This window comes from Ezakiella massiliensis, from assembly GCF_059862345.1.
This window is the reverse complement of record NZ_JCBCEO010000001.1, coordinates 114,160-229,502: the sequence shown is the minus strand read 5'-3', so window position 1 is coordinate 229,502 and position 115,343 is coordinate 114,160. Positions and strand designations below refer to the sequence as shown.

98 protein-coding genes, 1 riboswitch and 1 other annotated feature (2 of these 100 only partly in view) are annotated in these 115,343 nt (G+C 36.6%); of the genes, 13 read left to right on the top strand and 85 right to left on the bottom strand.

Annotated elements, in window-relative coordinates:
• Positions 1-455: the 5' end (the start) of an alanine racemase gene (gene alr, locus AC6FXG_RS01050; RefSeq protein WP_075573762.1), read on the bottom strand. The gene continues 706 nt to the left of window position 1, outside the view; the window shows 455 of its 1,161 coding nt (coding positions 1-455); its start codon is at positions 453-455; its stop codon lies beyond the left edge, outside the window.
• Between the two features lie 139 nt (positions 456-594).
• On the opposite strand from alr, the gene AC6FXG_RS01045 reads away from it, so the two are divergent.
• Positions 595-1,146 carry an HD domain-containing protein gene (locus tag AC6FXG_RS01045; protein WP_500571217.1) on the top strand — a complete coding sequence of 184 codons (552 nt, stop codon included), beginning with the start codon at positions 595-597 and terminating at the stop codon, positions 1,144-1,146.
• 64 nt (positions 1,147-1,210) lie between these two features.
• Here the strand turns inward: AC6FXG_RS01045 and uvrA are convergent, their stop codons facing one another.
• Both uvrA and uvrB read right to left on the bottom strand, forming a co-directional pair.
• The gene (gene uvrA / locus AC6FXG_RS01040) at positions 1,211-4,030 is read right to left on the bottom strand and encodes an excinuclease ABC subunit UvrA (protein WP_500571216.1); all 2,820 of its coding nucleotides are present in this window, start codon (positions 4,028-4,030) and stop codon (positions 1,211-1,213) included.
• 1 nt (position 4,031) lies between these two features.
• Positions 4,032-6,014 (bottom strand): excinuclease ABC subunit UvrB, encoded by a 1,983-nt coding sequence (uvrB, locus tag AC6FXG_RS01035; protein ID WP_500571215.1) that lies wholly within the window; start codon positions 6,012-6,014, stop codon positions 4,032-4,034.
• Positions 6,015-6,067: 53 nt separating this feature from the next.
• On the opposite strand from uvrB, the gene AC6FXG_RS01030 reads away from it, so the two are divergent.
• On the top strand, positions 6,068-7,516 hold the full coding sequence (locus tag AC6FXG_RS01030) for a hypothetical protein (RefSeq protein ID WP_500571214.1): 1,449 nt from the start codon (positions 6,068-6,070) through the stop codon (positions 7,514-7,516).
• Here the strand turns inward: AC6FXG_RS01030 and AC6FXG_RS01025 are convergent.
• The 11 genes from AC6FXG_RS01025 to AC6FXG_RS00975 all read right to left on the bottom strand — a co-directional run bounded on the left by AC6FXG_RS01025 (position 7,505) and on the right by AC6FXG_RS00975 (position 17,420).
• Positions 7,505-8,974, bottom strand: coding sequence for a VanW family protein (locus tag AC6FXG_RS01025; RefSeq protein WP_500571213.1), 1,470 nt, complete (start codon positions 8,972-8,974; stop codon positions 7,505-7,507). The genes AC6FXG_RS01030 and AC6FXG_RS01025 overlap by 12 nt on opposite strands.
• A 64-nt stretch (positions 8,975-9,038) precedes the next feature.
• Positions 9,039-10,169 carry a type II secretion system F family protein gene (locus AC6FXG_RS01020; RefSeq protein WP_500571212.1) on the bottom strand — a complete coding sequence of 377 codons (1,131 nt, stop codon included), beginning with the start codon at positions 10,167-10,169 and terminating at the stop codon, positions 9,039-9,041.
• Positions 10,159-11,454, bottom strand: coding sequence for a GspE/PulE family protein (locus AC6FXG_RS01015; protein ID WP_500571211.1), 1,296 nt, complete (start codon positions 11,452-11,454; stop codon positions 10,159-10,161). Before AC6FXG_RS01015 ends, AC6FXG_RS01020 begins: the two co-directional genes overlap by 11 nt.
• A gap of 2 nt (positions 11,455-11,456) precedes the next feature.
• Positions 11,457-12,080, bottom strand: coding sequence for a uridine kinase (udk, locus tag AC6FXG_RS01010; RefSeq protein WP_075573770.1), 624 nt, complete (start codon positions 12,078-12,080; stop codon positions 11,457-11,459).
• Entirely contained in the window at positions 12,077-13,288 is a 1,212-nt protein-coding gene (locus AC6FXG_RS01005; RefSeq protein ID WP_500571210.1) for a peptidase U32 family protein, read from the bottom strand. Before AC6FXG_RS01005 ends, udk begins: the two co-directional genes overlap by 4 nt.
• Positions 13,285-14,322 (bottom strand): endolytic transglycosylase MltG, encoded by a 1,038-nt coding sequence (mltG, locus tag AC6FXG_RS01000; protein ID WP_500571209.1) that lies wholly within the window; start codon positions 14,320-14,322, stop codon positions 13,285-13,287. The genes AC6FXG_RS01005 and mltG overlap by 4 nt, the downstream gene beginning before the upstream one ends.
• Complete coding sequence (locus AC6FXG_RS00995) at positions 14,322-14,813, bottom strand: QueT transporter family protein (RefSeq protein WP_083427712.1); 492 nt, start codon at positions 14,811-14,813, stop codon at positions 14,322-14,324. Before AC6FXG_RS00995 ends, mltG begins: the two co-directional genes overlap by 1 nt.
• Before the next feature lie 24 nt (positions 14,814-14,837).
• Positions 14,838-16,490 (bottom strand): ribonuclease J, encoded by a 1,653-nt coding sequence (locus tag AC6FXG_RS00990; protein WP_075573774.1) that lies wholly within the window; start codon positions 16,488-16,490, stop codon positions 14,838-14,840.
• A gap of 15 nt (positions 16,491-16,505) precedes the next feature.
• A complete protein-coding gene (locus tag AC6FXG_RS00985; RefSeq protein WP_500571208.1) occupies positions 16,506-16,751 on the bottom strand; it encodes a hypothetical protein in 246 nt (81 codons plus the stop codon).
• Between the two features lie 8 nt (positions 16,752-16,759).
• Positions 16,760-17,176, bottom strand: coding sequence for a Holliday junction resolvase RuvX (gene ruvX, locus AC6FXG_RS00980; RefSeq protein WP_500571207.1), 417 nt, complete (start codon positions 17,174-17,176; stop codon positions 16,760-16,762).
• Positions 17,169-17,420, bottom strand: a complete 252-nt coding sequence (locus tag AC6FXG_RS00975) for an IreB family regulatory phosphoprotein (protein WP_103143222.1) — start codon at positions 17,418-17,420, stop codon at positions 17,169-17,171. The genes ruvX and AC6FXG_RS00975 overlap by 8 nt, the downstream gene beginning before the upstream one ends.
• A 200-nt stretch (positions 17,421-17,620) precedes the next feature.
• Here AC6FXG_RS00975 and AC6FXG_RS00970 point away from each other — a divergent pair, with 200 nt between their 5' ends.
• From AC6FXG_RS00970 to AC6FXG_RS00960, 3 genes are all read left to right on the top strand, one after another.
• On the top strand, positions 17,621-20,581 hold the full coding sequence (locus AC6FXG_RS00970) for a penicillin-binding protein 1A (protein WP_500571206.1): 2,961 nt from the start codon (positions 17,621-17,623) through the stop codon (positions 20,579-20,581).
• Positions 20,582-20,732: 151 nt separating this feature from the next.
• Entirely contained in the window at positions 20,733-21,323 is a 591-nt protein-coding gene (gene rpsD / locus AC6FXG_RS00965; protein WP_500571205.1) for a 30S ribosomal protein S4, read from the top strand.
• A gap of 249 nt (positions 21,324-21,572) precedes the next feature.
• Complete coding sequence (locus AC6FXG_RS00960) at positions 21,573-24,962, top strand: S-layer homology domain-containing protein (RefSeq protein ID WP_500571204.1); 3,390 nt, start codon at positions 21,573-21,575, stop codon at positions 24,960-24,962.
• A gap of 124 nt (positions 24,963-25,086) precedes the next feature.
• Here the strand turns inward: AC6FXG_RS00960 and fdxA are convergent, their stop codons facing one another.
• On the bottom strand, positions 25,087-25,257 hold the full coding sequence (gene fdxA / locus AC6FXG_RS00955; RefSeq protein ID WP_500571203.1) for a 4Fe-4S ferredoxin: 171 nt from the start codon (positions 25,255-25,257) through the stop codon (positions 25,087-25,089).
• 272 nt (positions 25,258-25,529) lie between these two features.
• Between fdxA and trmB the strand changes: the two genes are divergently transcribed.
• Positions 25,530-26,150 (top strand): tRNA (guanosine(46)-N7)-methyltransferase TrmB, encoded by a 621-nt coding sequence (gene trmB, locus AC6FXG_RS00950; RefSeq protein WP_500571202.1) that lies wholly within the window; start codon positions 25,530-25,532, stop codon positions 26,148-26,150.
• Here trmB and ymfI read toward each other — a convergent pair.
• The 5 genes from ymfI to AC6FXG_RS00925 are packed head-to-tail and all read right to left on the bottom strand — an operon-like array spanning position 26,147 to position 29,383.
• Entirely contained in the window at positions 26,147-26,863 is a 717-nt protein-coding gene (gene ymfI / locus AC6FXG_RS00945; protein ID WP_500571201.1) for an elongation factor P 5-aminopentanone reductase, read from the bottom strand. The genes trmB and ymfI overlap by 4 nt on opposite strands.
• On the bottom strand, positions 26,860-27,561 hold the full coding sequence (locus AC6FXG_RS00940; RefSeq protein ID WP_500571200.1) for a gamma-glutamyl-gamma-aminobutyrate hydrolase family protein: 702 nt from the start codon (positions 27,559-27,561) through the stop codon (positions 26,860-26,862). The genes ymfI and AC6FXG_RS00940 overlap by 4 nt, the downstream gene beginning before the upstream one ends.
• The gene (locus tag AC6FXG_RS00935; RefSeq protein WP_500571199.1) at positions 27,536-28,330 is read right to left on the bottom strand and encodes a prolipoprotein diacylglyceryl transferase; all 795 of its coding nucleotides are present in this window, start codon (positions 28,328-28,330) and stop codon (positions 27,536-27,538) included. Before AC6FXG_RS00935 ends, AC6FXG_RS00940 begins: the two co-directional genes overlap by 26 nt.
• An 8-nt stretch (positions 28,331-28,338) precedes the next feature.
• On the bottom strand, positions 28,339-28,662 hold the full coding sequence (locus tag AC6FXG_RS00930; RefSeq protein ID WP_500571198.1) for a hypothetical protein: 324 nt from the start codon (positions 28,660-28,662) through the stop codon (positions 28,339-28,341).
• Between the two features lies 1 nt (position 28,663).
• Positions 28,664-29,383 (bottom strand): copper homeostasis protein CutC, encoded by a 720-nt coding sequence (locus AC6FXG_RS00925; protein ID WP_500571197.1) that lies wholly within the window; start codon positions 29,381-29,383, stop codon positions 28,664-28,666.
• An 83-nt stretch (positions 29,384-29,466) separates the two neighbouring features.
• On the opposite strand from AC6FXG_RS00925, the gene AC6FXG_RS00920 reads away from it, so the two are divergent.
• From AC6FXG_RS00920 to AC6FXG_RS00905, 4 genes are read left to right on the top strand one after another with little or no spacing between them, the layout of a single operon-like run.
• On the top strand, positions 29,467-30,393 hold the full coding sequence (locus tag AC6FXG_RS00920) for a serine aminopeptidase domain-containing protein (RefSeq protein ID WP_500571196.1): 927 nt from the start codon (positions 29,467-29,469) through the stop codon (positions 30,391-30,393).
• Positions 30,371-31,006 carry a phosphatase PAP2 family protein gene (locus AC6FXG_RS00915; protein ID WP_500571195.1) on the top strand — a complete coding sequence of 212 codons (636 nt, stop codon included), beginning with the start codon at positions 30,371-30,373 and terminating at the stop codon, positions 31,004-31,006. The genes AC6FXG_RS00920 and AC6FXG_RS00915 overlap by 23 nt, the downstream gene beginning before the upstream one ends.
• Positions 30,984-32,342 (top strand): alanine/glycine:cation symporter family protein, encoded by a 1,359-nt coding sequence (locus AC6FXG_RS00910; protein WP_231929155.1) that lies wholly within the window; start codon positions 30,984-30,986, stop codon positions 32,340-32,342. The genes AC6FXG_RS00915 and AC6FXG_RS00910 overlap by 23 nt, the downstream gene beginning before the upstream one ends.
• 8 nt (positions 32,343-32,350) lie before the next feature.
• Positions 32,351-33,694 (top strand): alanine/glycine:cation symporter family protein, encoded by a 1,344-nt coding sequence (locus tag AC6FXG_RS00905; protein ID WP_500571194.1) that lies wholly within the window; start codon positions 32,351-32,353, stop codon positions 33,692-33,694.
• A 139-nt stretch (positions 33,695-33,833) separates the two neighbouring features.
• On the opposite strand, the gene AC6FXG_RS00900 is transcribed toward AC6FXG_RS00905, so the two are convergent.
• The 5 genes from AC6FXG_RS00900 to AC6FXG_RS00880 are packed head-to-tail and all read right to left on the bottom strand — an operon-like array spanning position 33,834 to position 37,723.
• Positions 33,834-34,166, bottom strand: coding sequence for a carboxymuconolactone decarboxylase family protein (locus AC6FXG_RS00900; protein WP_500571193.1), 333 nt, complete (start codon positions 34,164-34,166; stop codon positions 33,834-33,836).
• Between the two features lie 10 nt (positions 34,167-34,176).
• Positions 34,177-34,644: an OsmC family protein gene (locus tag AC6FXG_RS00895; RefSeq protein WP_500571192.1), complete on the bottom strand. Its 468-nt coding sequence runs from the start codon at positions 34,642-34,644 to the stop codon at positions 34,177-34,179.
• Positions 34,623-35,789, bottom strand: a complete 1,167-nt coding sequence (locus AC6FXG_RS00890; RefSeq protein WP_500571191.1) for a cobalamin-independent methionine synthase II family protein — start codon at positions 35,787-35,789, stop codon at positions 34,623-34,625. The genes AC6FXG_RS00895 and AC6FXG_RS00890 overlap by 22 nt, the downstream gene beginning before the upstream one ends.
• On the bottom strand, positions 35,789-36,589 hold the full coding sequence (locus tag AC6FXG_RS00885; RefSeq protein ID WP_500571190.1) for a phosphate/phosphite/phosphonate ABC transporter substrate-binding protein: 801 nt from the start codon (positions 36,587-36,589) through the stop codon (positions 35,789-35,791). Before AC6FXG_RS00885 ends, AC6FXG_RS00890 begins: the two co-directional genes overlap by 1 nt.
• Positions 36,590-36,598: 9 nt before the next feature.
• Positions 36,599-37,723 (bottom strand): acyl-CoA dehydrogenase family protein, encoded by a 1,125-nt coding sequence (locus tag AC6FXG_RS00880; protein ID WP_500571189.1) that lies wholly within the window; start codon positions 37,721-37,723, stop codon positions 36,599-36,601.
• Positions 37,724-37,980: 257 nt separating this feature from the next.
• Here AC6FXG_RS00880 and AC6FXG_RS00875 point away from each other — a divergent pair, with 257 nt between their 5' ends.
• Positions 37,981-39,618: an alkaline phosphatase gene (locus AC6FXG_RS00875; RefSeq protein ID WP_500571188.1), complete on the top strand. Its 1,638-nt coding sequence runs from the start codon at positions 37,981-37,983 to the stop codon at positions 39,616-39,618.
• A 91-nt stretch (positions 39,619-39,709) separates the two neighbouring features.
• Here AC6FXG_RS00875 and AC6FXG_RS00870 read toward each other — a convergent pair whose 3' ends face one another.
• The 3 genes from AC6FXG_RS00870 to AC6FXG_RS00860 are packed head-to-tail and all read right to left on the bottom strand — an operon-like array spanning position 39,710 to position 41,791.
• Positions 39,710-40,495, bottom strand: coding sequence for an ABC transporter permease (locus tag AC6FXG_RS00870; protein ID WP_500571187.1), 786 nt, complete (start codon positions 40,493-40,495; stop codon positions 39,710-39,712).
• A complete protein-coding gene (locus tag AC6FXG_RS00865; RefSeq protein WP_500571186.1) occupies positions 40,488-41,126 on the bottom strand; it encodes an ABC transporter ATP-binding protein in 639 nt (212 codons plus the stop codon). Before AC6FXG_RS00865 ends, AC6FXG_RS00870 begins: the two co-directional genes overlap by 8 nt.
• Positions 41,127-41,137: 11 nt before the next feature.
• Positions 41,138-41,791 carry a Crp/Fnr family transcriptional regulator gene (locus tag AC6FXG_RS00860; protein WP_231929157.1) on the bottom strand — a complete coding sequence of 218 codons (654 nt, stop codon included), beginning with the start codon at positions 41,789-41,791 and terminating at the stop codon, positions 41,138-41,140.
• A gap of 171 nt (positions 41,792-41,962) precedes the next feature.
• Positions 41,963-42,086: a sequence feature (ribosomal protein L10 leader region), on the top strand.
• 11 nt (positions 42,087-42,097) lie between these two features.
• Between AC6FXG_RS00860 and rplJ the strand changes: the two genes are divergently transcribed.
• Positions 42,098-42,628, top strand: coding sequence for a 50S ribosomal protein L10 (gene rplJ / locus AC6FXG_RS00855; RefSeq protein ID WP_075573797.1), 531 nt, complete (start codon positions 42,098-42,100; stop codon positions 42,626-42,628).
• A 16-nt stretch (positions 42,629-42,644) separates the two neighbouring features.
• Positions 42,645-43,025: a 50S ribosomal protein L7/L12 gene (gene rplL / locus AC6FXG_RS00850; RefSeq protein ID WP_075573798.1), complete on the top strand. Its 381-nt coding sequence runs from the start codon at positions 42,645-42,647 to the stop codon at positions 43,023-43,025.
• Positions 43,026-43,193: 168 nt separating this feature from the next.
• Here rplL and AC6FXG_RS00845 read toward each other — a convergent pair whose 3' ends face one another.
• The 57 genes from AC6FXG_RS00845 to nrdR form a co-directional block, all read right to left on the bottom strand.
• Positions 43,194-44,234 (bottom strand): M42 family metallopeptidase, encoded by a 1,041-nt coding sequence (locus tag AC6FXG_RS00845; RefSeq protein WP_500571185.1) that lies wholly within the window; start codon positions 44,232-44,234, stop codon positions 43,194-43,196.
• 28 nt (positions 44,235-44,262) lie between these two features.
• Entirely contained in the window at positions 44,263-44,691 is a 429-nt protein-coding gene (locus AC6FXG_RS00840; protein WP_500571184.1) for a type II 3-dehydroquinate dehydratase, read from the bottom strand.
• Entirely contained in the window at positions 44,688-45,182 is a 495-nt protein-coding gene (locus AC6FXG_RS00835) for a shikimate kinase (protein WP_500571183.1), read from the bottom strand. Before AC6FXG_RS00835 ends, AC6FXG_RS00840 begins: the two co-directional genes overlap by 4 nt.
• Positions 45,179-46,102: a chorismate synthase gene (locus AC6FXG_RS00830; protein WP_500571182.1), complete on the bottom strand. Its 924-nt coding sequence runs from the start codon at positions 46,100-46,102 to the stop codon at positions 45,179-45,181. The genes AC6FXG_RS00835 and AC6FXG_RS00830 overlap by 4 nt, the downstream gene beginning before the upstream one ends.
• Positions 46,086-47,189, bottom strand: coding sequence for a carboxyvinyltransferase (locus AC6FXG_RS00825; RefSeq protein WP_500571181.1), 1,104 nt, complete (start codon positions 47,187-47,189; stop codon positions 46,086-46,088). The genes AC6FXG_RS00830 and AC6FXG_RS00825 overlap by 17 nt, the downstream gene beginning before the upstream one ends.
• Positions 47,182-48,144 (bottom strand): 3-dehydroquinate synthase, encoded by a 963-nt coding sequence (locus AC6FXG_RS00820; RefSeq protein ID WP_500571180.1) that lies wholly within the window; start codon positions 48,142-48,144, stop codon positions 47,182-47,184. The genes AC6FXG_RS00825 and AC6FXG_RS00820 overlap by 8 nt, the downstream gene beginning before the upstream one ends.
• Positions 48,125-48,838: a 3-deoxy-7-phosphoheptulonate synthase gene (gene aroF, locus AC6FXG_RS00815; RefSeq protein WP_500571179.1), complete on the bottom strand. Its 714-nt coding sequence runs from the start codon at positions 48,836-48,838 to the stop codon at positions 48,125-48,127. The genes AC6FXG_RS00820 and aroF overlap by 20 nt, the downstream gene beginning before the upstream one ends.
• Entirely contained in the window at positions 48,835-49,566 is a 732-nt protein-coding gene (locus tag AC6FXG_RS00810; protein ID WP_500571178.1) for a shikimate dehydrogenase family protein, read from the bottom strand. The genes aroF and AC6FXG_RS00810 overlap by 4 nt, the downstream gene beginning before the upstream one ends.
• Complete coding sequence (locus AC6FXG_RS00805) at positions 49,560-50,498, bottom strand: gluconeogenesis factor YvcK family protein (protein ID WP_500571177.1); 939 nt, start codon at positions 50,496-50,498, stop codon at positions 49,560-49,562. The genes AC6FXG_RS00810 and AC6FXG_RS00805 overlap by 7 nt, the downstream gene beginning before the upstream one ends.
• The gene (gene rapZ, locus AC6FXG_RS00800) at positions 50,485-51,333 is read right to left on the bottom strand and encodes an RNase adapter RapZ (RefSeq protein WP_500571176.1); all 849 of its coding nucleotides are present in this window, start codon (positions 51,331-51,333) and stop codon (positions 50,485-50,487) included. Before rapZ ends, AC6FXG_RS00805 begins: the two co-directional genes overlap by 14 nt.
• A gap of 1 nt (position 51,334) precedes the next feature.
• Complete coding sequence (gene murB / locus AC6FXG_RS00795) at positions 51,335-52,183, bottom strand: UDP-N-acetylmuramate dehydrogenase (protein WP_500571175.1); 849 nt, start codon at positions 52,181-52,183, stop codon at positions 51,335-51,337.
• Between the two features lie 112 nt (positions 52,184-52,295).
• Positions 52,296-53,231 carry a CPBP family intramembrane glutamic endopeptidase gene (locus AC6FXG_RS00790; protein WP_500571174.1) on the bottom strand — a complete coding sequence of 312 codons (936 nt, stop codon included), beginning with the start codon at positions 53,229-53,231 and terminating at the stop codon, positions 52,296-52,298.
• Positions 53,224-53,754, bottom strand: coding sequence for a hypoxanthine phosphoribosyltransferase (hpt, locus tag AC6FXG_RS00785; RefSeq protein ID WP_099950427.1), 531 nt, complete (start codon positions 53,752-53,754; stop codon positions 53,224-53,226). Before hpt ends, AC6FXG_RS00790 begins: the two co-directional genes overlap by 8 nt.
• A complete protein-coding gene (locus AC6FXG_RS00780) occupies positions 53,751-56,390 on the bottom strand; it encodes a valine--tRNA ligase (RefSeq protein ID WP_500571173.1) in 2,640 nt (879 codons plus the stop codon). The genes hpt and AC6FXG_RS00780 overlap by 4 nt, the downstream gene beginning before the upstream one ends.
• 405 nt (positions 56,391-56,795) lie before the next feature.
• Positions 56,796-61,922, bottom strand: a complete 5,127-nt coding sequence (locus AC6FXG_RS00775; RefSeq protein WP_500571172.1) for a Cna B-type domain-containing protein — start codon at positions 61,920-61,922, stop codon at positions 56,796-56,798.
• Between the two features lie 350 nt (positions 61,923-62,272).
• Positions 62,273-66,952: a Cna B-type domain-containing protein gene (locus tag AC6FXG_RS00770; RefSeq protein ID WP_500571171.1), complete on the bottom strand. Its 4,680-nt coding sequence runs from the start codon at positions 66,950-66,952 to the stop codon at positions 62,273-62,275.
• Positions 66,953-67,225: 273 nt separating this feature from the next.
• Entirely contained in the window at positions 67,226-68,857 is a 1,632-nt protein-coding gene (locus AC6FXG_RS00765; RefSeq protein WP_500571170.1) for a hypothetical protein, read from the bottom strand.
• A 68-nt stretch (positions 68,858-68,925) separates the two neighbouring features.
• A complete protein-coding gene (locus AC6FXG_RS00760) occupies positions 68,926-71,400 on the bottom strand; it encodes a hypothetical protein (protein WP_500571169.1) in 2,475 nt (824 codons plus the stop codon).
• Positions 71,401-71,409: 9 nt separating this feature from the next.
• Positions 71,410-72,177: a hypothetical protein gene (locus tag AC6FXG_RS00755; protein ID WP_500571168.1), complete on the bottom strand. Its 768-nt coding sequence runs from the start codon at positions 72,175-72,177 to the stop codon at positions 71,410-71,412.
• Position 72,178: 1 nt separating this feature from the next.
• Complete coding sequence (locus tag AC6FXG_RS00750; RefSeq protein ID WP_500571167.1) at positions 72,179-72,742, bottom strand: hypothetical protein; 564 nt, start codon at positions 72,740-72,742, stop codon at positions 72,179-72,181.
• Between the two features lie 87 nt (positions 72,743-72,829).
• Complete coding sequence (locus AC6FXG_RS00745) at positions 72,830-74,830, bottom strand: ABC transporter ATP-binding protein (protein ID WP_500571166.1); 2,001 nt, start codon at positions 74,828-74,830, stop codon at positions 72,830-72,832.
• A gap of 9 nt (positions 74,831-74,839) precedes the next feature.
• A complete protein-coding gene (locus tag AC6FXG_RS00740; RefSeq protein WP_500571165.1) occupies positions 74,840-76,003 on the bottom strand; it encodes an ABC transporter permease in 1,164 nt (387 codons plus the stop codon).
• Positions 76,003-76,950 carry an ABC transporter permease gene (locus AC6FXG_RS00735; protein ID WP_500571164.1) on the bottom strand — a complete coding sequence of 316 codons (948 nt, stop codon included), beginning with the start codon at positions 76,948-76,950 and terminating at the stop codon, positions 76,003-76,005. Before AC6FXG_RS00735 ends, AC6FXG_RS00740 begins: the two co-directional genes overlap by 1 nt.
• 85 nt (positions 76,951-77,035) lie before the next feature.
• A complete protein-coding gene (locus AC6FXG_RS00730; protein ID WP_500571163.1) occupies positions 77,036-79,039 on the bottom strand; it encodes a peptide ABC transporter substrate-binding protein in 2,004 nt (667 codons plus the stop codon).
• Between the two features lie 264 nt (positions 79,040-79,303).
• Complete coding sequence (locus AC6FXG_RS00725) at positions 79,304-80,083, bottom strand: hypothetical protein (RefSeq protein ID WP_500571162.1); 780 nt, start codon at positions 80,081-80,083, stop codon at positions 79,304-79,306.
• Positions 80,083-80,787, bottom strand: coding sequence for an ABC transporter ATP-binding protein (locus tag AC6FXG_RS00720; RefSeq protein WP_500571161.1), 705 nt, complete (start codon positions 80,785-80,787; stop codon positions 80,083-80,085). The genes AC6FXG_RS00725 and AC6FXG_RS00720 overlap by 1 nt, the downstream gene beginning before the upstream one ends.
• Positions 80,762-81,136, bottom strand: a complete 375-nt coding sequence (locus tag AC6FXG_RS00715) for a GntR family transcriptional regulator (RefSeq protein WP_500571160.1) — start codon at positions 81,134-81,136, stop codon at positions 80,762-80,764. The genes AC6FXG_RS00720 and AC6FXG_RS00715 overlap by 26 nt, the downstream gene beginning before the upstream one ends.
• The gene (locus AC6FXG_RS00710) at positions 81,136-81,888 is read right to left on the bottom strand and encodes a hypothetical protein (RefSeq protein WP_500571159.1); all 753 of its coding nucleotides are present in this window, start codon (positions 81,886-81,888) and stop codon (positions 81,136-81,138) included. Before AC6FXG_RS00710 ends, AC6FXG_RS00715 begins: the two co-directional genes overlap by 1 nt.
• Complete coding sequence (locus AC6FXG_RS00705; protein ID WP_500571158.1) at positions 81,888-82,775, bottom strand: ABC transporter ATP-binding protein; 888 nt, start codon at positions 82,773-82,775, stop codon at positions 81,888-81,890. The genes AC6FXG_RS00710 and AC6FXG_RS00705 overlap by 1 nt, the downstream gene beginning before the upstream one ends.
• Before the next feature lie 270 nt (positions 82,776-83,045).
• On the bottom strand, positions 83,046-83,621 hold the full coding sequence (rdgB, locus tag AC6FXG_RS00700) for an RdgB/HAM1 family non-canonical purine NTP pyrophosphatase (RefSeq protein WP_500571157.1): 576 nt from the start codon (positions 83,619-83,621) through the stop codon (positions 83,046-83,048).
• On the bottom strand, positions 83,621-85,735 hold the full coding sequence (locus AC6FXG_RS00695; RefSeq protein WP_500571156.1) for an N-acetylmuramoyl-L-alanine amidase: 2,115 nt from the start codon (positions 85,733-85,735) through the stop codon (positions 83,621-83,623). The genes rdgB and AC6FXG_RS00695 overlap by 1 nt, the downstream gene beginning before the upstream one ends.
• A gap of 125 nt (positions 85,736-85,860) precedes the next feature.
• A complete protein-coding gene (gene gatB, locus AC6FXG_RS00690; protein WP_500571155.1) occupies positions 85,861-87,279 on the bottom strand; it encodes an Asp-tRNA(Asn)/Glu-tRNA(Gln) amidotransferase subunit GatB in 1,419 nt (472 codons plus the stop codon).
• Positions 87,279-88,679, bottom strand: coding sequence for an Asp-tRNA(Asn)/Glu-tRNA(Gln) amidotransferase subunit GatA (gene gatA / locus AC6FXG_RS00685; RefSeq protein WP_500571154.1), 1,401 nt, complete (start codon positions 88,677-88,679; stop codon positions 87,279-87,281). The genes gatB and gatA overlap by 1 nt, the downstream gene beginning before the upstream one ends.
• The gene (locus tag AC6FXG_RS00680) at positions 88,679-88,948 is read right to left on the bottom strand and encodes an Asp-tRNA(Asn)/Glu-tRNA(Gln) amidotransferase subunit GatC (RefSeq protein WP_500571153.1); all 270 of its coding nucleotides are present in this window, start codon (positions 88,946-88,948) and stop codon (positions 88,679-88,681) included. Before AC6FXG_RS00680 ends, gatA begins: the two co-directional genes overlap by 1 nt.
• Positions 88,945-90,933, bottom strand: a complete 1,989-nt coding sequence (gene ligA, locus AC6FXG_RS00675; protein ID WP_500571152.1) for an NAD-dependent DNA ligase LigA — start codon at positions 90,931-90,933, stop codon at positions 88,945-88,947. Before ligA ends, AC6FXG_RS00680 begins: the two co-directional genes overlap by 4 nt.
• 1 nt (position 90,934) lies before the next feature.
• Entirely contained in the window at positions 90,935-93,061 is a 2,127-nt protein-coding gene (locus AC6FXG_RS00670; protein WP_500571151.1) for an ATP-dependent helicase, read from the bottom strand.
• A 239-nt stretch (positions 93,062-93,300) separates the two neighbouring features.
• Positions 93,301-94,149 carry a bifunctional 5,10-methylenetetrahydrofolate dehydrogenase/5,10-methenyltetrahydrofolate cyclohydrolase gene (locus tag AC6FXG_RS00665; RefSeq protein WP_500571150.1) on the bottom strand — a complete coding sequence of 283 codons (849 nt, stop codon included), beginning with the start codon at positions 94,147-94,149 and terminating at the stop codon, positions 93,301-93,303.
• A 14-nt stretch (positions 94,150-94,163) separates the two neighbouring features.
• Positions 94,164-95,174, bottom strand: a complete 1,011-nt coding sequence (locus AC6FXG_RS00660) for a C40 family peptidase (protein ID WP_500571149.1) — start codon at positions 95,172-95,174, stop codon at positions 94,164-94,166.
• 70 nt (positions 95,175-95,244) lie between these two features.
• The gene (gene eno, locus AC6FXG_RS00655; RefSeq protein ID WP_075573834.1) at positions 95,245-96,537 is read right to left on the bottom strand and encodes a phosphopyruvate hydratase; all 1,293 of its coding nucleotides are present in this window, start codon (positions 96,535-96,537) and stop codon (positions 95,245-95,247) included.
• Between the two features lie 3 nt (positions 96,538-96,540).
• Positions 96,541-97,284 (bottom strand): triose-phosphate isomerase, encoded by a 744-nt coding sequence (gene tpiA, locus AC6FXG_RS00650; protein ID WP_500571148.1) that lies wholly within the window; start codon positions 97,282-97,284, stop codon positions 96,541-96,543.
• Positions 97,284-98,468 (bottom strand): phosphoglycerate kinase, encoded by a 1,185-nt coding sequence (locus AC6FXG_RS00645; protein WP_500571502.1) that lies wholly within the window; start codon positions 98,466-98,468, stop codon positions 97,284-97,286. Before AC6FXG_RS00645 ends, tpiA begins: the two co-directional genes overlap by 1 nt.
• Entirely contained in the window at positions 98,465-99,466 is a 1,002-nt protein-coding gene (gap, locus tag AC6FXG_RS00640; RefSeq protein ID WP_500571147.1) for a type I glyceraldehyde-3-phosphate dehydrogenase, read from the bottom strand. Before gap ends, AC6FXG_RS00645 begins: the two co-directional genes overlap by 4 nt.
• A gap of 12 nt (positions 99,467-99,478) precedes the next feature.
• Positions 99,479-100,411, bottom strand: a complete 933-nt coding sequence (locus tag AC6FXG_RS00635; protein WP_500571146.1) for an ABC transporter permease — start codon at positions 100,409-100,411, stop codon at positions 99,479-99,481.
• Positions 100,411-101,517: an ABC transporter permease gene (locus AC6FXG_RS00630; protein WP_075573839.1), complete on the bottom strand. Its 1,107-nt coding sequence runs from the start codon at positions 101,515-101,517 to the stop codon at positions 100,411-100,413. The genes AC6FXG_RS00635 and AC6FXG_RS00630 overlap by 1 nt, the downstream gene beginning before the upstream one ends.
• Positions 101,510-103,027, bottom strand: coding sequence for an ABC transporter ATP-binding protein (locus AC6FXG_RS00625; protein WP_500571145.1), 1,518 nt, complete (start codon positions 103,025-103,027; stop codon positions 101,510-101,512). The genes AC6FXG_RS00630 and AC6FXG_RS00625 overlap by 8 nt, the downstream gene beginning before the upstream one ends.
• Before the next feature lie 51 nt (positions 103,028-103,078).
• The gene (locus tag AC6FXG_RS00620) at positions 103,079-104,149 is read right to left on the bottom strand and encodes a BMP family lipoprotein (RefSeq protein ID WP_500571144.1); all 1,071 of its coding nucleotides are present in this window, start codon (positions 104,147-104,149) and stop codon (positions 103,079-103,081) included.
• Between the two features lie 91 nt (positions 104,150-104,240).
• Positions 104,241-105,428, bottom strand: a complete 1,188-nt coding sequence (gene grdD, locus AC6FXG_RS00615; RefSeq protein WP_075573842.1) for a glycine/sarcosine/betaine reductase complex component C subunit alpha — start codon at positions 105,426-105,428, stop codon at positions 104,241-104,243.
• 10 nt (positions 105,429-105,438) lie between these two features.
• Positions 105,439-107,010 (bottom strand): glycine/sarcosine/betaine reductase complex component C subunit beta, encoded by a 1,572-nt coding sequence (grdC, locus tag AC6FXG_RS00610; RefSeq protein WP_075573843.1) that lies wholly within the window; start codon positions 107,008-107,010, stop codon positions 105,439-105,441.
• A 297-nt stretch (positions 107,011-107,307) separates the two neighbouring features.
• Positions 107,308-108,618: a glycine reductase complex selenoprotein B gene (grdB, locus tag AC6FXG_RS00605; RefSeq protein ID WP_500571143.1), complete on the bottom strand. Its 1,311-nt coding sequence runs from the start codon at positions 108,616-108,618 to the stop codon at positions 107,308-107,310.
• Positions 108,619-108,651: 33 nt separating this feature from the next.
• On the bottom strand, positions 108,652-109,125 hold the full coding sequence (gene grdA / locus AC6FXG_RS00600) for a glycine/sarcosine/betaine reductase complex selenoprotein A (RefSeq protein ID WP_083427720.1): 474 nt from the start codon (positions 109,123-109,125) through the stop codon (positions 108,652-108,654).
• Positions 109,126-109,179: 54 nt separating this feature from the next.
• On the bottom strand, positions 109,180-110,466 hold the full coding sequence (locus tag AC6FXG_RS00595) for a glycine/sarcosine/betaine reductase component B subunit (RefSeq protein ID WP_500571142.1): 1,287 nt from the start codon (positions 110,464-110,466) through the stop codon (positions 109,180-109,182).
• Between the two features lie 97 nt (positions 110,467-110,563).
• Positions 110,564-110,878 carry a thioredoxin TrxA gene (gene trxA / locus AC6FXG_RS00590; RefSeq protein WP_296255252.1) on the bottom strand — a complete coding sequence of 105 codons (315 nt, stop codon included), beginning with the start codon at positions 110,876-110,878 and terminating at the stop codon, positions 110,564-110,566.
• Between the two features lie 28 nt (positions 110,879-110,906).
• On the bottom strand, positions 110,907-111,848 hold the full coding sequence (gene trxB / locus AC6FXG_RS00585) for a thioredoxin-disulfide reductase (RefSeq protein WP_500571141.1): 942 nt from the start codon (positions 111,846-111,848) through the stop codon (positions 110,907-110,909).
• A gap of 114 nt (positions 111,849-111,962) precedes the next feature.
• A riboswitch (glycine riboswitch) is annotated at positions 111,963-112,049 on the bottom strand.
• Between the two features lie 175 nt (positions 112,050-112,224).
• On the bottom strand, positions 112,225-113,835 hold the full coding sequence (locus AC6FXG_RS00580; protein WP_500571140.1) for a Na/Pi cotransporter family protein: 1,611 nt from the start codon (positions 113,833-113,835) through the stop codon (positions 112,225-112,227).
• 70 nt (positions 113,836-113,905) lie between these two features.
• Entirely contained in the window at positions 113,906-114,373 is a 468-nt protein-coding gene (gene trmL / locus AC6FXG_RS00575) for a tRNA (uridine(34)/cytosine(34)/5-carboxymethylaminomethyluridine(34)-2'-O)-methyltransferase TrmL (RefSeq protein ID WP_500571139.1), read from the bottom strand.
• Complete coding sequence (locus tag AC6FXG_RS00570; protein ID WP_500571138.1) at positions 114,367-115,179, bottom strand: Cof-type HAD-IIB family hydrolase; 813 nt, start codon at positions 115,177-115,179, stop codon at positions 114,367-114,369. The genes trmL and AC6FXG_RS00570 overlap by 7 nt, the downstream gene beginning before the upstream one ends.
• Positions 115,169-115,343, bottom strand: partial view of a transcriptional regulator NrdR gene (nrdR, locus tag AC6FXG_RS00565; RefSeq protein ID WP_075573852.1) — the 3' portion only. Its footprint extends 290 nt past the window's final position; only the last 175 of its 465 coding nucleotides appear in the window; its start codon lies off the right edge, out of view; it ends in the stop codon at positions 115,169-115,171. Before nrdR ends, AC6FXG_RS00570 begins: the two co-directional genes overlap by 11 nt.

Sequence of the window (115,343 nt, the reverse complement as noted above, 5' to 3'; positions counted from 1 at the left end):
ATTATCTTTCCAAAAGCAACTGTGCCCGGCAAAAATCCAATCCTACTCATACCAGTATCAATCTTGATATGAATTTTAGCTTTTTTACCTAGTTCGCCAGCAATTTTATTTATTAGCTTGGCCTGCTCCATATCGTAAACAGTCATTTCTAGGTCTTTCACTATAGCTTCTTTTATTTCAGTATCCCTGACATAATTTAAAAGTAAAATCGGATCTTCAATTCCAGCGTTTCTAAGTTCAAGCCCTTCGCTTAAAATAGACACACAAAAACGGTGCACTCCAATCTCTTGCAATTTTTTTGCAATAGTAATTGCATCATGATTGTATGCATTCGCTTTAATTACTGCCATTATTTCGCTATTTGGGTTTAAGTGTTCCTTGATAATATGTATATTGTGACATAAATTATCTAAATTTATTTCCAACCAACAAGGCCTTATATCTTCAAAATTCATACTCTCCACCTTCATATAAAATATACCACAAAGGGCCAGTTTTTTCAAGCATTGACATAGTCAAAAATAACTTTATATATTTGAGAAATACGAATCATATGCTATAATATATTTGAGGTGAATTATGGGAGAAAATTTAATGAAAAAAATAGAATTTGTAACGACTATAGAAAAAATGAAAACAATAGAGAGAAGAACAAAAATAATTGGAGTAGATAGAAGAGAAAACGATGCTGAGCACAGTTTTTCTATTGCAACTATGGGCATTATTTTCCAAGACTACGCAGGAGATGTAGATATAGATAAGTGCATTAAGATGCTCTTGGTCCATGACCTAGTTGAAATTGATGCCGGCGATACTTTTGCTTACGATACAGAAGGCTATAAAGATAAGGCCGAGCGTGAGCAAAAAGCTGCCGAAAGAATTTATGGAATTTTGCCTGGAGATTTGGGTGAAGATTTAAAAAAACTTTGGATAGAATTTGACGAATGTAAAACTCCTGAAGCAAAATACGCCAACGCCATGGATAGATTACAACCGGTTATCAATAACATATATAACGATGGTGGAACTTGGCTAGAATATAAAGTCAGCTGGGAAAGTTTTTTAAAACGCATGGAACCGATCAAAGACTTTAATGATGAAATTTATAATTATGTTTTAGAAAACGCAAAACCATATTTTAAATAAAAATTAAGAGCCAAGGTCATTTATAAAGACCCAGGCTCTTTTATTTTGTTTATAAATATATAATTTAATCCAGTAACTTTTTCAAAAATTGTCCTGTATATGACTCTTTAACCTTTGCAACTTCTTCAGGCGTTCCTTGGGCAACTATTGTACCTCCCTTGTCCCCACCTTCTGGCCCAAGGTCAATTACATAGTCAGAGGTTTTTATAACATCCAAATTGTGTTCAATAACTACAATTGTGTTGCCACCTTCGGCCAATTCGTCCAAGACTTGAATTAATTTTGATACGTCCTCAGAGTGCAAACCTGTAGTCGGTTCGTCAAGTATATATATGGTCCTCCCTGTTGCCCGCTTAGAAAGTTCTGTTGCAAGTTTAACCCTCTGAGCTTCACCGCCTGACAAACTAGTGGAGCTTTGTCCTAATTTTATATAGCCCAAACCCACATTGTACATAGTTTCCAACTTACGACTTATCTTTGGATGGTTTTCAAAGAAATACATAGCCTCTTCAACCGTCATATCGAGTACATCAGAAATAGTCTTATCTTTGAATTTAACTTCCAATGTTTCCCTATTATATCTCTTACCCTTGCATACTTCGCAAGGCACATATACGTCTGGCAAGAAATGCATTTCGACTTTGATAATGCCATCGCCTTTGCAGGCCTCACACCTGCCGCCTTTTACATTAAAAGAAAATCTACCTTTTTTGTAGCCTCTTGCCTTGGCTTCGTTGGTCATGGCAAAGACATCACGGATTCCATCAAAAACTCCAGTGTATGTCGCAGGATTTGATCTAGGCGTTCTACCTATTGGCGATTGGTCAATTACAACCACCTTATCAAAGACCTCATCATTTTCAACCCCATCTGATTTTCCTGGCTTGATTTTAGATTTATTTAAATCCCTGGCTAAATTTTTATATAAAATTTCATTTACCAGTGAACTCTTGCCTGATCCACTTACACCTGTAACTGCTGTTATAACTCCCGTTGGGATTTTTACATCAATATTTTTTAAATTGTTTTCATGGGCGTTTTTTACAGTAACAAAATCAACTGGCTTACGACGTTCTTTTGGAACTTCAATTTTCTTTTTACCAGATAAATATTGGCCAGTTATACTCTTTTTATTTCTCATAACCTGCTTTGGCGTGCCAAAAGCTACAATCTCTCCACCATGAACTCCGGCGCCAGGTCCAATATCCAAAATATAATCAGCCTCTCTCATGGTGTCCTCATCGTGTTCGACCACCAAAACAGTATTGCCAATATCAGTTAGTTCCCTTAAAGTTTTTAAGAGCTTGGCATTGTCTCTTTGGTGAAGGCCGATTGATGGCTCGTCAAGTACATAAGTTACACCGACAAGCTTTGACCCAATTTGGGTTGCCAATCTAATCCTTTGTGACTCACCGCCCGATAAACTTCCTGCCATCCTGGAGAGATTTAAATAGCCAAGGCCAACATCTTTTAAAAATCCAAGCCTTTCTTTAATTTCTTTTAGAATCTCTTCGGCAATTTTGTTTTCCATTTCAGTAAGTTTTAGATTTTCAAAAAACTCAATTTCTTTTTCTACATCCAGTTCAGTTAACTCAGCTATATTTAATCCGCCAACTCTTACGCTAAGGGCTTCCTTGTTTAGTCTTTTGCCTCCACAAGTCTTACATGGAACTTCCTCTATAAATTCTCCAATTACCTCTTGGACCCAATCGCTCGAAGAATTGTCATAGCGTTCTTGTAAATTATTTACAGCGCCTTCCCATCTCCTAGTTACAGTTTTTCTCCTACCTGTCCTATCAAATCCAGATTTATATGTGAATTTAACAGCATAATTAGTCCCATAAAGAATTTCATCTATCATCCCTTTTGGAGCTTCTTTAATCGGTGCGTCTAAACTAAAATTCCAATGTTTGGCAATTTCAGCAAACATCTTCATATAAAATGAATCCATATCTGTGTTACCATAACTTGCGATTGCCCCTTGCTTAATGGAAAGTTCACCATTTGTAATAAGCCTATCAGGGTTAATGGTTTGGAAAAATCCTAAGCCATTACATGTTTCACACATACCAAAGGGAGAGTTAAATGAAAAAAGTCTGGTAGAAACCTCTTCAAATGAAATTCCGCAATCTATACATGCAAAATTTTCACTAAAGGGAATATTTTCCTTAGACGTTTCCACAACTATATAGCCATTGCCTAATTCAAGAGCTGTTTCAAGCGAGTCAACCAAACGCTTTTCAATATTGTCTCTCCTAATCAGCCTGTCAACGACAACTGCTATATTATGATTTTTATTTTTTTCAAGTTCAGGCACACTTTCTATATCATAGAGTTCACCATCTACATACACGCGTACATAGCCATCTTGTTGGATTTGCTTAAAGACGTTTTTATGCTCGCCTTTTTTGCTTCTGACAATTGGTGCAACTATCATCATCTTTTCGCCTTCATCCAGGCTCATAATCTTGTCGACCATTTGATCGATAGATTGTTTTTCAATTAACTTGCCACATTTTGGGCAGTGAACCTTGCCAATTCTGGCGTAAAGCAGCCTGTAATAGTCGTAAATTTCTGTAACAGTCCCCACAGTTGAGCGTGGATTCCTATTTGTAGTTTTTTGATCAATTGAAATAGACGGACTGAGTCCACCAATATATTCAACAGCTGGCTTTGTCATATTGCCAAGGAACTGCCTGGCGTATGCGGACAAGCTTTCTACATACCTGCGTTGTCCTTCTGCATATATTGTATCGAAAGCCAGGGAGCTTTTTCCAGAACCCGATAGGCCTGTTATAACTGTCATTTTATTCCTAGGAATATTAACAGATATATTCTTTAAATTATTTTCATGTGCACCTTTTATTTCAATGTAGTCGTTCAAATTATTTCTTCCTCTCAATTTTTTCTAATTTCTTCTGCCAATTAGCCATTTCATCTCTAAGCCTTGCAGCCTCTTCAAACTCAAGACGCTCTGCAGCTTCTAACATGCTGGCCTTATATTCTTTAATAATTTCAAGTATTTGATCTTTGCTAAGGGCCTCAGTCTTTTTAGGAGCTTTATTTGTATCTCCCTTCATAATTCCAATAACTTCTCTAACGTCCTTTACTATGGACTTAGGAACTATGCCGTGCTCTTTGTTGTAAGCTTCTTGGATTTCCCTCCGCCTTTGAGTTTCTTCAATGGTCTTCTTCATGCTATCAGTAATCCTATCTGCATACATTACTACTTGACCATTTACATTTCTGGCGGCCCTACCAACAGTTTGAATTAAAGAAGTTTCTGATCTCAAGAAGCCTTCTTTGTCTGCGTCTAAGATTGCAACCAAACTTACCTCTGGCAAGTCTAAGCCCTCTCTTAAAAGGTTGATGCCAACCAGTACATCGCATTCGCCCAAGCGCAATTCTCTAATTATCTGCATTCGATCAATTGTCTCTGTGTCCGAGTGCATATATCTAACTTTTATACCAATATTATCCAGATAATCTGATAAGTCTTCTGCCATTTTCTTGGTAAGAGTTGTAACTAAGACCCTTTCGTTCTTTGCAACCCTATCTTTAATCCTTTCAATTAAATCATCGATTTGATTTTCAATTGGATGGACAATAATTTCTGGATCCAAAAGGCCTGTCGGTCTTAAAACTTGCTCTGCAAGTGTAGTTGATTTTTCCAACTCATAAGGGCCTGGAGTAGCTGAAACAAATAAAATATTGTGGATCAGTTTTTCAAACTCAGTGAAATTCAGCGGCCTATTATCAAGTGCCGACGGCAACCTAAATCCGTATTCAACAAGAGTCTCCTTCCTTGACCTATCGCCTGCGTACATGCCCCTGATTTGTGGAATAGTTACGTGACTTTCGTCCGTTATAATCAAAAAATCCTCTGGGAAATAATCTATCAGAGTATATGGCCTACTACCTGGAGCCCGACCAGAAATATGCCTGGAGTAGTTTTCAATTCCAGAGCAAAAACCAATCTCTCTTAGCATCTCAAGGTCATATCTGGTCCTCTGCTCAAGACGCTCTGCATATAAGAGATGGTCCATGTCCCTCAGCTCTTTTAACCTATCCTCTAGTTCTTCTTCTATAGTTGTGATCGCACGATCAATCTTAGCCTGTGAAGTCGCAAAGTGGGATGCTGGAAAAATACTGGCGTGTTTTAGTTCGCCCAAAACTTCTCCTGTTAAATGATTTATTTCTGAAATCCTGTCTATCTCGTCTCCAAAAAATTCAACACGAATGCAGTTTTCACTTTCACTGGCAGGAAAAATATCCAAAATATCACCACGGACCCTAAAAGTCCCGCGTTCAAAATTAATATCATTCCTCATATATTGGATGGCTATAAGCTCTTCTATAACCTTGTCCCTATCTTTAATCATGCCTGGTCTCAAGCTAACCATGAGGTCAATATAGTCTTCTGGATCACCCAAGCCATAAATGCAGGATACAGATGCAACTATAATTACATCCTTTCTTTCAAAAAGAGCCGCTGTAGCCGAGTGCCTAAGCTTATCTATTTCATCATTAATAGCCGAGTCCTTGGCTATATAAGTATCTGTCGATGGCACATAGGCTTCAGGTTGATAGTAGTCATAGTAAGATACAAAATATTCAACGGCGTTTTCAGGGAAAAATTCTCTAAGCTCCATACAAAGTTGATAAGCAAGTGTTTTGTTATGTGCAATTACAAGGGTTGGCTTTTGAACTTTGTTTATAATATTTGCCATAGTAAAAGTTTTACCAGATCCCGTAACCCCCTTTAGAGTTTGAAATCTTTCGCCCTTTAATATTGAATTTGAAATTTTTTCTATAGCTTCTGGCTGGTCACCAGTAGATTGAAATTTAGAATGTAACTTAAAGTTCATGGTCCCTCCTTGTATATTTTTAATATATTATGTAAAATTAATATGGTGATAAAATGAAAAGAAAATTAATCTTACTTATTCTTGTAATATTTTTGTCTGGATGCGATGTGCTTATAAAAGATGATCCTAAAACTGGAATTAATTATATCCCCATCGAATATGATTTGAAATCCATAGATTATATAAGTGACTACAATAACAATGAAATTTCCTGGGAAATGAAACCCGTGGGCTCAATAGATGTCGAGCTCACTATCGTCTGCCCCCTAACAGATAGGACCAATATAAAAGTCCTTGATTTAAAGCAAAGCGAAGACGAAATAATAGTCAAATTAAAAGGCTCTGTTGTAAGAAATGATAACTTGCAAAAACCTGTTATAAAAATTGTTCTAAGAGGTATCAACCCTTACAATAAACAAAACTATAAATTAAGACTGGATTCTGATTTTGATTTTTTAAGGCCAAACATGGATACCGACACCGCAAAAGCAATAATCAAAGAAACATATCCCAGTATAATATATGATCCTTTGGATATCAAGCTCATGCGTACTACTAGTGGCCTAATGTGGGCCCTGTATTATCCGCTAGTCAATCAAGACCAAGAAAATGCTTCCATGCGTTTTACCATCAGTGATTCCAGCAAAGAAATTGTAAATGAAAATAAATTTGAAATTTCAAAAAAAATACCTTTCGATAAATCGATTGGTTTTGCAAGTGGTGATTTCTTTTTGTATAAACAATCAGATGACATCTACTTCTATAATATACCCAAAAACGAAAGTTTGAAAATAAATAAACTTAAAAAAGAATTTACAAATATAAAACGAGACCCCAAGACTTCCCAAATATATTTTCAATCATGTGAGCCGACATCTAAATTTTATATTTTTAATCCTGAGACCAATAATATAAAGACCTTTGACTTAAGTGATTTTTATCCAGATGATTTTGCTGTATACGGTGACATAATTTTCTTTATAGCCAACAAAGGCACAAGCTCAAAATTATTTAAATTTCAAGACTCAGAATTAGAAGAGATTAAGCAAATGAATTTTTTAATTAAATCAATAGCTACAAACGGCAAGGACCTTGTAATAGAAACCATTGGCAAAGATGGAAATCTCATATACCGTATTGATTCAAACTACAGCCTAGCTTTCTTAGGCAAGGGAGTCAAGCCAGTTATCAATAGTGAATTCATTTCTTATCTTAGTCAAAGTCCTGGATCTAATAATTTTGATATCATTCTATATTCTCTCAAATCTGGACTGAATAAAGAAATCATGCACGGAAATATAAAAGATATTTCCTATGACCAAAATGATAATCTTATCATAAAAGAAAAAATCGAGAGCACGATAAAACTCTCGATTTATAAAAATCAATCTATTAAAACGATTGTCCAACTGCCATGTAAAAATATATTTTACTCAGCAAAGACAAATTCTTTAATGGTTGAAAGTCATAATAACTTATTAAATATAGATTTATTGAAGTAGGTCGATTGTGTCTACTGGATTTTCATCAACATCTGATACTTCAGTTTCTGGATTTTCGCTAGGTGGATTTTCTGTACCAGCATTTGGATCCGACTCTACAGCACCTGTCCCTACTTCCACAATAGCATTTTGCATTGGGTAAGAGCTTTTCAAGTAGCCTAGCTCCTTGAACTTTTGCCCATTTTTTTTGTAAATTTTTGTGGAAACAGCATTTATCCCATCCCTGCCTCCACTAATGACTCTTTCCTGTCCTGCTTGGAGTGCGTCTGTTTGTCTTTCAACCCGTCCTCTAGGTGTGGTTGAAACAATTGTAGTTTGTAAATCAATATCATAATTCTTTTCTTTGGTGTCGCCGTATATTTTAAAATATATATTTTTGTTGTCGACCCAAGATTTAATAATTATTGGGAAATCCCAATTATTTCTAAATTTTAAATCCTTAGCGCCCTTCCACACAGCAGCATCTGCTCCAACTGCAACATATGGAGCTGCAATCGAGTGCGGGTGTCTCTCAATAATTTCTACATCTGCCCTAACAAGAGCATTGTAAAGAGTAGTCGATGTTTGACAAAGGCCACCACCCAAAGAGTCTACATATTTTCCCCCTACAATAGTAGAGGCCATCTTGTAACCGTTTTGTGCGGTTATCTCTCCCATCTCATCGTTAAATGAAATACTCTCTCCAGGCATAATAACCCTGTCACTTATTCTCTTGCAAGATAATCTTATATTTTCATTCCTGCCTTGAGTGCCATTGCCAAGTGGAGTTTGAAATTCTCCAATAACCCCATTTATTCTTCCAAGCATTTCATTAGAATTCTTGGCTTCTTTTACTTTGACATCTGCTGTGACACTCTCATCTCCAGATTTTACTGCATCTTTAATCTTCTTTGCCAAGTCTTCAGCATCTATTTCTACTCCATTTTCGCCTTCGACAATATTAAAACCCTCTTCGGTAAACTCAACATGAGCTTCAACAGGCTCTTTCAAGAGCTGTTTGTTTACATTTTCTATATAAGCCTTTAGAGTATCAGAATTAATAGTGGTCTTAGTTTCAAAGTTTATAGGATTTTCCCTAGCCTCATTAATAATAGCAAGCCTAGATTCACTAGATCCTCTTCTGCCAAAATTATAAGCATCATCTATGGCCTTTGCATAATCTATTTCCAGGCCAAGATCTTTTAAAGTGCTTTCATAGGTGTTTTCATCAATTATAATTTTAAAATTTTTATTTAAAATACTCTCGACCTTTGACTTCACTTCTTCCAATGCTTGGTCTTTGGTCTTATTGGACAAGTCTATATTATCAACGCTAATTCCATCATAAATTAAGTCACTAGATAATATTTGCCTTTTCTTCTCCTCTTCCTTTTGACTATTGTAAAAATAATATATAGCACCTGCTAAAATTAATAGAGCAAGTATAATTGAAGTCGTAATTATTGTTTTTTTATTCATTAATTTATCTCCCAAAATAATCTTTATATATGAAATTTACCCCACAGGCTAATAATTATGCAACTTAAATTATATTTGCCAAATTAAACATTGGAGCAACAATTCCTATAGCCATTATACCAATAATTACTCCAACTATCAATGTTATAATTGGTGATATCCACTTGGCTAAATTTTCCAACCTACTATCCACAGACTCTTTATATAAGTCTGCCAGATTAGCCGAAACTTCTTTCATAGCTTGGCTTGTCATAACACCTGTAAAGAGTGCAGTCGAGAACTCAGTAAAAACATAAGAGTCCGCTCCTATGCTTACAAAGTCTTTGCCTGCTTGTACCTCATTTGTAAGTTTTATAAGATTTAATCTTAAAAATAAATTTTCTTCAGAGCTGCTAATATGATTTAAGCAAGCATAGGTGTTTTCCAGTCTAGAGTACAAAATGTTAAACTTTTTAAAAAATGCCTCTAAAAAATAATCTTGTCTGAGTTTTCTAAACAAAGAATACTTGTACTTGTAGGTTTCCACCAGCATATAAAAATCATATGAGACCATGTAAAGAAAACCAAGCCCTATATATATAATAAAAATTATTACTAGAACATAGATTAAATTATTTGACAAGGCATTGCCGATTCCTATGGCCACCTTTGTCACTTTCGGTAAGTCCGCGTCAAAGCCTTCATAGAGCGACGCAAACATGGGAAGGATAAAGTTGCTCATTACAATTAGCATAAGCAAGGATAAGAAAAACAAAAATGCAGGATAAGATACGGCGTTAAAAACCTTTCTTTTAACGGACTTGCCCCTCTCTAAAATTCTATTTGCCTCTCTCATCGGTTCCAGCAAATCATCGCTGAGCTCTGCAACTTTTATTAAATTTAAATAATAAGCAGGCAACCTGGTTGAAAGTTTCAAGGCCATATAAAAACTTTGACCCTCTGACATTTTTTTATAAATTTTATCCAGGGTCGCTCTTTCTTTTTTGTATTCATCTGAATTCCTCAAAACCCCAACTGCAGTGTAGATGTCTACACCTTGAGAAATTAAAATTTCAATCCCCTTTAAGAACCTATAGCTTTCTCTTTTACTTTCAATCAAGGGTTTTATGGAAATATATTTATCAAGTGGCTCTTCTATGGGACCTATGCCTAGCTTGTAGCCGTCTTGTGTCTCTTCAATGTAATTATATATCATTTTCTTCCTCAAAGGTTTTTAAATCAATCTTGCCTTCTTCATATAATCTTCTCAAAGACTCTTGCCTATCGATTATTTTTTTAAATCTAAACTCTCCTCTTCCCTCATCTGCAACAGACAATTCAAAGACACCTGTCCTGCCATAGTAGCCGTTGTTGCACTTATCACAGCCATTTACCATGTAGTGGCCATCCTCAGCTTTTATTTTACAATCGCAGAGGGTCCTAACCAGGCGCTGGCTAATAATTGTGGAGATTGCTGTTTTTAAAATATATTCTTCAACCCCCAGGTCCAAAAGCCTATCATAAGTATTTTTATCGTCCCTTGTATGCAAGGTTGAAAAAACTGTATGACCTGTTATAGCTGATCTCATTGCAACTTGTGCAGTCTCCTCGTCCCTAATTTCTCCAATGTAAATAATATCTGGGTCTTGCCTGAGCGATGCCCTAAGTAATTTATTAAAAGTCCTCCCCCTTGAATTGTCAACTTCTAATTGAGTAATGTCATCTGCCCGGTATTCAATTGGGTCTTCTATACTTATAATATTTTTTTCTTGATGAGGGAGAAGCTTTAATGCTGCATGCATGGTTGTATTCTTACCGCTGCCAGTCGGACCAACCACCAAATTCATTCCTTCTTTGTTAATGTACTTTTTATAAGTATCAAGGACATCTTCTGGCATGCCCAGTTTAATCAAATCTAATTCAATTTGATTGGAGTTAAGTAATCTTAAAACAAATTTTTCTCCAAATTGCGTAGGCACACTGCTCACCCTGATGCTAAGATCTTTTGAATTAAATTTGAAATCCATACTTCCGTCTTGCATTTCTTTGTTGACTGTATCCATGCCAGATCTAACTTTAATTATATTGGATAATCTATCAAAGTCCTGGTACATATAAGAAATATGCTTCAAGACCCCATCAATTCTAAATCTAATTCCCATTTTATCTTCTTTGGGTTCCAAGTGAATATCGGTCGCCCTCATTTCAATTGCATCTTTTAAAATCGCATCCAAATCATCTCCTGCATAGGATTTAGCTTTTACAATCCTATACAAAAACGGCCCGTGTTCATCTTCTATAAGCGCAATTTCTTTACTCTTTGGCATGTGATCAAAGTCTACCAAAATATAATCGTCAATTTTATATATTTTTGCATTGACGCCTCTGACATCTTGGATGGGTTCTTTAACTTTGCCTACAAAAATAGCCGGGTCAAGGAAGCCCCTATCTCCGACTATTTTATTGTAGTCTACTAATTTTTGTGTAAACTTAATATTCATAATTATATTTCCTCCAAAGAGGATTTTATTTTTGAAGACAAAAGATCAATCGCCACTTTATTTTCTCCACCTTCAGGAACAATTATATCTGCAAACCTTTTTGTAGGCTCAACAAAATTAATATAACTAGGTCTTACCGTAGTCATATATTGCAAAATAATAGAATCCAAACTCCTAGCTCTTTCCTTCATGTCCCTTAAAATTCTTCTTATAATGCGGACATCTGAATCAGTATCTACAAAGACCTTTATGTCGATCAAGTCTCTAATGCGTTCATCATAAAGAATAAAAAGCCCTTCCAGGATAATAATATCCCTTGGTTCAACAGTAAGAGTACCTTCTGATCTAGTGTGAATTGTAAAATCATAAATCGGCACTTCCACAGAATTTCCCCTTAAAAGCTCTTGTAAATGATGTTCGAGCAAATCATTGTCAAATGAAAGTGGGTGGTCATAATTTAACTTTGCCCTCTCCTCCATTGACAAATCATCATGAGGCTTGTAATAAGAATCTTGATTTATAATAGCGACATTAATCTTTGGGATCTCTTTAATAATGTTTTTTGCAACTGTGGACTTGCCACTGCCTGATCCGCCTGTGATACCGATTATAAGTGGTCTTTTCATTTTTCAATTACCTTTCTTACAAAATAATTATTTTTCGCTTGGCCTTCATAGACAAAAGAGTAAGTGTCCTTTGGAACATTTGCCCTATCTATTTGCCTGCCATCCTTATCCCTTAAATCTTTTACGACCACCTTGTCAGTGGTGTCTGGTCCAAAAATTTCAAGTTCATCGCCCTCATTTATACCATTCTTTAAATATACATAGAGCCTGCTGTTCTTTACTTCGACGACATCGCCCTTGTATTGAGCCTCTGATATATAACTAGAGCTATGGTTGTACTGGCCTTCTGCTCCAGGATTCCCAAAATAAAATCCAGATGTAAAGGGCCTGTGACTTGTCATTTCAATTTCTTGATTGTATTTTTCATCAAACTTATAATCGCTTGGTGATTTTAAATACTCATCAATGGCTTTTCTGTAAGCCCTGACAATTGTTGCAACATAATATGCAGATTTAATTCTACCTTCAATTTTTAAAGAATAAATACCAGCTTCAATTAATTTATCAATAAATTCTATAGTTTTTAGGTCGCGACTATTCATAATATAAGTCCCGCCATCCACTTCTTCTATTGGAAAATATTCGCCTGGTCTTTTTTCTTCGACCAAATGATATTTGTATCTGCAGGGGTGTGCGCAATCCCCCCTGTTGGGATCTCTGCCTGTCATATAGCTTGAAATCAAACACCGGCCTGAATAACTCATGCACATGGCTCCGTGACAAAAACCTTCTAGAACCATGTCCTCCGGAATATTATCTCTAATACTTTTTATTTCTTCAAGGCTTAACTCTCTTGCAAGAACAATCCGTCTAGCCCCCATCTGATACCAAAAGTTTGCAGTTGGAGCATTGGTTACCGAACCTTGGGTGGAAATGTGAATTTCCATATCAGAAAGTTCTTTTACCTTCATCATAATTCCTGGATCGCTAACTATAACCCCATCCACTTTTGCATCAGATAAAAATTTTATATAGGCATCCAGATTTTCCAAATCTTCATCGTGGGGAATAATATTTAAAGTTACATAAACTTTTTTCCCACGCTCATGAGCGTACTCCACGCCCTCGATCATCTCTTCTTTTGTAAAATTGGTGGCACCTTTTCTGAGTCCAAAGCTCATTCCACCCAGGTAAACAGCATCAGCTCCATAGTCTAATGCCGTCTTTAATCTAGGCAAATCTCCTGCTGGTGCAAGTAATTCTATCATCTTATCATATCCTTTTTATGTTCCAGGTGTTCTTCATAGGTTTTTGAAAAACTGTGAGATCCATCTTCACCTGTCTTTACGAAAAATAAATACTCTGTATCCGCTGGATTAATAGCAGCCATAATGGATTTCATTCCCGGACTAGCAATTGGTGCTGGTGGCAAACCTTCATTTATATAAGTGTTGTATGGAGAATCAATTTTTGTCTCCTCATTTGTCAAAACAGCCTTTCTCTCACCAATTATATATTGAACAGTTGCACATGATTGTAGCCTCATGCCTTGATTTATTCTATTATAAAAAACAGAAGAAGCTAGAGGTCTTTCATCATCAATTTTAATTTCTCTTTCGATTATCGACGCCAGAGTAATCATTTGATTTAAATCAAGACCATTATATGATCCTTGGTTGAAGTTTTGCTCCATCCTCACTTCAAAGGCAGTAAGCATTCTTTTAATTATGCTTTCTTCCCCCTCAGAAGCTGAAACCTCATAAGTTGCTGGGAATAAAAAACCTTCCAGGCTTTGTCCTTGGGGCAAGCTTTTTAAAAATGCAAATTCTTCTTCATATCTACCCTTGTCCTCGCTTAGCTCCATAAACTTTTGAGCACTTCCAAGTCCAAGTTCTTCTATTCTTGCTGCAATTAGCTTTCTTTCAAAGCCTTCGGGAATTACAAGTTTAACACTGCCAGCCATATCTACCTCTGGCTTTTTTGTCAATTCATTTATCACCTGATCAACATCCATAGACCTGGAGAGTTTAAACTTTCCTGATTGGATTTCTGACTCAAGTCCCAGCTCTTCAACTCTTGAAATAAAAGCACTGCCATTTTTTATAAGATTCATATCATATAAAGATGAGGCAACCGTACTCAAAGAGCTGCCCTTGGAAATTGAAAACTCGTAAAGGTTTGTATCATTTATATCTACAGGCTTATACATACTCTTATTATAAGCCTTAAAGCCAAATATTGCAGCAAATACAATCGCTAGTAAAAGTGCAAATGTTAAAATCCATTTAACTGCTGTATTCATTAAAACCTCCTAAATATTTTTGACCTTTCATACACATATAAAATTGCGTAGCCAAAAATGAATACACTCAGTGCTTCTCCTCCCATAATTCCTAAAACAGTAGTCCAGTAAGGAATACCTGTGTAGTAACTAACCCAAATACTTACTAAAAATCCATTTAGCACAACTGGGCTTAAAAACGCAATAAATTTGTTTTTAGCTTTTCTGGTAATAATAGCAGCAACCAGTGTAACTAGTGACCCACATATTAGGTCTACCAGTCCAAAACCTGAAACAGCCATTAAAATCAAATTGCTGATAAAGCAGCCAACAAAAACTCCTGGTACAGCAGCAGCTTCAACAAATGGAAGCACTGTGAGTCCCTCCGCCAAACGAAGCTGAACAGCTCCAAAAGTTAAACTGGCGGCAGGAATCATTTGGATTGCAATAAGAACCACATACATCGCTGCTATGAGTGCAGCCTTGGTTACATATTTTGTGTCGTATCTCATAATTCTCTCCTTAAATTAAATTTTTTACACCTCTGTAAAGATTGTTAGAATCATAGGATTTCTACCAGTCGTACTCATCAAGTATTTGCGCAACTCATCTCTTATAGTAGTCTTCATAGAATTCCAATCATCGATTCCTCTATCTTGCAAGCTTTGAACTATAGACCTTAGCTTTCTCAAAAGTGATTCCATTATGTCTTCACTTTCCTTTACATATACAAAGCCGCGGCTAATGATATCTGGGCCTGCAAGTACTCTACCATCGTCAGCTGACAATGTAAGTGTAACAACAATAAGTCCGTCCTCAGATAAGTGTTTCCTATCGCGTAGGACGATATTTCCAACATCACCAACACCTAGACCGTCAACTAAAACGTCTTCGTTAGCAATGTGGTCAACAACCTTCAAGCTTCTTTTTGTAAGTTCCAAAACATCGCCATTGGATTGAACAAATATATCTTTCTTATCCATGCCCATTTCTTGAGCGAGCAAGGCGTGTGTCTTAAGGTGCTTTATTTCACCATGGACTGGCATAAAGAACTTTGGTTTTACCAGTGCGTGCATAAGTTTAATTTCATCTGCACAAGCGTGACCAGAAACGTGGATGTTTGCAATCTTATCATAAATTACATTGGCATCCTTGGCCATCAAATTATTTATTACAGCGGTTACTGATTTTTCATTTCCTGGAATTGGATTAGCTGAAATAATAACCGTATCCTTGCTTGTTAATTTTATTTTCTTGTGCTCATCATTTGCAATCCTTGTCAGAGCACTCATTGGCTCCCCTTGTGAGCCCGTCATTATAATACAAACCTTATTGGGTGGGTAATTGTGAGCTTGATTAATATCAATCAAGGTCTTTTCTTTTATTTTAATATATCCCATCTCAATAGCAGTGTTAGCTACATTTAGCATAGATCGTCCAGACAAGGCCACAAACCTATCGTGCTTTTCTGCAGCGGAAATAATTTGCTGGACCCTGTGCACATTTGAAGCAAATGTTGCAACCAAAATCCTCCCGTCAGCCTTGGAAAATAATTCATTAAAAGTTTCGCCAATTGTAGACTCACTTAGAGTATGCCCTGGTCTTTCAACATTTGTTGAATCTGCCAGCAAAAGCGAAACTCCCTTTTTACCAATCTCTGCTATACGAGTTAAGTCAGGTCTAACTCCATCAATCGGTGTCAAGTCAATCTTAAAGTCACCAGTTTGGAAGATAGTGCCAACAGGTGTATATAAAGCTATGGATGCAGAATCTGGGATAGAGTGAGTGACAGCTACAAACTCTGCCTTAAAAGCTCCCACATCAATTACATCCCCATAATTCACTTCATTTATATTTAAAGCTAAATTAAATTCCTTGACCTTATTCCTAATTAGGGCGCAGGTCAATTTTGTCGCGTATATTGGTGCATTAATTTGATTTAATACATAAGGAATAGCCCCAATATGGTCCTCATGTCCGTGCGTTATAAAAAACGCCTTTACCTTGTGTTTGTTTTCAATTAAATAACTTACATCGGGGATAACAATATCAATCCCCAACATCTCATCTCCTGGAAAGGTCATTCCACAATCGATAACTACAATCTGATCTTTATATTCATATGCTGTTATATTTTTACCGATCTCCTTGAGACCTCCAAGAGGAATAATCTTTACTCCGTTACTCATAATTCCTCCTAAATTTTAATTTAATAATTTTTTAATACTCTTATACTTTTCTTCTAACTTTCTAGTTTCCATGGGAAATGGTTTGGTGTAGATGGTATTTCCAGAACCATCAATTTCTACGCGCAAAAACAAGAGCTCATCTGACAAATCCTCAGCAGAAGATATAGCAATATACTCCTGCCCATTTAAATCAAAACGAGCCTGCACCAAATAGTTTGTAGCCTCCCCACTTTCATTAAAAACAGCCAAGCTCTCTGGCATAAAATCTCCTATCTATTCCTTTTAACATATAGCTCTAAAATATAAGATGCAGCAAGTGCATCTTCATAACCCTTTTCCTTGCCTCTTTTTATATTCAAAGTCCTTAGTGTGTTGTTTGCCATCCTAGATGTAAATCTCTCATCGACAAAAACAATTTCACAATCAGTAGCCTTACGAATATTAGAGGTGTACTTCTTAACTTTTTTCGCTTGAGGACCAAGCTCACCATTTATATCGAGTGGCAGTCCTATTACAATAGCACCCACATTTCGCTCTTCAATAATCTTTTGAAGCTCAGCCATGTCCTCTACTTTTGATTTTCTTTTTATAACGCCAACTGGCACGCAAATAGTACCGCTAGGATCACTAGCGGCTACTCCAATCGTGCTATCGCCTATATCTAGTCCCAGAATTGTTTTATTCAATATTCAAGTACTCCTTAAGTATTGCTTCTAACAATTCATCTCTTTCCATCTTGACAATTTCATTTCTGGCATTGTTATGACTAGTTATATATGTTGGATCTCCAGACAAGAAGTATCCTATAATTTGATTTACTGGTTGATAACCTTTATCTTCGAGCGCCCTGTAAACTTTTTCCAAAATTTCTCTTGGCTCGGAATCTGTATCCTTCTTTGAAACAAATCTCATTGTTTGATCAAAATCCATATCTATCACCTCTGTTAAATTATTTTCAGCATATCCATTGCAATAATTATACCATATTTTTAAATCAATGTCGAATATTTTTTTAAAATACAAATTCAAAGACAATTTTACAAGTGGCAACAATAAATTTAATTTTTTTGAAAAATAATATTTTTTGTGTTATAATTAGCCTATATTTATTGATATAAAAGGAGACTTATATGCCACATAGAAATAAGGTGCTAACACCTGGCAAGCTAATAGTTTACATTATATATATTGCATTAATTGTAAGTATTATATTGGGAAGCTTGCTTGCACTGTCTGTAGTTAGCATTATGAAAGAAGTCGATGAGGTTGATCCAAATATAATTGCCAACAACCTAACCGAAACTTCAAAAATTTATGATTTAGATGGTAATTTAATAGAAAAAGTTGAGACCGCTGAATACAGGACTGTCATTGGCATCGAACAAATGCCAAAGCAATTAATCCAAGCCTTCCTTGCTATCGAGGACGAAAGATTCTACGAGCATGACGGCGTGGACCTAATAGGTATCATGGCTAGTTTTCGCGATGCATTTTCAAGTGGTCAATTGCGTGGTGGATCTACTATCACCCAGCAACTTGTAAAAAATACTTACCTTACAAATGAAAGAAAATTAAAGCGTAAGATTCACGAAATCACAATGTCAATTGATCTTGAAAAGAAGATGTCAAAAGATCAAACCATTGAGGCTTATTTAAATACCGTCTCCCTTGGCCAAAACGCTTACGGAGTCGAAGAAGCTGCTCAAACTTATTTTTCAAAATCAGCCAAGGACTTAAACCTAGTTGAGTGTGCTATGCTTGCAGGAGTTGTTAAATCCCCTACCAAGTATCCACCATACAAGAGAGTCAGCCCAGAAAACTTTGATCCAAACACCATGGAAAAAGTTGGCTTTATTGAACTCTTAAATCAAAATTACGTCCTCGTTTATAACGAAGAAAACGAAAAAAGAACCGATGTCGTACTCTCTCAAATGTTAAAGTACGGCAAAATTACCCAAGAGGAATACAACCAAGCCATGAGCGTTGATAGAAAAGCTCTCATCAAGCCTGGTGAAACTAAAACAACTGACATTACCAACTACTTTACCGACTATGTCTTAAAGCAAGTTGAGCAAGACCTCATGGACAAGTATGGATGGAGCAAAAAAATTGCCCAAAACAAAATCTTCTACGGTGGCATTCAAATTTATTCTACAATTAATGTCGGCTACCAAAAAATAATGGAAGATGCCTACAAAAATTTTGTTGAAATCCTATTTGGCAATACCAATAATATGAGGGCACCTATTATTTTGGACACCACATCCGATGCATACGCAAATCTAGTCGACTCAAATGGTAATTTTATTTATCTAGCCAAAGACAACCTAATAGTACAAAATAGCGACGATATTTATTTGGCCCCTGGTGAATGGAGATACGATGAAAACGGCAACCTTTGCATCAAGTCCAAAAAATTAAAGGCATATAATTCAAATATAGACATTCAGGACTACTATACAATTGATGAGAAAAAGACACTCGTCACCCACATCGTCGGCAGCCTACCAATTGCCAAGGACGACTTCTGGGTTGAAAATGGCGAAATCGTCATAAGCTCAAAAGCAATTGCCTCTAACGACAGCCTATTTAAAAATAAAGATGACTACCTCCACATCGATGGAAATCAAGTCTACAGAAATAAAAAAGGCGTCCCCCAACCACAATCTGCCATGATAATTATCGATTATCACACAGGCCACATCCTAGCCATGATTGGTGGTAGAGACGTAGACGGCAACAGATTTTTAAACAGAGCAACAGATAGCCACAGGCAACCAGGCTCAACCATAAAACCGGTAAGCGTATACTTGCCTGCCCTTGAAAATGGTTACACTGCTGCCAGCCCAATTGACGACGTACCAATTGTTGTCAATGGAAAAATTTGGCCAAACAACTGGTATTTAGGATTTAGAGGAATCCACAGCCTTAGATATGCTGTCGAACAATCTATAAACGTAAGTGCAGTTAAAGTTTTAAATGCCATGGGCACCAACAAAGTTGTCCCATATTTAGAAAGGATGGGCATCATCGATACCGAACACCCAGACCGCGATTCATTTGTATCCGCTTCTGAAAACAAAGAAGTCAACGACGAAAACGCATCCAGCTTGGCACTCGGTGGAATGACAAACGGCCTCTCCCCTCTTGCACTTACAGCAGCCTTTGGTACAATTGCCAATGACGGCGTTTATTTAAAACCAACATCCTATACAAAAGTTATTGATAACGATGGAACAACCCTTTTGGAATACACAGAAAATCCAGTACAAGCAGCCAAGCCACAAACCGCTTATGTAATGAAAGATATTTTAAGAACAGTTGTTACTCGCGGGCTTGGAACCAGGGCCCAAATTCCTGGCCAAGTAGTTGCAGGTAAAACTGGTACCACTCAATACACAGCTGACCTTTGGTTCTCAGGCTTCACCGATTACTATGCTGCAAGTACGTGGATCGGCAGTGACAGTCCAAAGATCACCATGAAACAAAACTCAATGATCGCTGCTCAATTATTCCAATACGTAATGAGCCAAGTCCACGAAGGCCTGCCAAGCGTAACCCAATTCAAAGAACCCGAAGGCATTGTCCGTGCATCAGTATGTACCATGTCTGGCAAAAGTCCAAACGAATTTTGTACTGGCGACCCTCGCGGAACTGTAATCACTGAAATATTTGTCAAAGGGACAGAGCCGACAGAAGCCTGCGACGCTCACGTAGAAGTTGAAATCTGTACCGAATCCAACATGCTGGCAAATGAATTCTGCCCAGAGGAAACAAGAGAAAAAGTCGTCCGCGTACAGACCACTCCGCCCTACGATCCAGAATCCCACGGCGGAGTTATACCAAGCGACATGCAATACCGTGTCCCAAGTAAAACTTGTGACATTCACAACGAATCAAATACTGGCGAAAGCGAAATAATCGATATATTAAATCCGGGCGGCGACGATGAATTTGATATAAATGATTTCCTCAATAACAATAATAACGAAAACGAAAATAACACTGACACACCTGATACAAACCACGAAAACCAGGATGAAAACGAAGATCAAAAAGAACCGCCCGGCACAATAGATTTGTTGCAATAAAAATTAAATAAAATTTATTAATAACTGCTTTTTAAAAAAGAGCAGTTATTTTTTTAAATTCCACAAAAAGTGTTGACAATATCTGACACATAGTCTATAATAAACAATGAATACCGCGGCAAATCCAATTAAGGAAAGGTGATTCAATATTATGAGTAGTTTTTACGGACCAAGAGTGAAGGTAGTAAGACGTTTAGGTCTTAATGTATTTAACCTTCCAAAAGCAAACAATGGAATGAAAAAAGGAGCTGCACGTTCTGATAAAAAATTATCAAACTACGGTGAACAACTCCTAGAAAAGCAAAGACTCAGAGCCTACTATCAAGTACCAGAAAATCAAATGCTAATGTACTTTGACAAGGCAAGAAAATCAAAAGAACAAACAGGTCACGCACTTGTTAAACTTCTTGAAACAAGACTAGACAACATGGTTTACAGAGCTGGCTTTGCATCATCAATTCGTCAAGCAAGACAAATGGTAGTACACGGACACATCCATGTAAACGGACACAAAATTGACCGTCCAAGCTATCAAATCGAAGTTGGTGATGAAATCTCTCTCAGAGAAAAAAGCCGTTCAAACGAAATGTTCAAAGAAAATTTCGCTGGCCAAGCTTCCCCATATCCATACATTACAAAGGATGAAAACAAATTTTCAGCTAAGCTTGTCAAATCTCCAGAAAGAGATGAAATCCCAGTTGAAATTCAAGACGTTCTTGTTGTTGAATACTATTCACACTAAAAATAACTCCCTCGTGGAGTTATTTTTTTATGCAAAAAATATTTTTAAATGAAAAAATCTCCAAGCAAAACTTATTGGACAAAAATAAAATAAAATCTTGACAAAATCCTAGTAAAAAGCTTGTAAATTATATAATTACCTATTATAATAAGAATATAAGGGAAAAATAAAAACCCGTAAACAATTACAAGATATAGTTAAATTAGTTAAAGAAGAAAATAACATATATGAAAAGGAGCAAGAGAAAAAATGAAAAAAACAAGAACACACAAAAGCATTATTAAAAACCTATGGACCTATGCCCTAGCCTTTTTATTAGTGCTGTCAAACTTCACCAGCTTGATCCAAGCTGATGAACCAGACCCACAGGTGGACCCTTCCACCCCAGTAGTCGAAGAAACAGAAGCCCCTGCAGATGAAAATCTAGAGGACGAAAATACAAAACCTCAAGAAGAAATTCCAGAGGACCAAACAAAGCCAACTGAAGAGGATGAAAATTCAGAAAATACTTCGGAAAATGCTGAGGGAGAAAAAACTATCGAAGAAGATGCTGATGAATCTGAAAACGATGGACTTGAGATCTCAGATGAAGTAAAGCCAGAAGCAGTAGGTGCAGGTGATATAGAAGCACCGACAATTACAAAAGCATTTATTGGAACAAGTACTATCTCTGGAGGCAATTTACACAGAGGTAAAATTAATGGCAAAAATGCAAGAGGAACAATTCATTTAACATTAAAGGATAGTAGTGGGAATGAAAAAGCCACTGTATCCGTTACACCTAAAAGTGGAACAACATGGAAGGTAAACTTACCTTCTGGAGTTACTATTGCTGAAGGAGATGTGGTTACTGCTTATCAAGAATTTGATGGGCAAAAATCTTCAGAAACAACCGCAAATGCAGAACCATCTAAGGCATCTACAGTTACTCTTACAATGCCTACAGGTGAAATTTGGATAGAACAAACTTCATCCAACCAAGTTAATGATGACGAACAAGCAGAAGCTGTTCAAATGTTGAAAGATGCAAACCCTGCAATAGCTAGCGATATTAAATCTGTTAAGTTTTCTATTGATGGCACTGACCATGCTTATTATGAAGTAACTTATACTGATGGTTCGACAGCAGGTAAAATTGAAGCTACAGGTTTGACTATAAGACAAGTTACAGAAACTTCAATGGGAGCTGATCTTGACAATATTACAGTTGTAGACAATGTAATTAAGGGACAATTAGCAGGAGAAGAACCATTTGACGGCATAAAAGTACAAATAATCCTTAAACTTAGCGATGCGGTTAAAGGTAGCTATTGTGATGGAGGGAGTTGTTCAGTTGACAAAGACACATCTAAGCCAGTAGATGCAGTAGTAGATAGCACAACAGGAGAATTCACATATACAATTCCAAACCCTGACTTAAAACTTGATCAAGCAGTTGGTGTTACAGTAAAAGAACCCCATAAATTCAAATCTTGTTCTAAAACTATTGTAATAGCACCAACGCCAAAGAAAACAGAAGTTAAAGATCCAAAAAAACTAACTGATGCTGACAAGGGAAAAATTATTGAAACCATTAAAACGGCATATACAGTAGATGGCGTATCTAAACTACCAAACGGAACTGGAGACTGGGATGGAGTACCTGCAGTCATACAATTTGATGACAGCGGCAATGTCAAGATATTTAGCGGTAATGATGTAGCAGGTACTTGGGACCCGAACAATGGTTATAAATTTGTTCCAGAAATAAATGCAGATGGTTCATATAAGGTAGTAGAAGGAGCTCAACCAAAAATAACAATTCAGGCCAAAGACCTTGTAAAAAATATCAAACCAGACGCCCCAACTCTGGCTCACGATGCTGATAAACCTGAAATAACAATTACTCCTAACGAAAAAGATACAGACGCTCAAAAAATAGTTGTGACTTATACTGGAACAGATGGTAAAAATAAAACGCTTACAGCTACGAAAAATGACCAAGGAGCCTGGTCAACAGATGATAATGAAGTAACTGTAACTGATAAAGGAGTAATCACTCTTCCAACATCTAAAATTCAAGGTGACTCTAAGATAACAGCAACTGTAACTGATATCGGTGGACTTACAACTGAAGAAGGACCATTAGATTCAACTGAAGGTAATGTCACTTTATCAAAAGCTCAAAAAGTTAAAGACTTAGGTGGACTCGACCCTGTTGATATGAAAAAATGGGTTGGAGATGAGCTCAATTGGAAAGAAGGCGTAAAGGCTAAAGATTCTAATAATGAAACTGAAGTTAAAAAACTTTTAGATAAAGATGGAACAAGTTTTACTGATACTACAAGAAACACAAGTGCTGAAGGAGATTTTCCAGGAACAATCAAAGTTACTTTTGATGACGGTTCATCATTAGAAGTAGCAGATCAAACCCTATATGTTAGCAACCATGTAACTAACATGAATAGAAAAGATAAGGTTCCAACAAATGCCTTAGATGTTCAATTTAAACTTGGCGAAGGCGTAAAAGTAGAAGATAAAGATCTAAACACTGGAGAAGTTACAAAGACAACAAAAGGTGACAAAAACAGTCCAGTACTTTACAAAGAATATAAGGTAAAACCTGGTACTAACCTCTCAGATTACAAACATCCAACTCTACAAAAAACTATTTTTGAACTAATTGATGATAAAGCTGATGATGGATATGAAAATCCAGTATGGAAGGGCCAAGATGCCAACAATGCCAATAATTTTGTAGTATCATCTGATAATAATATCTTCACAGCCACAGCTACTTCTACAGCAGTACCAAATCCTGAACCAAATCCTGGCAATGATCCAGGTACTGACAATCCAGGAACAAATCCTGGAAATAATCCAAATCCTAACCCTGGAGATTACCCTGGTCCAAGTCCATGGGATTATCCACCAGAAGATTATTTCAATCCTAGTGAAAAACCTGTTGAGAAACCAGTAGAAAAACCAGAAGAAAAACCAGGCCAAGAACTCGAAAGAGGTTTCCACGAAAGATATCTTTATGGTTATGTAGATGGAACTGTTCGTCCAGAAGGTTTTATCACAAGATGTGAAGCTGCAGCATTGATTGCTCGCTTGGCAAACTTGGATATGATAAATGCTGACAAGCCAAACTTCCCTGACACTCCATCCGCTTGGTACAACACAGCTATTAATGCTGTTGTTGCAAAGAATTTAATGTTTGCGGATGCCAATGGCAACTTCCGTCCTCATGAGCCAATCACCAGGGGCGAATTTGCAAGAGCCCTCTATTATATAGACAGGCACAATGACGAGGTTGCTCCTTTTGAAGATATCAAGGGACACATTTATGAAGCTGCGATTAACCAAGCTTATGGCAATGGTTTGATCAATGGATATTTAGATGGTACTTTTAAACCTGATGCTCCTATCCAAAGGGCTGAAGCCACAAAGATCCTAAATAAATATGCAAATCGCGGTGTAGATTCCGACGGTTTATCATTGGTAAGACAGGACTTGATTCACTTCACAGATATTGATGAAAGACATTGGGCTTACTATGAAATTATGGAAGCTGCAAACACTCACGAATATGAAAGAGTTGTTAGCACCTTGTATGAAACTTGGTTGAAGATCGTATACGATACAAAAATGAAATAAGTTTTATATTAAAAGAACTCCCCGGCGGGAGTTCTTTTTTTTGTATATATTTAAGATTATTTTTAAATTTATCTATTAAAAAAACGCCCTAGGGCGTTTTCTTTTTAACTGTTATGTAGTCCAATTATTCAGCTGGTACACAGGCACCTGTTGGACATACGTCTGCACAGTTTCCGCATCCGATGCATTCATCAGCATCAATTGTGTAAATATCGCCTTCTGAAATACAACCTACAGGGCATTCTGATGAACATTGTCCGCAAGCGATACAATCATCTGTAATGTGATAAGTCATAATGTTACCTCCTTTATTTTGTGAGCTCTTAGGCTCTATTTATATTATAACATAATTAATCTTTATGTCAAGGAAATAGCCATTTCTAGCAATTCGTCAAGGCTAACTTTTAAAAAAACATTATCTAAAGTCCCCCAGTGTGCCAATATTTTAAAAGCGTTTTTCTCATTTGTTCTTTATATTTTAATTAATCTAATAATTATTTAGTTAGTCGCCTCTTACACTTGATTAATTTTATAGTTTTTAATATAATCTTGACATGAGGTGATTTGATGAGACTTAGAAAGAAATGGTCTGCTGTGCCACGGCTTTTAGATTCTGGCAAGGCTCTTTTCTGGCCAGAAGAATACAAGGGCAAGTGGAAGGATTATTTTGCCAATGACAATAAGATTCATTTGGATATTGGTTGTGGGAGCGGAGATTACTGCCTGCACATGGCTGAATTAAATCCAGATGTCAATTATATTTTGTGGGACCGTGAGGCTGGTGTTTTGGTCTATGCTTTGGACCAATTGGAGGATAAAAATATTGCAAACGCAGTTTTGATTCCCAGAGAGATTGATGGGATAGATCAGATTTTTGCAGAAAATGAAATTGATTCTATCACTATTCACTTCCCTAACCCTTGGCCAAAGAATAGGCAAAATCACAGGCGACTTACCTATCCAAACAGATTAAAAAAGTATAAATATATTTTAAAAGATGCTGGGAATATTGACTTTAGGACTGACGATGATGAGTTATACACAGATACGCTTTTGTATGTAAAAAAAGTTGGTGGAAACATAATATCGCATAGCGATGATGCTCCACCAACCAAAGTTATCAGTCATTATGAAGAGAGATTTAGAAGTCAAGGCGTTAAGATTAAGGCCATTAACTTTAAATTCTAAATATATCCCCCATCAACTTTTATATTTGCGCCGGTTATATAGCCGGCTTTTTTATTTATCAAAAACAAGACTAAGTCTGCAATGTCGCTTGGCATACCAGCCCTCATAAGTGGAATTTGGCATATGAAACCTTCCTTGTCCTCTGCGGATAAATTTGAATTCATCTTGGTGTCAATAAAGCCAGGGCAAATTGTATTGACCCGTATATTTGACGGACCCAGTTCCCTTGATAAGGCTTTTGAAAATGCAATTATCCCTGCCTTGGTGGCTGAGTATACGGACTCGCAGCTAGCCCCATCAAGGCCCCACATGGACGATATATAAATTATAGAGCCAGATTTTTCTTTAACCATTATATCTGCAACTTGTGAGCTAAGGGCAATAGGCGCTTTTAGATTTACATTAATAATTTTATTGATGTCATCTATTCCCGTTTTATTTATCATTTGAATTTGACTCAAGCCAGCACAAAAAATCGCTGAATCAAGTTTAAAATCTTTTATAAAATCTTTGGCCTCTTCGACATCCTCGTCAGAATTAAAGTCGCATTTGTATTTTTGTATTCTATTTTTGTATTCCAACTCAAGTTCGTCGATTCTGGTGGGATTTTTATTGTACATGGCGAGGACATTAAAGTCAGTTTCCTTTAATATTTGCCTGGTGATTTCAATGCCTATATCGCCACTGGCTCCACTTATTAATACATACTTCATGCTATTTCAACTAAGTCCTTAAAGATATTTAAAAATTTTTCCTCATGATCAATCATGGATTCAGGATGGAATTGCACACAGGAAATATATTGGTCGCCAGTGTATTCCATGGCTTCGATGACCCCGTCCCTGCTATGGGCAGTGGCCACAAAGCCTTTACCCAGATTTTTGACGGCTTGGTGGTGGAATTGGTTGACCAAAATTTCATCGCCCAAAATTTTATTTATCTTTGAATTTTTTTCTGTGAAAATTTTCAAGATTCCCCTGGACAAATCACGACCCATTGAGTGGCCAGAGGCTCCCTTGTATTCGGACTTTAAGTCCTGATACAAGTCTCCCCCTGCCAGGGCATTTATCATTTGCATGCCTCGACAAATTCCAAGCATTGGAAGCTTTTTTGCAAAAGCTTTTTCATACAAATATTTTTCAAAGGCGTCTCTTTCAAAGGATACAAATTCAACCGACGGATGGAAGTCTGCTCCATATAAATTTGGATCAATGTCTTCCCCACCAGTAAAGACTATTGCATCGGCGAGTTTTATATATTCATCAATCACAGCTTCGTCCTCTGTTGACTGGGCGATTATTGGAAGGCCTCCAGCACTCCTGATGGCCTCGGCATAATCGTTCCTAAGCCTGATGTACTTGCCGTGGTCATCGGCTATTACCATCCTAGAGGTCAATAGTATTTTTTTCATTTAATCTTTCCTTTCTTAGTAAAAAGAATATGCCAGCAACAAAAATTGGGAAGCTCAACCATTGTGAAGTTGAAAGCCCGTTATAGATTCCACGGATTTCATCTCCGCGGAAAAATTCTAAAATAAATCTGCCAATGCTGTACATTGTGAGATACAAGCCAAAGGTCCTACCCCCTTGTCTTTCTTTTTTATTATAGAGTAATAAGGTCATTATAATTATAAAGTTTCCGGCTACTCCAAATAATTGGGTCGGTAAAAGTGGAATGCCGGCTGGGGCAAGTCCGCTTGGAGGAAATACCACAGATATTGGCGACTCACAAGCCATCCCATAGCAGCAGCCTGCCATGAAACATCCCACCCTACCAAACATTTGCAGGATTGGCATGCCGATTGCAAAAATGTCGATAGTCTTTAATGGATCTAAGTGCTTATACCTTCTTAAAAACAAATACATACCGACCACTGCTCCGATTAGGCCACCTATAAATACCAAGCCTCCTTGGAAGGCTATTTGAAATCTTTCTTTAAAGGCAATTGTGGAATCAAAAAGTACATAAAAACTACTTGGATCTGTAATCCAATACAAAACTTTAGCAAAGACTCCGCCGGTTACAAGGGCGTATATAAGTGCCGAAAGACCCGTATCAAAATCCAAGTCCTTATAAATTCTTTGCTTGTACAAAAATAATATTACAAAACATAAACCGATGGCTATTGATAATCCATAGCCAGGAATTTTAAAACCAAAAACATCAATAAATAATTTCATTCTACCACCTACTTAATATTTCTAATAGTACATGCTGCGCATGAAATACAAGATACAAGAAAGAAAAAGCCAATGATGGTACCCACACCACCAGCTATAAGCGCAATACTAGCTAATCTGCTTTTTTTATTGTATCTAAGGGCTCTCAGGGAAACCGACACGCCTAATATACCAAATAAGATAGCTGTTGGTCCGCTTAATTTTGTTACTACATAAAAAAGTGATAAACACGATAAGATTAATGACACAAAGGCAAGGTCATTCCTAGGATTGCCTATCATATCTTCGTCAATAATTTCTTTATCGTCTCCATAATATTCATAATCTGACATTTCATTCTCCTTTCAACTTATTAATTATATCTTTTAAATAATCGTAATCTGCAAGAGTATAAATTTCATCAGTCGGATCATTGGCTTTGCCAAAATAAATTCCACTCTTGCTGGTAGATGGATCAGTAAATTCTTTGCTCGATGATATATGCACGTATTCAAGGCCGAGCTCTTTGATTAAGTCAACTGTATTGTATCTAACGCCACCAGAAATTATCTCAGGCCCATCTATGGTTAAAAGTTCTCTTATAATATCTTTACCCTCAATTAAAGAATTTCCACCTTTTGTTAAAATTCTTGTTATTCCAATTCCCTTTAAAGTTTTTGCTGCCGTAACTTTATCTTTGACAACTTCAAAGGCCCGGTGAAAAACAACTTCCATATCCCCAGCTGCTTTTACTAAATCTGCTGTAAAATTATAATCAATAGACCCATCAAAATTTAAGGCTCCAAATACAACCCCTTGGACGCCCATTTCTTTAAAGGCCTTGACATCGTTTAACATAACTTCTCTATCGTATTTTGAATAACAAAAGCCTGCCACTCTTGGCCTAACCATAGCCATGGTTTTTATATTTCTATCGACTAGGGCCTTTGCCAGTCCGTATGACGGCGTTAGTCCGCCCACACTGGTGAGGCTTACAAGTTCAACTTGATCTGCCCCAGCATCTATAGCAGTGATTGCAGACTCCAATGAATCCACGCAAACTTCTATCTTCATCTAATCACATCCTTCTTTGACTGTTAATCTAATTTATATTATAATATACATAGCAAATAAAATAAAGGAAAGAAAGGTATAAAATGAAAAATCTTTTTATTGATGCCAATGACGGCCACAAAATTCCAATTTATATTAAAGAAGCTGCAAATGAAAAAGCTGTGCTTCAATTGGTTCACGACTCAATTGATAATTCGAGTCGTTATTTTGATATTCAAGAAGAGCTTGCGGGTTATGGAATAACAACTGTAAATTCTGATACTAGAGGCCACAACAAATCCGTTTCTAGCCCTGATGAGCTCTTGTATTTTGGAGACCACAATGGATGGAACAACTGTACTGATGATATCCACGTTGTAAACGAATACATGAAGACAATTAGCGACAAGCCTAGATTTGTTTTGGGCATGGGGATTGGATCTATGCTAGTCAGAACTTTTTTATTTAAGTACGGCGAAGATATTGACGGAGCGATTTTAATTGGCAGCCTACCATACGTAAGCAATCTTAAAATGCAATATTTAGAAAAAATTGTGAATTTTTATCTGGGAAAATATGGCTCTCATTATAGGTCTGAAAAATTATATAACAGGGTCCTCAAGTCATTAAATAAAAAATTCAAGGACACTTCTGGTTACTCTTATATTTCTAGCGACCTTCAAGAGCAGGATAACTTTAGGAAAAATCCTTTAAATCTCGGCGTCCCAACCATATCTTTGTACAAGGATATTTTAAATGGAATTCGTCTGATGCAAAATGACACTTCTATTCACTATGTGCCTGATGATCTGAGGATTTTATTTATGGCTGGATCTGATGATGCTTTTTGTGGCAGCATCTCAAAGCAAAAATCTCTGGTTAGCTTCTACGCATCTAAGGGAAAAAATGCAAGCCTGGCAATTTTTGACAAGGCCAGACATGACATCCTTCACGACTATTCAAGAGACCAAGCAATAAAAACTATTCTTGAATTTATAGAGGGTTCAAATGCCTTTTGCCCAGTCGATTAAGGATAAAGAAAATTTTCTCTATGTAAAAAGATTTTATTTGTTTTTTATACTTTTATCTGCGTCAACGACTTATATGGCAACAAATGTGCTCAGTCCTAACGCAATTGATCCAAAGCTTTTTTTGGATGATATGATTCCCCTGATTCCATTTACCATTATTATTTATCATCTTTGGTATCCGGGCATCATTTATTTGATTTATAAGCTTAGATTTAACAAAGATCTCGACAACATGCTTAGGGACCTGGCCCTTGCAATGAGCATTTGTATTTTTATCTACAAGCTCTTGCCATTTTGTGTAAGTGTTAGGCCCGAAACCCTGGGGGATGGTTTTTTTAATTGGGCATTAAAATTAACCTATATGATGGATGCTCCCTCATCCTCAATGCCCTCATCACATGTGCTTCTTTCTTGTATATGCTATCACTATGCAAGCAAGAATGATGAAAAATATTTGGCTTTTTATAACACGCTAATACCTATTGTAACCCTAACTACAAAGCAGCATGTCATTGCAGATGTCTTTGTTGCAATTATTTTTGGATATTTTATTTTATTTAGATTTAAGAAAGATACAAAAGGAGGATTTGATGGAATTTATTATTCAAGTTAAAGACTTCCTTTGGGATTATGTAATTATATTTTTATTGGTATTTACTGGAATATTTTTTAGCGTCCGCTTAAAATTTCCGCAAATTACTAAGCTCTCATTGGCAGTTAAAGAAACTTTAGGAAATTTATTTAAAAAAGATGACAGTCCTAAAGAAGAAGGCGAAGTTAGCTCTTTCCAAGCCTTATCCACAGCTGTTGCCTCTCAACTTGGGACAGGTTCTGTTGGCGGTGTTGCATCAGCAATTATGACTGGTGGACCAGGCGCAGTCTTTTGGATGTGGATATCAGGACTCCTAGGTATGAGCACCATCTTTGCAGAAGCGATTCTCGCCCAAGTTTTTAGGCAAGAAAAAGATGGCGAAATTTATGGTGGACCTGCCTACTATATCAGCCAAGGTGTAAAAAATAAAAAGATTGCAAAAGTCTTATCAGTTTTATTTGCAATATTTTTAATACTTGCCCTCGGTTTTGCAGGCAATATGGTCCAGTCCAATTCAATTGCCCTTTCTATGAATGAAGCCTTTGGCATAAATCCAGCTTACACTGGAATCTTCTTAGCAGTTCTCGTTAGTATGATTGTTATGGGCGGTGTACAAAGGATATCTAAAATCGCTGAACTCATAGTGCCAGTAATGGCCGGTATTTTTATTTTATCTGGCTTAATAATCTTATTTATGTTTAGACAAAATATTTTACCTGTCTTTAAAGCTATTTTTCAAAGTGCTTTCTCCACATCAGCTGTATTCGGTGGCGCAGTTGGAATTAGTATCCAAACAGCAATAAAAATGGGCTTATCACGTGGTTTATTTGCCAACGAAGCAGGTATGGGTTCAACTCCACACGCTCACGCAGTTGCAAATGTTGACAAGCCAGCTGACCAAGGACTTTCAGCAATTTTCGGCGTCCTTATCGGAGTTGTCATTTGTACAGTTACAGCTTTTATTATTTTACTAACAGACGCTCATATATTTTCTCACGCAAACGGCCTAGATTCAGTTGCAGTTACCCAAAAGGGTTTTGAAATTGCCTTTGGTAAAGCCGGCACGATATTCCTTGCAACAAGCTTGTTTTTCTTTGCCTTTTCTACAATTGTAGGCTGGTATTATTTTGGAGAATCAAATATTGTATACTTATTTGGTAGCAAGGCTGTTTTAATTTACAGGCTCCTAGTAATAATCGCTGTAATAGTTGGCACTGTTGTTTCAGTTGACTTTGTATGGATTCTGTCAGATACCTTTAATGCTCTGATGGTTATTCCAAATATCATCGGACTCTTGCTGTTGTCAAAAATTGTTGTTAAAGAAGCCGCTCGCTTGAATGAGCCCATGTTAAAATAGGAGGAATTATGAATACAATTATAGCAATTAAGGATTTTTTATGGGATTATCTCCTAGTATTTTTACTTGTATTTTCTGGTCTGTATTTAACAATCAGACTTGGATTTTTACAATTTTCAAAAATTGGACGCGCATTTAAGGAGTTAAAAAATTCCAAAGCATACACTGAGACTCCTGGCCTAGTAAGTCCTAGAGAAGCCCTCTATACTTCACTCGCCGCCCAAATTGGCACGGGAAATATTGCTGGCGTTGCCGCAGCAATTATGCTTGGCGGACCCGGTGCAGTTTTTTGGATGTGGGTTTCAGGATTTTTAGGAATGGCAATTATGTATTCAGAAACTGTGCTCTCTTTTCTCTATAGAGAAAAGAAAGATGACGAATACTTTGGAGGCCCTGCTTATTATCTATCAAGGGGAATTAAAAATAAAAAATTCGGAAAAATCCTTGCAACTTCATTTGCAGTTTTCATTGTAATCGCCCTACCCTTTACTGGCAATATGGTTCAATCCAATTCAGTGGCCAGCGTTGTAAATAGTTCTTTTAATATCGCCCCTGTCTACACGGGTGCCTTTATAGCGATTTTGTTGTCATTTATAATTATCGGCGGTGCAAATAGGATTGCAAAAATTGCAGCAAAGGTTGTACCCTTTATGATTGCGATGTTTGTAATTCACGGTGCAGTCATTCTATTGAAATTTTCTGATAATATTGGAGAGGTTTTCTCAAGCATCTTTAAAAATGCCTTTACATTAAATGCTGCCATTGGTGGTACAGTAGGCTTTACCTTAAAGCAAGCGATTAAGCATGGACTTGCACGCGGACTTTTTTCCAATGAAGCAGGTATGGGTTCAACTCCCCATGCAAACGCAATTGCAGATGTCGATCAAGCTTCAAAACAAGGTTTGATTTCAATGATCACAGTTTTGATTGACACATTCTTGGTTTGTACAGTATCAGCTCTGATAATCCTTGTAACCAAAGCCAATGAAGTGCCAGCTGACAACTATGCCGGAGTTTTGCAAAACGGTTTTGATATTGCCCTTGGCGGATCAGGATCAGTCTTCTATGCCATATCAGTATTCTTCTTTGCCTTCTCGACAATACTTGGCTGGTATTATTATGGAGAGTCAAATGTTATGTATCTCTTTGGCAAAGACGCCATTAACTACTACAAGATTTTTGCAATTATTGCTGTCGTTGGCGGAACCATTGTCCAAGTTGAATCAATTTACAATATCAGCGACCTTTTAAATGGCTTTATGGTAATACCAAATATAATCGGTATCCTAATTCTGACAAACGAAGTTGTAAAGAATAAAAAAGAATACACAAATTTAATTAGGCACAAATAAAAATTAAATTTAAAATATAAACTGGGCAGAATAAATTTTCTAGACCAGTTTTTTATTTTCAAAAATATAAAATTAATCAATAGCAAAAAAATATCTTGGTAAATGCATACCAAGATATTTTTGTATTCTTCAGATTAAATTAGTCTAATTCGTCAAACATCTTAAGTGCTTTTGCACCGTAAGCTGTGCCAGGTCCGCCATTCATTAGAATGCATGCTTTAATAACATCGACCAATTCTTCTCTTGTGCCGCCAGCTTTTTTGAAGCTTGTAATATGGGCTAGCATGCAAGGGATGCACTTAATTGTAATTGAGATTCCGATTGAAACCATTTCCTTTTCCTTTAAGGTAATTGTGCTGTCCTTAGCATATTCGCCATGCAGATTCATAAAGCTACCCATCATGTCTGGGCAAGCTTCATATAAGTCCTTGCTCATGTCTTGATTGTTTTTAAATTCTTCCTTGTAATTCATAATCTACCTCCTAAATTATTAGTTGTATTTTGCAATCAACCCTCTTGGTTGATTTTAGCAAACTATAAATTGGATTAGCATTTAGCATCTCCATCAATCTATTATTTAGTTCTTCCTCATCGCCATCAGCATAATAGTAGATTTTTATTAATATATCTTCAATTTCAGATAAGTCCTCATAGCCTCTTACATTTAAAACCCTAAGAGGATTTGTGAGTTTATAATCAATCTTACCTTCAATTTCTTCTATAACAATTCCCTGGCTCTTGCACTCACTTACCAGAATTTTCATAACACTTGCAAGCAAGCTTCCACAAAAATAATTTAAAGCCGAAATATTTTCTGCCTCTATATCAAAGCTTATTGCATCACTCACCCTAAAGCTGTTGTTGTCTGTGTATACATTAACATTTTTTAGGTCGTTCATGGTCGCTCTTAGAGAAAAATTTGAAAAATCTATTCCTTCAAGCTTTGACATAGTACTCTCCTTGCTTGGTCCATCGCCTTTAATTTTTCAGCGATAATATCATAAGAATTCATTGGCCTATTAGCAAAAGTTGCAAAACCACAGTCAGGATTTAGCATGAGTCTATCAGCTGGTATAAATTCCAAGGCTTGTTCAGCTTTTTTGACTATGGTATCAACTGATTCAATCTCATCAGTTCTTGGATTTACAACCCCCATACCCAAAATAATATTGTCTCTTAATTTTTGAGAATTAAAGAGGGATTTTAAATCACCCGCCCTATCAGTTGAATATTCCAAGAATAATATATCTGCATCGATGTTTTCAAATAGATCAATCAAAGGTGTGTAAGGGCCCGATAATAAAATAGATTCGTCCCTACTCCAGTTGCCCCTGCAAACATGAAGGGCTGCCTTTGACTTTGATCTGTCGACTTTTTTCATTACAGATGATATCAGGTGTTTGGCAAATTCCAACTCCTCAGTTGGGTCTTTTCTTTCAGAAAGAGCAGCGCACATAAAGGTCCTTGGCCTACCTTCTGTAAATACAACTTCAGTTAAAACTGGTTCGTCAAATTGAATTATATCGACTCCAATTTCTTGGATCTCTTTTATTTCATCAGACATAATATTAATTACATCTTCGCCCAGTTCCTCTTTGGAAGCATAACCTTTTTTGGATAATTCAGGCAACCACATGGACCTGGTCACAAGATATGGACCAGGCAATGTGATTTTAACTTTTTTGTCTGTTAATTTTTTTATCCTTCTAAGCTCATCTGCGACCAAAGATTTTCTGCGACTAATCTTGTCAACGCAAATGGCATTTTTAATAGCGATAGCAGGTACATCCAGAGTATCTAGGATTAATTCAAAAGACTTTTTATCTTCTACATAATCCAAGAGCTCACTCATAGACATCTGCCTAACGCCTTCTAGGCTTTCAGAAATAAAGGATACATAATTATCCCTGTGTAATTCACCTGAAGTAATATAATCAAGGTTTGCAGCTTCCTGCAAATGAACTACTTCCTTGGTTTTTTCATCTATAATTTGATTGAATTCTTGGTCAGATATAGAATTATTCCTGTGTTTTCTAAGAATTCTTAATAAGGACTCTTCTCTTGGCATGCTGCCAATTAAAGATAATTCGAACATTATTTAAAAAACTCCATGTATTCGCAAGCTTCTGTAATTTGTTTGAATCCTTGTGTCCTACCTGGCTTCCATTCTTTTAGACCTTCCATATCCAAGATTTCTTTGTCTTCTTTTTTGTTATAGTCCATTGAAAGCATAATTTCTTCGAATTTTTTAATTGTTTCATCATCTACACTTGGGTGTACGTCAAAGATGCAATGGTCAAAGTGTGGTGTTTCACCAATCTTTACAATTTTATTTTCATCAACCTTGCCATCTTTTTTCCAGGCTTCCCAGTTTAAATCGAGGGTAAATGATGCATCTACATCACCATTCATCAAAGCTTGTAGGGCGTCATATTCTCCACCAACGTGGTCACCATGTAGGCCAACGCCAATGTCATAACGTTTTTCTGTGTAGTCTTTGCCAAATTCCAAGCCTTCGTGTTTTAGATAATTAATTGGAATTAGTCTTGCTTGAGGTGAGTCAATTGCACCAAAACCAATTGTCTTTCCCTTTAGGTCTGCTGGTTTTTCTGCTTCACCTTTTCTAGCAACCATAATTGTTTTTCTGTCTTGGTCTGTATCTCTCATCAAAGAATATTTGAATGAGTTATCAGTTCTTAAAACTGTGTCCAAGTGTGCAAGTGGAGAGTTCCAGGCCATATCAATTTCGCCTGCAACTAGAGCATCTACTTGCAATTTATAATCTTTAAAGAAAACTGGTTCAATATCCATGCCTCTTTCTTTAAAGAACTTTTCAATTAGATCCCAGATAACTGTTACCTTTGGATCGTAAATAACTGCACCAATTTTTAACATAATTTCTCCTTAGATTAAGTCTTGTCCTGTAACTGCCTTACCTAACCATGTGATTAGAACGTCTACTGATGGAGCCATGATTTGTCCTGCATATGAGTCTCTCATATATCTTTCTAGAGGTCCATTGCCGTTATAAGCTTTTCCTCCGCCAATTCTCATAGCCCATTTTGCACATTCGATAGCGCCTTCTGATGCATTGATTCTGGCTGATAAGATTTTTGGAAGTGCATCTTCTTCACCATTTGCTGCTGCTCTAGCTGCTTCAAATGTAAAGTATTTTGCTGCATGGCTTCTGTTGTATAGATTTGCCAAATGAATTTGAACTGTTTCAATTTGAATTAGTCCTTGTCCATTTGGATATACTCTATCGATTGCATGCTTACGAGCTGCTTCGTACATAGCTAGTGAAAGACCTGAGTAAACACTTGCAAGTCCAACAATAAAGAAAGGAGCAATCGTGCCAAAGATTTGGTCAATAGCTGTTCCTGGTTCACCAACCATATATTTATCTTCTAGTTTAACATTTGCAAGTGTCATTGGGCATGAAACGTTACCCTTCATACCTACACCATTCCATTCGTTCATTTCAAATGTAACGCCTTCTTTTTTAAGTGGAACTAGCCAGTTGTCTGTAACGCCTTCTTTTTGTGAAGGAGCACTTATTAAATAGTAGCTTGCTTGTTCAGCTGAAGTAACCATTGATTTTCTTCCGCTAATAACAGTATAACCATCTCTAAATTCTACCTTTAATTCAGGAATATAGAAGTGAGTACCTGTTCCAAATTCACTGTAAGCTAGTGCGCAAAATTCATTGTTGTTTACGATTGCTTCGCAAACTTCTTTTTTTAATTCTTCTGAACCGTGTTGTAGAATAGTCATTAAACAAACGTTATGCATCATGTAGCATAGACCTGCTGATGCACAGTATTCTGCAAAACCCATGCATGCTTCTGCGTGTTCTTGCATTGTTAATCCATCTCCGCCGTATTCCTTTGGAACCATCATCTTTAAAAATCCTTCTTTGCCTAGGGCTTCAAATGTTTCCTTTGGGAACCTAGCGTTCTTGTCAATTTCTGCTGCGTATGGTTCAATATGTTTTAAACCAAATTCTCTTGCTTTTTCGTATATTTTCATAATACACCTCCTATGATTTCATTTTATTACATAAGATTTTAAAAATCCAATTAAAAATATCTATATCAAAGGTCTCGTTATAGATTATTTTTATAAGTGCCATATATAGTGGATATTGTCTACTATTATATACTTCATTTTTTATTAATTCCTATATGCAGATTTCAAAAAATATTTTACATGGATTTAATTTATAGGAATTCTTTACTTAACATTTGTGGATTATTATTAAAGCATAAAGATTTTAAGGAGGAAATATGAAAAAAACTTTATCACTTTTATTAGCCTTGGCACTTGTACTTACTTCTTTTGTGCCAACATTTGCTGCAGATTCCAGCAAACAAGAAGACCAACCCGTAATCAAAAATGTAATCATGATGATTCCTGATGGAATGAGCTTTGAAGCTTTTACACTTGCCAGATGGTTCACACCTGATTGGAAATTTGCTTTAGACGAAATTCTAACTGGATCAGTTAGAACAAATAACTCTGACGTTCCTATGGCTGACTCAGCTCCAGCTGCTACAGCTATGTCAACTGGTTATAAATCAGAAGCTCCATACATTGGCTGCTACCCACAAACATTTGGTATGGCCGGTGCAAAAAACTATGACCCAGCAAAAGCTGACATGCCAATTGCAACAGTACTTGAAGCTGCAAAATATTCTGGCAGATCAACTGGCGTAGTATCAACATCCAGAGTTAACCACGCTACACCGGCTGCATTTTACTCTCACCATCCAAACAGAAGTGAATACGACACTCTTATTGAACAAGGCGTTTATCAAAACCTTGACGTAGTTTTGGGCGCAGGCACAAATTATTTAACAGCTGAAAAACGTAATGACGGTGAAGATTTAATTTCTGTTTTAAAAGATAAGGGCTACACCTTTATTACAAAACGCGACGAACTTTTAAACACAAAAGCTAATAAACTTTGGGGTTTATTTGCTAAAAAAGACTTAGCTTATGACTTAGAAGCTGATAAAACAGTTGAACCAAGCCTAGAAGAAATGACAAAGAAAGCTATTGAAATCCTTTCAAAGAATGAAAACGGTTTCTTCTTAATCGTTGAAGGTTCAGAAATCGACTGGGCTGGACACTCAAACGACCCTATTAATATGGTTGGCGACATCCTTGCCTATGACAAGGCTGTTAAAGCTGCTATTGATTTTGCAAAAACAAATAAAGATACAGTAGTTATTTCAGCTGCTGACCACGGTACCGGTGGAATCACAATGGGTAACTATCACACAAGCGGAACTTACACAAAAAATAAACTGGGCTATTACACAGATCTTATCAAAAATGCCAAGGGTGGGGCTTTAAAAGCTTCAAGTGAATTGAATGAAGACCGTACAAACATCAGAGAAGTTGTAAAAAAATACTTTGGTATTACAGACCTAACTGATGAAGAAGTTAAATTTATCAAAGAATATGATAGCGCTGAATCAGGAATTGGTCTTATGATAAGTGAACGTTCAGGAATTGGCTGGACAACTCACGGCCACGTTGGTGGAGATATTGGTCTCTACTGCTACAGTTCAAATCCAAATGTCCCTGCACTTTCAGGAACTATTATGAACAATGAAATTGGTGAGTACATTGCAAGAGTTATGAACTTTGACTTAGATGCACTAAGTGAAAAACTATTTGTTCCAGCTCGTCCAGCTCTTGAAGCTAAAGGCGCAAAGATTCAATGGAAAAACGTTTCAAAAGACAAAGAAAAGAAAAACCACGAACTAATCGTTACTAAGGGTTCAAACACTTACCGCTTCCCTGTTAACAAAAATATTGTTTATGTAAATGGTCAAGTAAAAGAATTTGACGGATTGACTTTGTTTAATGAAAAGGCTGTATTCCTACCAAAGGCAGCTATTGACCTAGTAAAATAAGAAATCTTTTTCATAAAACCTAAAGGAATTTTTCCAATATAAAATCGACGGACAAAAATCCGTCGATTTTATATTTACATATTATTTAAACTTATTCTAATTCATCCACTCTAAGCTGAGCATCTTTATTAAATAAGAGTTTCCTTGCCATTTCTAAAAATAAAAATGTAGAGATTACTACACTGCCAAAAATTCCTAGCATGATAGAAATCTGATAAAAAATTGCAGTAAGTGGTGACTCGCCTGATATAATTTGCCCAGCCATCATACCTGGCAAAAATACTATGCCCATACCAAGCATAGAATTCATTGTTGGAAGTATACTTGCGTTTAAGGCGTTTTTAAAGTTTTCATCCACGGCATCGTGTGGACTAGCTCCAAGCATAAGCGCTCCCTCAATTTTTACCCTTTGCGATTTAATTTCCTTGGTCAATGAGTTAATGGCTAGTGTTAGAGCCGTCATGGTGTTCCCTATAAGCATACCCCCAAGTGTAATAATGTATTGAGGATTGTACCAGGGTTTTAATTTGATAACCATTAAAATAAAATAAATTAAGCAAAGCAAGCTTCCTGCGACCATTGATATGGCAATTGTTTTAGTAAAATGCAAAGACTTTATTCCACTTCTTTTTCTTATATTATAAATTGCAAATATCTCCATAACAGATAAGATTATAATTGTATAAATCGCCTTTGGATTATCAAAAACCATCTGGAGTACATAGGCTGTTATAAGAAGTTGCAGGGTCATCCTAAAGCCAGAGATAAAAATCAATTTTTCTTTTTTTATACCGGTCAATTTAGAAATAACTAAAGCTATTATTACATAAACATAAGCGATGAGAACCGAGTAAATATTTACACTTTCACTATTCATCTTTCATAACACTTCCTTCATCTATCATCACAATATTATCAGAAATGTTTTTTGAAATCTCATCTGAATGGGTTACCATAATTATTGTTTGGTCTTTTTCTTTGGCAATCCTCGATATTTTTTCTATAGTATTGTTGGCAAGTTCACTATCGAGGGCTGAGCTTGGCTCATCCAGCAAATAGACATCTGGCTCCATAGCTATTACCCTGGCTATAGCAATCCTTTGCTTTTCTCCACCAGAAAAATCACTGGGATCATCTTCCAAATTTTTATCGAGCTCTACATAGTCCAAGAGTTCTCTTAATTTTTTATCATCTGCCAATTCTTTTTTGGCAAATTTTAGCCCCTGATTCAAATTGTCCCGCACATTTCCGGGAAAAATTATCGGCTGCTGACCAAGCATAACCACTTTTCTGCGAAGTTTTACGGCGTCCATGGCTTTTATATTTTCTCCATGATAATAAACATCTCCGCTCGTAGGTGTGATCATCTTGTTTAGAGCTAACATCAAAGTTGTTTTACCGCTGCCACTTTTGCCTACAATCGATGTTATCCCCTTACAAAAAGTGAGGCTTGGAATATCTAAAATATCTTTAAATTTTAAATTTTTTAATTCAAATACTTTTCCCATGCAGATTCCTTTTATATTGTAAGTTCAAATAGGCCATCTAAGTTTAAAATTTCTATGCCGCCCTTTGGCAAGAGTTTAATTAGGCCTATATCTTGGAAGTAGGCTAATTTCCTGGTCAAGGTTTCCCGTGCAAGACCCGTGAATGACCCCATTTCAGTCCGAGTAAGGTTTGGATTTACAATCCAGTTGCCATTTATAGACCTTGATCCGTGAGTTTTTATCAAATCAATAATTCCCTTGGCAACTTTCATATCTCCATTTATAACAGATAATCTATCAATCAAATCTTCTGATTTACGAATTCTAGAATAAGATTCAACAAGCATGGCCCTTAAAAAATTATTATCATTCATCAAATGCTCGTCAAAGGCAGCTTTATTTATAGTTATAACACTTGTTTCAATCAAGGCAACCCCATTATAAACATAGTGGTCACTCGTCAAAAGATTAAGGCCTCCAACAAAGTCTCCGTTTTTATATATATACAAAATCTGCTCTCTTCCGTCAGAGAGATTCATAGTTATCTTCATAGCCCCAGTTTTTACTACATACATAACAGTGGCTGGGTCATCAGACTTAAATATATACTCACCCTTGTGATATCTTTTTAAATTAACTTCGTTGCTAATGGCATCTCTTGCCTCGTTAGATATTTCATTAAACAATGGAATGTTTTCAAAAATTTTATTAATAGTAGCCCCCTCCCCTCATTTTTATTCCAATAAATTAATTATATCATTAGCCCAAAATTCATTCAACTCCAGAAAAATAAAATCCATTAAAATTAAAGTTTTTATGCAAAAAGCCTTGACAAAGCTAAGGGCATATGATATTATAATTGATGTTAAGAATCGCCGAAGAAAGCAGGTAGCGTTTACGTGTAAATCCCGCCGAGGTTATTTATCAATGTTTATTTGATTTTTAGACCTCGTTTTTTCGAGGTCTTTTCTAATATATAAAGGAGGTGTCGCATGAAAGAGGCAGTACTAAGAGAAAAACAATCAATTGTTTCTGAAATCAAAGATCGTATTGAAAGAGCAGACTCAATGGTTCTTGTAGACTACCGTGGACTAAACGTTCAAGAAGTTACAGAGTTAAGAGATAACTACCGTAAAGAAGGCGTTGAATACAAAGTTTACAAAAATACATTGATGGCACGCGCTTTTAACGAACTTGGATATGAAGAATTCACACAATTCTTAGCAGGCCCTAATGGAATTGCTTTCTCCTATGAAGATGTTGTAGGTGCAGCAAAAGTTTCAGCAGAATTTGCAAAGAAAAATGAAAAACTTGAATTAAAAGCTGGCATCGTCGATGGAAAGATTGTCGACATTAACGAGATTAAGGCTCTGGCAGAGCTACCACCAAAGGATGTTCTGTTAGCTCGTGCATTAGCTGGTTTCAACAGCCCAATTCAAGGATTTGCAAATGTATTACAAGGAACTATTCGTTCCCTCGTCTATGCTCTTGACGCAGTAAGAGCTAAACAAGAAGAAAATTAATTTGGAGGTATTTAAAATGAGTGAAAAAGTAACACAACTAATTGAAGATGTAAAAAATTTAACAGTTCTAGAACTAAATGATCTAGTAAAAGCATTAGAAGAAGAATTCGGAGTATCAGCAGCAGCTCCAATGGCAGTTGCAGCAGCTCCAGCAGCAGGCGGCGCAGCTCCAGCAGCAGAAGAAAAATCAGAATTCAACGTAGTTCTTAAAGAAGCTGGCGCAGAAAAGATTAAAGTTATCAAAGCAGTTAGAGAAGCTACAGGTCTTGGCTTAAAAGAAGCTAAAGAAATGGTAGACGGCGCACCTAAGACAATCAAAGAAAACGTTGCAAAAGACGAAGCTGAAGAACTAAAGAAAAAATTAGAAGAAGCTGGAGCAGTTGTAGAACTAGCTTAAGATCTTTAAAATTTTTAACTCCCCTTGTGGGAGTTATTTTTTTACATATTTCCACTAAAAAAGTTGTGGTGCTCCTGCATCACAACTTTTAGTGTAAAGACTTTTTATAATAAAAAAATTGGGCACTAAACTTTGAAGTTTAAGCCTGCCCAATCTTTAAAAATTATTTTATTTATCTGCTAGTACATAAGCAATAGCTAGATCTGTTGTAGCTTTAATACCTTCCTTGTGTGTGCGTTCAAATGAGTGTGAAGCATCAACACCTGGTCCAATGAGTCCTGCTCTTGCATTTACACCAGCTCTTTGAGCTGCAGATGCGTCTGAACCGTAGAATGGATAAATGTCTAGTACATATGGGATGTCATTTTCTTTTGCAAGTTTAATAAACTTCCTCTTTAAGCCTAGATCATAAGGTCCTGTGCTATCCTTGACACAAATGGTAACCTTGTGTTCGTCAGATGTTTGTCCTTGACCTGGAGCTGCCATATCAACGGCGATAAATTCTGAAACTTCTTCAGGAATTCCTGCGCTTGATCCGTGGCCAACCTCTTCATAGTTAGAAATGAAGAGATAAGTTGTGCGTGGTGGAACAATATTATTTTCCTTTAGGTATTTAGCAATTCCAACCAAGGAAATTACGCAAGCCTTGTCGTCTAAGTGTCTGCTCTTTAAATATCCTGAATCAAATAGTTTTGTGCCTGTATTATAATAAACAAAATCGCCTACTTGAATACCTAAGTCTTCTAGGTCTTTTTTATTTCTTGCGACTTCATCAATTCTAATTTCAAGATTTTCGTCATTTCTTTCGATGTTTTGAGTTTTGGCTCCGTGAACGTGTGAGCTTGCAGCTGTAGTCATAATTGTGCCAGGAATTCTCTTGCCATCTTCTGTAGCAACTTCGACTTCAAGTCCTTCAACTGTTGCCCAAGCATAGCCGCCTAGCATAGACATCTTTAGTCTGCCATTTGGCTTTAATTCCTTAACCATAGCGCCAAGAGTATCAACGTGTGAGCTTAATAAAACTGCGTCATCCTTGTTCTTGCCTTCGATCTTAGCAAGCAAAGCTCCTTTTCTGGTATATTCCACATGGCAATATTTTTCTAATTCTGATTTTACTAAATCAACTGCTGCTTTTGTGTCACCTGTTGGTGATGGAGTTTCCAATAGTTTTACCCCAAAATCAATTAAATAATCTAAATCGTATTTCATAATTACCTCCTCTGTTCTCTTACCCATTTTATAAAGAAAAATAATCACAAATAGCTTTTACTGCTAAATAATATGACTTTTCTCCCATACCCATAATTATTGCATCAGCGCCACCACTCGTCGTCATTTGCTGACGGAAGTCCTCCCTCTTATAGACATTGGTCATGTGGACTTCAACTTTGAACTTGTCTTCCTTGGCCCTCAAGGCATCATAAATAGCCAAGCTGTAGTGAGTATAAGCTCCTGGATTAATTATAAGCGCATCATAGTCCTTTTCCATAAGAGCATCTATAATTTCCCCTTCGGAATTTGTGGCCAGCATTTCTATTTGTATCTTATCAGAAATTTTTCTCATAGACTCATAAATTTCATCTATGGTCTTTGAACCGTAAATATCTTTTTCCCTTTGGCCCAAATATTTTAAATTTGCTCCTAATATAAATAATACTTTCTTCATATTGACTCCTCTTTTAATTTTTTTATTATTTCATTCACAGTATCAGTAGCTGTGTCTTCACTTACAATAAAATCTGCCGCTGACAAATATTTTTCCCGTCTTTTATCAGATAGGGTCTTTAAATTTTCATAAGGCTTGTCTTTTAAAAGCGGTCGTGTGGACTCGTCAAGGTCTTTCAAGATATCCTCAACCGACCTATCTAAAAATATTACATAATGGTCCTTGAGCAAATCTAAATTACAAGCCCTTTCTACTACTCCCCCGCCACTTGCAAGAATTATATTTTCTTTGTCGAGTAAAGTCTTCAAGGTCTCTGTTTCAAGATTTCTAAAATATTCTTCTCCATTTTTAAAGATTTCATTTATTGCCTTGCCCTGGGATTTTTCAATTTCAATATCAGAATCAAAAAATTCCCTATTAATTTTTTCTGATAAGCTCCTACCAACGGTGGTTTTGCCACTGCCCGGTAATCCAATTAAAACTATATTCATCTGGCCCTCATCAAGAGATCTAATAAAGCAATTTGGACTGCACTTTCAAGGACAACGCCAACCCTATTTGCAATTTGCTTATCGTGCCTGCCCGAAGCCTTTATGGTCGTTTTGTTAAAATCTTTATCAAGAGTTTCCACATCTATATTTACAGTTGGAATGGGTTTTAAAAATACATTTATAAGAAGTGGCATGCCATTTGTAAGGCCGCCTTGGACTCCACCATCGTGGTTGTACTTGGTCTTAACCTTTTGATCTTCCATATAAAATTCATCCAGAGCTTCAACTGATGACATCTTGTAAGTCTCCAAGATATTTCCAAAGTTAATCCCCTTGACAGATGGAACCGAAAACAAAATATGGCTGACTACAGATTCAACCGAATCAAAAAATGGTTGACCAAGACCTGGATCAATTTTTTCGGCGATGATTTTTATATGAGAGCCCGTATTTTCTCCCGCAAAAATTATTTCAGAAGAAATATTAAAATCGTGAATTTGCCTTGCGATCTCACCTGCAACCACCAAAGCCACAGTCATTCTGCCGGAAAAAATTCCACCGCCAGTCTCGTAAGCTTGGCCCTGGTATTTTATAAACTTGGAATAATCGGCGTGACCAGGCCTAAAGGCATCTTTGATATCACTATAATCAGATTTTTTTACATCTGAATTTTTTATTAATATTACAAGAGGGGATTCACTTGTATGATTGTTTTCATAACCTGAAACAAGAACCAATTCATCCTCTTCCCTGCGCGAGGTCTCTTCAGTGCTCGTCGGCCTTCTTCTGTCCAGACTCGTCTTTATTTTTTCAAAATCTATATGAGCGCCTGCCTTTATTCCGTCAATTAAAAGGCCGACATAGTTATCGTGTGAGGCCCCAAAAATTGTAATTCTAAAATCTCTACCGTAAGTAAACATCAAAATACCTCTTAAAATAATTATAAATATTATAGTCTGACTTTTTCAAAGACTCCAAGCCCTTTATCTTTAAATCTGAATTATGATATATTTTCAAAAATAAAATCATATGGCAAATCCTATGGTCGGTCACTTTTATAGACCCGCTTATTTTTTTCTTGTCTCGACTTCCCCTTATATAAATTTCGTCCCTGCCATTAGTCCCGCAGTCCACATGAAAAAATTTTAAAACTCTTAAAATTTCCCTCAGCCTATTTGACTCCTTGTGCTTTAAATTTTCAAGGCCAGAGATTGTAAAAACTCCATCCACGGTTGACAAGTAAGCTGCAAGCATGGGTGCTAAATCGATTGAGTTTTTTAGATTATATGTCCCCTGCAAATTATTTACATAGTCTATAAAAACTCTATCCTTTTGACACCTTGCCACAGGCGGAGTAATTTTCTCTATAAAATTCTTTTTGTATAAGGCATAAAAAAGTGAATAGTTAGACATATCCACTGGAACGTAAACTTTTTCTGGCTTTGTTTTAAAAATCTCCAAGGCATCCTTGGTGATTTCTATATACTGGGAAGATTTATCCGCATGATATTTAACTTCGAATTTTCCCTGACCTGCCATCAACATGGCTGAGACAAATTGGCTGGATTCCTCAGCCGAAATAAAGTAGGATTTTAGGCCCAATTTGCCTTTTATCCTTATTTTTTGACCAGCTATATCAAAAGATCCTCCCTCGTCCTCTATGAGGCTTTTAAAGACCTTTAAAGGCCTATCTACCAAACGTCCCTTAGTGATAAAAGTAATTTCTTTATTTTCTTGGAATAATAACATTAGTGGAATCAAAAATCTCAAGGTCGATCCAGATTCGCTCACATAAATTTCATCCCTCAAAACCCTATCAGTCTTTTGCAAATATAAGTCTCCTCCAATGATCTTGTAAGAATCATAGAGGGCGTTTAAAGTTGCGAAAACATCATCAGATGGCGTGAAGTTTTTAATGACTATATCCAAATTATTTATCCAGGACAAGATAATAAACCTATGTAAATAGGACTTTGAATAGCCTGGTATATATTCCAGTTTATTCAAAATAAATGCTCCTTTGAAAATCTTTTTTGTTAAGAGTTAAAATATTTCCGCAGCCGATTTTCCTTACGCAAGGAATATTGATCAGGTCCCCAGCAGATTTTTTATCGTCTTTAATTGTAAGCTTGGTTTTTTTATATTTTTCGACCAGGATTTTAAAATCGTTCCCATATAATTTATCAAAAATATTCAAAAATTCCTTGTAAGTATCGTAGTCTAAAGCCTGGTGTTCAATTACAAGGCCCAGAGCCACTGCCTTGCCGTGGGGTATCTTATAATCTTCATAGGCCTCAATGGCGTGGCCAAGGGTGTGGCCAGCATTTAATAGCTGCCTCAAGCCCTTATCGCGAAAATCATTTTTTACAATTCCTTGTTTTTTCTGCGGACAATATCTGGCTGCAAGATGAGTAAATTCATCTCTATTTTTCATTTCATAATCTATTAAAGCTTCCATTTCATTAAAAATATTCTCGTCAAATAAAGCGGCTAGCTTGATGGCTTCCACCACTCCATTTTTATAATTATCTAGATTTTCAGTCTTGGTAAATCTTTCATCAATAATAACATTCTTGGCTTCATTAAAGATGCCCACAAAATTTTTTGCATGATTAAAATTGATGGCAGTCTTACCTCCCACGCAAGCATCCACCATGGATAAAAGCGTGGTAGGAATTATATCGTGGCTAAGGCCGCGCATGTAAATACCAGCTGCAAAGCCCACTGCATCTGACAAACTGCCTCCGCCAACCACTCCTATATGAGAAGACCTATCCAGACCGCGACTTTGCATCTGGCCAATTAGCGACTCAATAAAATCAAAAGTCTTGCAAGCTTCGCCTGCTTGGACAAAATATGTGTCATCTGGAAATATTTCTCCATATAAGTCCCTTAAAACTTCATCCCCTACAAGGAAATCGTATTCAATTTTATCTATTAACTTATAAATTATATTTTCCATTGAGGGCCTTTAATAATTTTTCAAAAGTTTTAATATCCAAGGCCTGGTCTTTATCGGTCAAAGCCTCTTCTGGATTTTCGTGAACTTCTATTATCAGTCCATCAGCCCCTGCAGCCATGGCCGCCTTGGCAGCGCCGGGTACAAGGTCTCGCCTGCCCATCGAATGCGAAGGATCAGCTAGAACTTCAAAGTCAGTCATCTCTTTCAAATAAATAATAGCGCCAATATCCAAAACATTTCTTGTAATATTATCAAAGGACCTGATTCCCCTTTCGCAAATGGTCACGTTTTCGTTGCCTGCCCTTGTAATGTACTCGGATGCCTTGATCCACTCTTCTATATAAGAAGCAAAGCCCCTCTTTAGAATAATATTCTTGTCAGTTCGGCCCAGCTCCCTTAACAAATCAAAGTTTTGCATATTTCGAGCCCCAACTTGCATTGAATCCACATAATCATATAGCTTTTCAATATGATCTGCGTTCATGACTTCGCTTACAATTTTAAAGCCCATATTTTTTAATTCTTTTAAAATTTCTATACCATCGTATCCTATTCCCTGAAAACTACTTGGATCAGTCCGCGGCTTAAAAAGCATGGCCCTGATTTCGCTTACGCCCAGAGCCTTCAATTTACCAGCCAAACTAATGGCTTGATCGTAGTTTTCAATTGAACAAGAACCTGCAATAATTCTCAACTTATCTCTCCTAAAAATATTTTATAACTCATCTTTGCTTGAAAATCAAGCATTTCAAATCCGTTTTTAATTTCAAGACCATACTTTTCCATGCAAGATAAAAACATCGTTTTTTCTGGTGTATAGATTAAATCAATGGCCGTTTTTTGTGATGTGAATGGCTTTTTCATCAGAGTTTTTTCTTCGTTAAAACCCACGCTTGTTGCATTTATAACATTTACAAAATCTTGGCCATGTAAATTATCTATAAATTTTAAATCAGCTTTTATCTTTAGCAAATCGTCATTGTTAAAGTCTCTGGCGTAAATAGTCAGGTCCTTATCTTTAAAAGCCCTGATGACAGCCCGGGCTGCTCCACCCCGTCCTAAAATTAAAATACTTCCTTCTTTTAAAACAGGATTGATACTTTCAAAGGCCCCATAGATATCCGTGTTGTAGCCATATAGCACGCCGTCTTTATTGTAGACAGTGTTTACTGCCGCCACAGCCTTCGCATCATCACTTATATGGTCTAAATATTTTATAATATCATTTTTATAAGGGGCCGTGACATTAAAGCCACTATATCCACCAGACCTAACTTCATCGACAAAGGCTGGCAAATCTTCTCTATCTAAATCTCTCAACTCATAAGACAAGTCGACCCAATCTCTCTTTGCAAAAGAGTGATAGAGTTCTGGCGACCTGGAATTTTTTATATTTTTTCCTATAAGGCAAAGTTTTAGCATAGCTTTAAAATCTCTCCAGCAATTTTTTCTGAAGCTGACCTTATATAGCCTTCTTTTACAGAAATAAAGTCTCCTGTAATTAGCCTGTCTCCATAAAAATCATAGTCGTCTTTGCTAGGTACAACTGGGATTGATCCCTCGTCCTTGTACTTGGCCAAGACCTCTTTTTCTGGCAAGACATCATTTGCAAATACAAAATCCAAGCCCCTGCCCAAATATCTTTCAATTTCCTCTATGTGGTCCCTGAGCGTGTAATTATAAGTTTCTTCCGGCTGGGTCATGACATTGGATACGTAGGCAATTTTTTTATCCTTTAACAAATCTCTCACGTCGTCTACTAGCAAATTGCAAATAACAGATGTGTACAAGGACCCTGGGCCCAAGGTTACAATGTCTGCCTCTCTTATGGCCTCTCTGGCATCAACAGAAATATTGCAAGGCTGATTTAAATAAATTTCGTTTATCTTGGCCTTTCTTTTTAAAGAAAAAATTGCAATCTCACTTTCACCGTAAATCGTATCTCCATTTGATAAATTAGCAACTAAATCCATTGGGTCAAGGCTAACTGGATAGACATTACCCTTTATGTTTAATGCCTTGCTCAAAAAATAAATCGCCTGTTCAAAAGATCCAAACTCCTCTGTCATTCCTGCTATCATTAAATTTCCCAGTGACTGACCATTCAAGCCCCCTTTCTTAAACCTATAAGACAATAATTTAGACAAGGAGTCAGGTGCATTGGACAAGGCCAAGAGGCAGTTTCTAATATCCCCTGGCGGCAGCATATTTAAATCGGCACGCAAAATTCCGCTTCCACCACCATTATCTCCAACGGTTACAATAGCAGAAACGTCGAATTTATCCTTGAGTCCCGATATTAAAATGCTAAGTCCAGTCCCACCACCAATGGCCACCAGTTTATTTGCTTTCATCTTCCAAATCCCTGTTAATCATAGTAATACTTATCTTATCTTCTTTTTCAAACATTTCCTTTAGGCGTCTGGCAACGCTTACAGACCTCTGCCTACCACCTGTGCAACCAAAGGCTACCAAGACTTGTTCCTTACCCTCTCGTTCATAAAGCGGTATTAAAAATTTAATTAAATCATAGAGTTTTTTTATAAATTCATCCACTTCCGGCTGGCTTAAAACAAAAGTGTAAACTTCATCCTTATAACCGGACTTGGTCTTTAATTCAGGCACATAATATGGATTTTCAATAAATCTTACATCGAAAACCAAATCAGCATCCATAACAATCCCGTGCTTAAAACCAAAAGTTGTAAAGACCACATTGAGCCCATCAGTCTCTTCCAGCATTGAGTGAATGGCTCGTTTGAGTTCGCCCAAACTCAAGTTAGAAGTCTCAATAGGCAGAGAAATCTCTTGGATCTTATCCATAATCTTACGTTCCTTGGAAATGCCATCTAAAATACTTCCCTTCATAGCAAGAGGATGCGGTCTCCGCCTTTCCTTAAATCTTCTTATTAGCGCCTCATCAGATGCATTTAAAAATAAAACCTTGGCTCCGTATTCGTCCTTCAAATTTTTTATAATCGAAAAGAGCTCGTTGGTAAAAATCCTATTCCTGAGGTCAATAGCCAGGGCAACCTTTTCAACCTGTGGCGTCTTTTGCATTAATTCAAAAGTTTCTCTGATTAAGGGTATTGGCAAGTTATCTATGCACAGATAGCCGTCATCTTCCAATACATTTAAGGTGGCAGTTTTTCCTGCCCCGCTCATGCCAGTTACAATTATAATATCCATTTTATTTTTCAATTATCCTTAACTCCGTTTCTAATTCTACACCGTATTCGTCTCTGACCTTACCTCTAATAAGTTCAATCAGCTCTATAACATCATCAAAAGTCGCCTCATCATAGTTGATTATAAAGCCTGCATGCTTTGGTGATACCATGGCTCCGCCGATCCTGGTCCCCTTTAAATTCAAATCGTCAATAAGTTTTGAAGCATAATAACCCTTCGGCCTCTTGAAAACTGATCCGCATGAAGGATACTCAAGTGGCTGTTTAGAGTTTCTTCTCTCGTGCAGGTCATCGACCAAGGCTTTAATCTCTTCTCTATCACCCTTAACAGCCTTATAGTAAGCGCCCAATATAATATCGCCATTGTCTTGAAAGACAGAATGCCTGGAGTCAAATTCGCAAATCTCATTTGGAACTTCAACAAGATCTCCATCTCTAAAAACAACAACAGAATGAATTATGTCTTTCATTTCTCCGCCATAGGCTCCCGCGTTCATAAAAACTCCGCCGCCAATAGACCCTGGTATGCCTTCCATAAATTCAAAACCTGTAAGAGCATTTTCAATTGCAAAATCGCTGACCTGGCCCATGGTGGCTCCAGCCTGAGCATAGACCAAACCATCTTTTAATTCAATCTTTGAAAAATTTTCCCTTAAAAGAATTATTGCCCGGTCAAATTTTTTATCTGTAATTAAAATATTGCTCATCTGGCCAATTATCAGTGGATTTTCTTCTATATTTAAAATTTCTTTTATATCGTCGTTGGACTCTGGCAAGTAAATTGCCCTGCAAGATCCGCCAATCTTCATTGTAGAAAATTCTTTTATATCATAACCTTTTAAAACTTTCATTTGCCCTCCATTTTTTCGTTCATCGATATATCTATACCCCTATTTTATTATATTTGAGGCAAATTGTCCACATCAAAAAACCTTTGACAAAAAGTCAAAGGCTTTAATTAATTTAAAACTTTTTCATAACTATTACAAATGCACTTGCAAGCATTATAAATCCAAAGATAAACATGATCAATGTAAATAATCTTTCTCTTTTTTCTGGCTTTATAACTAGAGTGGTCTTTTCCCTATAATCTGGGAAAGATTTTAACAACTTGTAAACGATATAAGCTAAGAGTGCAATTACAATCACTCCAAATGCAGCAACAAGGACTTTTGAATCGCCTAGCATGGCCTCGACATTTGCCATATCAGGATCACCTGCAGCGTCCAAATCCAAGTTGCCAGCCTTGTTGGCAATGTAGCCTATGACCATGGCTATGGAGTTGTTGGTTGTGTGACCAATGATGCTAGGGAGTAATGAGTCAGACCTGTATCTCAAATATCCAAATGTCAGTCCCATCAAAAATGGTCCGACAATATTTATAGGATTGTAGTGGAAGATTGCAAACAAGGTCGCAGTTATAAAAATCCTCGCCAGAGGCTTGTACCTATCAAAGGCCTTAAATAAAAATCCTCTAAAGACCAACTCTTCAAAAACTCCTGGTAAGACCGCAAACATTATTACGCTTACCAAAAACATCGGAAAAGTTTCTGGTAGAGGCACACCCAAATCGGATGGCAGGGTCATAAATTTGGAAAGCCCTGTCAAATACAAACCATTTATAAATACAATAACTGGATAAGATAAAAGCGATATAAAAAACGCCTTCCACAAGGTCCCCTCGTAGGGCATCCTAAGGGCCAAGGTCTCTTTTACATAATATTTTCTAAAAACGCAGACCAGATAAGTCACCAGGCCTAATATTATTACCTCTGTAAAAAATATTCCAAAGTAAATATTTAAAAGCTGAGTAAGTCCACCCAGGGTTAAAAACAAAACCGTTAAGCCCATAAACATGAGTGATCCAGCAACAGCTGTAGGCATACTTTTTTTATTCATCTTCTCCCTCTTCTAAAAATTCAAATATATAAGGCACGTTTCTGTAATTGTTTTCATAGTCCAAGCCATAGCCAACAATAAAAACGTCGTCCACTTCAAAGCCTACAAAATCACTGTTGACATCTTGTGTTCTTCTGGATGGCTTGTCAAGCATAGTGGCAATCTTTAATGACTTTGGATTTCTAATTCCTATATAGTCCTTGATAAATTTTAAGGTATTGCCCGAGTCGATAATATCGTCGACTATCAAAACATTTTTGCCTGTTACATTGGATCTCAAATCGCTAAACACTTTTACATCTCCAGATGAAACCTTCTTGTGCCCATAGGAAGCAGTGGTGATAAAATCCACTTCTACGAGCATGTCCAGCCTCTTGATTAGGTCGGCTGCAAACATAAAGCCACCTCTTAATAGAGGAATTACAATAATCGGTTCTCCCTTGTAAAAATCATTTATTTCCTCTGCCAGCTTGTCCAAACGCTTATCAATTTCATCTTGTGTAATCAAAACTTTTTTAATCATAAAGCCCTCTTAATTTCTTCCAGAGAATCCTTAGCTGATTGTAGCAAGGACTCATAGTCGCTTAGCTTTTCCTTTTCTTTATTTACAACTGCCTCTGGAGCCTTGTCTACAAAGCCCTTGTTAGCAAGCTTTTTATTTAATCTTTCGATTTCTGATTCGTAATTTTCGATTTTCTTTTCCAAGCTAATAATTTCTTTTTCATAGTCAATCAGCTCTTTTAAAGGCATATACATGTCAAATTCAGGGATTGACATAAAGAGATAATCGCTTGGATTTAGTTTTTCTGTTGTAGAAATAATCTCTGTAACGCCGATTAATGGCATAATCATTTCTTTATTTGCAATAACATCTGCAATTAAGGCATTGTCGCCAGCCAAAATCAATTCTGACTTTCTGCTTGGGTCAATGTTTCTGGATGCCTTTGCATTTCTAACTTCTCTGATAATGTCCTTGATCTTTTCAATTACAAAAACGCTGTTCTTTGGATTTTTGATTTCCAAAACCTCTGGCCAAGCTTGAACCATAATATAACCCTTAGCATTTGGTAGAGATTGGTAAATTTCCTCGGTAATAAAAGGCATAAATGGGTGAAGAAGTTTCAAGCTATTTTCGAGTACGTAAAGGAGTACTGATTTTGTAACAGCCTTTCTATCTTCGTCATCGCCATATAAATCACTCTTTGAAAATTCAATATAGTAGTCGCAGAGGTCTTCCCAAATAAATGAGTAAATGCGTTCAGCTGCAAGACCCACTTCATATTTGGAAAGGTTCTTGTCGACAGTTGAAATTGCGTCATTTAATTTTTCCAAAATCCAAATATCCTTATCGGTGAGTTTATCTTGGTCAAAATCAGTTGATTTGTGGTCGCCAATGTTCATAAGTAAGAAGCGGCTTGCATTCCAAACCTTGTTGGCAAAGTTTCTTGCATTTTCAACCTTTTTCTCATCAAATCTCATATCGTTTCCAGGTGAATTACCTGTAACCATATTAAATCTCAAGGCGTCGGCTCCGTACTTTTCAATAATTTCTAGTGGATCAATACCATTGTCAAGAGACTTACTCATCTTCCTGCCTTGAATATCACGGACCAATCCAGTAATCAAAACATCTTTAAATGGAATTTGATTCAAGAAATATTTAGACGTAAAGGTCATTCTGATAACCCAGAATAAAATAATATCAAAACCAGTGATCATCAGATCAGTTGGGAAGAATTTTTTAAAGTCTTCAGAATTTTCATCTGGCCAGCCCAGAGTTGCAAATGGCCACAAGGCCGATGAGAACCATGTATCCAAAGTATCTGGATCTTGGTGGATATTTGTAGATCCACATTTTTCACATTTTTCTACTGGGCTTTCGCTAACATGAATATGGCCACAGTCTTCGCAGTAATATGCTGGGATTTGATGGCCCCACCAAAGCTGACGTGAAATACACCAGTCATTTAAATTTGACAGCCAGTTTCTGTAAATCTTTCCATATCTTTCAGGATAGAATTTTGGTTCGCCAGCGTCAAAAGCTTCAAGGGTATCTTTAGCCAAGTCTTTCATCTTAACAAACCATTGCTTGCTGATTAGCGGCTCGATAACAGTTTTGCACCTGCTGCAATGGCCAACTGCATTTTCGTGTTTCTTTTCGCTTACCAAAAGCCCTTGGGCCTTTAAGTCTGCAATAATATTTTTCCTTGCTTCATACCTATCCATACCTGCGTATTTCAAAGCATTCTCATTCATCTTGGCATCTTCATCAATAACTACAAATTGGCCAAGATTGTGGCGTTCACCAACCATAAAGTCGTTAGGGTCGTGAGAAGGTGTAATCTTTACAACACCTGTACCAAATTCCATATCAACATAATCATCAGCAATTATAGGAATTTCTTTTTCAACAAGTGGAAGTATGACATTTTTGCCAACCACATCCTTGTATCTGTCATCATTTGGGTTGACAGCAACAGCCAAGTCACCAAGCAAAGTTTCAGGACGAGTTGTAGCAATGACTACACTCCCATCTCCATCAGCAAAATTATATCTGATTTCCCAAATCTTAGAATCAGTATCAACGTGGTCAACCTCAGCATCAGAAATAGCAGTCTTACAATCTGGGCACCAGTTAATAATCCTGTCACCCTTATAAATAAGACCGTCATCATACATGCGTTTAAAAGCTGTAAAAACAGCGTGACTCATATTGTCATCCAGAGTAAATTTAAGCCTATCCCAATCACAAGAAAAACCCATGGACTTGAGCTGATTAATAATATTGCCACCGTGCTCATGGGTCCAGTCCCAGGCCTCTTCCAAAAATCCATCGCGGCCAAGTTCTTCCTTGGACTTGCCTTCGTGTCTAATCTTATTTACAACACGAGACTCAGTTGCAATACTTGCGTGGTCTGTGCCTGGCAGCCAAAGAGCTGCATAACCTTGCATCCTCTTTAGCCTGATATAAATATCTTGTAAAGTATACATAGAATGCCCCAAATGCAAATTACCAGTAACATTTGGCGGTGGCATCATAATAGTGTATGGCTTACCATCTTTATTAACAGAGGGAGAAAATAAATTATTCTCCACCCACTCATTATAAATTCTTTTTTCAAAATCATGCGGATTATATTTACTATCTAATTCTTTCATACAACACTTCCCCATTAAATATTGGCATAAGCCTGATTTATATATAATTATACACAAAGAGCCCCTAAATGTAAAGCAAAGAGTGGCCAGCAAAGCCATCATAAAATACACTTGTTTACTTAATAAAAATAACTTGTAACGAAACTGTAATCATAAAAGCCCACTAATTAACCATTCTGTAACTTGTATTGGCAAAGGCATGCTATAATAAAATCATCCTATTGTTTTGTTTTTGAAAAATCCGCAGATGTTAGCGGATTTTTTTATGCCCAAAATTAAATAGCAAGTCCTTACATAAAAAATGACCCTAATAGATAAGCTCATCCATTAAGGGTCATTTCTTTTTAGCAAATTAATTTTTTATTCAAAACATTCGCACACTTTTTGTTTTAAATAAATCAAATTTTATTTACTGTATTTTTTTCTCTTCAATACTACCAAAGCTATTAGTAAAATTAAACTCAAGTAAATTGATTTTACGTCTGTCTTTACTCCAGTCTTTGGAATAATATTTTCTCCGCCACCTTCGTCTTCAGGTTCCTCTGGTTCCTCAGGTTCTTCTGGTTCTGGTTCATCGGGTTCTTCTGGCTCTTCAGGTGGTTCTTCTGGTGGGATTTCCTTGTTTGTAATTGTAAATCCCTTGTCCATGTTGCCTGCGTAGGAAACTTCAAATTCCCTGTCCCCTATTTTGTATAAACCATTTTCGTCACCAACTTCTCTTACTGTATAGGTGTATCTATTGCCCATAAAGTCATATTCATCAAGATCATAGAAGGTCGCAGTCCATCCATTTGCTTCACTTAATGTTAAGAACTTATTGGTAGCTTCACCATTTACATAAAGTTGAACTCGAATAGCCTGAGTTTCGCCAAGAGCTTCCCAAAGCTTGCTTACTCTGACATATGTCTTTCTTGGTTCTTCTGGTGGTACTTCTGTGTTTTTAATATTAACAGAGAATATTTCTGTTAAGCTTACATCTTTCGCATAGCGAATGATATATCTACCGTCTTTTTGCCTTTCGACTTTGATAAAGGTGCTTAAATTATCTTGATTAAATTCTTTCTTTTTATCTTCTTCTGAAAGCTCAAAGACTTCATAACGATAATTTCCTTCTGCTAAAATCCTTTTGAGTTCATCGGTCGTGTAGTTAAGGATAATCTCTTTGCCTTCCTTATCTTTACCGATTACTTTTAATCCAGCTTTTTCTGTATAAATATCACTATTAAAACCTGGAACTTCCACTTCCTTAATGGTATATCCATGTTTTCGAAGGGTTCCCTTTAAGTTTTCTATGGTCTCTTGCCAGTTACCATCCTTGGTAAGTTTGATTTCCTTAACCTCACCTTCTTCGTTAGTAACAATTACCGTAATTTCTTCAGGAATTTTATTTGCTCCACCAAACCATTCCTTCAAAAATTCTATCTTATGATCTGGACCATAGTGGTTTTCAGTCTTTATTTGCCAATCCACATCAGCTTTTAAAGGAGTCACATAAGTTGTTGGGTCATAGCGATCGTAGGTTTCATTATATTCATTGCTATTTGCAATAAATAGCTCTGCATAAGGTACACCTTTAATGACTAAGCGAGGTAAATATAGAGCATAGGCTCCATCCTCATCTTTTCTTATATAGAAATTGTATTCTTCACGATTTGTTTCATTGCTAATAACATCATAATATTTAACTGGAATACCTTGACCATAAGTTTCAACTTCAACAGGATCAAACGCATAATTCTTATCAAGCTCTGCATAAGGAGCTCCAGTGATTGGGTTTTCTCTAACTGTAAAATGAAATACTCCTTCTTGGATTTTCTTTCCATCCAAATATAAATTCAATTTAACATCGCGATAAGTTCCGTCTGCATTCTTATATACATCGGAATCAAAATGTTCGTTTGTTAGATAAAATTGATTCTCCGGTTGACCTTCCTCGTGATATTCATTGGCATATCCGATACGAACAATAAACTTCTCTTTTTTATTAATAAACTCTGGTGCAAATATATCAGAATTTTCTTCAAGACTATATTTACCTGCTGCTAAAGCCTTAGGATTCAGTTTTTTAAAAGTACCCTTCCATTTACCTTTAGCTGTAAGCGTGAGCTTTTTATAGATAGGTTTGCCATCCTTGTCGTAACCTTCAATAACACGCTTGCCATCTAAGAGCAAGTAGAAGTCCATAGAGTCAGGTTGGTCTTTCTCTTCAATATTCTTCCAAGACTTTTCAACATCTAACTTACCCCAAGGAGAATTTGTCAGAGTAAAGCTATGAGTTTTATTTCCCTCGACTGTGTAGTCTTGAGTGCCTTCAAGTTGATGAGCAGAAAAACCTACATTATTATAGTAATCATTTAGCCATAGATATGGAACTTCTACTGTTAATGTGCCGTCTTTATTCTCTGTTAGAATAACAGCATAACCTCTGTCCTTGTTGTGATAACCTTCAACATCGTCCCAACCTTCGTATTCAGTAAATTTACGGTAAGCTCCGTAATATTTATATTCCGAAACCTTCTTTAGTAGAAGTGGATGGGCAATCGTAGCTTTTCCAAAGCCCTTACCTACTCCTTTTTCGTCTTTTTCTTCATGGATTTTTGTTTGACCAATGCGAGTTAAAACTTGTTTTACAGGATCGTAAAAATAAAGATATAAATCCTTATCTTCCTTTACAGTGCCCTTATCATACTTGTCGTTATATTCTCTGGTAATTTCAAGTACACCAGCTTTTTCTGTCTTATCTTCTGTCGGTTTTTCCTCAGTTACTTCTACAAAATACTTGTCACCTTGTTCCACAACTAAATACTTATAGCCCTTTTTGGCTAATTCTTGAGCAGTAAATGGCAGGCCCTTGTCCATGTAGTAGGTATCTTCAGGTAGGCCAATATCTGAGAAATTCTTAATTTTAAGAATATCTAATATTTCCTTTCGATCCTCTCTATTGTACCAGTTAGTATCAAATCGACTGTGCCAATTGTTATCTTTACCTAGTAAAATTTCACCATATTTGAAAAGGTTCTTGTCCTTACCATAATTAGCTTTAACATAGTCCCTATCCTTGTCTATGGGAACGATGAACAGATCTACTCTAATTGTTCCAGGAATAGAAGACCTATCAACTCGTTCATCCCATTTTTTATTAAATTCTATTTGATAGTCACCCTTGTCTTTATCAGAAATTAAGTTGGCATTAGAACCTACACCACCACCAGTGCGACCTTGATTGCCTAGCACAAATGTTAGAGAGTTTTGCCAAGCTTCTCGAATCAGGTTATCATTATAGACAGCCTTCAAATGTGTTGTGCCAGTTTGATAAGAAAGATGTTCAGGAATAGTTACGCCATCTTCTGCGGCTGCTCCGTCCTCTATAAATTTAATAAATTGATCTCCTTCTGTAACTGGGGAAATATGGGAATAGAATGTACGTCCTACATACTCACCGTTTAATTTAAAGTTCCAAGCTTTTTTATAAAAAGTAACATCTTTGCCATAACCTTCAGAGTCATTATTATAAACATAGACGCTATGACCGTCACCAATGTGGACAAAGCCTGTTGGACAGTTCCAAAGACCGCCACCATTGCTGCCGCCTAAATATGCGTCATAATGACCTTTTGCAAGATTCTCAGTAATGAGGATATGCTTCAATTTTTGTGTGATGGGTGGATAAGAAATATAAATACCGCCCCCATGGTTATAAGACAGGTTATCTAAAACCATGGTCTTGCCAAATGTAACATCGTTGGAGTCAACGTAAATACCGCCACCATCTCCGTTAGATTTGTTTTTGTAAATCAATCCACCATCGATTAGAGCTTCAGCCTTGCTTCTTTTAATAAATTCACTATAATTCTTGTTAACAGAAGCCTTTTGATCTCCATAAATATTACTCGTGTTGCCTAGATATTGAGAAGATATTGCAATTCCACCACCAACATCGTACGATCTATTTCCAGCAATTATTCCATCAGTTATAGTGATTTTTGAATTTGGATAACCTGCTAATCCTGCACCAGCTTCATAATTGGATGCTGTTTTATTTTTTGCAATAATACCGCCTTCCATATTTACTATGGCTGGCTTTGTAATTTGTAATCCAAGATCACCAGCAAACACACCACCTGTCAAACCGCCCGTATTGTTATCGATCAAACCGTTTTTCATGGTAAAAGTTCCACCTGGGTTTACATAAACAGCACCGGCGGCATAAGGCCGGGAATAATTGGCATCGATTTGTTCGTAGGACGTATTCTTGGAAATTCGTCCGCCTTCCATGGTGAAGGTTCCACCCTTGTTGACGCGGATTGGGCCAGTGTAACCATGCTTGTTGTAGGAATTCATAACGACGGCATTCTTCATTATCAATTCGCCATTGACATTGATAACAGAGCCTTTGTCGGCAAATTCGGTTTTTGCCTTGTCTCCATTACCGTCAATATAAACAGCTTTATCTGCCGTTCCAAGCGTAAGTTTACCTAATACTTCAAATAAAGTATCACTTGTAAATCCCTCAGCTCTTTTGATAATAATATCTTTCTCTTCCGAAGGAAGTGGATTTTTTTCTAAATCAGCTTTATTTAAAGCATCTTCTCCACGTCTCCTGCCTTCTTCAATGATCTCTCTTTGTTTAGATTCACCTTCACCAGCGTGCTTGGCTGGTTGGTCAATAGGTTTCCAAGGGTCATCAGCTTTTGATTGATTATTGGATGTTAGGATAATATCTTTACCGGCATCAATTGTTATAGTTGCTTCAATTTTAAAACTCTTTGTAATAACAATTGTGGTTTGTTCACCAATTTTTGCATTTTCAATCGCAGTCTTTAGCTCTGCAAAAGATCCTACTTTAATTGGTTCACCATTTCCTTCTGGTCCTGCTCCTAGTGGATTTAGGTTTTCAGGGTCAATGATTGTACCGATTTCTAATTCTTGGCCTTCTTCAAGTTCTCCTGCTTCTTCTGGTTTTTCTTCAGCCTTTTCCGGATCCTTAGCTTCTTCTGAATCTTCAGCTTTTTCTTCTGATTTTTCTTCGCCTTCGCTTTCGGTTTTTTCTTCTCCTTCAACTTTTTCTTCAGTTTCTAGTTTTTCTTCAGACTTTTCTTCGTTTTTTTCTTCAGTTTTTTCGTCTTTATTAATTTCTTCTTCTTTGCTTTCTTCTTGATCAACAGGTTCTTCTTCTGCATCAGAAACTGTTTGTTGATCTTCTGATTCTTCTTCTGATTTTTCCTCAGCTTTATCTTCTACTTGTGCAGCTTCTTCTTCCTCAGATGTTTTTTCTTCAGTTTCTTCTGCTTTTTCAGTTTCTTTTACTTCTTCTGTTTCTTTTACTTCTTCTGTTTCTTTTACTTCTTCTACGTCTTGAGGTGCTTCCTCTGGTTCTTCCTTTGTATCTTCTGTTTCTGATGCTGGTTCGCTTAGGGTTGTTTCCTCCACGATTTTTCCTTCATCTGTTGTTTCTGCATATAGGTCTACTTTACCAAATGCTAGTATAGTAAAAAGCAAAGTTAAAAAAATTATCATAACTCTTTTTTTCACTATTTTCACCTCCTTTCATTTACATATTTATAATATAAATATTTTTATAATTTTTAATATCTATATTATTTTAATTATACTTTTTTTGTATGATAAAATCAAGGTAAAAACACAATCTATCTTATCTCTTATACTACTAACTAACTATATATTGTGCTTTTTCTACCCCCCCCCCGGATTTTTTGGCTTATATAGTATTTGCATATTTTTTATATATTTTTATGTATATTTTACTCTTGTAAACAAAAATGACCCTTATGGATAAGCTCATCCATTAGGGTCATTTCTTTTTAGCAAATTAGTTTTTATTTAAAACATTCGCACACTTTTTGTTTTAAATAAATCATATTTTATTTGCTATATTTTTTTCTCTTCAATACTACCAAAGCTATCAGTAAAATTAAGCTCAAGTATATTGATTTTGCGTCTGTCTTTACTCCAGTCTTTGGAATAATATTTTCTCCGCCACCTTCGTCTTCAGGTTCGTCTCGTTCCTCGGGTTCTTCTGGTTCTGGTTCTTCAGGTTCTTCTGGTTCTTCAGGTTCTTCTGGTGGGATTTCCTTATTTGTAATGGTAAATCCCTTATCCATGTTACCTGCATAGGAAACTTCAAATTCTCTGTCCCCTATTTTGTATAAACCATTTTCGTCGCCAACTTCTCTTACTGTATAGGTGTACCTATTTCCCATAAAATCATATTCATCAAGATCATAGAAGGTCGCAGTCCATCCATTTGCTTCACTTAATGTTAAGAATTTATTGGTAGCCTCACCATTTACATAGAGTTGAACTCGAATAGCCTGAGTTTCCCCAAGAGCTTCCCAAAGCTTGCTTACTGTAACGTAAGTCTTAGGTTCTTCTGGTGGAGGTGGAAGTTCTGTGTTTGTTACTTCAAAAGTGTATTCATAGTAAGGATCTAGATTATCAGCATCTGGGTTTAAGTCTTTAATCTCAGGATAATAGCTAAATCTACCTTCTCCTGACAAGTCTTTTTCTGTAACCTTAAACACTTTGGCAAAGTTACCATTTACCAAAACATTCGGAACATACAGGGTGTAGACCCCTTGATTATCTTTCTTTAAAAAGAGGTTTACACTTTGGTATCCTACGTCGTGGTACCCCCACTTTTCATCCATACTGTTATAGTATCTAACTCTAATATTATGGCCACCGGCATCAACGATAATAGGTTTCTCTTCATTATAGCCGAACAATAAGTCATCATCATCAAGAGAACTGCCATTCCAAGTCATGGTCTTTTGTTCTTTAATATTTCCGTCGACAATCAATCGTACGGTAATATTTCCCATTAATTTTCTAAATGGCTCCTCATTAATGATTCCATTACTATCTTGTGGAATATAACCGGGTTGTTTTTTAATCCAAGAGCCAATCGATGATAAGAAAGCATATTCTCTGGATAAGCGGAATTTAATATTTACCTTATCTTCATCTTCATCTCTATTTTCCCTTGGATCTACTAGAACTTTATTTAATTTATATGACATTTCAAAGCCATCTAAAGCTTCTTCTTCGATGCCATATGCACCTTTTTCTAAATGTAAAGGATCAAGCCTTGTAATAGTTCCTTTCCATCCACCTGATTTTGTAATCGTAACAGTCTTATAGATTGGATAAACCTTTCCATTTTTATCGCGTTTATAATCAACAGGAATACGCTTGCCATCTTTTAAAATATAGAAAGTAACTTGGTCTGGAATATTTCTATTTTTCAATTCATGGCTATTATCTGTGATTTCTTCACCATTAAGCATCTTCCATGTCTTTTTAATTTTTGCCTCGGTAAATGGCCTATTGCTAATTACGAATTCATAACCATAAAAATCTTTTTCTTCTACAGGAACTGGTTCTTTCTTAGCTACCTTAATTCTACTAAGTCCTCCATCCCATACCTCTGTCCAAATATACGGTACGTGAAGGATAATACCATCATTTGTTTTCTCTACAAAGATTGAGTACTTATCTAATGCTTCACCATAACCTTTGTAAAATTGCCAAGCCCTGCCTTTTTCAATTAAGCTTCTATTGTTTCCATAAGGTATAACTGCTTTTATTTCAGCAGATAGAATATCGTGTGAAAACTCTGCATTAATTCCACTATTACCATTCTTTTTTGATTTTCCTATATAAGAAAGAGTTCCATCTTTATTTAGCTCATAGAAATAGAAGTCTGCGTTGTGGTATCCATTATCATATTTACCTCCATATTTCTTAGACCTATCTCTAGTAATAAGGACAGTACCAGGTTGAACTGGAGCCTCTGCATTCTTTTCTTCTACAGAATTTGCGTAATCAGTTTCTCTTTCAATAACCAAATACTTGTAACCCATTTTTTTCAATGCTTCCTTTGTAAGTGGAAGGCCCTTATCTTTAGTAAGAGTGTAGTTATTAAATGAATTTTCAGAGAAACTTGCTTGCCAATTATTTCCTTGGTTTAAAATAACTTCTCCATATTTGAATAAGTTTTTATCATAACCATATTGGCTGCGTACATAAACTTCATCCTTATCTAGAGGAACTATAAAAATATCAACATGAATATCTTTATTTTCATATTCACTCTTGTCGATTTTTTCATCCCATTTCTTCTTAAAGTGGAATTCAATATCTCCTTCATCTTCAGGGGTTTCAAGATTTGCATTTGTTCCAAGTCCTGCTCCATAGCTAGCCTTGTTTCCTAAAATAAATGTACCAGAATTTCTCCATGCTTCAGCTTTCAAGGCTTCATTATAAACAGTTTTCAGGAAAGCTTTTTCCTTAAAATAAGACATGTTTTCTGGAATAAGATTACCTGTTCCATCATCATTTAAAAATTTTATAAAGTTATGGTCTTTTGTAATAGGTGATAGATATACATAGAACCTATCATCTATACGTTCTGTCTTTGACCCATATGTCAGCTCAAAAGGATTGGTTTTTTGTCTAAAGGCGAAGTCAGCTCCTTTATTGGCAGCCGTATTGTTAAATACATAAACAGTATGTCCATCGCCAATATGAATATAACCATACGGACAACTCCAAATTCCTCCGCCACTTCCAGGCGCACCGTTCTCACCTGGATTAAGTGCTGTATACTTTTCTGCACTATTTTCTGTGATGAGCATTTCTTTTATTGTTTGAGTCCTTGGTGGATATGAAATATAGATTCCTCCGCCTAATGTTCGAGCCTCGTTATCTAAAATCATTACACGGTTAAAATAAGCTGTATTGGTATCAACAAATACTCCTCCACCGTCTTCAGGAGTCGAATTTTTAAAAATCAAGCCGCCATTAAAATTGGCTTCAGCCCTATTCCTAAGAATAAATTTTTCATAAGGTAAATTGTGTGTCGTTGTGCTTTTTGAATATGGTCCCATTGAGCCATTAGTATATTCAGTAACATACTGGTCTGTAATTGTTATGGCTCCGCCTCTATTTTGCCCCTTATTGCCAGCAATGATGCCGTCTTTTAAATTTAACTTGCCTTGTGGGAAAATGAAAATACCACCTGCAAAACCAAATCCACCTTTGGCTTCATTGCTTACAATGTTTCCTCCATTTAATTTAAATAAGGCAAAATCGTCATCGTTTTTAAGAATAGGATTAGTAGTAGAGCCTCCACGTCCCATAAATACAGCTCCTGCCGCTCCTATGTTGTGGTCTATCATCCCATTATTCATAGTAAATTTTGCACTGGGCTCTATATATACAGCACCAGCCGTATATGGGAAACCTGAGTTAAGTCTATTGGTATTTGCTGTAATTCTTCCACCATTCATATTAAATTCTGATCCTGCATGTAATTTTATACTTGCAGAGTAATCATTTTCAGATTTTCCGTTAGCTATCGTCCCATTATTTAGGGTTAACTTGCCCCCACTTTTTACATCAAAGAAAGATCCTTTACTGCCTTGATTCGAGACAACATGTTTTTTGTTACCATCAAAATTTATCGAGTTCTTTTTATCACCCAGAGTTAATTTTCCCAAAACACTAAATAAGGTGTCATTAAAATTATTAGCTCTTTTAATAGTAATCTGACCATTAAAATTGTAATAATAGTCCTCATCTTCTTTTGTAATATTATTAGCTGCATCTATAGCATCTTGACCACGTTTTCTGGCTTCTTCGATTTTTTCTCTTTGCTTTTCTTCGCCTTCTTTAGCAAAATCTTTTGGTTGGTCTATATGTTTCCAAGGATCATCCATAGGTTTTTCATCTTCTGAAGTTAAAATTATATCGGTATTTGCTTTAATTATTAGTGTTCCAGTTATTGTAATCTCATTCTTAATTATAATTTTTGTTGTTTTACCTTCTTCTGCATCATCAATCGCAGCTTTTAATTCTTCAAAAGTAGTGACCTTTTTTACAACAACATCTCCACCTTGGCCTGCACCTAGGGCTAGTGGGTTTTCGGCGAGTTCTGAAACTTCTAGGACTTCTCCTTCTTCTAAGACGGTTTCTCCTTCAGTCTCTTCATCAGTTTTTTCTGCTTCCTTAGCTTTTTCTGAATCATCAACTTTTTCTTCGCCTTCGGTTTCGGCTTGTTCTTCTCCTTCAACTTTTTCTTCAGTTTCTAGTTTTTCTTCAGACTTTTCTTCGTTTTTTTCTTCAGTTTTTTCGTCTTTATTAATTTCTTCTTCTTTGCTTTCTTCTGGATCAACAGTGTCTTCTTTTGCATCAGAAACTGTTTGTTGATCTTCTGATTCCTCTACTGATTTTTCTTTAGTTTTATCTTCAAATTTATCTTCTACTTGAGGCCTTTCCTCTTCAACTGTTTCTTTAGTATCTTCTGCTTGTTTAGTTTCTTTTACTTCTTCAACTGTTTCTTTTACTTCTTCTTCTATTTCTTCTTGAGGTGTCTCCTCTGGTTCTTCCTTTGTTTCTTCTGTTTCTGATGCTGGTTCGCTTAGAGTTGTTTCCTCCGCGGTTGTTCCTTCATCTGTTGTTTCTGCATATAGGTCTACTTTACCAAATGCTAATATAGTAAAAAGCAAAGTTAAAAAAATTATTATAACTCTTTTTTTCACTATTTTCACCTCCTTTCATTTGTATATTTACAATATAAATATTTTTATAATTTTTTAATATCTATATTAGTTTAATTATAGTTATTTTATGTGATAAAATCAAGGAGAAAGCACAATTTATCTTGCCTCTAATATTATCACTTAACTATATATTGTGCTTTTCCTACCCTCCCCCGCAAAAATTGCTAGATATTGTACTTGTAAAGTTTATTTTATTTTTCACGCACAAAAAAACTTAGCATTTGATTTTAATGCTAAGTTTAATCTATTTTTTTATTTTACTTCTTCCGCTAATTTTTCAATTAATCTAAAGAAGGCCATGTTTCTTGAATTATCAGGACTATATTTAAAGATTCCAAAATCACTATAAAAGTCTTCTATCAATCCATCGTCAAGGTTTTCATAAAACCATATATCGTTTTTGTTTTCATCAAAGCGTCCCTGGAGGACATAAACCATCTGATCTCGCTTGCCATCAGTTTTTCTGATTTGATTGTAGTATTTTGAGATGACTTGGTCCATGTGCCCACGCAGGATTGTATTCCTGGATTGGTATTTGGCATCAAGTATTAAATACTTGGTGGTTTTGCCTTGGAATTTTAAAATAAAATCTGGCGAATAATAATTTCCTGTTTTGTTGAAGTTGGTAAAATTATCGTCGCCGCCACTGGTCCTCAAGAGTCCAATTTCATTTAAACTTTGATTTCTATATATCAATGGTTGGAAGTACAAGGAGAGTTTAACTCCCTCCCTTTCCCTGTAAAAGGTATTAAATAATATATTTTCATTTTGAAAGACATTGTTGACCGTTGGATAATAAAACTGCTTATCCTTGGTCTCGACTTTTACGTAGCCCATGTCTTTTAGACAATTTAATAATCTTGCCAGGCAATAATATTCATAGAGTTTATCAAGGGAATCGATATTGAAATAAAATTCGTGGTATCTGAGATTTACCTTGCGTGCATGGACCCACCTGTTCATATAAGCCCAGAAAACTGGGTTTATATAGTCGCTCATATTGGAAGTGAGTTTAAATTTGCCCTTTGACTTAAAGCGATTCCTAAGCAAGATGTTTTGCATAATCTCAATATTTTTAACTAGCCTTCTAAGCTCCATATAAACTCGGTCTATTCTTAGCTTGTAAGTGATAACTATGGGCGCACTGTAGCCCTCTGGCAGTGATTTCTTGATAGAAGTGTATTTTTTCTCCATATCTTTTGTAATGGTCAGAATTTTCTTGTAGAGTTTTTTGCTGGCGACCGTAAGTTCATTTAAAAACTCCATTATTTCCAAGCGTTCTTTTTCAACTTTTGGACCGCGAGTTAAATTTGATCCCAAAAAGTCGCTGGTCAAAATCCTCCGCCTGGCCGATATTATTTGCTCACTTGCAGAAAAATCCCTTTCATACATGGCCTTGTGCTTATTATAGGTTTTTATAATATTTGAAACGAGGTTGTTGTAAAGACCAAGTGTTATTGTGTCCTCCTCGTAACTCGTATCAATCTGCCGGCTGAGGCCGTGTTCACCGGAAATGTAATAGATCATATCGTCTACATTTTTCTGGTCGTCATTGGTCTTGGTGGTTACCAGGACCTTGTCACTTGAATAAAAATCATCAGTGTCATCATCATAGATCAAACGGACTCTAAGCCTAACGCTATCAATCATCATCAAAAATGGATATGACCTGTCTTTTTCATTTGATCCCTTGTAGACGACCTTGAAATCGTATCTGTCATTGGATTTTTCTATTAATTCTAGGCTGCCAATTTCCTCTTCGTCAATATAAAATTCGCCCGATACAATTTCTTTTGCCGAATAAATTACAAAGTTGATTGAATAGTAGCCGTTTTCAAATACTACTCCGTTTGTATACCTGTCCCTGCCAAAGCCGTTGTTCAAATTGATGGAGTTTTCAGTGTTTGTGTTATAGCATTTAAGCTGCAAATAACTATTGATACTACCACCCCCTAGAAGCTTACAGATATATCTTCAATAAAGTTATCATACATATCCTTGTAGGCTACAAGGCATTCTTCTAGTTTTGGCATCTCTTTTACCTCTTGCAAGAGTCCATCAATAAGTCTCTTGTTGATGCTGGTAGAAATTCTGGATGGGAGCATAAATTGTAATACTGCCATTTCAAGTGCCAGGTATTTGAATTCATTTATATTTGTTTTGAGTAGGGGTGTGATTGAAGAAATAAACTGCCTAGTCCTCATTATGGTTCTAGGGCTAAGGGGTGAGCCATATCTCCTCAATACATTAGAAATATTAGCTAGCTTGTTTTCAACATCTGGACTAATATTATCATGCTTGGCTTGTAAGCCTAGTATATCTGAAAGTTTAACAACGCCTCTGGGGCTCATGTCGTCCATGTCTTTTTGATAGAAGTTTTTGCTCTCATACTTTGCTTCGACTGTTGCCGTCTTGTCATAAAAACGAGAAGTTAGTTCCAAGCTGGTGTGGTCTTTTTGCAAGGTTGTAAAAAACCGCATATTATGTTTTAATTGAATTTCCTTGCCACCACCAAGATTTAAATAATCTTTAGATCCTATCTCGTGTTCTAAAAAGCTGGCCATATAGTGTTCTGGCATTGATAAGTTTGCGTTATCAAAGAGCACAATATGTGGCAGGTTTCCATCGCAAGTCTTGTCCATCATATCTAATAATCTCTTGTTGTTAGCGGTGAGCTCTCCAGAAACAGGATTGTAAAAACCAATTAGGTCTCTGGAGCTCCTGATATCTGGATCAATATTTACTTTTATAAATAAACCGTTTTCTTCGCTTAAACCCAAGGCTCTGGCAAAGGTGCTAACCATTGAGGTCTTGCCTGATCCAGTCTTGCCATTGATATTGGTTATATAGGACATGCCAAAGAGGACCAAGAGGTTGGCGACCATATTCCTCGAAATATTATAGTTATATTCAAAATTCATCATGTAGTAAACATAATTTACCAGATCTTCTTTTGAATTAAAGCTGGCCAATTCAAATTCTTTCTTCTCAGTGGAATCAAAGTTTTTGAGGCCTTTTAAAGTGGACATAAAATCATCCATGCCATCTTTTCTCAAATCCTTAGCGATTACTCGACCAATATTTTTGTACTCGTCTACAGAATCTTTTAGCTCGGTCACGACTTCGTCTTGAATGGTCTTTAGCTTTTCAAGCTCTGCCTTGTTTTCTTGAATTGTTTCTTCCAAACAATTTTTTTCAGCGGCCAGGTCATTTACATAACCCATGAGCCTGAGTTCTTCGTGTCTTTCTTCCAATTCTTTTTCTATAGACGCAATTTTTTCATTAAGTTCTTTGGCCAATTCTTCGTTCTCTTTGATCAAAAATTCTCTGGAATCTTTAGCATCTATACTTAGCTTATTTACCTCATCTTGTAAGGCGTCTTTTTCTCTTTCTAGCTCAGATATTTTTTCTCTAACTTCAATAAAAATAGTTAATCTGTCTTCAATTTCTTCAAAATTATTGTCCAAAATTAGCCTGATTACATAGTCCTTGAGCTTGTCATCCTTGAGCAAGAATGTAGCTATTTTAAACAGGAAATCAGTCCCCATTTCAGATTGCTTAATAATATTGCGGAAACGCTCAACCCTGTCCTGGCTAGCATTTGGATAAGTAACATTGTTTATAGAAGTTAAGAGGGCTTTTTTTAGAGCGTTTACATCAGCGCTATTAATATTTTCTTCGCGTTCAAAAACACTTAAGACAGTTTCTATTAGCATCTCATCTGAGATAAAATCTTGGACTTTGAGTTTGTCCTTATTTTCATCCAAAAAGTTTTTACAAGTTAAAAATACGCCGTTTTCTGCCCTGTCTCCAACCTTGAAAACAAACTTGTTTAAAATAAATTCCTCATCTATAAATAAATTGTAATCGTATTCACCAACAGCAGCCAGTTCAACCGTATTATCATTTACAAAATAAGTAAAAGGACCACAAATTCCATCCCTAGCCTTTATAAAAATTTGATCTGTATAAATTTTTTCTAAAACATAATCAAGTTTTCTATTTTCTATAATTGTTTCTAAAGAATCTTCGCTATTAATAACCTGTATAAAATTATCGTTTTTAAATCTTTCTAGCCAAACTTCACTTGAATCATCCCCATAAGATGGATTAAATTTCATCCTATAAAAATTGTTTTGTTGATTGGTGTCAACTTCTGGTTCAAAATTAATCCTAATTGAAACCAAATGTGTTAGTTTGTCAACAATTTCTTCGGCTGAAAATCCTCCTTGTATGCGGACTTCAAAACTTCCAAGTTGGGGAAAATCCTCTGGATTAACTGGTAAGACTTCCCCATCACTTAAAATAAAACGCGGATAAACATAGCAAACCCTATTAATGCTATTTGAATATTCTCCGTGGGAATAATTTTCGTTGTAATAAATCCAACCTAAAAGTTCCTTTCCAACATAATCACAAATGCTCATAAAAATCACCTATCCTAAAATTTTGTTTCTTAAAATAAATATAATAATTGTAAAAATTGGCAAAAATAAAAGCCAATAGCTGTTTGTTCTCTTTCTGTCAAAGTCTTCGTCATAAAAATATACAAATAAATTTGCAAGAACCGAAGATCCCTGAGGGAACATGCTAATGGCACCAAAAATAGCCTGACTTGACCTTACTGGATCAAAATAGGCTAGAGAAATAATATAAATGGAAAGTGAAATTGCATAATTCACTCCTAAAAATATTGAAATAAAGAGAAGGCTAAATGTTAATAGCAGCCTATAGGCCCAAGCCTTACCATTCCTTTTTACCATCGTCCAAACGTAAAAAAACGGAATCGATAAGAGGACCATAAATACTTCAGAAAATTCTCCGAAGTAAAATTGCTTAAAGTTAAAATAATGGTAAAAGCCTTCAGCAAAAATAATGACAAAAAGAACTGGCCACAGATTAAGCTTGCCATTGTAGATGCATAAAAATATGCAAAATATTGCCATAGGTATGCAAATTCTGCCAATAAATTCACATATTAGTGAAAATTTTTGACTACCTATAAACTTGATGAAACCCGAGTAAGTAAAACCAGGTTCAGCTAACATTCTCTCTTCTGCAAGGCTCCTATAAATTGTGGCATCATGTACAAAATATCTAGAAAAAATATAGATAATACTCAGGGCAAAAAATGTCCAAAAAATATTTTGGTAAGTGAAAAATTTCTTAGGAGCTTCCTTAGGCTTATAAATATTATAATTCATACTACTCATCCTTACTGTGATCTTTGATAATACCCCTTAGAACTTTATGTCTGTTATAAAGTTCAGAATTTACAACATCTTTTTTGTGGTTTTTAACCATCTCATTGTCTATTGATTTCTCAAGGTATTTGGCCCCGCCAATAAAGGCTAACATTAATAAATGAGTGTATGAAGTTTTAATAGAAGGTTCAGATAAGGCTCCGGTAAGCTCAACAAAAAAGTTTACATTTAAAATATTATTATAACCGATAACCATTACAGCTATTGATCCTACATATAAAGCGGATGCGAGTATAATCTTGAATATATTTCCCCCAACTCGAGGGCTAACTAATAATTTAAATACACTAACAAAGGCATAGGCGCCTAAAAAAAATAAATAAACAATCAAAAAGTTAAATAAACGTCCATACATTTTAATCCTATGAACTGCTTCTCCAGTAAGTTCATTAGAAGATAATTGTCTAACATTATCTACTCTAACGACCTCCATATAAATAGCAATTATACAAAAAATAATAAATAAAGCTATCCATAGGCCTTTAAATAATTTTTTAAATTTCATAATATCTCCAATATAACAGGACTAGCCTGTATTTTTTTAAAAATTAAGGGGAGAGGCTAAGCCCACTCCCCTTTTTTAAATAAATTTTTATTTTAGTTTCTTTCTCATTTCTTCAAGTTCAGCTTCATTTGCTAGAACAAAGTGTCCTGGCTTAATTTCTGTCCATGATGGCTTATCAACTTCATAGTTGTGCATTGATGGATCATAAGTCAAGTGGTGTCTGCCCTTTTCAATTCTAGGATCTGGAATTGGAATAGCTGATAGTAGAGCTTGTGTATATGGGTGAAGTGGGTTTCTGTAAAGTTCATCACTTTCTGCAAGTTCAACTAGCTTACCATAATACATAACACCAATTCTATCTGAGAAGTACTTAACAACTGATAAGTCGTGAGCAATAAATAAGATTGTTAGACCTAGTTTACGCTTAATTGAGTTCAGTAGGTTAAGAACTTGAGCTTGAATTGATACGTCAAGAGCAGATACAGGTTCGTCAGCAATAACGAAGTCTGGATTTGTAATCAAAGCTCTAGCAACACCAATTCTTTGTCTTTGTCCACCTGAGAATTCGTGTGGATATCTGTTGGCATGTTCTGATGTCAAGCCAACAGTTTCTAGCATTTGATATACAAGTTCATTCATTTCATGTTCTGAAGATGTTAAGTTGTTGATCCTTAAACCTTCACCAATAATTTCCTTAACGGTCATTCTTGGGTTAATAGAAGCAATTGGGTCTTGGAAGATCATAGACATTGATTGGTTAACTTCACGTTTTTCTTTTTTGTTTAGTTTACCAGATATATCCTTGCCCTTATATATAATTTCACCTTCAGTTGGTTCATAAAGTCTGATAATGGTTCTACCTGTTGTAGTCTTACCACAGCCAGATTCACCAACTAGACCAAAGCTTTCACCCTTGTATATATCAAAGCTAACATCATCGATAGCCTTAACAATCATCTTGTTTTTACCGCGACCTGATTTGAAGTATTGCTTCAAGTTTCTTACGCTTAAGATTGGTTCTTCTTCAGAAGTAGCAATGTGTTTACTTACACTTTCATAAGATTCACTTCTAACTTTGTTTCTAAATGTGTTAAAGTCAATTTCTGGAGCATCAGGGTGTAACAACCAAGTTGAAGCCCAGTGACCCTCATTAACATCAAACATAGGTGGTTGTTGTTCAAGGTCGATCTTCATAGCGAATTGGTTTCTAGGCGCAAATGCATCTCCTACTGGAGGATAAAGCATGTTTGGTGGTGCACCTGGAATTGTATAAAGTTCATGATTTGAGTCTGTTTCTAGGTCAGGCATAGCTGATAATAGAGCCATTGTATATGGGTGTCTTGGTTTTTCAAAGATATCATATACTGTACCGTATTCTACAACCTTACCTGCGTACATAACAGCAACTTTGTCTGCTAGGTTAGCAACAACACCAAGGTCGTGAGTAATAAAGATTACACCGATATTTCTTTCTTTTTGAATTTCTTGAATTAATTCAAGAATCTTAGCTTGAACTGTAACGTCCAGAGCTGTTGTAGGTTCGTCACAAATTAGAAGTTCAGGGTCACAAGCAAGAGCTGTTGCAATAACAATTCTTTGTCTCATACCACCTGAGAATTGGAATGGGAATTGTGTATATCTAACTTCTGGGTTTGTAATACCAACTGCATCCAATAATTTAATAGCTTTTTGTTTAGCTTCTTCTTTAGATGTGCCGTGTTTAATTCTAGCTGCTTCGGTAATTTGTTTACCTATTCTCATAACAGGGTCAAGAGATGATAATGGATCTTGGAAGATCATAGCGATTTCGTCACCACGAATTACACTCATTTCTTTTTCTGTAATCTTTAGTAGGTCTTTACCCTTATATAAGATTTCCCCGCTTTCAACATTAGCGTTTTTAGCAAGTATTCTCATTATAGCTCTAGCAGTAACACTCTTACCACTTCCACTTTCACCAACGATTGCAAGAGTTTCACCGTTGTCAACATCAAAGTTAACTCCTCTTACAGCGTGAACTTTCCCTGAATAGGTATTAAATGTTACATATAGATTTTTTACATCAAGTAATTTTGTTTTATCTGTCATTTTATCCTCCTATTCGATACCACGTAATGTTGGGTCAAATGCGTCTCTTAAACCATTACCCATCAAGTTAAATGCAATCATCATAATTGAGATAACTAGTGAAGGGAAAACAGTTAAGTGTGGAAATTCGAGTAGAACTTTTTGTCCGTCTGCTAACAATACACCGATTGAAGATTCTGGAGCTTGAATACCTAGACCGATATAAGCTAGGAAAGATTCACTGAATATAGCTCCCGGAATTTCAAGTGCAGCCATTGTGATAATGATACCAATAGCATTTGGTAGAATGTGTCTAAAAATAAGTGTTCTATCGCTTGCACCAAGAGTTCTGGATGCAAGTACGTATTCCATTTCCTTGTATTTTAAGAATTGTGCACGAATCATACGGCTCATTCCAATCCAACCTGTCATACACATAGCAAGAGCTAGCGGAACAATACCAGGTCCATAGTAGAATACAAAGAGAATAACAATAACTAGATAAGGTACACCGCCAAGTATTTCGATTATACGTTGCATAAGAAGGTCTACCCAACCGCCATAATAACCGGAAACAGCACCGTATACGATACCTACAAAAATATTAACAGCCATAGCAATTAGAGAGATTAGGAATGAAACTCTAAGACCTCTCCATAGCCTTGTCCATAAGTCACGTCCTAAATAGTCAGAACCGAACCAGTAATAAACTGAAGTTGGCTTTGGTTCTAATTTTGGATTTTCAATTTCTACTTGTTTATATTGGTCATACTTTATTGTAGACATTGGGACACCCATAATTTCACGAGTGCTTACTGTGCTAACATAAGAATCCTTATACTTTTCTTCAATAGAAGTTTCTCTAACTTCCTTCTTCTTAATACCAGAGAAGAAGTCAGAATTTGCCCAAGAAATTCTTGGAGTCATATTGGTCATCTTAACATTTTGTTCGTCGTATGTGAACTTACCAAGTGATGGACCAATGATAGCCATAACAGCTAAGATCGCTATAATAATAAAACTTACTAGAGCAGCCTTGTTTTTTCTAAAACGGATCATAGCGTCCTTGAAGAAACCAATAGCTTCACCCTTTATAGCTTCGTCATGAATTTTTTCATCAAAGTGAACATATTCAAATTTTTCTTTTGGAATATCTAAACTTGGATCAAGATTTACATTTTTGATATCAGCCATTAATCTCTACCTCCTAGTCTAATTCTTGGGTCAATAATACCATAGCTCAAGTCAACAATTAAAATTGTAATCAAGCTAAGTAGTGAGAACCAGAACAATACTCCGATTGCAAGTGGGAAGTCGTGAGCGTTAATAGCGTCAACCATAACATTACCCATACCTGGAATTGAGAAGATCTTTTCAATAACAAGTGATCCACCCATGATTTGGATAAACATTGGGATAATGATGTTTGCAAGTGGAATAAATGAGTTCCTTAAAGCGTGTCTTGTTGTAGCTTGTACTTGGCTTAAACCTTTTGATTTTGCAAGTAACATGTATTCTGAGTTTAGAGCCTCAGTGAGCTCGGCTCTTGTATAACGTGCAACACCAGCGATTGAACCGAATGATAGTGCCAAAATTGGTAGAATCATTGAGTGGAATTTAGTCCATGTTAGGTTCTTTTCAGGAGTTGTAATTATAGGGAACCATCCAAGTTTAAATGCTAAGAAATATTGCATAAGTGTAGCGAATATAAAACTTGGAACTGAAATAAATAATATTATGAAAAATGAAATAACTTGGTCAGCAAGTTTGTTTTTTCGTATAGCTGCCCATATACCCAATATCATAGCTATAGGCATTGTAAAAATAAGTGAAAAAATATTAAGTTGCATTGAAACCGGAATCTTGGTTGCAAGAACTTCATTTACGGGAACTTTTGGATTAATAACTAGTGAAATTCCAAAGTCACCTCTAACAAAATCTTTTAAAAAATATCCATATTGTACCATCAAAGATTCATTCAAGTGATATTTATCTTCCATGGCTCTCTTAACTTCTGCCGGCAATTTATTATCTTGAATAAAGCTTCCTGGCATAGAGTGCATAACGAAAAAACTTAGTGATATGATGAAAAACAAGGTTATCGCCATAAGTACTAGTCTTCTTGCGGTATATCTGATCACGCTCTTCTCTCCTTTCTCGTATATATTTGAAGAAAGGGGAAGAGCTCCCCTTTCTTAATCAAATATAATAATTTTTAACTATTTATTAGTTAACTGGTAGTGGATCAAGTGGTGCTTGGTATGAAGCAAATCCAACGCCTGGGATCCATTGTCTGGTTAATAGGTGAATTCTGTCTGAATATAGAACAGCACTTCTTCCTTGGTAAATTGGAATTACTGGGAGTGCATCTAATAGCATTTTTTCCATTTCAGCTAGAGCTTCGATTCTCTTTTGAGTATCAAAGATTAAGTCGCCTTTAACTGTTCTTCTGTATAGTTCGTCAAATTCGTCTGAATAGAATTGGTCTGTCTTGATACCGAAGTCTTGTGTGTAAACTTCCATTGAGCTCCATGGGTTAAAGAGTCCGCCTGCCCATCCGCCAAATCCTAGGTCATAGTCGCCTTGTTCCATCTTGTCGTAAACGTTGTTCCAAGGAACTGCACGTAGTTGGATGTCAAGTCTGTCTGGTCCGAATAATGATTCATATTCTTTTTCTAGGTATTCAGCCATCTTCTTCATGTTGTCTGAGTTTTCAAAGTACATCATTTCAGCAACCATTTGCTTCTTACCAAATGCTTCGTAAGCTTTGTCAAAGTATTCAACAGCCTTTTCTGGATCGTATCCATAGTTAGGAGCTTCAATAGCTTTAGCTTCCGGAGTATCTCTGTAGAGTTCACCCTTTAGAGCGTCAGCAGTCTTAATTGTAGCAACGATTGTTGAGCTTGGGATACCGATCTTGTAAATATCATTAACGATTGATTCACGGTTCATACCATAGAACATAGCTCTTCTGAAGTTAATGTCTGTTAAGAATTCTTTGCCTGGTTTGTCAGATGTCATGTTGATGTTCATCATCCAAACTGTTTCTCTTTCGTTAAATACTAGACGTGGGTCTTCTTCGTATTTGGTGTAGTTGTCACCTGATAAACCAGCTGAGTCTGTTTCACCATTTTCGAATAATTGAAGGTTTGTATTTTGATCTTCAACAACTCTTGATTTGATAACATCTGCTGTCCAGTATTCTGGAAGTGGATATTTATCGTTTCTGTGGTATTCGTAGTATTGGTCTCTTGTCCATTCTGTCATAACATAAGGACCAGTAAAGTCAAGCATTTCAAGGCTTGTACCATAAGTTGTTTCTGTTCTGTCAGCGTTCATACCTTTTTCGTAGAGTTCTTCTCTAACTGGTGATTTAGGTCCGTTTGTAAAGCTTAGCCAGAAGTCAACTTCTGGAATAGCAAAAGCTAGGTCGACTTCGATTGTTAGTGGGTCTGGGAACTTAAGTCCAACTTCTTCCCATTTAGCTCCACCTTCAGCTAAATCTTCTTCGTTAACTTCAACATAGTTTGCTTGAAGTTTGTCGTTTCTTTCGTCGTATTCAGCTTGTTTCTTATCTTTTTCTTCACCGTCTGCCATAGCTTCGATTTCTTTTTTGAGTTCTTCTAGAGCAGCTTCTTCTTCTTTTTGTTTTTGAAGCTTAATGTTGTCTTCTGCAGTACCCATCCAATATTTCTTAGCGTTAACTACTTCTGTATCTCCGAAGAAGCTGTCAGCACCTCTGTGGTTCTTTAGCTTTGGATCAAGTAGCATCTTCCATGAATATTCAAATGTGCTTGAATCGATAGGTGTTCCGTCTGGCCATTGTAGATTGTCTCTTAATTTAAATGTCCAGTGTAAACCGTCTTCTGAGTGAGTTGGCATTTCTGCTGCTAGTTCTGGAACGAATTTAAATGTGTCGTTTTCTTCATCATAGTAAACGCCAATAAGTCCAGCTAGTGTAAATTGGAAAATGTCTGATTCAGCTGATGTTTGGTAAACGTGTTGGTTTAGAGTAGCGATCTTTGATCCTGAAACTCTTCTAACAAGTTCACCTGATTTATCATCTGGTTCTGTTTCGTCTTTTTTGTCATCTGTCTTTTCGTCTGTCTTTGATGTGTCTTCTGTGGCAGGTTTTGTTTCTTCTGCTGGCGCATCTTTTTTGCCGCAGGCTACCATGAATGACATAACCATCATTGCTGCTATTAGGATAGCTAATAGTCTTTTGTTCATAAAATCCTCCTTTGTTTTGTGGTTTTACCAAATATTCATATCTATCAGATATGATACATATATAATAACACATTGTAATTATTTTGTAAAGGGTATTTTGTGCGAAAATCGTATGTTCTTTACTATTTTGTTAACTATTTATGGATAAGTGTTGCGATTATTCCTTTTCCCAAAAAATATTTTTTTCGAATTTTTTTATAAAATTTGATTTATATACAAAAAACGAGTCGTTTTATCTACGACTCGCTTCATTTATCAGGATATCTAGATGTTAATCTTTTTGTCTAGTATATATGTTGTGCCTGTTACAAATAAGGCTCCACAAATAATGTCGAAGATTACAACCCTCCACATATTATAATCATAATAGACTCCAAAGACATTTACTACTGGTCCAAAAGGTCTGAGGATGTATGGGCTGGCTAAAAATGATCTTAAATAATTTACTGCTATTAATAATAAGATAAAAATTGGAATCCACAATAGACCTAGCTTTTTGTTATTAAAAGTTACCTTGCTCAAAGAAATTGCAAAGTAACAGACACTCATTATAAATGTTGCTTCAACTCCGGTTATAAAAATGTTTCTAATAATATCTGAAAAACCAGAGAATGATTCCATCAACACTTCTGCAGCTTGTCCTGAATCAAAGATTAGGTAAGAAAAAGCTATATTGTAATAAAATCCCACAAGCATTGACAGCATGCTCCATATAAAGACAATAAAGAGCTTACTTAAAATCATTTTGTACATGCTTTGAGGAACTGAGAAGGTCAAATATCCCCTGTCTTCATTTAACTCATTTGAAAACATCCTTACGCTATAGATAATAAAGCCTATTACTACTGATACTATAACGAGAGCGCTGGCAATTACTATTATTCCCTTTAGTGCAACAGGCATATCAAGGCCAGAAGCCTTGAGTTCATTGCTTTGTTGGAAGAAAAATATTTGAATAAATGTCGACCCTATTATGCCTCCTAAGATAAAGCCCAAGAGGGTTTTATAGCTGCCCTTAAAATCGTATTTTAAAAATTTAAACATTAGATTTGCCCCCTATAAAGTTCTTTAAAAGTTTCTTCTATGCTCATGCCTCTTTCATTTCTAATCTCCTCTGCATTGCCTGAGAGAATTGCTCTTCCATCGCTTAAGAATACACACCTATCAAAGATATTTTCTATGTCTCTGACGAGTTGAGTTGTGATGATAATTGTCTTTTTATCATAGGCCCTATCTATAATAGAATCCAAGATCATGTCCCTTGCAAGTGGGTCAACACCACCAATGGGTTCGTCAAGTACATAGAGCTTGGCTTCGCGGGAAAAACAAAGGGCTACATTTAATTTTTCCTGCATACCCTTGGATAGGCTTGATATCTTTTGATTTATATCCAGATTCATTACCTCCATCATCTTTACAAAGCTCTGCTCGTTAAAATCTGGAAAGAAGTCCCTGTAAAAATCTCTAGCGTTACTTATCTTCATCCACTTATATAGGAAGTTTCTATCTGGTAAATATGAAACCATGCCCTTAGTTTTTATGCCGGGTTCTTCACCACAAATTGTAATTTCACCTGAAGTTTTTTTGTGCATGCCTGCTATAATCTTTAAAAAAGTGGTTTTGCCGCTGCCATTTGGTCCAAGGACTCCAAGGACTTCACCCTTTTGCAATTCCAAAGTCAAATTGTCCAAGGCGGTCTTGGATCCATATTTTTTTGTAAGATTAGTCGTTCTTAGAATTGTCGTCATCTGTCTTCTCCTTAACTAATTCAATTAATCTTTGCTTATCTATGCCAAGCATTTCAAACTCTGTTATTGTATCTGAAACCCTAGACCCTATATACTTGTCCACGGTTTCCTCTATCATGTCTTTATCTTCTACTATATATGTCCCCATGCCCCGCCTGGTCTCCAGGATTCCTTGGGCTTCAAGATCTGTCAGCGATTTGCTTACCGTGTTGGCATTTATTTTAAAATCCTTTGCCAGATCTTTGATCGAAGGAATCTTGTCTCCGGGCTTATAATCGCAAAGGATTATTTTTTTGATTATGGCGTCTTGGACTTGGACATAGATAGGAATTCTATCTGTAAAATCCATTAATATCTCTTCCTTTTTTTGCTAATTAAACTTATTGCATTAAATACAACAAAGTTCAATACTATCATCATTGTAAAATACTTCCAGTCCATTTCAAAGTTATCATGTTCAATATATGATGCAAGATTTGAAAAATTATACATAGGGTTTAACTTGAAAACATGCTTGCAAAGCTTACCCAAAAATGTATCATACTCCATAAAAACAGTCATTATTTGTGGTATCAATAGATACATCAAGAAGGATAACATACTTGCAACACCAGATTTGCCAGATACATTGTAAATCATATAAGTCCCACAATTCATTGCAAAAACTGCAAGGGTTATGCAAAATACAGCTATCAGCATTTCATTGAAATCCATGCTACGATTTACTGGGTCAACCTTAAATAAGAGCGAGGATAAGTAGACCAGAATGGTTAAGCCTACAGCCTTAACTATTGTAGAAAGAGTTGCTACAGCCAGGTCTCCCCATATAATATTTGATCTCTTATAGCCCTTTTGTACATAATTCTTCTCTTCAAAATCTTTTTTAAAGCTGGCCCCCATAATTAATATGGATATAAAGACAGCCATTTGACTTAGCATTTGTGCAATACCAAAATAAAAATTATCCCTAAACGGAACTTCGTCAAAAGACTTCATCGAAATTACTGTGAGTCCTATAGCTAGCACTCCTAGAATCCACATTATCCAATTGTTTGAAGTTTTTCTGGTCCTATAGACCTCTGCTTTTATATAGTCAAACATTATTTTTCCTCCAATCTTTCAAGATAATATTCTTCCAAAGACTCTTTCTTACGGGCATACTCGATGATTTCAATTTCATTTTCAGTCATGAGTTTTAAAAGCCTGGAAGTTTTTATATCACCTTCTAATACAAGACCATTTTCTTCCTTAAAATTAATATTTTCTTTTGACAAAACTTCTTTGGCCTTTTCATTATTATCCGTTGAGAGGCTTGTGACATATTTTGTCATTTGATTTTTTGCTGAGTGATTTTCTATAACGTCAATCACTTGGCCTTTTTCTATAATGGCAATATTGTCGCAGAGATTTTCAACTTCGCTCAAGATATGAGAGCTGATGATAATGGTCTTACCTTGGTCATAGACCAGACTCTTAAATAAGTTTCTCATCTCTACAATGCCCTCTGGGTCAATGCCGTTAATCGGCTCATCCAAGACAAGTAAATCCGGGTCACCAATCAAGGCTAAGGCAATGCCCAGGCGTTGCTTCATACCAAGTGAATAATTTTTATATTTTTTATCCTTGGCTTCAGATAATTTTAAAAGTTGCAAGAGCTTAAGAACTTCTGCTGAATCATTAATGCCAAAGGCCTTGGAAAAATACATAAGATTTTGATAACCCGTTAGGTTTTTAAAAAATCCTGGTTCTTCTATTAAGGCTCCAGTTTTTCTCCTGCCCTCAGCAAGGTCGTCGGCCTCAAACATTTTAATCTCTCCGCTTGATCCTGGCAGTAAACCCAGCAAACATTTCATAAGAGTTGTCTTGCCAGCTCCATTCTTTCCTACTAAACCATAAATTTGATTGCTCTTAACATCGATCGATACATCTTTGACCGCGTAAAAGTCTTTGAACTTCATGGTTAAATTTTTTGTATTAATTATATCCATCAAGATTCTCCTTTCATGTCGTCCCTAGTGAACTAGTTACATAGTACACCATATTTATATGTTTGTCAATAGGTTTTTTATAAATTTATGTAAAAATATTTTTAAATTTTTATAAAGATTTCACTGTCTTAATTTCTTGTAATTATAAATTGAATCACAATGCCTCCTTCAAAATTGAAGGCTTCTTAATTTGTATTCGACTTACAGATTTTCATTGCAATTAAAAACCACGGCCTCCATCATATCACTACTGGATGTCGTGGTTAAATTTTATTTTTTATCTTTTAAATATTCTTTTAATTGCTCCAGTGCCCTCCGCCTGTGAGAAATTTTATTTTTTTCTCCTGCAGACATCTGAGCGAATGTCTTGGTCTCTCCATCAGGTAAAAAATATGGATCATAGCCGAAGCCTCCGTCGCCCCTTGGCTCATCTATTATCTGTCCCTTGCAAATTCCAGTAAAATAAGATGCCTTGCCATCTTCTTCAATCAAGCAGATGGTCGACCTAAATTCAGCCGTCCTATCCTTGCCCTGGAGATTTTTTATAAGCAAGTCATTGTTATTTTTATCATTGCAAGGCTCACCGGCATATCTGGCAGAGTGAACTCCAGGATCTCCATTTAAAGCCTGGCAAAATAAGCCAGAGTCATCAGCAATAACCATGCAGTCGTACAATGCCTTTATGTCATTTGCCTTTATAAAAGCGTTGGCCTCAAGAGTGTCCCCATCTTCGACTGGTGACTCATGGTCTGGGTGAGCTTCCTTGTAAGAAATTACTTGCCAATCGCTTAATATTTCTTTTATTTCTTGAATCTTGTGGGCATTGCCACTTGCTACTACTATCATTATCTAAACTCCGTCAAATAAACTTCTATAGCCGACACAAGTCCGTCGACAACTCTTTCTAAAAAGGCTGGATCTTTTAAAAGTGCCAGATCTCTTTCGTTAGTTAAAAATCCCATTTCAAGTAAAATAGCTGAGACATTTGATTTGCCCACAACTACAATCTCTGGCCTGTTTTTAATGCCGCGAGAATTAAGTCCTGTGGCCTTGGATACTTCATCGTTAAAGATTTGAGCAATCCTGGCCTGACCCTTTTCTTTATTAGGATTTTTATCTTCAGATGCGTATAAAACTTCCATGCCATTTGGCTTAGCGTAATCAGACGCATTGGCGTGAATGGATATAAATATATCTGGCATCAATTCATTGGCCATCTTGGCCCTGTCGTGAATACCAACGTATGAATCCACTGTGTCGTTTGTCTTTTTAACAACATAGCCTAAGTCCAAGAGCCTTTTTTCCAATGATCTTTGTACTGGTAAGATGCAATCTTTTTCCCAATATGTTTTTGAGAAGTCGCTTGCACCAGGGTCAGTTCCCCCGTGGCCAGGGTCTATCAAAATCAAGTAGTCCGAATTTTTACCAGTTCTTACTCTGGTAATTTTAATCGAGCTGCCATCTTGGTCAACTATGCTCTCTGCTTGAACATTACGAACCAAGCTGATGGTTATAATATTGTTTTCAACAACCAAATCTCTAACAAGAGAGTCATTGTATTTAACTATACCATCTGGAATATTCCTGTCAATCCTAGCTGTTATCTTGTTGGTAACTTGGTCATAGGAAAAATCAATTGGCTTATCATAATCCTTAATTGTAATATATCTAATGGTCCCGCTATTTCTAAATTTAAAATAATTGTAGAGGGATTCGACTGGATAAATGTAGAGGTCATCGCCTACAGTTTCAATTTTTAAGTCAGGGTACTTAATCCCATCTTCTATATCAAAAACCACCCGCAAAATCTTGTCGTTTGGATCATAGTTTTTATCAGGAACAAACTGGCTCATCCTAACGCTCGATATAAAACCAATCGCTTCTTTAAACTCTACATAGTTTGTGCCTTCCAGTTCAGAATCTAGGAAGTCAAGGGCAACCCTCTTTGGATTTTCAAATTCAAATTTTCTATACTGTTGCTTGCCCATGCCCTTTAAAACATAGGCCCTGCTCCCATTATGTTCTGCAGTCTGCAGACCTTTGAATAAGTGGCTGTCAGTTACAACCAAGGTCTTATTGGCATCTTCCCTGTAAAAATTGACCCCATCTTGGGCTTTTACAAATTCAATTTCCAAGCCGTCTGGCTTTTGATTAACATTATAAGAAGATGAATTTTTAAGAGCAGACCTGAAGCTGCCTAAAAATTTACTATCAGCTTGGGCATTTGGAATAAATACGACCTTAGATCCGTTGTTAGACACGACCTTGTAGTCCATCTTGCCATCGAAATTAAAATACATCTTTGGAGTAGACTCTTCCTGACCACTGGTCTTAACATTTATAAGGTTGACCCTAATATTGTTAGCAGGCTTAGAATTGTCCTCATTTTTACTATCTTCATTTATATTATCTTTTGAATCAGTTTGATTGTCATTTGTTTCAGTTTCTTCTACAAAAAGATCTGGTGTTTTTGCAATATTATCTTGACCAATTTTTACGGTCATAGTAGCTTGGTCCCAGTCAATTTTTTGCCCCATATATTCGGCAATAAATCTGACCGGCACATAAGTAAAACCATCCGTATATCCTGGCAAGCGAACAATAGAAGCCTTAACCCCATCAGGAGTATTGATTAGACCAGCGCCCAGATTAACTTGGGCCTTGCCAACAGGAAACCACATCTTTTTATCAGTCCCTCTGATTTCAACAGTAAAAGTATCTTGAAGCCAAATAACCTTGTAGCCCAGACTTTCACTTACAAATCTAACAGGCACATAGGTCCTTTCATTTACAACAAAAACAGGCAAATTAGTATTGGCGGACTGGCCGTTGATACTAATATTTACATTCAATACTTCCCTATCTTGTCCATCTATATTTAACTTTGCCGCATCGATTTGCATGCATATAGAAAATGTTAAAAGAAAAAATATAAAAAACTTAAAAAATCTCTTTTTCATAATGCCTCCATGTATTAAATTTTACATTATTATAAGTCAAATTGCAAATTAATTTAATATTACGAGGAAAGTTTTATTGTTTGCATATAAAAACCATGCAAGAAAACTCTCCTGCATGGTCAATACTATTTCATTTCGTTTAATTTATCTAGAATCATCTTGTTAACAAGAACTGGATCTGCCTTACCTCTGGAGGCCTTCATAACCTGACCTACCAAGAAGCCCAAGGCCCTGTCCTTACCATTGTGGTAGTCTGTAATTGAATCTGGATTTGCTTCCATTACATCTGCAACCCATTTTTCAATAGCGCCATCGTCGCTAACTTGGAGAAGGTTGTCCCTCTTGATAATTTCTTCTGAACTGGTTCCGTCCTCAAACATTTCTCTAAAAACTTTTTTCGCAGAATTATTATTGATTTTATTTTCTTTGACCAGTTTTAATAGATTTACAAAGTCAGCCTTTTCGAACTTCAGATCGTCAATTGTGGTTTCCAAATCATTGATTCTTCTTAAAAATTCGTTCATAATCCAATTTACAACAAGCTTTTCATCGCCCACTTCTTTGGAAATAGATTCAAAGTATTCTGCTAGATGCTTGTCATTGGAAATTATTCCAGCATCATAATCGCTTAAGTCATAGGACTTAATTAATCTTTCCTTGCGTTCGGATTTTAATTCTGGTAGATTATCTTTAATTTTTTGAACTAACTCATCTTCCACAGGTAAAATTGGAATGTCTCCATCAAATTGGAACCTATAGTCATTTGACTCAGACTTTACACGCATAACAACAGTTTCTTGCTTTTCTTCATCCCAACGCCTGGTTTCTCTGATGCCTTTTTCGCCCTTGGCAAGCAAATCCTTGTGGCGATTGAATTCGTAGTTCATGGCCATCTCAACACCACTAGTTGATCCGATATTTTTTACCTCTGTTATAGCGGTTTTAAAATCGCCATCGACAATATTAAAGTTGCAGTCAACACGCATAGATCCTTCTTCCATCTTGCAGTCTGAAACTCCAAGCTCTGTTAGAATATCTCTGAGTTCTTCAATAAAGGCTCTGGCTTCCTTACCGCTTTCGATTTCAGGTTTAGTTACAATTTCTATTAGTGGAAGACCAGCCCTGTTGTAGTCCATAAGGGTAATGTCTCCCATGTGATTGGCCTTACCAGTATCCTCTTCTATATGGGCCCTTTCCAGGTGAATGCGTTTTTTATTGCCATCGACCTCGATTTCTACATAGCCGCCAGCACAAATCGGCGTATCTTCTTGTGAAATTTGATAGCCCTTGACCAAGTCTGGATAAAAATAATTCTTCCTATCCATTTTGATAACCTTTGCAATCTCAGAATTTAAGCCAAGGCCAGCTCTAATGGCCTGCTCAATTGCAAATTCGTTTATAACAGGAAGGGCACCTGGCATACCAAGGCAAACGGGGCAAACATTAGTATTTGGTTCATCGCCGAAAGCTGACTTGCACTTACAAAACATTTTTCTTTGAGTTTTTAATTCAACGTGAAGTTCTAATCCAATTAAAGTTTTCATTATTTCACCAACCCTTCATAGGCCATGGCAATCCTTGCCAGATTTGCATCGTCTTTTTTATTCCCAATAAAGTGCATGCCAGCATTTATCTTTCTTTCGCTTGTTGATGGAACAGAAATTGCAGGAAGTCCTGCCATATTTGGAGAAACTGAAAGTATGTCGCCTTCCATCATCTTTTTTGGATCTGTGGTCTTGCTGCCAAGTTTAAAAGCAAGTTCGTTGGCAGTTGGAGTTAAAATTACGTCAGCGTTTTTAAAAATCCTGTCGTAATCATTTCTAATGGCTTGTCTGATTTCCAAGGCCTTGCCATAAATTTGGTCTTTATTTTTGCTGGACAAAATATACATGCCAAGTAAAACCCTGCGCTTTACACTTTCATTTAAGCCTTCTGACCTAACCTTGGTCATATAATCTTCAATACTTCCCGTATAATCTATGCCTGAATACCTAATCCCATCGAACCTGGAGAGATTGCTTGAGCATTCAGCGGCCACGAGCGTATAGTAAGCGGCAACGGCAAAGTCTAAATACTTAAACTCATCTTCCACAATAATTGCCCCTGCACCTTGGAGGGCTTTAATGGATTTATCATAGGCCTCTCTTACGCCGTCTTCAAAATCAAAGTTGTCAAAGTTTTTAAAAATTGCAATCTTCTTACCCTTTAAATTTTCTATAGCCTGGTCATGACTTTTATATAAATCTGGAAGGTCAACCTTAATCTTGGTCATATCGTTTTGTGTATCGCAGGCAATATTTTGTAGGAACAAATAAGCATCTTGGACTGAACGGCCAAGTGTACCTACAGTATCAAAGGTATTTGCCAGGCTTTGAACACCGTACCTGGACACTGCCCCATAAGTTGGTTTAATACCAACAACCGAGCAAAAACTAGCAGGCTGCCTAATGCTGCCACCAGTATCAGTGCCAATAGCCACATCCACAAAGCCCATAGCAACTGCAGCGGCAGAACCGCCTGAGCTGCCTCCTGGCACTAGTGAATTATCCAAAGGATTTTTAACTGGGCCAAAGTATGAGCTCTCATTGGAAGAACCCATGGCAAACTCATCCATATTTAATTTGCCCAGTATAGTTGCCCCTGAATTTCTAATGCTCTTTGTAACATCAGCATCAAAAACGCTTTCAAAATCTTTTAAGATCTTTGAAGCACAAGTGGTCTTCATGCCTTTTACATTTACATTGTCCTTGATGCCAACTACAGCACCCCTTAGTGGGCCAGCCTTGGAATTTTTTGCCATTTCCTTAGCGGCTTCAATATCCATGCTGATAAAAGAATTTATATTTTCATCTTCTTTAATGTTTTCCAGGACCTCTGATAAATGCTCTTCTGGAGATAGCTTTCCTGAATTAATTAAATCTAAAGTTTCTGTTAAATTTCTCATTATTCACCTACATATTTATTAATAACAAAATAGCCATATTTTTTCCTATCTGCATTTAGCAAAGCTTCTTCACTAGTTAGGCCTGCTTGTGGGTGGTCTGCATCTGGCTTTACCTCTGGAGAGTTAATATTGTAATCAACTTCCAAGTCTCCATCAAAATCACTTACATGCATGATGACATCAAGCGCTGATTTAAAACCTTCAAACATATGGTCTTCATATTCTATACGTGCAAGTTTGCATATATCTTTAAATTCTTGTTCCTTCATTTTACCTCCAAAAACTCATCTATATCCATTACTCTAATGCCAAGTTCTCTCGCCTTATCCAGCTTTGATCCCGGCTTTTCGCCTGCCAAAACAATGTCTGTATTCTTGGAAACAGAGCCTGTGCATTTGCCTCCTTGACTTTCAATTATAGCCTTTAGTTCATCTCTTTTATAATTTTCAAAGCTACCTGTAATTACAACCGTCTTACCACTAAAATAGCCTTCGCTAGTCTCCGCGTCCTCGTGTTCAATAGTGTTTACACCACGCTTATCAAACTCATCTAGCATTTCAATTATATCGGGTCTGGCAAAATAATCCAAAACATTTTTTGCTATTATATCTCCAACCCCTTCAACTTCTATAAGCTCTTCATAAGTCGAGTTTATAATATTATCAAGGGTCTTAAATTTAATTGAAATATCCCTAGCTGTCCTCTCGCCAACTTCTGGGATCCCTAAGGCAAATAAAAATCTGTGCAGGTCTCTTACCTTGGACTTTTCTATGGCTGCCAGTAAATTGTCCGCTCTTTTTTCTCCAAATAGGGGCAATTTTAAAAGCGATTCCTTATTCAAATCATAAAGCTCATATACGACTGATATATCCAAAACATCGACTAGGCTCATGGCGGTTTTTTCGCTGAGGCCCTCTATGTCCATGGCGTTTCTACTGCAGAAGTGCTCAATCCTAGAAACAATTTGTGGCTTACAATAAGTTGAATTCGGACAGATCAGATAGGCACCAACTTCTTTTAGTTCAGTGCCACAAGATGGGCAATGACTTGGTATTTCAATTTCCTTAGTACCAGACAAATCACCAATGGTCCCCATTATCTCAGGGATAACTTCATTGGACCTCCTTACAATTACATCCGCACCAATTCTAACTCCCTTGCGATTTATATCGCCAACATTATTTAGGGTTGCATTTTGCACCATGGCCCCAGAAATTTCCACGGGTTCAAGGCTGGCAACAGGCGTGACCTTGCCAGTCCTGCCCACATTCCAAGTCACATCTAAGAGCTTGGTCTGAACTTCTTCTGCTTCAAACTTAAAAGCCAGGGCCCAGCGGGGGAACTTATTTGTAAAGCCAAGGATTTCCCTGGTCCTAATATTATTTATCTTTATTACAGCCCCATCTGTCAGATAATTTAGGTGGTGGCGGGATTCGTCTATAAAATTAATTTCGTCAATCACTTGGTCAATTGTCTTTACCAATTTGTGATAAGGATTTACAGGAAACTTTTCCCTTTGCAAAAATTCTAAGACCTCCATGTGGGTCTTAAAAGTTTTCCCTTCAATGTAACCGATGTTATAAGTGAAGACTTTTAAATTTCTTTTGGCCGTTTCGGTCGTGTTTAAATTTCTAAGAGCACCTGCGGCTGCATTTCTTGCATTTTTAAGGGGAATCTCATTAGTCGCATTATAATTATCAAAGGCATCCAGTGGCATATAACCCTCGCCTTGGATTTCCATTAGGCCTTTAAAATTTATAGCCAGGGGAAAGTTTTTTATAGTAAGTGCCTGCTTAGTAATGTTTTCACCAACAACTCCGTTTCCACGAGTGGCTGCGTTTATAAACTTGCCGTCCTCGTAAGTTAAGTTTATGGTAAGACCGTCAAATTTATATTCAACTACATACTCAACTTCAGGAAGGGGAGCAAGCGGATTTGCCTCATTATAAGCTGCCACCTCTCTCTTGCACCTTTCATCCCAGGCCCTTAGCTCTTCAAAAGATTGGGCCTTGCCAAGACTCCATAGCTGAGCCCTGTGGGTGTATTTTTCAAACTCTGTTAATAGGTCTCCACCAACCCTTTGAGTCGGGCTGTCGTCAAACCTAAAATTATTTTTGTGCTCCAGGTCAACAAGCTCGCTGTATAATTTATCGTAAACGCTGTCCGTAACAATTGGATCATCCAGAGTGTAGTAGTGGTAATTATACTCATTTAATTGGTCCACCAGCTCTCTCATTCTAATTTTAAAATCCATATTACACCTTCTTTTTAATTGGAGCAAGCGATAGTTTTAATTTCTTCAAGCCCTTGGAGTTAAATACAATTGTGATGTCATCTCCATTTTTGCTAACTACCCTGCCTTCGCCCCAAAGCTTGTGTTCAACCAAATCTCCAGTTCCAATATCAGCTGAATTTGCAGATGGACTATTGTACTTCATTGGCTTATAACCAGTTGTAAGTATAGTCCTTCCTGGAGAACTTTGCGTCTTTATCGGAGCTTTCTTTTCACTCTCTTGCCTGTCAATATAATCTTCAATTTCTTCTACAAAACGGCTGGGCTTGCCATAGATAACATTGCCGTACATCATTCTCTCATCAGCAGAAGTTAAAAACAATCTATCCTTGGCCCGAGTAATTGCAACGTACATTAGCCGCCTTTCTTCCTCGACCTCTTCTTCAGAGTCCATAGACCTGGACGATGGGAAAAGCCCTTCTTCAAGTCCAACTACAAAGACATTTTTAAATTCCAGGCCCTTGGAAGAGTGAACAGTCATCAAAGTAATCTTATCATCTTCGCTCTTGGAATCTATATCTGATAACAATGATATCTCTGCCAAAAAGTCAGTCAGACTTGCATCTTCGTGAGTCTTGGAATATTCTTCAGCAAAAGTTAAAAATTCTTCAATGTTTTGAACCCTTGATTCGTCTTCAACTGCATTTGAAATCCTTAAGCTCTCCAAATATCCTGACCCATCAACAATTGCCTTTACCCTATCCATTAAAGAAAGATTTTTATTGTCCATAATCTCAAGCATTTTATTGCCAAAATCTGCGGCTTTTTTGTTGTTGGAATTTGTTATAATTGCAAAGAAGTCTTCTCCCGTGTAGGTCTTGGCATTCAAAAACTCAGTTAGTGTCTTCTCTCCAACACCCCGTCTAGGAGTATTTATAATCCTCTCAAAACTAACTGTATCATAAGGATTTTCGTATAGCCTTAAGTATGCAATTACATCCTTTACTTCCTTGCGGTCATAGAATCTTAAGCCCCCTATAATCTCGTAAGGAATAGAAGACCTCAAAAATATATCTTCAAAATTCCTGGACTGGGCGTTGGTCCTATATAAAATCGCTATATCGTTATAGGAAACACCCTTTAGGTTGAGCTCTTCGATTTTATTTGCAACGTAAAAGGCCTCTTCGCTATTGTTGGGCAAATTTATAAAGACAACTTTATCATCGGATTCCCTTGAAGTAAATAAGTCTCTTTTGTATTTTTGGTAGTTATTTGCAATCAAGTGATTGGCAGCGGTTAGAATTTGATTTGTAGACCTATAGTTTTCGTTCAAATATATAACCTTGGCATTTTTAAAATCGTTTTCAAAGTTTAAAATATTTTCTAGATTAGCTCCCCTAAAAGCATAGATGCTTTGGTTTTCATCTCCTACAACAGTTATGTTGTTATGGTAACTGGAAATCAGCTTTACAAATTGGTACTGAATATCGTTTACGTCTTGGTACTCATCTACAAAAACATATTCAAATTTCTTGGAGTACTCCTCCCTAACTTGGCTGTTGGATTTTAAAATCTGCACAGTTTTTAAGATGAGGTCGTCAAAGTCGAGGGCATTTGCCTCTTTCAGCCTCTTTTCATACTCTTCAAAAACCCTGCCAATTCTCTCCCTATAATAATCAGCGCCAGCATCGGTCAAGTATTCATGAACTCCCTTGCCTCTGTTTTTGTAATCTGAAATCTCATATCTAATTGATGATGCCTTAAAAGTGTCTGTATCGTAATCAAAATCTTTAATAATTCTCTTAATTAAATTTGTAGTGTCAGCAGTATCATAAATCGTAAAAGACGATGAATAATGCTTCCTTAAAATCCTAACGCATATGCTATGAAAGGTCCCTATCCAAAGCCCATCTACAGGTCTGTTTAAAATACTAGAAGCCCTATCTTTCATCTCATTGGCAGCCTTGTTTGTAAAAGTAATAGCCAAAATATTATAAGGACTAACGCCCAAATCATTTATAAGATGTGCGAGCTTGTATGTAACAACCCGTGTTTTTCCACTTCCAGCCCCGGCTAAAACCAAGACTGGCCCTTCAGTTTGCATTACAGCTTCGTATTGATTTTTGTTTAATAAACTTTTTATATCCATATGCCTTCCTTTAAATATAATCATATTCATTATACTTTTTATAGGAATTTAAGTCAAGAAAAAAGCCGACCAATAAAATATCGGCCAGCTTATATAAAATGCTTTTTAAATTTAAATTTGTCTTTCATTTTAAATAAATATTTTATTTAAATCTATCTACAAAAACACTTTGAACAATAAATTATAAATTGAAAACAAGGGCACAAAAAAACTGCGGCTAAACCGCAGTTTTAAATTGCTTATTTATTTTGATTCTTGCAAGCCTTTACAACTTGGCTTAAAAGAATTGTTGTGGTGATTGATCCAACTCCGCGTGGAACTGGAGTAATCGCTGCAACAAAATCTTTAACATCATCAAAGTTTACGTCGCCTGATAGCTTGCCATCTGCTGTTGTGCCTACTCCAACGTCAATTACAATTGAGTCTTCTGTGAAGTAAGACTTATCAAGCATAGCTGGTCTACCCAAAGCAGTTACAACTATGTCAGCCCTCTTTGTGTGAGCCTTTAAATCCTTAGTTCTGGAATGGCAAATAGTAACTGTGGCATTTTCTTGTAAAAGCATCATTGAAAGTGGTTTACCAACAACCATTGATCTGTTGATTACAACAACGTCCTTGCCTTCAAGTTCATAGCCGTGACCTTTGATCATTTCAACAGCTGCCCTTGGAGTTGCAGGTTCTAGTCCTGTTGGGTCGCCTTCAAAAATCTTTTCTAGATTAATAGGATTCATAGCGTCAACGTCTTTTTCAGCCGCTATAACATTTTGCATCCTGTCTTGATCGATGTGCTTTGGAAGTGGTCTAAACATTAAAATTCCGTGAACTTCTTTGTCATTGTTTAACTTAACAAGTTCAGCTTCCAATTCTTCTGTTGTAGTTGCTTCTTTCAAAGTAACGAGTCTTGCCATCAAGCCAATAGCTTCTGAAGCTTTAACTATAGCCCTTTCATAGGAAATATCTGAATCGTTTTCGCCAACCCTTACAACAGCAATGGTAGGATTAATTCCCTTGGCTTTTAATTCTTCTATATCTTTTGTTAGACCTTCTTTAATTTGATCAGCAACAACCTTGCCTCTTAATTCTTTCATATAATCTCCTTAAATTATAGAACGCGTCTAGCGCAAACGTAACGAGCGTTATAATATTTCTCACTTAAAGAGTTAATCATAACCTTCATATACGGTTGGCTTGCAGCATGAATAAATTTATCGTTTCCAATATAAATTCCAACGTGGCTTACCCCACTACCTGAAGTGTTAAAGAAAACTAAATCTCCAGGTACCAGCTCGTCTCTATTAACCAATTGGCCAAAAGTAGATTGAGAAGCACTTGATCTTGGTAATTTAACGCCAAGTTGCTTGTAAACCCATGTTGAAAAACCTGAGCAGTCAAAGGAATTTGGACCTGCAGTTGCATAGACATAAGGTGTGTTTAATTTAGTTTGTGCTATTGCAACTATATCATTTTCCAAACCAGGATTCCTGCTAGCAGCTCTAGATAATCTGTCTTTCACGATTTTTACAAACTCTTTTGCAATCATGAATTCCTTTTCATCTTTTGTGCTTGCAATAAATTGTCCGTCCTTAAATCCAGTAATAATAATTGGAGTGCCTGCTGCTAGATTTGTTCCATCTATAAGTTGTATCAAGCCAATTAATTCACCTGTTACAACATTTGAAACAACTTCCTTGTCCAAGTCGCTTGACAAAACGTATCCAGTTAAATTGTCTGTGGTTAAAACAAATGAGTATTCTCCTTCATTTTTTTGCACAGTAATGGATTCGCCTTCAAGCAATTGTCTTTTTACCTGGTCACTAGCCTTATCTTCTTTTAAAGCTGTGAGCCTTCTAACGGTAAACTCATTATTTTTCTTATTAAATTGAATAATATTTTCGACATTGATTTCTGCAGTTTGACTGTCTTTTTGAACGACATATCCAGTGGGAGTTTCCTTGAGGATCTCAACCTCTTCTCCCTCTGCAAAGTTAATAACTAAATTATCTTTTGTTTTTACATCAATTTTATTTATGATAGTGCCAGTATCGAAAGTGGATAAAGCTAAGATAGAAATTGCTCCTACAAGCTTTAATGTCCCTTTTAAAAACTTGTTCATAAATCCTCCTTTAGTTAACAGGATAATTATATCAAAATTTGCTATTATTTGCAAATTTTAAGGAGTTTGATTATTTTTTAAGATTGTAAAAACCCTTTAGTCCCTTGTATTCTGCAGTGAAATCTAAAAATTCTTCAATTCTTAAAAGCTCATTGTATTTAGCAACTCTATCTGTTCTGGCAGGTGCACCAGTTTTGATTTGTCCAGTGTTAAGTGCAACTGCAAGGTCAGCTATAAAAGCATCTTCGCTTTCGCCTGATCTATGTGATATAACTGCTGTGTATCCAGCTTCTTTAGCCATAGAAACAGCGTCGATGGTTTCTGTTAGGGTTCCAATTTGATTTAACTTAATCAAAATTGAATTGGAAATTCCTTCTTCAATACCCTTTTCGAGTCTCTTGGTATTTGTAACAAAGAGGTCGTCGCCAACCAATTGGATTTTTCCGCCCATTTTTTCGGTCATATACTTCCATCCAGCCCAATCATCTTCTGCAAGACCGTCTTCGATTGAGATTAGAGGGTATTTATTGCAAAGATCTTGATAATAATCTACCAATTCTTCAGCGGTAAATTCCTTACCTTCGCCCTTTAAAATATAGGCTTTCTTGTCTGCATCGTAAAATTCAGTGCTTGCTGCGTCAATGCCCAAGTAAATGTCTTCGCCTGGCTTGTATCCTGCAGCTTCGATAGCTTCAATAATAACCTTTAGCGCTTCTTCATTTGAATTTAGGTTTGGAGCAAAGCCACCTTCGTCGCCAACCCCTGTTGAAAGATTTTTATCCTTCAAAACATTCTTTAGACTATGATAAACTTCTGATCCCATACGAAGTGCTTGGTGGAATGAGTCTGCACTTACTGGCAAAATCATAAATTCTTGGATGTCGACGTTATTGTCGGCATGTTCTCCACCGTTTAAAATATTCATCATAGGAACTGGAAGTACTTTTGCGTTTACTCCGCCAATATATTTATAAAGTGGCAAGCCTATCTCTCCTGCAGCTGCTCTTGCTACAGCAAGGCTAACTCCAAGTATTGCATTGGCGCCAAGCTTGTCTTTGTTTTCTGTACCATCAAGATTGATCATAATGTTGTCGATTTCAGTTTGAGCATCTACAGGTAGGCCAATTAATTCATCTGCAATTATTTCATTTACATTTTCTACAGCCTTTAAAACGCCCTTGCCAAGATATCTTTTCTTGTCTCCGTCCCTTAACTCGAGGGCTTCGTGAGCACCTGTTGATGCACCAGAAGGAACAATTGCCCTTCCAACAACACCGCTATCTGTAACAACTTCCACCTCAACGGTTGGATTTCCCCTTGAATCTAGCACTTCGCGTGCATGAACATCAATAATTTCACTCATCATTTACTCCTTAAATTCCACTATTCTCTTCCATGAATCGAATTTTAAACTAGCTCCACCAACCAAGACGCCGTCAACGTGTTCAGTTGCCATTATCTCATCGATATTGCTATCTTTAACGCTGCCACCGTATAAGAGGTGGACATCATCCTTGATACCCTTGTACATATAGTCAAGTGTATTTCTTATATATTCAAGGGCTGATTTTATATCCGATGTATGAGCTGTCTTTCCTGTGCCAATTGCCCAAATAGGTTCGTAGGCATAGATAATTTTTCTAGCATCTTCTATATCGACACCTGCTAGACCTTCTTTTAATTCCTTGTACAAATAGGCTTCGTAAGTTGAATTTTCCCTTTCACTAATGGGTTCGCCAATGCAAAAAATTGGTGTGATTCCATTTTTTAAGGCAGCCTTAACTTTTTTATTTAAAAGCTCATTTGATTCGTTAAAAATTGTCCTGCGTTCTGAGTGGCCAACAATGGCGTATTTAATGCCAAAGTCCTTGGCTTGCTCCAAAGAAATTTCTCCTGTAAAAGCTCCACTTGCCTCATAGTAAAAGTTTTGTAGGCCGTAGCTCTTGCCTTCTAAATATTCTTCGGCTTGATATAAATATATATCTGGCAGGCAGATAATCATCTCGCGATTATTTTTTTCTTCAATTTGTGAAAGATTTTTTAATAAGTCTTCAGATTCTTTTTTAGACAGGTTCATCTTCCAATTTGCTGCTAAATTCTTCTTCCTCATTAGGCTTCCTCCAAACATTTAATACCTGGCAGTTCTTTACCTTCCATCATTTCAAGACTTGCTCCACCGCCTGTAGAAACGTGGGTAACCTTGTCTTCGTAACCAGAAAGCTTAACAGCAAGACTTGAGTCGCCGCCACCAATAATTGAAACGGCATCGCTTTCTGCAACTGCCTTTGCAATTTCAAAAGTACCTTTAGCAAAATCTTTGTTTTCAAATACGCCCATAGGTCCGTTCCAAATTACAAGTTTGGCATCTTTTATAGCTTTGGAGAAATTTTTAATTGATTCTTCCCCAATATCCACAGCCATCAGATCTGCCTTGTCGTCGCCTAGCTTAACAGTCTTTATAAGATTTGAATCATCCAAGCTATCGGTCATAACTAAATCAACAGGTAATAAGATTTCGACATTTTTATCCTTGGATTCTTTTAACAGGTCTTTGGCTAAGTCAATTTTTTCATCTTCAACCAAAGATTTGCCCATATCATAACCCTGAGCCTTTAAAAAGGTGTTAGCCATAGCCCCGCCTATGATAATCTTGTCGACTTTATTCATAAGATTTTCAATTACACCAATCTTATCTGAAACTTTTGCTCCACCTAAAATGGCCACGAAAGGATGCTTTGGATTATCAAGATTTTCTTTGATATATTTGATTTCATTTTCAACCAAAAATCCTGCTACAGCTGGCAAAATTTCTGAGACGCCAACATTAGATGCATGTGCCCTGTGGGCTGTGCCAAAGGCATCATTTACATAAATATCTCCGTGGGCTGCTAGTTTCTTCGCAAGCTCTGGATCATTTTTTTCTTCACCTGCATCATATCTGGTGTTTTGTAAGAGTAAAATGCTTCCATCAAAGCCCTTTGAAGCGTTTATAGTATCATCATTAACTGGGCTTTCGATGTCAAAAAAGACAACTTTTTTGCCTGTTAATTCTTCTAACTTTTCAGCCACAGGTTTAAGTGAAAATTCAGGCTTATATGTGCCCTTTGGGCGACCAAGATGGCTCATCAAAACCACCTTGGCTCCCTTATCCATTAAATAATCAATGGTCTTTAAGGCTGATTTAATCCTAAAATCATCGGTTATCTTTCCGTCTTTCATAGGAACATTAAAATCAACTCTAACTAGGGCTCTCTTATTTTTAAAATCAATATCTCTAACAGTTTTTTTCATTATAAACTCTTTGCTACCATTTTAGCTAAATCTACAACTCTGCAGGAATATCCCCATTCGTTATCATACCATGAAACGATCTTTACCATGTTGTCGCCCATCATCATTGTGAGTTTGCTATCTACAATTGAGCTGCGTGGATCGCCTTGGTAGTCAATGCTTACGAGTTCTTCATCTGAGAAGCCTAGGATTCCCTTCATTTCATTTTCACTTGCTTTTTTCAAAGCAGCGTTAACTTCTTCAACTGTAGCTGGTTTCTTAAGTTCTAAGACAACATCAACAACTGAAACTGTAGGAGTTGGAACCCTAAGAGCATAGCCATTTAATTTTCCTTTTAACTCAGGAATAACTTCTGCAACAGCTTTAGCAGCTCCTGTTGTTGTAGGAACCATGCTCAAAGCAGCAGCTCTTGCACGGCGTCTGTCCTTTTTGTGTCTCTTGTCTAATAGCATTTGGTCACCTGTATATGCATGGCAAGTTGTCATCATACCTTTTTCAATACCAAAAGTATCTTCAATAACCTTGGCTACTGGTGCTAAGCAGTTTGTTGTGCAGCTTGCGTTTGAAATAATATTTTGTTCTGGCTTATATGTGTCACAGTTAACACCCATTACAATTGTGTTGTCAAGGCCCTTACCAGGAGCAGTTAAAATAACTTTTTTAACGCTTCCTTTTAAGTGTTTGCCAAGGCCTTCCATATCCTTAAAAGCACCTGTTGAGTCAATTACGATTTCAACTCCGTGTTCTGACCAGTCAATTTCAGCTGGGTCTCTAAATTGTGTAAAGTGTATCTTGTGGCCTTCGATATCAAAACCATCACCTTCAACTTTTATATCCTTGGTAAATTTTCCATAAAGACTGTCATATTTAAATAAGTGTCTTAGATCATCCAAGTCACCACTAGCATTGATGTGAACTAGTTCAAGACCGTGGTCTTCTTCTAATAAAATCCTAGCTACGTCCCTACCAATTCTTCCAAAACCGTTAATTCCTACTTTCATTTTAACCTCCTACTAATTTTTCTTTACATATTGCAATCCATTTGCTTTTGGTGACCTGCTCTTACCTGATGTTATTACCAATATTATTAAAGTAAGAACATAAGGTAGCATAGAAAGCACAGAGCTTGGGATTTGTGTATTTCCACCACCAAAATGAATTGCAAGTCCTTGTGCAAGGCCAAACAATAATGAAGCCATTAATGCTCCTTGCGGTTTCCAATTTCCAAATATCATAGCTGCAAGGGCGATAAAGCCTTGCCCACTTACCAAAGTCGTTCTAAAGTTTGCAACAACTGCTATTGACAAACTTGCTCCACCAAGTCCAGCTAAGAAACCACTTGACAAGACTCCGAAATATTTAATTTTTCTAACATTAATACCCAAGGTATCTGCGGCTAGAGGGTGTTCACCAACTGCACGCATCCTAAGGCCAAGCTTTGTATTATACAAAATTATATACACAAGAGCAACCAAAATTAAAGCAATATAAAATGTTGCATATTGGTTGAAGACTGACTTTAAAAATGAACCTTCAGGGAAGGTGTGTTGAAAAAGTTGTGGTAATTTTTGATCCATTGTCAGTGGATTTGAAGTAGCACCACCATCAAAGAATATCCTGCACAAAAAGAGTGCAAGTCCAGGCCCCAAAAAGTTAATTGCAGTACCACTTACAACATGGTCTGCCCCAAATTTAATTGTAGCAAGAGCATGTGGGATTGCAATTACAAGACCTGCCAAACCCCCGCATAAAAACGCTAGCCAAGGGCTGCCAGAGAAGTGAGCAACTGTAGCTGCTATCAAAGCACCAATGGACATTATCCCTTCCAGACCAATATTTACAACGCCTGTGTTTTCACTCATTACACCACCTATAGCAGCATAAATAAGAGGAGTTGCATACATAAATGTTATACCAATAATAATTCCAATTTCTTGTAAACTCATTATATTTCCTCCTTAACTTCTATAGATGACTCTGCTTTCTTCTTGTTTTTAAAGACAAAAGGTATTGAGATAAAAAACACAATAAATCCGATAATAATCGAAACAATTTCTCCAGGAACCCCAACACTTAGGGTTAATTTTCCTCCGCCGTATTTGAGAGCCGAGAAAAGTAAGGATACCGGAATAACTGCAAGTGGATTGTTAAGTGCTATTAGTGCGATTGCAATTCCATCAAAACCAACACCTTGCATTAGAGCAAGAACTCCAATTCTTTGAGTTACGCCAAGTACATCAACAGCTCCTGCGAGTCCGCCGATAGCGCCTGAAATAAACATAGCTTGTACTATCTTATTATTTACTGAAATCCCTGAGAATTTTGCCGCATCTTTATTTAGACCAACAGCTTTAAGTTCAAAACCAAGTGTGGTCTTTTTTAATATAAACCATATAACTATTGCGACTAAGATACCAACCAAGAGCCCCAGGTTAACAGGAGCCTTTAAGAAATTGCCCCAAAAAGAATTTCCTGCTAAATATTCCATGCCAGCTTCTGTGGACTTCCATGAATCAAGTATTCTAATGCTTGCATTTGGAGAAATATTGTAAGAAAAATCACTGTTTGGCTGCCTAATAGCAGTAAGTGTCAAAACATAGTTGTTAAAGTAAAGAGCAATCCAGTTTAACATAATAGAAGAAATAACTTCGTTTACATTAAACTTAGCTTTTAAAAATCCTACAAAAGCCGCATATAATCCACCAGCTAAAAATGCACATAACAAGCAGAATATTGGGTGAATAACAGGCGGTAAGTCCACAAGTATTCCTGCACAAGTAGCTGCAACAGATCCAATGATAAATTGACCTTCAATACCAATATTAAAAAGCCCTGTCTTAAATGCAAAGGCAGCAGCAATTCCCGTTAATAGAAGCGGCGCCATATTTACAAGTGTATAGCTCATTGAGGTTGGCGTATTAAATATTCCATAAAACAAGTTATACATAACCTTTATCGGATTATGTCCTGCCAATAAAAGTACAACAGATCCAAACAATATACCGACTAAAATTGATAGCAAGGCCGTACTTATTCTTTTCTTATTATTCATTTTTACCTCCTGCCATCAAAAGTCCTAGCTCATTTTCATTTGTTTCAGAAGCTTTTTTGTGATCTACAATCTTACCATCGAAAATAACAGCAATCTCATCTGATAAATTTAATATTTCATCAAGTTCAAAACTTACTAAAAGTATCGCTTTGCCCTTGTTGCGTTCATTTACAATTGCCCTGTGAACATATTCGATTGCCCCAACGTCTAAGCCCCTTGTTGGTGTGACCGCGATTAAAATATCTGGGTCTTCTGTAATTTGTCTAGCAATGATAACCTTCTGTTGGTTACCTCCAGACAAGCTACCAGCAGATACCGCTCCATCTGTGGGCCTAATATCAAAGTCTTCAATAAGTTCTTCTCCGCGTTCTCTAAGTTTATCTTCTTGCAAGATGCCTTTCTTTGAAAGAGGCTCATTCTTAATTCTTAAAATAGAAAGGTTGTAGTCAACAGGATATTCAAGTACCAAACCGTGCTTTTGTCTGTCTTCAGGTATGGATAACAATTTGCTATCGATAATTTCCTTTGGAGTTTTGTTTTGAACTTCCTTACCATTAATAAAAATCTTGCCTTCTTTAGCTGTAGTCATGCCAGTAATAGCATCTACAAGTTCAATCTGGCCATTTCCATCAACACCAGCTAGACCAAGGATTTGACCTTTCCTGAGCTCAAGATTTAAGCCGCGGACTCTTTCCCTTTTATCTAAGTCATCAACCTTGAGGTTTTCAACTTTCAAGCAAACTTCCCCTACTTCAACTTCAGGTTTATCAACAGCAAATATAACTTCTCTTCCAACCATCATGTTAGCAAGATCTTGCTCAGTAACATCGCATACATTTACCGTGTCAATCTTTTTCCCCCGCCTGATAATTGTACACCTGTCGGCCATGGATTTAATTTCTCTAAGCTTGTGAGTAATTATTATTATTGTCTTTCCTTCAGCCTTTAAGTTATTTACAATACCAATGAAATCTTCTATCTCTTGCGGAGTTAAAACAGCCGTTGGCTCATCAAAAATAATAATGTCAGCTCCCCTATAAAGAGCTTTGAGTATTTCAACCCTTTGCTGCATACCAACACTTATATTCATAATCTTGGCATCAGGATCAACATTTAAACCATATCTATCAATCAAATCTTTAATAGTATCTTTGGCAGCATTCTTATCCAAGAACATTCCCTTAGTAGGTTCGTTGCCTAGAATAATATTTTCAGTAACAGTAAATACATCAACTAACATAAAGTGTTGGTGAACCATAGCAATCTTATGATTGATAGCATCCAGTGGTGAGTTAATAACAACCTTTTTACCATCTAAAAATATCTCGCCCTCATCAGCTGTATAAAGGCCATACAATATATTCATAAGAGTCGATTTGCCCGCACCATTTTCTCCAAGCAGAGAGTGAACTTCGCCTTTTCTTATTTCTAAGTTAATTTTATTATTTGCAATGTTCTCACCAAAAATCTTGGTGATATTAGACATTTTAATCAAATTATCTCCGGCCATGTGCCCTCCTTATCTTTAAAAAAAAGCGACCTAAAGATAGGTCGCCTCTTTTTATAATGACTTTATATATTCTTCGTATGATTCTTCGTTATTTGGAACCTTAATATCTCCATTAACGATGCTTTCTTTAAGTTTTTCAATTTCTTCTAAAACATCAGCTGGAACGTGTTTATCACTTGTTGGAGCAATATCAACGCCGTTATTAGCTAGTGAGAATTCAACTGTTTTGGCTTCGAATTTACCTTCAGCAAATTCTTTAGAAATATCATACATGGCAACGCCAACGTTTTTAATTGTTGAAGTAATTACGTGGTCAGGAGCAATATAGTTTTGGTCACGGTCAACACCGATAACCTTCTTGTCTGCTTCTCTAGCAGCTTCAATAACACCATCGCCTACACCGCCAGCAGCGTGGAATACAATGTCAGCTCCGCCTTCGTACATTTTCTTTGCAATAGCCTTACCCTTTGTAGCATCTGTAAAGCTGTCAGCATATTGTACTTCAACTTCAATTTCCTTACCTAATTCTTTTGCAGCGTATTGAACACCGGCTCTATATCCATATTCAAAAGCCCAAATAATATCTCCTTCAATACCGCCAACAAAACCTACTTTATTTGTTTCTGTCATCTTACCTGCAATGTATCCAACCAAGAATGAAGGTTCATTGTCTTTAAATACACAGTTAACAACATTCTTTAAATCTGGATTTGAAGAAACAGAGTCAATAAGTGCGTACTTTGTATCTGGATTAGCAGCTGCAGCAGCTGTTAAGTCTTTTTCTAGTTTAAATCCTACGCCCCAGATTAAACCATTTCCAGCTTCTAACATAGCTTGGAAGTTTGGAGCATAGTCTGATGGAATGTGACTTTCTACATATGATACATTAACTTTTGTATCTTTGTTAAGCTTTTGAAGGCCTTCCCATCCACCTTGGTTAAAGCTTTGGTCATTTACACCACCTTCGTCTGTAACCATACCAACTTTTACATTACTATAATCTACTGATTCTGTGTTTTCTTTATTTTCAGCGTTTGCATCAGCTGGCTTTTCGGATTTGTTTCCGCAGCCAAATGTAAATAACATTGCAACAGCTAATAAAATAGCAAATAACTTTTTCATAAAATCTCCTCGTTTTTAAATTTTTAAAGTTTAAATAATAAAAAGGTAGCTGAGTCGTGCAAGACGACCCAGTTTACCTTTATTTAATATTCTAGCAGTTAGCGTCTCCTGTGACATAACCTGCTTTTTCTAGTTCCTTGTGTGCAGCTTCTAGCTTTGCTTCATTGACCATAACAATTGGTCCTGTGCAACCCATTCCGCTTTCAGCGTAAATACCTACTGCCCATAATGCTTGAACAGCATCTTCAAGTTCTAGGATATCAATACCTGCGATTGAACCATCTACGATTTCTTTTTCAGGCATTTTTACTTCTTCTTTTGGTCCAGCTGCTTTTGTTGATTCAGCTTTCAAGCCATCTAAGATCTTATCTAAGCCAGCTTTTTCAGCCTTAGCATATTCTGATTTTTTGATTTGATCGATTCCACCGCGAGCTGTTCTAATTGCATATTCAAGTGCGTTTGCAACTACTGGATATCCACTAGCACGGCTTACGATAAAGATATGTCTATCATATCCTCTGCCGATACCAGGACCGTATCCGTAACCCATGGCTTCAAATCCGCCACCTGTTTGGAAACTTGAGAACATCTTCATCAAGATATTTCCTGTAAGTGTATCTGTAACCATAACATCAGGTACGCCTTGTAAGAGGTCATTACCTCTCATTACACAGCCACCATCTGCACGGTTTGATTCTGCAAAATGAAGTGTGTAGCCATTAGATGAAAGTTCTTTTAAAGCTCTTTCAACTTGTCTAGCACCGTCAACATTTAGAATACCAATTGTTGGTTCATCCTTGCCCATTGCCTTTGCAGTAATAACACCAGCAATAGCATTTAAAACCATAGCTTCAACCCTGTGTGGTGAAGAAGTTCCTGTAGTTGTAGCAATAGTCATTTCTTCTCCAAAAGCTGGAGTGATAACTCTACCTACAGTACTTACACCGATTGGGAAATTGTAGTGCATGGTAACAAAAGCTGAAACTTCTCCGCTATCAAGCAGTTCTTCCATCTTTTTGTAACCTTCATCTTCACTTGCAACATTGTATTGAACAAGATCAGTTTCTGCCTTATCACCAACAGTGATAATTACAACTTCTGATGATGGGTCAGCTGCTTGAGCTTTTTCTGCTCCCTTAACTAGGTTTTCGACTCCATGTTCACTGCCAAATGCTGTTAAACCGACTCTAACTTTTTTCCCAAAGCTACCTGATTCGATTCCATCAGCAATGTCCATAAAGACGTCACCAATCATCTTTTTAATATTTTGTTCTGACATCAAATCACCCCTATTCTTGAACGAATGAAGCTGCAAATTCTCTCATAGCATCTGCAACATATTTCTTAATTGTGTCTTCAGATACTCCCTTAGAATCTTCTCCCTTCTTACCGTCATTTGCTTCGATAACAATAGAAGCACCATCAAATAGGTTTGTCATACGTCCTAGGAACAAGCTTCCTTTACCAATTATCATAGCTCTGTTCATTTTGCCTTCGAGCATGTCTTCTCTAATAAATCCAAGGAATGGAACACCTGATGGAATATGACCTTGTGTTGGAGCCCATCCATTCATACCATAATCCTTAGCAAATGTTAGTAGGCCTTGTCTTTCGATTTCTCCGCCTCTAACAGCTAGAGCACCAATCATCTTATAGTTAGCTTCAGGAACGTCTCCTGCGCCAGCTGGTTTTGTGATGTCTGGGTTTTGCATTTCAACTGAATATTTATCAACGTCTGTAATCTTTAATCCAGCTTTTTCAAGTGGCATAGTTACAAGTGAAGAAATAACAGCTTGTGGTGCTGATCCAGTTCCTACTGTGTGACGACCAACGATGTCGTTTCTCATGATTGGGTTCTTGCCATCGTTTTCACCGATAACAGTTGCAAAACCTGCAACACAGTCTTCGATGATTGGAAGATCTTTCTTGACGTGGTCCTTACCGTTCATACCTAATTTAGCTGTACATCCACCTGCAACAACTAGAACGTTTTTAAATGTTCCAGCAGCAACTAGCGATGAAGCTTCAATAACAGCGTGTGATGGAGCAGCACAGAAACCTCTTGTATCTGATCCACTTGCGTTTACTAGGCCAGCAAATTCGGCAACAGCCTTAGCAAAGTTACCACCTCCACGTTGGTTCATATCTCCGCATGCTTCTTCTGAACATTCGATTACATATTCGATATCTTCTGGGTTAATTCCATTTTTATCAATGCAGTGTAGGGCAGACAAAACACCTGAAGCTTTAGCAACTAGGTTTTCAAACATTACATGAGCTGATAAGTTTTGATCTATTTCATGAGCTCTCTTAACGCATCCTACCACCTTACCATCATTTACAAGTGGCTCTGCACCATATTTATTGATAGCATCATCAATAGCTGATTGATCAGCACCATCTTTTAGTCTATTGACTAAATCATCATTAATGAGTGGGTGATCTGCCATTTTTTGTTTTACAGCACTGCTAAATTCATGTTCAAGAAGAACTAAGTCAAAAACATCAACGATTTTAATTAAGCCAATGAATTCATCTTGTGGCATAATTTCGCCGTATTTACCATGTCTATCAGCATTTGGCATCTTGTGATTTGTCCATGGCATTTCTAGGTCTGCAAGAACTTCTGGCCTTTCATTACCAATATAGATTTGGTTTGGATAATAGCTTACAACATCATCAAAACTTCTTAAGTGTTTTGGAACTGCGTCCAAATACTTTTGTTCAGCATCAATCTTAGCTTGATCTTTTTCATGTTCAATAATGAACTTTGCGCTTGTTTGTGTTGTACCATTATGAATAACCATATCTGGACAATGCATCAATACATAACTGCTTCCTTTGTTTACTGAGTAACTCAATATATACACCTCCATAAATTTGCTATTTTTATAAATAGCCTTGCCATACACATATACCCAAAATTATATGTATATATCCATATCAATTATACAATATTAGGCCAATAATAACAATACCCTTTTAATTTTTTTCGTTTTACCCTATAGAGTTTACTAATGATTATTTTTAAAAAGTTATCACTGGCTATTTTAAAACAAGTTCACATAAATTTACATAATCACCAAAAATTATTAAATTTATGCTCCAACAATTAAAAAATAAAACCGGGAACAAAACTGTCCCCGGTTGTTAGTGTACTAGTTATCAAAAACTGTTTGACCATCAACTTCTGTTGTTAATGCGTCAAGTGCTTTTCTAACTAATTTTTTCCTCAATTCATATTCTTCTTCCTTTGATAAGCTTGGGTCTCCAAGTGGGTGAGGAATAGCAATTGTAGGAACAATTCTATTAGCTCCAACTGTTTGTGAAATAGGAACAACAGTACACATATGAACTACAGGAAGACCTGCGCGTTCAATTTCCTTAACCATCGTTGCACCGCAACGTGTACAGGTGCCTCAGGTTGAGGTCATAATTACAGCGTCAACACCATCTGCAATTAATTTTTGTGCGTATTCTGCAGCAAATTTCTTAGCACTTGCTACAGCTGTTCCGTTACCAACTGTTGTATAGAATTTGTTGTGAAGTGATCCGATGACTCCCTCTTTTTCAAATTCTCTCATTACGTCAACAGGTAAAACTCTGTCTGAATCTTCGTTACAGTAAACTGGGTCATATCCACCATGAGCTGTTTCATATGTGTCAGCAGTAAGATCATTTACTCCTGTAATGTCATATTCACCGTATTTACTTGCTGATGATGATTCAATGTGGTCTGGGTTGCCCTTTGGAACAACACCACCTGAAGTACATAATGCAATCTTAGCCTTTGAAAGGTCTTTAATAGCTGGTTGTGGATCTACTCTGTCGAACTCTGGCATTGGATATTCTGTTACGAATTCTTCGCCTTTGAGTTTCTTTAAGAGCATATCTACAGCTCTCTTTGAACCAGTTTCTTCGTGGAAGAAGTTGTATCTGATTCCTCTTTCAATATAGCCTTCTTCTTCTGGTGTTCCGATTTCTTCACCTTTAACTAGCTTTAATGCTAAGTTTGCGATAGCTGGAACAGCCTTACCCATAGCTGCTGCTGAGTTACCTGTTGATACAATGTAAACAGATTTCTTAAACATATCAGCGCCAGGGTTTTCGATATACATACCGGTTACAGATGGAATTCCAAGTTCATTTTGAACTGCATCTGCAATAGTAGCACATGCTACCCCGTAACGTCCTGCGTTAAATGCTGGACCGGCGATAAATAAATCGGGTTTAATTTCTTCAACAATTTTGAGAATTTCAGCTTTAGCATCATCGATGTTTTCACCGAAGTATGAGTCACCACAAATGATGGTTTTTACTATATCAGCTTCGCCTTTAAATGCACCTTTAAGAGCATTACCAGGGCCAACTGCACCATCTCTAACCTCAGGCTTAATGTCAGCCTTTTCTTCCCCACCGATACCGGCGAAGAATTGGTTAATATAGTGAACAACTTTGATTTTCTCCATTGTGTTCCCCCTTTCTTCTATTCGGATGTGAATTTATAAAAATTGACAGTGCTGATCTCTCATTTCTTTGATTTCAGCGTTAATTGCTTCGCCATCAAGGACCATTTCCATCATTCCAATTTGTTCATCATAAACAGCTGGATCGATTTCGGCCTTAACTTCTTCTTCTAGTACATGGTATACCTTAAGTCCCAACGAGACTCCGGCGAGCGGACCTGCCCAGGTTGGATCTCCTGCAGTAACTGTTTCAGCAGCTAATCCTGCTGTTTCTGCTTCAGCTCCACCTAGTAAAACTACAACATTTTCTGCGCCGTACTTATCTGCGGCTTCTTTAACTCTGTTTTGGTTTTCCAAGTCCATTGCTCCTGCGGCGGTTCAGACGAAGCATTCAGTAGCTGAAAATACGACTTCAGCTGGTGTCGTCTTAATGCACTCTTCCATTGCAGGACCAGGAATACCATCTCTGTCACCAATGATGATGACTTTTGTATTGTCATTAAATAACATTCTTGGTTCCTCCCTTAAAATTTTAATTTTTGTTATTGTTTGTGAAAAATATTACTATTTTCCTCTAGCAGTTAAATATCCAAATCCAGTTTCGTTTGTTGCACCTGTAATTGCTTGGATTTCAACTTCTAATAATCCGTCTTCTCTAATTGCTTTGTCGGATCCACCAGCGATAATTGCAACATATTTTTCATCGCCGATTACATGGTCAAGTTTTGGTAATACAACAACTTCGTTTGCGTTACCACCTGTTACTACAGCATCTGCTAGTGGGTCAGCGTCAGCTAATGATTGGCTGGCACCGTCACGGCCTGCATATTCGTCTGTAATGATAACAGTCTTAACACCTTGTTTTTCAATCTTCTTGCAGTTCATGATTAGGTCTGTATCTGGGTTACCAAATCCTTCTTGTGAAAGAATGATACCATCAAGATCTAAATATCTGCAAAGTTTAGCTGTCCAGTTTGAAGAACGTTCCTTATCAGCTAGGTAAACGTTTTCGTTAGTAATAATCATACCTACGAAGTTGATTTCCTTGCCGTGAATCTTGTATAGATTCTTGATAACGTCGTTGTTCATGTGAACATAGCTTGGGTTTTTATCACAGCTTGAAACACAGTTTCCGCTGATGATAGCTCCATCCATAACTTCTGTTGGATATAACAGTGTTGGTACAATTTGTTTTGCGTCTACACCATATACATATGTGTCATGGAGTAGGCCTTGAGATTGTAGCATTTGTACATAAGCTACTCTTGGTAGTCCTTTGAATTTTTCAGCACCTTCCATCAAAGGTAATGTTTCATAAACTTCAACTTCATCAGGTTCTACATTTCTTCCTGCTTCTGCAAGATACATAGCTGTTTTAAATCCAGCTAATCTTAGAGCCTTTTCGTGATTGTGTTGCTTTAATCCTTCGATTGGATCAGCTTTCAATACGATGTTTAAAGTTTTTGAAAATGGTGTGTAGTCTGCACCTGGTCCAGTCATGTCTACGATTCCTTCTTGGAAGCCGACAACTTTACCAGTTGTTACAACTGCACAACCTTTGAGTACGTGGGTTTTACCACTTCCTACAACATCAACTTTTGACATAACCCCTGGGAAAATTCCCCCTGGGCCTTCAACTTTTACGCGTGGTTCAACAACATCTTTAACTGGTGTAATTCTGATGCTTTCACCTGGTCTAGCAAGTTCAACATCTGCAGTTGCGATGTGTTCGTCCTCTAAAACTAAATCGATAATTTCTTGTTTGTTAACAAAGAGAGTGCCGTTTTCGATTTTAGTTTCATTTCCGAATTGGATATCCTTAATAAGAATATTACCTATTTCGAGACGCATAAATTCACCTCCTTAAAATATTTATTTATCTAATCTGTGCACCGGGGAGGTGTACAGATTAAAACTAAATTATTGGTATATTATTTATACCCAGTACTTAAGCGTACTTTTCAAGCATGGCGCGAACATTTTCTTTTGTTGCGTCATCTGTGGTTACTGCATCAACTCTTTCACCATCTTTGTAGATAGCGATTACTGGTAGACCCATAACTTTTTCTCTAATAGCTAGTCTTCTACCTAAACCGATATCAAATGATGTGAATTTGATATTTTCGAAATCTTTTTCCATATCATGAACATGTGGCATTAAAGCTTTGCATGGTTCGCATGATTGGCTCCAAAAATCTACTAATACGTATCCTTCAGCTTCTTTAACTTCTTGGTCGAAATTTTCTTTTGTTAATTCTAACATTGATTTCCTCCTTTTAGAATGCTGCAGACTATTCTGCAAAGTTTTCTTCTATATATTTTTCAGCTTGTGTGGCAGCAATTGCGCCGTCACTGGTAGCTGTAACCACCTGTCTTAATAGTTTCTTTCTATTGTCTCCTGCTGCAAATACTCCTGGAATATTTGTGTGCATGTTTTCATCTGTTACGATGTAACCGTTTTCCATATCTACGATGTCTTTAACAATGTCATTTTGTGGTAGGAATCCGATAAATACGAAGCAACCAAATGTTCCGTCTTCTTCATCAGCATGGATTTCTCTAGTTTCTTTTGTTTTAGAATCTTCAAGAACCATTGTGCTTAACAAACCATCGCCCTTAAATTCTACAACATTTGTGTTGAATATAAAGTCAAGTTTTGGATTATTGAAAGCCTTTTCTTGGATGCTCTTAGCAGCCCTTAGGTCTTCTTTTTCTTTTCTGTAAATAATTGTAACTTTTCTAGCAAACTTTGTTAAGTACATAGCTTCTTCAAGTGCTGAATCTCCACCACCAACTACATATACTTCAAAATCTTCAAAGAATGCTGCGTCACATGTAGCACAGTAGCTTACGCCACGACCTGTGAATTCTTTTTCACCTGGGCATCCGATGTATCTTGGTGATGCACCTGTAGCAACGATAACTGCTTTGGCTTCATAAGTTTTTTCTCTTCCGATAAGCTTTTTAACTTTTCCTTCAAGTTCAACTTCTTGGATTGTATCTAGTACAAATTCTGATCCAAATCCTTCAGCTTGTTCTTTCATTCTTTTGATAAGTGATGGTCCGCCTGCGTTTTCAACGCTTCCTGGATAGTTAGCTACTTCATCAGTAGTAACGATTTGTCCACCTGCTTTTTCTTTTTCAATAATGATTGTTTTGAGCTTAGCTCTTGCTGCGTATAAGCCAGCAGCTAGTCCTGCTGGACCGCCTCCGATAATTGCTATATCGTACATAAAAACCCTCCTTAACTTATTTTATATATACCCAATCTACAAACAATAATAACGGACATAAAAACAAGAACTCCTTACAATTCTGTAGCAAATAGCTTAAAACTTCAGAGTTCTGTCCTTCACATAATTCTTTTACCTGAGTTTTCTAAGCAAAGCTTATTATACCTTCGGTGCCAAACTGGTCTCTCTTATGTGCTATCATCCAGTATATTAAGTTTGTAAATTAATTATATCATATTTTGAAATAAAATCAACATCAATATTTTATATTGATTAATTATCAACTATTCTCTACCCAAGTATATTACAGTTCAAAACATTTTTTCAAGGAAAAAGTTAATTGTTTTTATTATTGTAACTTTGCTGACTTTTCTTATTAACTCTCCTTGTTCACTACATAAGAAGCAATGTTGTTGGAGTGGTCACTAATTCTTTCTAGATTTGAGATACAATCCAAGAATACAATGCCAGGTGCAGCATCTACATATTTATTGGCAAGTCTACGTATGTGGTTTTGCCTATAAGTTTCTTCCATTTGGTCAACACTATCTTCTATTTCAAAAGCCTTTTGAGCTAAATCTTCATCTCTTTCTACAAAAGCTTCTATAGCTGTTTTGAAAACATTTTCACAGGCATCAAACATATGACCAAGTTCCTCTAAACCATCTTGAGAAAAAATTATTTCATCTCTTTCAATGTCTTCGTAGAGTTCGCAAATATTTTTAATATGATCTCCAACTCTTTCGATGTCGTTTATCATATACAAAAGATCGTCAATTTCCTTGTGCTCTGTGTCATTCAATAGAGATTCACGGCTTAAGGCAACTAAATAATTGGTAATTGACCTCTGCATGGAATTTATAACTTTTTCTCGTTCCATAATAGATTCGTAGTTTTTAGCCTTGCTATTTATTATTAAATCTTTAACCTCTTGCTGACTTTCTTTTACAAAGTCACCCATTCTAAGAGTTTCCTGCATGGCTTGACCCAAAGCAATTGACGGAGTCTTTAACATTCTTTCGTCAAGGTAAACTGTAAACTCATCCCCGTTGTCGCTGCCTGGTATAACTTTTTCAGCTAAGGCTACAAGTTGTTTAGTAAATGGATATAATAACATGGTATTTATAAGGTTAAAGCCCAAGTGGCTGATAGCTATTTGAGATGGGAGCGATGAAAAATTGCTTTCCATAAAATTGACGAATGGCTCTTTAAAAATAACAAATAATATTAAGAAAATAACAGAGCCTATTACGTTGAAAATAAAGTGTAAAAATGCCGCCCTCTTTGCAGTCCTATGAGCGCCCATGGAGCTAATGGCAGCTGTTATAGTACTACCGATATTGGATCCTAATAGGATGGGAAAAGCAGCTCCGATTGTAATTAAATTTTGCATGCCAAGGGCTTGGACAATACCAACTATAACAGATGAGCTTTGAACCATAGCTGTGGCAACAAAACCAACTAGCATACCAATAATTGGTGATTGCAAGGTGGCAATTGCGTTAACAAAAAAAGGAGTATCGCCTAATGGTGCGAGCCCGCCTTCCATTGTCATCATACCGAAAAACAAAATACCAAAGCCTAGGATAGCTTCCCCCGTTGCCTTGACAGTTTTGTTTTTTCCAGCGAGCACTAGAAGCGTTCCGATGCCTATCAAAAGTGGGGCATATTGATTTAAATTTAAAGCAATCAATATACCTGTCATGGTTGTACCAATATTGGCACCCATAATGACTCCGAGAGCTTGAGTAAGGGTCATTATATCAGCATTAACAAAACCCACAACCATAATAGTTGTAGCAGCACTTGATTGAATCATGGCCGTTACAAAAGCACCAACTATTATGCCTCTAATTGTAGATTTGGTAAGGGCGCCTACAATCGCTTTAAGTTTTCTACCCGCAGCCTTTTGTAGACCATCGCCCATTAGTGTCATGCCATATAAAAAGAGTCCCAATCCTCCTATGACTTGCATCGCAATTTCCATATGCTACTCCTTTAAAAAATATTCTAATTCTATTGTATATCTTATTTATTAAATTGTAAAGTGTTTTAGATCACCTTTTTAGGAAGGGAAAATCCAATTGACGGAGAGCCTCATATAGGACAATATTCGCAGAGTTGGCCAAATTTAAACTTCTTTTTATCTCCGTTATCATAGGAATTTTTATTAATGATTGCCTATAGGCATCTAGAATTTCATTTGGCAGCCCCTTGGTTTCTTTACCAAAAACAATAAAATCATTGTCCTTGTATTCTACTTCATGATAATACTTTGTGGCCTTGGTAGTTGCAAAATAAATATTAGCCCCCTTGTTTTTTTCTATAAATTCTTCAAAATTTTTATAAATGCTAAGATCAACAAGCGGCCAGTAATCTAGTCCAGATCTTTTTAAATACTTGTCTGAAATTTCAAAGCCAAAGGGCTCTATTAAATGAAGCCTGGTCGATGTCAGGGCGCAAGTCCTGGCAATGGCTCCTGTGTTATGGGGAATTTCCGGTTCATGCAAAACAATATTTAACATCCTAGTAGCTCCTTAATTTTTTTGTATACACCCTCTTCATTATAATGACCAATGATTTCTGATTTTGAAATAGCTTTTATATGATCAGGAGCATTCCCCATCAAAAATCCATGACCAACTATATTTAGCATAGGCAAATCATTTTCATTGTCTCCAAAAGCGGCCACATCTTTCAAATCTATATTGTGACTTTGAGCAATTGTTTTAATGGCAATTTCTTTTGTAGCAAGTGGCGATGTTATTTCTATATTATTAATCCATGATGAGCTGTTGTGAATATTGTTTTCATCCAAAAGTCTCCTAAAGGCAAGCCTTTTTTCATTGTCGTCGTCAATTATTATTATTTTATAAATCTCTTCGTCCAAGTTTTTCATTGCGTCAAAATCCATAATCCTAACTTTCAAGAGATCGTCATAGCCCTTTGGCATCCTTCTCCTATTGGTGGCGCTTGGATTGTCACCATAAGGAGTTATTAGTCCATCAATTGGATATAGATGAAAATACATATCCGTTTTCCTTAAAAGATCAATTGCCAGATTTAACTTATCTCTATCAATTGGAGCATTATAAATTTTATTGTCATTCTCATCAAAAATGCAAGCTCCATTTGTGCTTGCAATTGATGCATTTAACCCGTAGACTTCCTTGTATTTCTTTGGACTAATATAGACCCTACCCGTTATAAGAGCGAGTTTTATACCATTGTCCTGGGCGTAATGCAGGGCTTTTAAAGTGTTATTTGAAATTTCATAGTTGCTATTTAATAAGGTGCCATCCATATCAAAAGCCATTAGTTTAATTGCCATCTGTTTCCTCAATTATCTTTTTGAGCTCTTCCATAAAAGTTTTTGAGTCTTTAAAAGACCTGTATACACTTGCGAACCTAACATAGCTTATCTCGTCAACTTTTTTCAGAGCTTCCATAACCATCTCTCCAATTTCTGATGTTGGAATTTGCTTTACCATTTGG

Bases quoted from the DNA above. Each gene is read 5' to 3' on its own strand.
- AC6FXG_RS01045 (WP_500571217.1), top strand. From the start codon at position 595: ATGAAAAAAATAGAATTTGTAACGACTATAGAAAAAATGAAAACAATA.
- uvrB (WP_500571215.1), bottom strand. From the start codon at position 6,014: ATGAACTTTAAGTTACATTCTAAATTTCAATCTACTGGTGACCAGCCA.
- AC6FXG_RS01030 (WP_500571214.1), top strand. From the start codon at position 6,068: ATGAAAAGAAAATTAATCTTACTTATTCTTGTAATATTTTTGTCTGGA.
- AC6FXG_RS01025 (WP_500571213.1), bottom strand. From the start codon at position 8,974: ATGAATAAAAAAACAATAATTACGACTTCAATTATACTTGCTCTATTA.
- AC6FXG_RS01020 (WP_500571212.1), bottom strand. From the start codon at position 10,169: ATGATATATAATTACATTGAAGAGACACAAGACGGCTACAAGCTAGGC.
- AC6FXG_RS01015 (WP_500571211.1), bottom strand. From the start codon at position 11,454: ATGAATATTAAGTTTACACAAAAATTAGTAGACTACAATAAAATAGTC.
- udk (WP_075573770.1), bottom strand. From the start codon at position 12,080: ATGAAAAGACCACTTATAATCGGTATCACAGGCGGATCAGGCAGTGGC.
- AC6FXG_RS01005 (WP_500571210.1), bottom strand. From the start codon at position 13,288: ATGATAGAATTACTTGCACCAGCAGGAGATTTGCCTAGATTAAAGACG.
- mltG (WP_500571209.1), bottom strand. From the start codon at position 14,322: ATGAATACAGCAGTTAAATGGATTTTAACATTTGCACTTTTACTAGCG.
- AC6FXG_RS00995 (WP_083427712.1), bottom strand. From the start codon at position 14,813: ATGAGATACGACACAAAATATGTAACCAAGGCTGCACTCATAGCAGCG.
- AC6FXG_RS00990 (WP_075573774.1), bottom strand. From the start codon at position 16,490: ATGAGTAACGGAGTAAAGATTATTCCTCTTGGAGGTCTCAAGGAGATC.
- AC6FXG_RS00985 (WP_500571208.1), bottom strand. From the start codon at position 16,751: ATGCCAGAGAGCTTGGCTGTTTTTAATGAAAGTGGGGAGGCTACAAAC.
- AC6FXG_RS00975 (WP_103143222.1), bottom strand. From the start codon at position 17,420: ATGGATTTTGATCAAACAATGAGATTTGTTTCAAAGAAGGATACAGAT.
- AC6FXG_RS00970 (WP_500571206.1), top strand. From the start codon at position 17,621: ATGCCACATAGAAATAAGGTGCTAACACCTGGCAAGCTAATAGTTTAC.
- rpsD (WP_500571205.1), top strand. From the start codon at position 20,733: ATGAGTAGTTTTTACGGACCAAGAGTGAAGGTAGTAAGACGTTTAGGT.
- AC6FXG_RS00960 (WP_500571204.1), top strand. From the start codon at position 21,573: ATGAAAAAAACAAGAACACACAAAAGCATTATTAAAAACCTATGGACC.
- fdxA (WP_500571203.1), bottom strand. From the start codon at position 25,257: ATGACTTATCACATTACAGATGATTGTATCGCTTGCGGACAATGTTCA.
- trmB (WP_500571202.1), top strand. From the start codon at position 25,530: ATGAGACTTAGAAAGAAATGGTCTGCTGTGCCACGGCTTTTAGATTCT.
- ymfI (WP_500571201.1), bottom strand. From the start codon at position 26,863: ATGAAGTATGTATTAATAAGTGGAGCCAGTGGCGATATAGGCATTGAA.
- AC6FXG_RS00940 (WP_500571200.1), bottom strand. From the start codon at position 27,561: ATGAAAAAAATACTATTGACCTCTAGGATGGTAATAGCCGATGACCAC.
- AC6FXG_RS00935 (WP_500571199.1), bottom strand. From the start codon at position 28,330: ATGAAATTATTTATTGATGTTTTTGGTTTTAAAATTCCTGGCTATGGA.
- AC6FXG_RS00930 (WP_500571198.1), bottom strand. From the start codon at position 28,662: ATGTCAGATTATGAATATTATGGAGACGATAAAGAAATTATTGACGAA.
- AC6FXG_RS00925 (WP_500571197.1), bottom strand. From the start codon at position 29,383: ATGAAGATAGAAGTTTGCGTGGATTCATTGGAGTCTGCAATCACTGCT.
- AC6FXG_RS00920 (WP_500571196.1), top strand. From the start codon at position 29,467: ATGAAAAATCTTTTTATTGATGCCAATGACGGCCACAAAATTCCAATT.
- AC6FXG_RS00915 (WP_500571195.1), top strand. From the start codon at position 30,371: ATGCCTTTTGCCCAGTCGATTAAGGATAAAGAAAATTTTCTCTATGTA.
- AC6FXG_RS00910 (WP_231929155.1), top strand. From the start codon at position 30,984: ATGGAATTTATTATTCAAGTTAAAGACTTCCTTTGGGATTATGTAATT.
- AC6FXG_RS00905 (WP_500571194.1), top strand. From the start codon at position 32,351: ATGAATACAATTATAGCAATTAAGGATTTTTTATGGGATTATCTCCTA.
- AC6FXG_RS00900 (WP_500571193.1), bottom strand. From the start codon at position 34,166: ATGAATTACAAGGAAGAATTTAAAAACAATCAAGACATGAGCAAGGAC.
- AC6FXG_RS00895 (WP_500571192.1), bottom strand. From the start codon at position 34,644: ATGTCAAAGCTTGAAGGAATAGATTTTTCAAATTTTTCTCTAAGAGCG.
- AC6FXG_RS00890 (WP_500571191.1), bottom strand. From the start codon at position 35,789: ATGTTCGAATTATCTTTAATTGGCAGCATGCCAAGAGAAGAGTCCTTA.
- AC6FXG_RS00885 (WP_500571190.1), bottom strand. From the start codon at position 36,589: ATGTTAAAAATTGGTGCAGTTATTTACGATCCAAAGGTAACAGTTATC.
- AC6FXG_RS00880 (WP_500571189.1), bottom strand. From the start codon at position 37,723: ATGAAAATATACGAAAAAGCAAGAGAATTTGGTTTAAAACATATTGAA.
- AC6FXG_RS00875 (WP_500571188.1), top strand. From the start codon at position 37,981: ATGAAAAAAACTTTATCACTTTTATTAGCCTTGGCACTTGTACTTACT.
- AC6FXG_RS00870 (WP_500571187.1), bottom strand. From the start codon at position 40,495: ATGAATAGTGAAAGTGTAAATATTTACTCGGTTCTCATCGCTTATGTT.
- AC6FXG_RS00865 (WP_500571186.1), bottom strand. From the start codon at position 41,126: ATGGGAAAAGTATTTGAATTAAAAAATTTAAAATTTAAAGATATTTTA.
- rplJ (WP_075573797.1), top strand. From the start codon at position 42,098: ATGAAAGAGGCAGTACTAAGAGAAAAACAATCAATTGTTTCTGAAATC.
- rplL (WP_075573798.1), top strand. From the start codon at position 42,645: ATGAGTGAAAAAGTAACACAACTAATTGAAGATGTAAAAAATTTAACA.
- AC6FXG_RS00845 (WP_500571185.1), bottom strand. From the start codon at position 44,234: ATGAAATACGATTTAGATTATTTAATTGATTTTGGGGTAAAACTATTG.
- AC6FXG_RS00840 (WP_500571184.1), bottom strand. From the start codon at position 44,691: ATGAAGAAAGTATTATTTATATTAGGAGCAAATTTAAAATATTTGGGC.
- AC6FXG_RS00835 (WP_500571183.1), bottom strand. From the start codon at position 45,182: ATGAATATAGTTTTAATTGGATTACCGGGCAGTGGCAAAACCACCGTT.
- AC6FXG_RS00830 (WP_500571182.1), bottom strand. From the start codon at position 46,102: ATGTTTACTTACGGTAGAGATTTTAGAATTACAATTTTTGGGGCCTCA.
- AC6FXG_RS00820 (WP_500571180.1), bottom strand. From the start codon at position 48,144: ATGGAAAATATAATTTATAAGTTAATAGATAAAATTGAATACGATTTC.
- AC6FXG_RS00810 (WP_500571178.1), bottom strand. From the start codon at position 49,566: ATGCTAAAACTTTGCCTTATAGGAAAAAATATAAAAAATTCCAGGTCG.
- AC6FXG_RS00805 (WP_500571177.1), bottom strand. From the start codon at position 50,498: ATGAAAGCAAATAAACTGGTGGCCATTGGTGGTGGGACTGGACTTAGC.
- rapZ (WP_500571176.1), bottom strand. From the start codon at position 51,333: ATGGATATTATAATTGTAACTGGCATGAGCGGGGCAGGAAAAACTGCC.
- murB (WP_500571175.1), bottom strand. From the start codon at position 52,183: ATGAAAGTTTTAAAAGGTTATGATATAAAAGAATTTTCTACAATGAAG.
- AC6FXG_RS00790 (WP_500571174.1), bottom strand. From the start codon at position 53,231: ATGAATAAAAAAAGTATGCCTACAGCTGTTGCTGGATCACTCATGTTT.
- hpt (WP_099950427.1), bottom strand. From the start codon at position 53,754: ATGATTAAAAAAGTTTTGATTACACAAGATGAAATTGATAAGCGTTTG.
- AC6FXG_RS00780 (WP_500571173.1), bottom strand. From the start codon at position 56,390: ATGAAAGAATTAGATAGTAAATATAATCCGCATGATTTTGAAAAAAGA.
- AC6FXG_RS00760 (WP_500571169.1), bottom strand. From the start codon at position 71,400: ATGAGCATTTGTGATTATGTTGGAAAGGAACTTTTAGGTTGGATTTAT.
- AC6FXG_RS00755 (WP_500571168.1), bottom strand. From the start codon at position 72,177: ATGAATTATAATATTTATAAGCCTAAGGAAGCTCCTAAGAAATTTTTC.
- AC6FXG_RS00750 (WP_500571167.1), bottom strand. From the start codon at position 72,742: ATGAAATTTAAAAAATTATTTAAAGGCCTATGGATAGCTTTATTTATT.
- AC6FXG_RS00745 (WP_500571166.1), bottom strand. From the start codon at position 74,830: ATGACAGATAAAACAAAATTACTTGATGTAAAAAATCTATATGTAACA.
- AC6FXG_RS00740 (WP_500571165.1), bottom strand. From the start codon at position 76,003: ATGGCTGATATCAAAAATGTAAATCTTGATCCAAGTTTAGATATTCCA.
- AC6FXG_RS00730 (WP_500571163.1), bottom strand. From the start codon at position 79,039: ATGAACAAAAGACTATTAGCTATCCTAATAGCAGCAATGATGGTTATG.
- AC6FXG_RS00725 (WP_500571162.1), bottom strand. From the start codon at position 80,083: ATGTTTAAATTTTTAAAATACGATTTTAAGGGCAGCTATAAAACCCTC.
- AC6FXG_RS00720 (WP_500571161.1), bottom strand. From the start codon at position 80,787: ATGACGACAATTCTAAGAACGACTAATCTTACAAAAAAATATGGATCC.
- AC6FXG_RS00715 (WP_500571160.1), bottom strand. From the start codon at position 81,136: ATGGATTTTACAGATAGAATTCCTATCTATGTCCAAGTCCAAGACGCC.
- AC6FXG_RS00710 (WP_500571159.1), bottom strand. From the start codon at position 81,888: ATGTTTGACTATATAAAAGCAGAGGTCTATAGGACCAGAAAAACTTCA.
- AC6FXG_RS00705 (WP_500571158.1), bottom strand. From the start codon at position 82,775: ATGGATATAATTAATACAAAAAATTTAACCATGAAGTTCAAAGACTTT.
- rdgB (WP_500571157.1), bottom strand. From the start codon at position 83,621: ATGATAGTAGTAGCAAGTGGCAATGCCCACAAGATTCAAGAAATAAAA.
- AC6FXG_RS00695 (WP_500571156.1), bottom strand. From the start codon at position 85,735: ATGAAAAAGAGATTTTTTAAGTTTTTTATATTTTTTCTTTTAACATTT.
- gatB (WP_500571155.1), bottom strand. From the start codon at position 87,279: ATGAAAACTTTAATTGGATTAGAACTTCACGTTGAATTAAAAACTCAA.
- gatA (WP_500571154.1), bottom strand. From the start codon at position 88,679: ATGAGAAATTTAACAGAAACTTTAGATTTAATTAATTCAGGAAAGCTA.
- AC6FXG_RS00680 (WP_500571153.1), bottom strand. From the start codon at position 88,948: ATGAAGGAACAAGAATTTAAAGATATATGCAAACTTGCACGTATAGAA.
- ligA (WP_500571152.1), bottom strand. From the start codon at position 90,933: ATGGATTTTAAAATTAGAATGAGAGAGCTGGTGGACCAATTAAATGAG.
- AC6FXG_RS00670 (WP_500571151.1), bottom strand. From the start codon at position 93,061: ATGGATATAAAAAGTTTATTAAACAAAAATCAATACGAAGCTGTAATG.
- AC6FXG_RS00665 (WP_500571150.1), bottom strand. From the start codon at position 94,149: ATGAAAGAATTAAGAGGCAAGGTTGTTGCTGATCAAATTAAAGAAGGT.
- AC6FXG_RS00660 (WP_500571149.1), bottom strand. From the start codon at position 95,174: ATGAACAAGTTTTTAAAAGGGACATTAAAGCTTGTAGGAGCAATTTCT.
- eno (WP_075573834.1), bottom strand. From the start codon at position 96,537: ATGAGTGAAATTATTGATGTTCATGCACGCGAAGTGCTAGATTCAAGG.
- tpiA (WP_500571148.1), bottom strand. From the start codon at position 97,284: ATGAGGAAGAAGAATTTAGCAGCAAATTGGAAGATGAACCTGTCTAAA.
- gap (WP_500571147.1), bottom strand. From the start codon at position 99,466: ATGAAAGTAGGAATTAACGGTTTTGGAAGAATTGGTAGGGACGTAGCT.
- AC6FXG_RS00635 (WP_500571146.1), bottom strand. From the start codon at position 100,411: ATGAGTTTACAAGAAATTGGAATTATTATTGGTATAACATTTATGTAT.
- AC6FXG_RS00630 (WP_075573839.1), bottom strand. From the start codon at position 101,517: ATGAATAATAAGAAAAGAATAAGTACGGCCTTGCTATCAATTTTAGTC.
- AC6FXG_RS00625 (WP_500571145.1), bottom strand. From the start codon at position 103,027: ATGGCCGGAGATAATTTGATTAAAATGTCTAATATCACCAAGATTTTT.
- AC6FXG_RS00620 (WP_500571144.1), bottom strand. From the start codon at position 104,149: ATGAAAAAGTTATTTGCTATTTTATTAGCTGTTGCAATGTTATTTACA.
- grdD (WP_075573842.1), bottom strand. From the start codon at position 105,428: ATGTCAGAACAAAATATTAAAAAGATGATTGGTGACGTCTTTATGGAC.
- AC6FXG_RS00595 (WP_500571142.1), bottom strand. From the start codon at position 110,466: ATGCGTCTCGAAATAGGTAATATTCTTATTAAGGATATCCAATTCGGA.
- trxA (WP_296255252.1), bottom strand. From the start codon at position 110,878: ATGTTAGAATTAACAAAAGAAAATTTCGACCAAGAAGTTAAAGAAGCT.
- trxB (WP_500571141.1), bottom strand. From the start codon at position 111,848: ATGTACGATATAGCAATTATCGGAGGCGGTCCAGCAGGACTAGCTGCT.
- AC6FXG_RS00580 (WP_500571140.1), bottom strand. From the start codon at position 113,835: ATGGAAATTGCGATGCAAGTCATAGGAGGATTGGGACTCTTTTTATAT.
- trmL (WP_500571139.1), bottom strand. From the start codon at position 114,373: ATGTTAAATATTGTTTTGCATGAACCGGAAATTCCCCATAACACAGGA.
- AC6FXG_RS00570 (WP_500571138.1), bottom strand. From the start codon at position 115,179: ATGGCAATTAAACTAATGGCTTTTGATATGGATGGCACCTTATTAAAT.